The organism is Nitrosopumilus sp., from assembly GCF_025698945.1.
GTDB lineage: Archaea > Thermoproteota > Nitrososphaeria > Nitrososphaerales > Nitrosopumilaceae > Nitrosopumilus.
This window is the reverse complement of the sequence record NZ_JAILWM010000004.1, coordinates 57,317-171,284: the sequence shown is the minus strand read 5'-3', so window position 1 is coordinate 171,284 and position 113,968 is coordinate 57,317. Positions and strand designations below refer to the sequence as shown.

The following is a 113,968-nucleotide window of genomic DNA, read 5'->3' as shown; positions in this document are numbered from 1 at the left end:
TTAAATTAACATATGAACCAATAGAGCTAAATACTCAAACAAAAATAAATATTGATTTTATCAATCCTCAAACACAAAAAATTCAAGAGCATATTGATTATTCCATTTCAGTTGACAAAGATGGGGAAAATGTATTTGGTCCGATTCCACTAACACATACTTCAGTAGGTTCTGTAAAAATTCCAATTGAATTTAATTTAGGTGAAGGGGTATATTCAATGAATTTTAACATTGAAGGAATATTATTCCAACCAATTCCACCTGAAACAGTATCATTTGATATTGCTGTAGGTGAAGCACATGCTCAACCAACTCCACCAAATAATGAAGAAAACGGTGGTTGTTTAATTGCAACAGCTACGTTTGGATCTGAATTATCTCCACAGGTTCAACAATTAAGAGAACTCAGAGACAACACAGTTCTCAAAACAAATTCAGGGACAGTATTTATGACAGGATTCAATCAACTGTATTATTCATTTTCACCAAGTGTAGCAGACTTTGAGAGAGAACATCCATTTTTCAAAGAAATTATGAAAATAACACTAACTCCAATGCTTTCATCATTATCTCTACTAAATTATGCAGAGATTGATTCAGAGCAAGAAATGCTTGGATATGGAATCTCTATAGTTTTACTAAATATCGGAATGTATATTGGAATTCCGTTATTTGGAATTCTAAAGTTGTACCAGTTTAGAAAGAACTAATTCTAATTCTGGAATTTCCAGTGAGGTTTTTATGTATCCGAAGGGGTAGTCTGTTTAATGAAGACAAAAGCATTTAGCTCAATCTTCGTACTATTTGCTATTGCAGCAGGGATGGTCACAATGACACCAGCTGCTTTTGCAGATCATTCAGAAGTCACAATTACACCAGCAGCAGGTTCTGGAGCTCCAGGATGTGAAGATACTGCAGATGGATGTTACATTCCAAGCACTGCAACAGTCGATGTTGGTGGCAAAGTGATTATGTCAAATACAGACACTGCAGCACATACATTCACAGCAGGTACTGCAGAGGATGGTCCAAGTGGAGAGTTTGATACAGGATTGTTAATGGCAGCAAATTCATTTGAATATACTCCAGAGACAGTAGGTGAAATTCCTTATTTCTGTATGGTTCATCCTTGGATGAAAGGTTTGATCATAGTACAAGAAGTAGGAGCTGAAGAAGACGATCATGGTGACGATGATATGATGCACATGGAAGGTGCAGCATCAGCAACAGGAATGCTATCAGATGGCACTAAAGTTTCAGTATGGGCTTCTGCACCAATGAAAGGCGAAATGATGGAAATCAATGTCGAATTTGAAGGTTCAGAACATGTTAACCACGACATTATGGTTAAACAAAACGGTAAAGAAGTTCTAAATGATAAAGGTGCACATCATCATGATGGAAAAGGCATGCACAAAACAGCAGCATTAGCTTCTTCTGATCCAGTAAACATCACTATTACCTTCCAAGGTTATGGTGTTAATGATCCTAAGACAGGACCAATTGGTGAAGTAGTAGTATTCTCAAATGTAGTTCCAGAATTTGGAACAATTGCAATGATGATACTAGCTGTAGCAATTATAAGCATAGTCGCAGTTACTGCAAAATCTAGAGTCGTTCCAAGATTTTAGGAATTCCTCTTTTCTATTTTCTTTTTACTAGAGCAATTATTGCTAAGATAATAGCTGCTGCTGCAATTGATAAACCAAATATTGCAAAGTCGTATGCTGCACCACCATCTGATGTTACAATCATCTCACCAGACTTTAGTTGTGTAACATCTTTTTGGATTCCAGATATTGCATTTTTTAGTGCAGTAATATCGCCAGAGCCTTCACTGCTTTGAGGTGGAAAATTCAAAACAGATGTGCTTTCTACGTCTTCGATTGGAATTTCTACATTAATTGGAATGCCATCAATTTCTCCTTGCAAATCCATAAAATATGTTCCAGTTTTAGTTGGAATTATTGGTGAAAAATAATATCCAGGTCTTGGATCACCACTAACATCAATTAATTTAGTAACACCACCAAAAACAACTGTAGCTTCTAAATTCTTAAAAGCACTAGTTACTCCTTTTCGTGTTCCTTCAGTATCTCCGGCTTCAGTTATTTTAAAGACAACATCATTTCTAATTCCCACAATTGGAGGCTCTAGTCCCCATCCAACTTCAATATGATATTTGTCAATCTCTACAGTAGTATGTGCAAACGAGGGTAGAATCATTCCAATTGAGAATAATAATGCGATGAATCCGAAAAGTGCTATCTTCACTATAATCATATAAAATTTACACATTATTATCTTTACGTGAATTGGTACAAATGTCGAATATATGAAAACTGTTTAAATTATCAATGATGTTCAAAAGATCAAATGATAAAATTTCTTTTTGTTTTACTAATATTTTTATCAGTTTCAATTCCATTTGCAGCAGCACATCCTTTTACATTAGAAACAATTCCTAGTCTAGAATCAAATGCACCAACAGGAAACACAGAGGTTATTGTATACTTTTCAGAGCCAGTTGAAATAAATTTTAGCACACTCAAAGTAATCGACAGTAACGGAAATCAAATAGATAACAAGGATACAAAATATTATCAGGGAGAAGATTCACTGATCGTAACTACTCCACCATTAGAAGATGGAGTTTACACTGTATCAAGCAAAGTACTATCAAAAGTTGATGGTCATTTGGTTCCAAATGCATTTTTGTTTGCAGTAGGAAATGTAATAATTGATCCTGAACTATTGGGAAAAGAAGTACCATCAGACTTGATATTTTTTCCAGAAGCTGGTGCAAGATATCCAGGTCTTGTAGGACAAACCATTGTTTTGGGTGCAGTGATTGCCTCGTTACTAATTTGGGGAACACAAAACAAGCAGTTGATTAAAGAAGAAATTGACAAGATAGAGTCATTTCATCACGGAAAATTTATGTCAATTACAGGAATAGGCTTGATTCTTGTTTTTATTTCAGATATTTTGATGATTGCAGTTCAGACCATTAGAATAGAATCATCACCTCTAGATGCAATTCAAACTACTTTTGGAAATACTTGGTTAATCAGAATGATACTTACAATAATTTTACTTGGAATATGGTTTGCCTTAGATAGGAAAAAAATATTATCAAAAAGAAATCAAATTCCAATGCTAGTAGCTACATTAGCACTAATTGGTACTTCAAGCTTAATTGGACATGGTGCTGCAAGTGGAGAAAATGCTGCACTTGTTTTAGATTATTTACATAATTTAGTTTCAGGAATATGGATTGGCGGAATATTCTATTTTGTTTTCATATTATTGCCAACAATTTCTCAATTAAAAGAAAAGAACAGAGACAAAATGAGTTTAGTACTAATTCCAAGATTTTCAATTGCATTTATCATTGCTGTAGGAGTGGTAATTATCACAGGTCCTACATTGTTATGGTTTTTGGAAAGTGATGTTGGAGTAATTACTGAATCAGTTTATGGTCAATTGATAATTCTAAAGATTGTAATTGCATCAATTATGGTAGGACTAGGAGGATTCTTTCAATTTAGAGTACAAAAAACTGCAGAGAAAAACTACAAGTCAGGAAAGATATCAGTTCACAAAAAGCTAAAGAGATCACTCAAAGTTGATGCAGCTTTAGGAATAATTCTTCTAGGTGTTGTAGCTTTACTGACTAATGGAACTCTTCCTGCAGGAGAAATTCAAAAAGTAGATGCACAAGAGAGTTTCTTTGGTTTTAAAACAATAGAATACAGCGAGAATGCTAAATTTGATATTGAGATTTTACCATTTGCAAGTGGCCAAAATTCAATTCTTGTCAAAGTAAGTGATTTTGAAAATAAACCACTTTATGATTATGATCAACTTAAAGTAAAAATTTCTAATCCTTCAAAAAATATCTCTCCTATCGAAGTTCCAATGGAGGTAATCAAAGAAGATGAAAACAAGCCAGTAGAGTATCAAGGGGAATTAACTTTTGGATTCTCTGGCGATTGGGAGATGGAAATTGAAGCTCAAAGAATGGAAAGTGCAAATGAGGGTAAAATTATCAATTTGGTAGTAAAACCAAGACTAGAAAATCTTCAAACTCAAATTATAGAATATCAACTTCCTGAAGACGCAAAACCCCTTTTCCCATTATATGATGAAAAAAATTCAATCTGGATAAGTGATCCTTCTGCGCCTAGATTATGGGAATTCTCACTTGATTCAAATGAATTCTCCTCATATTCATTTGACGGGTTAACTACAACTTTTCTAACACAAGATCATAGTGGAAAAATTTGGTTTACGGATACCCCAAGAAATCAAATTGGGTTTATTGATCCAGAGACTAAGCAGATAACTACAAAAACCATACCAAAACTTGATCCAGTAATTTCAGATAATACTCCAATATTCTTACTTGCAGATTATGATGGAAATATTTGGATTACCATAATCAACAAAGATAGAATTCTAAAATACATTCCAGATCTTGATAAATTCGAAGAGATAGTTCTTCCTGACAAACAATCATTGCCTTTTGCCTTAGCAATTGATGAAGAAGGAAAAATTTGGTTTAGCACCACGGGTGCAGGAAAGATTGGATTTATTGAGCCTGATACTAACAAGATTACCCAATTCACAAATGATGAACCACTTCAGGCTCCAGAATTCTTAATTTTTGATAAAAATGGTGATTTATGGATTGCAGAGCACACAGGTTTAGCCATTACTAAATTCAATCCAGTCTTAGAAACATTTGAGAGAGTCACAGTTCCAGATAAAGATGCATTACCATTTGGAATGACATTTGACAAGTATGGAAATATTTGGTTTGCTCAACATACAGTTGATAAAATTGGAGTGTTTGATCCAGACAATACAAATCTAGTAGAGATTCCAGTTCCAAGTGAGACATCTTTTGTTCAGTTTATGGCATCAGATGGAAACAACAATGTGTGGTTTGTTGAACAACAATCAAACAAGCTTGCTACAGTAAAGACTACAGAAATCCCAGTTAGTACTGTACAAATTTCTACAAGTAATAGTTTTGAATTAAAGTATACAGAGATTGCATCTCCATTAATTGCATTAGGAATTATTGCAACATCATTGTTTTTTGTAAAGAGCATTCAGGATAAAAGAAGATTAAATTTATTGATTAATTCTTAGATAATAATCCTGAAGATTTTATTCCCATAGTACCTGCAAGTAAACCAATTGCCAGCAAAACAATAGTTCCTGCAGGAGTTATATCAAATATGTAAGATAGTAGAATTCCTACAACTACAGAAAAGACAGAAAAGCTCATCGAAATTATTGCAGTTTGTTTGAATCCCTTGCCATACATAATTGCAGTTACATTGGGTATTACAAACAAAGCTGAAATTAGTAAAACACCTACAAGCTGTATTGATGTAACTACAGTTATTCCTGCCATAAACACAATCAGATAATTTATTTTCTCAACAGGAATTCCACTAACTTTGGCCTGCTCTTCATTAAATGTGGAATAAAGGAGCTGACGATACAGTAATAAAATTACTATTAGAATTACTCCAGTTAGTGCTAAAATTAGTACAGTGTCATCTACGCTTACAAGAAGAATACTGCCAAAGAGAAAACTAAAGATATCAATAGTAAAGCCGCCTGATAATCCAATAATCACTAATCCTACTGCAATACCTGATGACAAAAGAACTGCAATTGAGGCATCACCTGATATGTTGTATCTGTCTTTGATTTTTGTAATTATCAATGCACTTGCAATTGAAACACCATAAGCAGTCCATAAAGGATAAACACCTGCTAGTAATCCTAATGCAATTCCACCAAAGGATGAATGTGCAATTGCATCACCAAATAGAGAGTATCGTCTTAAAACCAAAAACAAACCAACAACTGAACAAAGAATAGCAATTGCTATGCCTGAGATTAATGCTCTATGCATAAAACTAAAAGTTAGAATTTCTATTGACATGATTAATGATGATGCATATGTTCCTGCATTGATGCTTCAGAGTATTGCTTGACTAGGTCATCATTAGAAAAGAATTTTTCAGATTCACCATGGAAAAATAATGTTCTATTAAGACATGCAACATGATTAGCAAGTTGATTTACCGCATCTAGATCATGAGATGACCAAATGATCGTGATTTTCTGTTTAGAATTTAGTTCTCTAAGTATACTATAAAACAAATCTATGCTCTGTTGATCAATTCCCGTTACAGGTTCATCTAAAATCAGAATTTGTGGTTTTGTAATCAAGGCTTTTGCAATAAATACACGCTGTTGTTGTCCACCAGATAATTCACCAATTCTTCTATCACTTAATTCATGAATCCATAATTGTTGTAAGATCTCATCAATTTTATTTTCATCAGATTCTTTTCGTAAGCCCATTCGTACAACATCAGTTACTGTTACTGGAAAATTTTTTTCAAAGATTGGTTTTTGTGGTACATATCCAATTTCTTTCAGATAATCTTTTGATTTTCTAATGTCTTCGCCAAAAAATTTGATAGTTCCCTTATACTTTGTATTTAATCCCAACATAGAATCAAAAAGAGTAGATTTTCCTGCTCCATTAGGGCCAATTATGCCTAAAAAGTCGCCTTGATTTACTTCAAAACTAACATCATCAAGTGCTTTAACATCAGGATATTGAACAGTCAGATTATTAATTTCAACTACTTTCAACACAATGCCTCCTTTAGATTCTCAAGATTTTGTGTCATTGCAGAAATATATGAATCTCCAGAGAAAACTTCGAGAGGAGATAATACTAAGACCTTTCCTCCAATTTCATTTGCAATAATATTAGTTGTTTTAGAATCAATATTTTTTTCACTAAAAATTACTTTAATGTTAAATTTTTTTGCAGTAGAGATTACCTCTTGTAAAGTTTTTGCAGTTACTTCACCATGTGATATGTTTGATGAGGTGATAGTATGTTGAGTCAAACCATATTCATCTGCAAAATATGAAAAAGCATCATGAAATGCAATAAAATCACTGTTACAACTCTTCAATTCATTTCTTATCTTGGAATCTAGACTTTCTAATTCAGAGATGTATTGATTAGCATTTAATTGATAGAATTTCTGATTTTGGTTATCTAAATTTGAAAAAGCCATAGCAATATTTTGAACTTGTATTTTTGCATATACAGGATTTAGCCAAATGTGTGGATCGTCTGAATCATGATGTTCATCACCATGTTCCAGGTCTTCATCAAATAATTTTATTAAAATTCCGTTACTTGTATCAACGATTGTTATATGGTTATTCATCTTATCTAATTTATGAACCCAATTTTCAAAACCAATTCCATTGATAATTATTAGATCTGCTGCTTGCATTTTTTGAACATCTTTAATGGTTGGCTCCCAATCATGAGGTTCTACTCCTTCTGGAACAAGAAGTGTGACATCCACTTTATCTCGTCCTATATTCTCAGCAAATTCCTGAAGAACATAAAATGATGTCATTGCTTGTAATTTTGAATTTGAATTTGGTGAGAAATCTTGCTCAAAGTTTGTTCCATAAACTGCAATTGAGCTTAATGGGATTACTATCAAAATTGCTGTAATTGCTAGTTTTGTCTGAATATTCACGCATCAATTGGATGAATATTATTAATATATCTATAAAAAGTTAATAAGATTAATTGCTAAACTTATAAGATAATTAATAACATTAGGCATATGCCAATAGTCTCAATCTCATTAAATGATGAGATCCTCTCCGAATTAGACAAACTACAAACTTCTATGGGGTTTTCAGGAAGATCAGAGGCAATTAGAGCAGGAATTAGAGCATTTGTTTCTGAAGAAAAACAAAAGTCAGATTTGTCAGGGGATATTCATGCCATACTTTTGGTAGTCCATAATGACGAGTTTGATCATGTAGTATCAGGAATCACCCATAATTTTGAAGACTTGATTACTACACATCTACACAGCAAAATTGAGAAAGAAAAATGCATGGAGTTGTTTGTAATTGATGGAGATGCTGAAAAAGTTTCTATCATGACAAAAGATTTTCAGACAAATAAAAATATGGACACAGTTAAACTTGTTGCAATTTAGTTGCTAAAGGTATTTTTTTAGAAACTAAAATTATTCCAATAATTGAAATTACTAAAACAAACATTACAATTGTTCCAAACTCAGGTGCAACAACTAGTCCAAATTCAGTTTCTTGCCCAGAATTTCTAATGTTTTCAAATTTGATTATAGTTGGGCCTGTCTGTTCTTCAGCAAATGTATATTTTTCAAATTCACCTCCAACTTGAGCTGTACCTGATGTACGATGAATTTCTTGTCCATTTTGAATTATTACAAAAGTATAATCAGAATTTCTTAGTGGCTCACCAGTTTTACCATCTCGAATTGTAAAAACAAAATTTGTATCAATACCAGGTTCAATATCTAAGGGATCCCAAGAAAGATTTACTTGAAAGTCCTCACTTTTTGTATATGCTGTAAGTGGAAATGCAGTTTTTTCACTTTTAGATAAAGTGAAAATAATATTTTCAGAAAGTGGTTTTTCTGATTGTTTCATTTGGTTTTTTATGAATCGTAGATGATCTTGCAATAAAACAAAGTGAACTATTCTTTCATCATCTTCTGTATAATCATCAACTGTAACTGAAGCTTTGAATAATTCTACACCATTAGCATAGCCAGAATAACTAGGACTAAGAAATTCAGCAAAATCTTTTGGAAAATGAACCTCTACGTGAACAACTGGTATATGAGACATTTTATTTTCACTCCAATCAAATGGCATTTCAATTGTTACCTGTTTAGCCTCAGGATCATATGAAAAATTCGACATTTTATCAAAATATGATTTTACACGAAAATCTACATTATTGTTTTCTAGATCTTCTTGTGGAAATGATTGGGTTGAGACAATGCTCAAATCTGCATAGTATACTCCGGAATCTTCAATAATGTTAGTAGGCTCATCAATGGTTCTAACTTCTATCTCAAAATTATACAAGCCGCCGGAATTAAATACAGAACCAGTAATTTCTATTGGATTAGTTTCTGTTCCATGCCATGCACCAAGCAAAGAATCTTGCTCACCATGAATGGTAATTTTTTCATCTTCTGTAGGTATTACTTTAATTGGCAAGATGCCATCCTCTGCAAAAAAGTAATTTCTAAAGATCATTTCATTATTTTGAAACAAACCAATTAGAAATGTCACATTTTTTGCAGTTTCTTTAGTTTCATCATTAGTAGCAGTGATTGTAATTTGTTCATGATCATTTTCAAAATACATTGGCATCTCAACTGAGATGGAAATTTTTTCTCCTTGGATATTTACTGAGGATATGGTATCAATACCTAATCCGTGTCCATAAACACTACTTGCAGGAAAAAACAAGCATCCGACTATCATAAAAATTCCAAGTTTTTTGATTGACATCATTTTATTACCATTCTAAAGGCCTATTTTACTGTCAGTAATTGATGCATACTTTGAATTAATTCTTCTTTTGTTCTTGCTTCTAGAATTGGTTGAAGTTCATTAGGATCTTTTGCACCTAGTGCAGCTAATGAATAGATGTAATCTATTGTTGGTGTTTCAGTAGTAAGATAGTATTGCTCAAGAACATGTTCTAATGAGTGTGGTTCTACAATTTGCGGTAATGCCTGTGTAATAATTTTCTTTTTCCACAATTCAACTAAATCATTCCATTCTCCAAGTGAAATATTCTCATCAATTTCAGGAATCATTTCAACTTCAGCTCTAATGTACATTTTCTCGCCAGTGCCAATTTTCTCATGCATGTCAGATATCTCCTGATGTCCTTCAACTGAAAGGGGATCATAGTTAGCAGGCTGGGAAATTGATGGAGGAATAATTTTTTTTATCTTAAATGAATTTCGTCCAATTGTTTCAATGTGAAGTTGTAATCCATCCATGTTGACATCTTCACATTTTGTTATTTTTGCAATTGTTCCTACGAGTTTGGGAGAATTCCAACCATTTACAGAATTATTTTCATCAATAAGACACACACCAAATTGCCCATCACCAATCATGCAGTCATCAACTAATTGCTTGTATCTAGGTTCAAAAATTCTAAGTGGGAGTTCTTGTCTAGGAAATAAAACTAAATCTAAAGGAAATATTGGAATAATCTTAGTTTGTGTCAATCAATCTTAGTTGTTTGTCTCTAGATATATGGAATACGGATGTTCTAAGAAATTAAAATGCATTCTCATTTAGAGTCAAGCCTAAGAGGGCTGCACGTGTATGTTTCCCATATTCAGCTTGCTTAAAGTATTTAGCATTTTTTGTATTATCAACTTCAGGAGAAATTTCATCAATTCTAGGTAGTGGATGTAAAATTATTGCATCATCTTTCATTTGTTTTAGTAAATCCAAACCAACTACATAACTTCCTTTAACTTTAAGATATTCTTCTTCATCAGGGAATCTCTCTTTTTGAATTCTTGTCACATAAAGAACATCAAGTTCATCAATATGCTCTTCAATAATTGTTGATTCTTTGAAATCCAATCTCTTTTTGATTTCATAAACTGAATCAGAGCGAATACGAAGTGATTCAGGCGAAATCAATCTCACATCAACATCATAATTTCCAAGTCCATACAAAAGTGAATATACAGTACGGCCGTATTTTAGATCACCAACAATTCCAATCTTTAATCCATCAATCTTTTTCTTCTCTTTTTTAATAGTGTACAAATCTTGAATTGCCTGTGTGGGATGCTCCTCAGTTCCACTCCCGGCATTAATTACTGGTTTCTCTGAAACTTCTGCTGCAAATCTACTAGAACCATCTAAGGTATGTCGTAAAACCAGAACATCTGAGTAAATTGACATGATTTTTACAGTATCAGCTAGACTCTCACCTTTTTGTGTGGATGACGAAGTAACATTTGATATTCCCAAGGAATTTCCACCAACTGATGCCATTGCAGCATCAAAACTAAGACGGGTTCTAGTGCTTGGTTCATAGAATAGATATCCCAATGTCTTGCCTTTACAGATCTCTCGCCTATCAGTTGGATTTAGCTGGATAATCTTATCAGTAGATGAAAAGATTTTTTCGAGTTGTTCCTTGTTAAAGTCCTTAATTGAGATGATGTCTTTTTGGTAGAACTCGTTCATTCTTTCAATATTATATACAGGTGACTATACAAAGTATTCTGATGGAACAATCTGAACTTATGGTTAGAAGAATCAAGGAAGGTACAGTAATTGACCATATTGATGAAGGTAAGGGTCTTCAAGTCCTAAATGCACTAAGAATTGATGGTGGGGATGGAAGCCTAATCACTATTGCTCTGAATGTTCCCAGCGGTAAATTCAAGAAAAAAGACATCATAAAAGTTGAAAATAAATTTCTAAAAGATGATGATACAAACAAACTAGCAGTGATTGCTCCAAAATCAACTATCAACATAATTAAGGATTTTAAGCTGGTTGAGAAGCGAAGAGTTTCACTTCCAAATGAGATTGATAGGATATTTCGATGCTCAAATCCAGATTGTATTACCAATAGTGCCGAACATATCGAATCTGTAATGGATGTTATTGATAAAGAAGGAAGAGTCCTAAAGTGTAGATATTGTGCAAGAGTTTTGGATGTGAATAAGCTAAAATATAATTAAATTAAAAATATAAAAATTTGAAAAAGATTTTGTTAGGACTAACTATTGTCCTAAGATGATAAACATCATAACTATACCGTAGATAGCAATTGATTCTACCATACCTACGAAGATGAACACCTTAGACTGTAAAGCTGGGTTCTCACTAATGACTGCAAGACCTGCTGCACCTACTTGACCAAGACCTATTCCTGCTCCACCAGCTGCAATACCAAAGGCCAATCCAGCACCGAGGAGTTTCATAGAGTCGCCACTAGATGCACCATCTTCTGCTGCAAATGCAACTCCGGTTGATCCGAGAATTGAAATTGCTGATGCTGCCAAAAGTAACAATACTATAGTTTTCATTTACGATGTGGCTCCTCTCGGTCCATATTTAAATCATGATGAGGTAAGCTATTCAAATTCGATCTAATGCTTTCTTTTTGAATGAAGTCAGATCATCTTGAATAGATTTTACAAAATTATCATAATTTGAATCCAATTCCTTCTTGGAATGTTCAAGTAATTTTTTAATTTCTTCTTTTGCCATTATTTTCTACTTTCCATCTTTGCCTTCACTTTTTTTAACTTTGCGAATTCTTCTCTTTCTCTTTCCTCAAGAGTTGCAAGAATAAATCGAATTTTTTGTTGATATTGTGGAATAATGACATTTTCAAGTGCATTGAGAAGCTTTTGTGTTTTCTCAAGTGCTTTTGCTAAACTAAAAATTGAATTTTCATATTCAGCAGCTTTGCAGATTTTTGGAAGTAATTCCTTGATTTGTTTTGCTGCTCTATCAATTGAAGAATTTGTATCAGCAAAACCATAAGGCATTGATTTTGTATCTTTCTCAGTTACAGATAATGCCGGAATCTTAACATCAACAACTCTTCTTACATGAACCTCTACTTCCATTACTGGAGGAGTAGATTCAGCAACAGAATCAACAGTATTGGTTCCTAATGCCAGATATGCTTCGTTTACTGATTGATAAATGTCTTGTAGTGGTTCCCAAATTCCACCTCTTGCTTTTGATGCTTCTTCAATCATCTCTTCAATATTTTTTAAAAGCACTTTACGTTTATCATCTAAAATTTTCTGAACCATTACGGCTACTTGAGTAGATTTTTTGTATTTTAGAAGCTCAATTTTTGTGGCTGCAACATTTTGTCCAAATGACATTCTGTTACTCTTCCTTGTAGTACTCGTCTATGTATTTGTCTTTAATTTTGGTAATCTCATTCTTTGGTAGTTTAGAAACAATCTTCCATAAGATTCCAAGTGTTTCTTCAATAGTTCTGTTCTCATCTGTTGCTTGTGCTAGGAATTCATTTTCAAAGACATCACCGACATCCATGTACTTTAAATCAATTTCAGTTAGTCCTGCTTTACCAACAATTCCTGCAAGTGCTCTTACTTCTTGTGCACGAGAGTATGCATCATAAACTTGGTTTGATACTTCACCATGATCTGCTCTTGTACTTCCTTCACCAATTCCGTCTTTCATTAATCTGCTAAGACTCATCAAGATATTGATTGGAGGATAGATTCCTTGTCTGAATAAATCTCTACCAAGTACGACTTGACCTTCTGTAATGTAACCTGTAAGATCTGGAATTGGGTGAGTAATATCATCAGAAGGCATTGATAAAATTGGAACTTGTGTTACACTTCCTTTTCTTCCATTTAGTTTTCCTGCTCTCTCATAGATTGTTGAGAGGTCAGTGTAAAGATAACCAGGATATCCCTTTCTTCCAGGGACTTCTTCTCTTGCTGCACTAATTTCTCTGAGTGCCTCTGCATAGTTTGTCATATCAGTAAGAATTACCAAAACATGCATTCCTAATTCAAATGCCAAGTATTCTGCAACAGTTAATGCTACACGAGGAGTAATGATTCTCTCAATAGCAGGATCGTCTGCTGTGTTTAGAAATAGTACACTTCTTTTTAGAGCACCTGATTCTTCAAGACTTCGTCTGAAATATTCTGCTTCACTGTATTGCACACCAATTGCAGCAAAAACTACTGCAAAATCATCACTGGTTCCAACAACACTTGCTTGTCTTGCAATTTGTGCAGCCAATAGATTGTGAGACATACCAGAGCCAGAAAAGATTGGAAGTTTTTGTCCTCTAACTAGAGTAATCATTCCATCAATTACAGACACACCAGTTTGAATGAAGTCCTTTGGATATTCTCGTTGTTCAGGATTCATTGGTTCACCATTAATGTCAATAAATTTATCAGCAATTGGATCTGGTAGTCCGTCTTTTGGTCTTCCTAATCCATCAAATACTCTACCAAGTACTTCTTTTGAAACTGGCATTTCCATAACTTTGCCAACAAATTTTGCGTTAGTTCCAGAGATAGATAATCCAGATGTTCCCTCAAAGACTTGGACAATAGCTTTACCGTTTCCAACTTCAAGAACTTTACCTAGTCTTCGTTGACCATCATTAGTTTCAATTTCTACAAGTTCATCAAATGCTGCATTTTCTACATCATCAACAATTACTAGAGGTCCTTTGATTTCTGCAATCTTACTGTATTGAACTCCGCCTTCAGTTGTCAATTTGAAACTTTCACTCCTGTAATTGCTTTGAATTGTTCTTGCATATCTTTATCTAATTGATCAAGTTTTGGCATCTCATCATCTTTGACATCCATTCTTGCTTTGAGAATCAAAGTAACAACTGCCATTGCACGGATATCAGATAATGCTGCACCTTCTTTCAGTGCTTGTTGACCCTTTCTGTAAAAGTCAACTAGTAATTTCAATAATTTGTATTGTTTTTCTGGACTACAGTAAGTATCAACATCATCAAATGAGTTTTGTTGTAGTAAACCAATCTTTACCATCCTTGCTACTTCAAGAATTAATTTTTCTTCATCAGGTAATGCTTCAGGACCTAAGAGTCTAACAATTTCTTTTAGTGTATCTTCTCTTTGTAAAATTCCATAAGCTTCACTTCTAAGACTAAGCCAATCTTCGTTAATATTTTCACCCCACCACTTTGCAATATCTGCAAGATAACCAGAGTAACTATTCATCCAATTAATTGATGGATAGTGTCTAGAGTAAGCAAGTTTTGCATCTAGAGCCCAGAAGGTTTTGATAAATCTCATAGTGTGAGTAGTAACAGGTTCTGTAAAGTCACCACCAGATGGAGATACTGCACCAACTAAGGTAACTGAACCGTCTCTATCAGGACTTCCTTGAGCTCTGACACGACCTGCTCTTTCATAAAATTCTGCTAATCTTGATGCAAGATATGATGGATATCCTTCTTCTGCAGGCATCTCTTCTAATCTACCACTCATTTCTCTAAGTGCTTCGGCCCATCTACTTGTAGAATCTGCAACAAGTACAACGTCTTTTCCCATATCTCTATAATATTCTGCAATTGTTACACCAGTATAGATACTAGCCTCTCTGGCTGCTACTGGCATGTTACTTGTATTTGCAACAAGAACAGTTCTATCCATAAGTGGTTTTCCACTACGTGGATCTTTGAGGTGTGGGAATTCAACTAATACTTCAGTCATCTCATTTCCTCTTTCGCCACAACCAATGTAAACAACAACTTGAGAATCAGCCCATTTTGCAATCTGGTGTAATGTTACAGTCTTTCCTGTTCCAAATGCTCCAGGAATTGAACCTGTTCCTCCTTTAGCAATTGGGAAGAATGTATCAATAACTCGTTGACCTGTAAGTAATGGAACTGTAGGATCATATCTTTTCTTGTATGGACGTGGTTTTCTAACTGGCCATCTATGATACATTTTGATAGGTACATTTTGACCATTCTTTTCAGCAGAAGCAAGTTCAGTCTCTAAATCATAATCTCCTTCTGAAACAATGTTTGAGATTTTTCCACCTGGATGATCTGGTGGTACCATTATAGAGTGCTCAATAAGATCAGTTTCTTGAACAGTTCCAATAATATTTCCTGGCAATACTTCATCACCATTGCTTACAGTTGGAACAAAGTGATATTTTTTTGTCATGTCAACTGGAGTAGTTGTGATGCCTCTTCCAATGAATGAACCAGATGCTTTAGATAGTTCTCTTAATGGTCTTTGAATTCCATCATAGAGTTGTCCAATAATTCCAGGACCCAATAATACACTAAGTGGGTTTCCGGTTCCAATAACTGGTTCACCAGGTTTTAATCCACTTGTTGATTCGTATACTTGAATAAATGCCACATCACCAGTTAATCTAATTACTTCTCCAACTAGTTTTGAATTTCCAACGGTAACAGTCTCGTACATTTTTGCATCAGACATTCCGTCTGCTCTAACTGCAGGACCACTTACCCAAACAATTCTTCCTTGAGCTGCCATATCCTAATTTCCTACTCCGAATTTTGTTGCAATTTCTTTCCTTATTAAAGGCTTCATGCGGTTAATTCTTGCATCAATTGTATTATCAAATGTCATTGCTCCATCTTTAGATTTTACAATAATTCCACCAAGACAATCAATTGTATCAGATGCTAACTCTGCACCTGAGAATTGAGATAATGCAGATTGAACTACATCTTTATCTTTTGAATTTGTAAATACTTTAACTTCAGTTGTACCCAAAATTTGAGTTGATTCTTCTAGTAATTTTTTGATAAGATTTGCATAATCACCACTTCGATCTCCATTTGAGATTTGATCTATTGCAGTTGAGAAAACCTTGTCAACTGCTTCTTCTAAAATCATTAATTGTTTATTTCTAGCCTCTAAATCGGCACTTCCGATGATTTGTTTTTCAATCTTATCGGCCTCTTTTTTGCCATCTGAGATAATTTTGTTATATTCTCCTTCTAATTTTGGAAGAGAGTCATCAAGATTTTTCTGAGAATCGTCTAATCCAGACTTTATGCTTGAGAGAATGTCTTTTTCAGTGTTTTTTAGAATTTTATCGATTGTACTTTCTAACGCTGAATTAGATGTCAATGGGTGCCGTTGACCCATAATAGATTTTAATGTTTGGGAATAGACAATATCAGAAAGATATTAAACTCAATGAAAATACCCAAAATTTGTCTTGGGTACAGCCGATCTAAAACTTGGAACAGTAATTCTGCCAAGAAGCGATTCTCCTAAAGCAATCTCTAGATTAACTGAGTTTGAGTGGTATCACAAAATAGATTCTGCAAGTGATTTGGTAACTCCTGAAATCGACGATCTTCTACTAAAGGCACAGCAGACATACCAATCAATAGATGATGTCATCAAAGGAATGGGGATTCCACTACAAGTTGGAATTATGGAGATTTTATTCAAAGGAACTGTAATCAAGAAAAAAGATTTTGAAATTAATGAGATTGAAGAGATGATAAAGGAGTTAGAAAAAGAGACTCCGTCAATTATTGAGAAACCAGCACAATTGCTTGAAGAGGCAGCAAATACAAGAGCTGCAATTGAAGAATACAAATCACTCAAGGATACACTTGAAGTAATTAGAAAGATGAAGATGGATCTTTCTGGATTTGGTTTAATGAAATATTTCTTCACAAATCTGTTTGTAATCAATACAGCAGATTATGATGAGATTTCTCGTTCACTTGAAGGAGTTACAATCTACAAATACGATTTAGAGAATAAAGAAAAATCAGCAATTTTAGTCATTTCAGATACTACAGATTCAGAAAAAGTTCTAAAGGTTTTACGAAGTTTCAACTCTAATACGTTTAAAATTCCAGAGGGATTCCCACAAATTCCAAGTGAGGCATACGAACTAGCTGAAGCCAAAATTAAAGAATTAACTGCAAAACAAGCAGCCATTAAAAAAGAACTAGCAGGACTTGCAAAGAAAATTAGACGTGATATTTTATCTCTACATGAAAAGGCTCTAGTTGCAAAAGATGTACTTGAGACTTTGAGAAAACCAGGAGGCACTAAGAATTTTGCAGTACTTCAGGGATTTATTCCAGCAAAAATGGAATCAAAATTTACAGAATCTACTAAACAATGGATGTCAGTTGTTGAGGACATTACAGACCCAAAGCTAAAAGAAGAAATTCCAACATTATTTGATAATAAGAAATTTGTAAGAACCTTTGAGGTAATCACTAAAAGTCAAGGAATTCCAAAATCTGGAGAACCTGATCCAACTCCAATGATTGCTCTAATGTGGCCAATCTTCTATGGACTAATGTTTGCAGATATGGGTCATGGATTGTTACTAATGGGACTTGGTTTACTATTCAAGTTTAAGGGGCAAGGAGAACTTTCCAGATGGGGAATGCTCATTGCAATCTCTGGTGCATCGGCAGCTATTGCAGGTGTTGGTGCAGGAGAAGCGTTTGGTTATCATCTTGATCATATGGGACCATTTGAGGGATTATTAGAAGAAGGTGGAGCACTGCATTCGGTTAGTTGGATAGTTGGAATACTCAGTGTTGCTGAATTAACATTTGATCAAGTAATTAATATTCTAAAAGTTTCGTTATTCATTGGAATTGTTCATTTGGTTTGGGCAATGACTTTGAGAATTATTAGATTAGCAAAAGAAGGTCACAAACTTGTTGTATTTACTGAAGCAATTCCAAACATTACTCTCTATGGAGGAATTGTTGTTGTAATGATGTGTGCAATTGGATCACAGTATGATGTCATGAACATGTATTCTAAAGTTCACACAGAAGCAGTTCCATGGGTTACAATGTTCTTAGGGGATTGGGCACAAGTTTGGATTGTTACTCGAATTGCTGTTGTAATTGTAATTGCATCCATGGTAATTATGATGGTAGGAGGTGTAATGCATGCAAAGAAGCATCCAGAAGATGGGGCAGATCCTGCTAGTGTAATTATGGAAGTACTCTTAGGAAAAACAGTTGAGAGTTTAGCCCACACAATTAGTTATGCTCGACTTGGAATTATGTTGCTTGTCCACGCTGCTTTGTTACTTACAGTAAATAATGCATTTTCATCACTTGGTGGTGCTTCATCTGGAGGAGCAATGGCTATGATTATTGGAGGCAACTTGGGAATCATGATGATTGAAGGATTAATTGTGTATATCCAGTCACTCAGATTGCACTTGTATGAATTCTTTACAAAATGGTATGTAGGAGGCTCCCAACCATTCAGACAGATTAGACCAGAATTGATTTACAATCAGTTCATCTGGAAGAAAAAATAAAATTCAGTTTATTTCATAAAGGTTTACAGTAATTTTCGTGGTCCATGGTTTTATTTCATCTGGTAATATTACTAACAACCCACTATCTTTGTTGATATTTTTGCATGTTCCACTGTAGCTTTGTTTGTTTTGTGCAAAGCAACCTAATTCAGTGTAAAAATCAAACTCTTCACTGACAAAGTTTTGGTACTCTCTAGATGATGAAACAAAATATGCATCAAAACCTAAATCTTTGTTATCAATTTTGACACTATAATCATATGATGTGATTTCTTTAGATGTACAAATGGGGAAAAACTGCACAAACCCATTTTTGATTTTTAATTGTTGTTCTGTATTATCATAACTCTTATTATCAATATCAGGATATATTGAAATTTCAGGATCTGCACTCAGTTGTTTTCCTTGCACGTATTCAATTTCATGTCTTACAGTATCAACTGCTTTTCTATAGAGCATCGGTTGCCAATCTTCTTGACAGTCACTAAATTCATGTTTTAATTCAACATATGATTTACCATTGATTTCTTGAAATTGATTTGAATTGTATTCTTTTGATGCAGCTTCAAATACATAATTTTCTTTATTATCCTTATCAGATTTATACCAAGAATTTGTTACATCAAAAATAATATTCTTTGAATCACTTTTCCAGTCAGATAATAGATGAACATACACAGAATATTTGTTTACAACTTGTTGGGATTCTGATGAAAAAATAAGATGACCAAAAAAGGCATTTACAAATATTATTAAAAATGCAATGATTGGGAGTACAAAATAAAGAATTTTTTTCATATGACTCAATTAGAAATGAACAATATGAATTATTTTTTCAAATTTATTGATTTGTTGAATTCTGAGAGATATTTAACATATGACTCCATCACAATATGAGAGAAATTGTCAAATGATTTGATGGCAGATATTCTCATCTTGGTGTATTCATCAATGTATTTTGTATTCATATCAATCATTTCCATAAAATTATTTTTCATTATTTCAGAGTTTTTTTTAATTTGTTGCAGTATTTTTGGATCCATGTTCATCTTGTCAAAAAACTCTTTTTCTGAAATGTAGCAAGTGCCAAAGAGATCATCATACATATGAAGATAAGCAGTATACAAATCAGAGAAATTTTGAAATAACGAAGGAGTTTGAGATTCTAATTTTCTAATTACCTCTGATGTATCGTCTTTCATTATATCACATAAAGATAGTTTTTTCTCATCTATCTTGTTAGAATCGGATCTTGTGCTATTCTCCATAAAGGTAATACACCATTATAGAATTTAACCAATTATCCATTTTTAGAACAGTTTCTCATTAAATTAAATTTCATGTTTTTGATATTATACTATTTAATTTTGAATTATTGTCCTGTTGCCACAGAATAACTTACAGTAAAAGGAGTATCCTTCATGGTATGAAGTGCAATTGCATTTGCTGCAAATTGCCAAGTTCCAATTGAATTTTCTTTATCTACAAATGTCAAGGCATAGAATGTTTTTCCATCAGGAGACCAAATAGCCTGTCCATTTTTTTCTTGACCAACGGTTAATGGGCCATGTAGGGCTACAAGCTGTACATTCTCAGATGCTGAATATCCTAATGTACCATAATATGCAGTAGTTCTTGGTGCAAGAAGAATAGCTAATTGATGATTCTCATGACCCAGTCCTGGATCTTGAACAGAGGTAATAGTTTCACTTTTTACAGTGTCAGATAATGTTCTCTCTCTGTATGCAACCGAATATGAAATTGTAAATGGCTCATCTTTCATGGTATGAACTGCTAATGCATTTCCTGCAAATTGCCATGTTCCTGCTTTAGCATTTAGAGGAATGAAAGTTAATGCGTATTTTGTTTTTCCATCAGGTGTCCAAATAGCCTGTCCTTTATCTTGACCAGGTTTTAGTGGTCCATGTAATGCAACAAGTTGAACTTCATCGGATGCAGTAAATGTCAACATTCCACGATATACTTTATCAGATGGTGCAAGAAGAATAGCTAATTGATGATTCTCATGACCTTTTCCTGGATCTTGAACAGATGTAATTGTTCCAGTCTTTATTGTTCTTGGAGGTAAAGCAGTATCATCATATCTTGCTTGGGCAGACATTTCTTTATCTTCAATTTTCTTTTTTTCTGCTTCTTTCTTTTCTATCTTTTCAGCTCCTTTCTTTGGAACTGTCTTTACTTCTTTCTTTGGTGTTTCTTTCTTTACTTCAGAGCAGAGTTTATCTCCACATACTTTATGTTTTGTAGCAGAACCGTATTGAGATGATGGCACTCCTTGTCCTTTTAGTGCATCAGCAGATTGGATTAAATTTAATGGTGCAGATATGGCACCTAACATCAACACAGAAGCGACAAATAACACAACAAAATTTATTTTAATTGACATCTAATTATTCTCTCATTAAAATTATTTAAGTGATCCATCATTCATCAGAATTTCATCAGCTGCAAAAATCCATGTCAATCCAATCATATCCAAAGCAGTTATGCTGGTTGATTCGGGATTTTTGGTCTCACGATCAACCAGAAAAACTGATTGGTTTGGGGTTTGGTTTTGTTCGTATTGAACAATGACTGACATGAATTACATAATGTATTGAGATATATCATAATGCCCATAGATTTGTGGTATGCTTTTAAAATTATTATCCTAAAACTTGCTCAAGAATTTCTACAAAAATATTATCAGGATTTTTTGCAAAGATTTGTGTTTCATAATTTCTACATGAGTTTGCAGGAACGTCTTTATTTGAGCCTACTTGAATTGCCTCAATTTGTGATTTAACAAGAACTTTGGCCTTGTCAATTATTTTATCGCCTGCACAAATATTGAATTTTACAAGGTATTTCTCATCGCCTATTTTGGTTTTAGATAAAATACTTGTATAAGGATCACTTGGTTTTTTTGGCTCAGATTTTACATTAAAACTTGTTAATTTTTCTGAGAGTTTATCATATCTATCCAAACCCTCATATTTCCAAATAGGATCTGAGTATAATTTCAAACAGCTATCAAGATAAGTTATGTGAGAATATTTAGTTTTAAACTGAGTTACGCCAATATTTTTGTAGGATTGAAATAAAACTTCACATTGTCTAATTTTTGGTTTTGTTACGGATACTTCATTAGTTTTTAGAGTCGGATCATCTAAGATTTTATCTTCTAAAAGAATAATTTTATTTTCAACAAGAAAACGTATTGCATCCAGAAATTCCTTTTCTGAAACAAGACCATCTGAATACCATCCAGCAGTCTGTTTTACCCAATCAGGTACTGCTTTCTGAGAAAATGAATTTGGAGCATAACTAGTAGATAAAAGCATAGCAACTAGAACGCCAATTAAGATTATCTTCATTTTAGTTATATGTCAAATAAAGAATTTTACTAAATTCTGCCTTTGCATTTGTTATTTGGTTTCTTAGTTCAGTAATCTTTGTTACATGTGCATCTAATAATTCTGCAAAGTTTTCTGCTCTAACTGGATTATGCATCAATTCTTTGAGTAGGCTTTTTTCCTGAACCATTTCATGCTCTAGGCTTACAATGAGTACTTCAAGATCTGCTGCTTTTCCTGAGGATTCATTTTCTGCAGTTGATACAGTAATGGTTGCTTTGTCTTTTGCATTAATTTTTGTAAATGACATCTGACAGCTGTTTGCAGAGATTTTGTCTCCAATTTTTACTGCAGTTGATTGCTCATCAGAAGTAACATTAACTACAGGTAATTTTACTGTCTTTTTACCAGCACACGCCTCAAATACTACATCAAATTGCCCCGGAGTTTGTGAATCTAAAACAGAGAGAATAGTAGCTGATTCTCCTTCAATTACTTTACCAGTAAATGTGAATTTGTCAAGTTTTGCTTTTACTGTTGGAGGAGTATGAAGTGTAAATAATATACGATGTAATTCTTCACGTTTGTCATTAACTTGTTTTCTTAGTTCAGCAATTTTGATTCCTTGATTTTGAACATCAGAAGCTGCAGGAGTGCCAAATGAAGATTTTACTTCTACAAGTTGTTTCTTTAATGAATCAAGCTCATTTTGAAGTGATAGTACTTTGGCAGAAATATCTCCTTTGTTAAGTAATGTTACAGTAATTGTTTTAGCATCAGCAGCTTTGATTTTGCTTGCACTTATTACACAAGTTCCAGCATCTACAGTTTCAATTAATTCATAGTTTTTAGATTCACTATCTGAGCGAATCAAAACATCAGGGGCATATATTGGAATAGTAGCACATACTTCAAAAATTAAATCATATCCATTAATTGGGGCACCAGTTGCAAGTTTTCCAACATTAGTTCTAATAGGAACTTTTTCTAAAATGTTAATTGTTCCAAGTTCTATATTTTTTCTATTTACAGCATCAGATAGGAGTTTTTCATCTATTTGTTTTGCCCATCCATTAGATACAAGCTTTGCAGCACTACTTGGTTTAACACATGCTATAGAATTAGTTTTTTCTCTAATTACTTTGAATAATCCACTGTCACATACTATATCTTCAGCAGATATTCCAATTTTCTTTTGTTGATTAGGTGGAATAATATCTGCAAAAGATGAAACAGTTACAGCAGAAACCAATAGTAAGGAGATAGTAAATAATACAACTAAATTAATTTTCAACATATTTTATCATTTTTTATAACACTTAAGTGATGTGTATGATTATTCATACAAACTTACTTGAATGCCTCAAGTAATTCTTGATTGAAATTCAAATTGCTCTTTTTTCTAGAATCCAGTCTTGATACTATTGAGTATAATTTGTATTGAAGTGAATTCATTGCTGGCTCAAAAAATTCTATCAAAATCAATCATCCTCTTTGAAAACCCACGTCAATCCAATCATATCCAAAGCAGTTATGCTGGTTGATTCGGGATTTTTGGTCTCACGATCAACCAGAAAAACTGATTGGTTTGGGGTTTGGTTTTGTTCGTATTGAACAATGACTGACATGAATTACATAATGTATTGAGATATATCATAATGCCCATAGATTTGTGGTATGCCTTATTTTTCTACAGGTAATTCTAATTTGTTTCCCCATTCACCCCAAGAACCAAGATAAACTCTAATGTTTTTGAATCCAAGTTTTTTCAATGCCAAAAAGCTATTTGCAGCACGATATGCACCTTGGCAATAAGTAACAATTTGTGAATCTTTGGGAAAATCATAAAGTTTTGAAAGTTCTAAATCATTTTTAAAGGTGCCATCTTTTGTGAGATTTTGATTCCAATCAATATTTAGAGAATTTGGTATATGACCAGATTGAGCAGCACGAATCACACTTCCATTATATTCTCCAGGGGATCGAACATCTAGGATTTTCAGATTATTCAGATTATCCCTAATATGTTCAAATCCAGTAATTATTTCTGGATTTACTTTTCCAGAAAAATTAGATGGTTTGAATCCATTAGGTTTTGTTTCAAGTGGAAGGTTTTCTTTTTTCCATTTTGTTATTCCCCCATCAAGCATTGATGTATTTTCATGAGAAAAATACATCAACATCCAAACTCCTCTTGCAGCAAGCATTCCAGAAACATTGTCATAAAAAATGACTTTTTTTTCTGGAGTAACACCAAGAAACGAAAGAAGGCGTTGAGATTGATTATTGAAATTTTCAATTCCTTTCTTTGATGTGTCAATCCAATGAAATGCAAATAGATCTAAATTTACAGCTCCTGGAATATGTCCTTCGGAATATTCTTTGAAAGAACGGGTATCAGCAATTATGACATTAGGATCATCTAAAATTGAATTAAGTTCTGAGCTAGAAATTATCATGATTTGGATAAAATGATCAAATCTAAATTGATTTGGATTAAATAATAAAAAGAAGAAAAGAAAAGGGTTTTTTCTATTCGTTTACGTATGCTCTTTCTCCGTGCTGTGCCAAATCGAGACCAATCTCCTCTTCTTTAGGAGTGACTCTGATTCCGCCAGGCCATACGGCATCCATTACTTTGAGGATTACAAGGGTAACACCAAAGGCATAGCCTATTGATATAGCAGCACCGATGATGCTGATTGCTTGCTGTTCCATTCCTTCTGCAGTACCAGTCCATGCACCAATACCGTCTCCGGTATCCCAGATGTGTGGGCTAGCTAATGTACCAGTCAAAATTGCACCTGTAAGACCACCCATTCCGTGTACTCCCCATACATCTAATGCGTCGTCCCATTTGCGTGCACTCTTGAATGCAATTGCTGCATAACAAATTGTACCAGCTGCAATACCGATTATAATCGCAGCCATTGGACCTACCCAACCTGAGGCTGGAGTGATTGCTACCAATCCTGCTACTGCTCCTGATGCTGCTCCAACAACACTTGGTTTTCCTGTATGTGCCCAAGACATGAGCACCCAAGTGACTGCAGCCATACCAGTTGCTGTATTTGTAACAGTCCATGCGCTGACGGTAATGCCGTCTACCATAACTTCACTTCCTGCGTTGAAACCGAACCATCCGAACCATAGAATTCCTGCGCCGAGGACTACCATTGGGATGTTGTGTGGTTCCATTGGAACTTTGCCATATCCAAGTCTTCTACCAAGGACTAAGGCTCCTGCCAATGCAGCGAATCCTGAAGATATGTGTACTACAGTACCACCAGCAAAGTCTAATGCATATGATGGAGATAAGTCTGGATCGAGGTCTATTGCACCTCCTCCTATGTATCCGCCTCCCCAGACCCAATGTGCTATTGGATCATAAACGAAGGTTCCCCATAAGAGTACGAATATTACTAAAGCGCTGAATTTGATTCTGTCAATCAAACCACCAATAATGAGTACTGGTGTAATGATTGCAAATGTTGCTTGGAACATTGCAAATAGTTGGTGAGGTACAGTACCTGGCCAACCTTGGCTACATTCTTCTGCATCAACCATCGCATTCATCTGGTAAGCTGCCGACCAAGTGTCAGCACATGGACCTGCTTCTCCTAATGGAGCATAGTGAGATACCATGTTAAATCCAACATAGTCGAGATTACCCATGAACATGTTTGCGTCTGAATCAATTCCGCCAAATGCTAGTGAGTATCCCCATAGAACCCATTGTACTGACATTAGACCCATTACGATTAAGGTCATACCAAGTACGTTGACGATGTTCTTTGATCTGGCGAGACCGCCATAAAAGAAACCGACACCTGGGGACATGAAGAGTACTAATGATGTGGCTGCTAGCATCCATGCTGTATCACCTGTATCAATTCTACAGGGTAGCATGCCACCTTCGCCGTCATCATACCAACATTCGTTTGGGTTACCAGTGTATATTCCACTGGTACCTTTTACATATCCGTCCATACCATCTTCAACACTTTGTGCGTATGCTTGTGACATAGCACCTGCTGCTGTGATGGATACTGCGGCTACAAGTAATAGAGCATACTTGTAGTTCCTAGAATTCATTAAATTTATCGAAATTGAAAATTATTTAAGGGTTGGAGACTAGAAAATCACTAAAAAAGTAAATTATTATATTTTAGTATAATTTGATAGTAACATAATATATGAAAATCATGTCAAGAGGTAAAATTTAATGGGAAAATCAAATACAAAACTAGCAATCTTTGATACATTCAAAACAAAAGGAACCGATCTTACAGGAGAGGCAAATAGACAGCGAGCAATTATTTCCATTCTAGCAAGTAATGCCAATCCTGCTGAGAGAACTAGAACCGGAATTTCTCAAAGAATTGCAAAAAATCATGGCATTACATGGAAGAATATCTATTCAGGAATATTTCGGGATCTAGATGAGATTTTACTACCTATGAAAATTGCTGAAGAAGATGGAAGATTACCCCTCAAAAGAGGACCAAAAGCGCTTCAGGAAAAAGGAATTCCCTATTACCATTTAACAAGAAAAGGAATCTTGATTGCTTTGTCAATTAGTGAAATAAAGAATAGGGATGGTTTACTAGAAGAATTTTTTTCCCAGTCTGAATTAGAAGAGAAAGAATTTGAGGTGATTTTATCTAGTTTGGTAAAGACTAGTCCCAATTTTACATATTCAATAATTCAGAAATATGTAAAAGCCTTTTGTGATAATAAAATCAAGGATTTGTTACCATTTGATCTATCAAAACTAAAAGATATTTCAGATGAATCATTAATAATTCAAAAAGAGATCCTCTCAGCCTTTGTAAAACTCCCTAAACAAGAAAAAGAGGATGCCATTAGATTTCTAGATAGAATTACCTAGAATTTGTTCCTAAAATAGATCGCCAAACATTAAAATCAGTTGCCTCTTGAGATTGATCGAAATGGGCGGTTCTAAGAATGTCTATGCCTCAGTAAAAGCCTACAGTAAAAGAGGTAAATTATTGACAAAGTCTGATTTTCAAACTCTTGCTGAATCTAGAGATTTAGAAGAATTAATGACTAGAATCAAAAATACAGTCTATGCTGATGCAGTTGCTGATGTCCAAAAACCATATACCTCACAAAGTATCGAGTCTGCACTTAGAAGTAAATTAGCAGATATTCATTATTCAATAGCAAAAACATCTGGAAATTCAGGTGTATTAGATGCCTATTATATGAAATTCATCATATCAAATCTTAAATTAATTTTAAAAGGCAAAGTCTTAGGTAAATCACAAGAAGATCTTGAAACTCATGTAAATCTTCATGCTGAAGAATTAATCAAGCAAAGAGATATTGTTATTAAAGCACTAGTAGCAAAAGATATTGAAGAAACAGTTGCAAGTTTGAACTCTGTCCAGTTCGGAGAAGAGATTGCAAAAGCTGCAGCATTGTACAATGAAAAAAAGAATGTTCAGATTTTTGATACATATTTTGATAAAATATTATTCCAATATCTAGCAGGAGCCATGAAAAATTATTCTGATAAAGATGCCACAAAAATTGTAGCCATGGATATTGACTTTTATAATATTCTAAGCGTGATTAGAGGAAAATTCTGGGGATTACAAGAAGATCAAATTCAAGATTTGATAATTAGTACCAATCCTCCAGCGAAGGAATTACTTGGAAGAATGATGGCAGCAGCTTCAGTAAGAGATGCTTTTAATGAATTATCTAGTACAAAATACAAAGAATTAGTTCCTCAAGTAGAAAATGAATTAGATGCAATTGCAGAATTTGAGAGATCATTTGAAATGTTAATTTACAACACTTCACTTAGATCATTTACAAAGATGTTTAGTTTTGCAACAATTGTTGGCATAACCAAATTGACTGCATTTGAAGTTAGAAATCTTGCTGCAATTGCATTTGCAATTGAGCAAAAGATACCCACTGAGATTACAATGTCTAAACTTATCCTACCTGAAGAATAGGTAAATTCAAGATGTTTAATTTTCCAAAGAAAAAGAGTAACGTCTCTCCTGAAATTTTGGTGAGAATGATTTGGGTGAGTTCATTCTTGGCAATGGTTTTCACGTTGCCTCCATTGGGAATATTTTTAGGGATTTATTTTTTGAGTGGGAATCTGATAGTAGGGGCAGTTATCGGATTTGGAGCACATTTTGTAATTTTGGCTTTTGCAGGAAGGATTTCAAAACTATTTACGAAAATTCTTAGCTAAACTATAAGAAGTCAATTTGGAGAATGATGTAATATATGATGGGAGATAGAGATTTTCGAGGTATTATTCAAAACACTATTAGCTCCATTGGAAAAGATCTTGAGATAGAGATTGATTCAGAAAATATTCAAAAAATACATCTCAAAGAAGTGGTGCAATGTCTAAGACGTTCTTACTATGATAGATTAGATCCAGAAGAGATTGAAAGAAAGGGATTCAATGATCTTCTTTCAGGGTTATTAAGGAAATTGCAGTTTGGTAGTGAACCAAAGGAGTTTGCCATAGATGAAATTCAGCTAAAAGGCCAGGCAGATATGATAGTTGATGACTCAATTATTTTGTTTAGGGCAGCAACTCATGAATTGGAAACTCCAAATTCAAATGATGTTCTGTATCTTAATGCATGTATGTGGATATATGATAAAGATGATGGAATTATTGTTTACATTACAGGGGACAGACAAGAAACCACATTTTCTTTGACTAGAAACAAAAAGATGTTTGAAGAAGTGATTAGAAGAGTTAGAGTTCTAAATAATCTTCTAAAAGAGAAAAAAGTTCCTATCTTAGAGCCTTCAGTAGATTGTTCAGAATGTCAATACTATGAAAGATGTTTTATCAAGAAGAAAAATACCAAGCAATCATCCCTAGCAGATTTGTTAGGAATTGGCAAGAAAGATTAGTTTAGTTAAATGAAAAATATTGTAAAGGAAAAATTCCTTTGTTAATCTAGTGGTTCTGGATGTCCTTTACCACGAAGAGCGAAACACACTACTGCTAGTGCGATTGCGACTCCAACTGCTGAGCCAAATGCGGCCATACCTGCTTCTGCCATTTGATAAAAAACCATCTAACGGGCTTTTATAACTTTGCCAATATTTTTTATCTAAAAACAAATTATCATAATATTTTGTTTTTATGATACAACAAGGATTTATTTTGTAAATTCAAAATGAAGTTCGTTTTCTTGGCCACTAGTCATAGAGCTTAGATTGTAAAATACATCACCTGAAACTCTCCATGATGCTGTATTATCTTCAAGTGAACTCCATAACTCAGGAGTATTTCCAGAATTTACCAAAGTGATTTTATCTCTAAGAACTATAGAGTTTTCACCTAACAAAGTATAGTAGTTTGAACCAAATTCTACCATTCCTTCTGGCCTGCTTCCAATTTGACCACCAGAAATTTGTTCAGAATCAGAATAACTTGTTTCAAATAATTGATAATCCATTGTTTGCACAATCACAGATCTTGGATTTGGGTTTGAAATTTTAAATGCTATCTCAATTGTTGCAGAACGCTCTGAAATTTTTGTAACAGAAATATCATCTAATGTGATTTCTAATGGTAGAATTTGTGGGATGTTTTCGATCTCAGATGATGTATTTTGATTTGATTCTACAACAACCATAGAAGGTCCAATTAAGAGAATACTACCTAAAATTACAGCAAGTCCTGCTACTGCTGCTCCAACAAAAATTTTAGGATTCATAATTTTTAACTTTCACTATACATCTTAAATGTTGAGATAGTTATTATACCATTGGAGATTAAAAAAATTATGCAGTATTTTCAGGCAGTCCAAAAAGGAAAACAAATTGCAAGTAAATCACAAATGAAGATGTTTGATATTGCCGGATTTTCAATGCTAACATTAACTACAAAAAAGATTGATGGGAAATTTGAACCAGTAGGAGAAGAAGAATTCACTGCAGTAATTAATTCCCCAGATGGATATGTTGCAATTATTGTTGACAAAGATGGATTTACTAAAGCTCAATCAAAAGCATTAGAAAAAGAAAAGTCTCTAGAAATTTTCAGAAAACTTCGTGAATCCGGAATTCCTGAATATCCAGGAAAAGATATTCAAATTTGGTCTGAGTCAAGACCTACAATTCAAAACGAAAATTCTGAATAATTATTTTGATGGTAAGATAATTTCTGTACCTACGTCGCCACCTTTAATGGCTTTTTCAATTATTTTTGGATTAGCTTTTAAAATTCTAGTTTTGATTTTAGATCTTTCTATAATTTTAAGAGCTACAATATCCATTAAATCATAGCCACCTGCAATTGAATCCTCATGTACTAGCATATTTTTCAAATTTTTGAGTTCAATTCGTTTGAATTTTTTTGCTTTTTTGTGTTTATTGGGATCCATATCATAAACACCATCAACATCAGTTGCATTGAGAAATTGTTCAGCTTTTACTTTTTCAGCTATCAATGCGGCAGTTCCATTTGTGCTTTGACCTGGATGTAATCCACCAGCTACGACAATTAGCCCATCATCAACTGCATGCCTTACTTCTTGTAAAGTAGTTGGAGGATGAGAGTATGCTTTATTTTTTAGAGCATAAATTAGCAACTTTGCGTTAAGTCTTGAGATTTCAATTCCCAGTTCATCAAGTGTTGATTCATCTGCACCTGATGATCTAGCATGTGTGATATAATGTCGTGCAATGGTTCCACCGCCAGCAACAACAATTGGTTGACAAATCTTGCTGATTTTGACTAGAAATTCTGCATAATCTTTTAGAAGTTTGACATTATCTATCCCAAAAACTCGTCCTGATAATTTAATTACAATTCTTTTTTTCACTTTAGATCACCAAGGATGGATTTAGCAGCAATTTCAACTTTTTTTCTATTCTTTTGGTGGGTATAAATTCGAAGTATATTCATAAATCCAGAAATTGCTGAAACTACCGGAATTTTAGATATTGGCATCTCTATGGCTGATGATTTTCCATTATCATTAGTTACCAAAATAATTGATTTTGACTCATTTTTGGATGGTGCCAATGGAATGGAAGGGGTAAGAGAATTATCTACAAAAATCTCATTTTCATCCACCTTAGATTTTTTAGAAAGAATTGCTCTAAGTTCATCTGTTCGAGTTTTTTTCAAATTGGTTTGGTTTGTCAGAATTCTTTCAAATACACATTTTAGCAGTTTTCTATTTTGATAATCTAGTGCAAATTGTTTTGCTCGTTTTAATTTTTGAGATTTTGATGAAATTAAGGCGGCTAGAACAGATTCATCGGTGAGTTTGACAAATTCATTAATGTTAAATGATGTAAAACCAAATTCATCATCAGATAATCGTAATGCCTCAAGTAGCATTACTTCTGCTGCCCTTACAGTTTTATGAAAATAAACGGCTTTGAACATTTGATATCTAGAGTGCATCATTGATTCAAATGAATACAAAGCTGAACGCTCAAGTGCTAGTTTTTTCTTGTAAACATCAAGGGATTGTGTAATTCTTTTATGATCAATTTTTGCATGCTCTGCTCCTGTAAAATAACCATCCCTAAGTAAATAATCCATCATATCAGCACTTAGAGCACCTGAAACAATTTCATTAAGATATTGAAATTTTGAATCACCAAATGCGATTCTTGTTATGAATTTTTTATCATATCCATTTTTTGAGAGGTTATCACCAATTTCAGATTTAAGAATAATTTCTTTGCCAAAGTCTTCATGAGATATTTTCTTCTCATGAATTATTTCTTCAAATAAATGAGAAAAAGGTCCGTGTCCTATATCATGTAGCAGGCCAGCTAATCTCAAAATTTCAATATCATCAGATTTTAAAATTTCTTTTTCAGATAATGCGTTTCCTGCTTGGCTTGCAATGTGCATAACTCCAAGAGAGTGTTCAAATCTTGTGTGTTGGGCAGCAGGGTATGTTAGATGAGCCCCAGAAAGTTGTCTAATTCTTCTTAATCTCTGAAAAATAGGATTATCAATTATTGAAAGTTCATGATCATAAACACGAATAAAATCATGAATGGGATCTATAATATCTAAGTAATTTTTTTTCATAATCCTAATTTTTTAGAAAATGCTTTCATGATTTCTTCATGGACTTGTTGTTTAGATTTTGATGCATCAATGATCTTCCAATGTTTTTTCTTTGCAGTAGTACGATAAATTTTTGAGATCTTTCTTAGAAATTCTTTATTTTTTTCAAATTTATCTCGATGAGTTTTCTGTCTGTTAAATGATTCTTTTTGGGTCACATCTAATAGAATTACAAGATCTGCTTTTGGTAGTCCTTCATCTAAATTTTCAAGCCATTTTTGATTAAGATTATTAGCAATTCCATAAATTAGATTAGAGTGATAATATCTATTCATAATTAAAACAGAATTTTTTTCTTGTGCTTTTTTGATTTCATCTAGTTTTTCCCATCTATTTGCAGCTAAAAGACAATGAATTACTTGAGGAGGAAATTTTCGTTTTCCATCAAGATATTTTCTAATTTCTTTTCCAATTGGGGTTTTGTAGTCAGGAAAATGAAAAAGTTTTGTTTTAATTTTTTGTTTTTTAAGTTCTTTTTCTAGCATCGTTGATTGGGTCAATTTTCCTGCCTGATCTCCGCCCTCAATTACAATAATCATAAGTTATCATGAGAGAGAAATCAATTGATTAAAAATCTATCAAGATTTATAACCAAAAATCAACCATTTAACACAAAATGGGACTAGTCAAGGAAGTAATCAAAGAGATTGGAAACAAATCAAGGGAGTTTTACGAATTTGTTTTGCCACCAGTTGACATGCATTTAGATGATGAAACGCTCAAAATAGTAATTGATATTCCTGGATTTGCTAAAGAGAATATCAATTTGATATTGTGCGGAGATATTCTTTCAATAAAAGCTAAAAAAATTATTGATGAAAAACAAACTGAGAAATTTGTTTGCAATCAAAGACCAAATCTCATAGATAAAAAAATTAGATTACCTATAGATATTAAACAAGGAGAAGAAAAAATAGAATCTGCAAAATATGATAATGGTGTACTTACGTTAATAATTCCTGTTTCCAAAAAAGGAAAAAATATCTCAATAGAATAACTAAAGATTCCTGAATAAAGCTGAGCCAATCATGATTAGACCTGAACTGATCATGCCAATAATTCCAAGTGTTTGATTTGATTGAAATAATATTGTTGAGCCAATAAAAGTTGCAGATGCAAAAATACTTCCACTGATTAAAACCATTGGTTTTCCTTTTTTCATATATACTTCAGCATCATCAATTAGTCTTTTCATTTCAGGACCTAAACGAATTGCATAATCAACAGATTTTGCAAAATTATCAAATGATATTTTTAATTCCTCAACATATGCTCTAGGAATCAGATTTTCTTCCTCTAGAATATTTTTTAAAACTTTTACAAACTTGAAATCAACATTGTGTGTCTTGTAAATTCCTTCTATGATTGATGCCATTCTCATATACAAAGCCAAATTTTTTGGCAACACAAATGGAAATTTGCTCATTGTTTGATTAGCAAGCTCCATCAAACTTTGAACTTCCATCTCATCGGGTTTATTTCCATGCATTGCACGAATGGAAAGTTCTATTCCTTTCTCAATTACTGTTCTGTTATATCCAGGTGTAAGCATTCCAAGTTCTGCCATTGCATTTACTACTCTTGGAGGATTTTTCTCAACAAGAGCAAGATATAGCCTGATTAGTTTGAATCTAGTCTCATTATTTATTCGCCCAACCATTCCATAGTCATACAAAATGAGTTTTCCATCATCTGTGACTGAAATGTTTCCTGGATGAGGATCTGCATGGAAAATTGAGTGTTTGAGAAGCATTGTAAAAAATACTTTATGAACATCAATTACTAATTGCTCTCGATCTATTCCTTTTTCATTTAGGGCTTGAACATTAGTTACCTTGATTCCAGGAAGATATTCCATAGTAAGTACATTTTTGGAGGATAAATCATCATAAACTGTTGGTACTATTACAATGCTATTTTGCTCCATATCATGCTTAATTTTTTTAAGATTTTCTAATTCATTAGTATAATCCATCTCTTCATGGATTGTTTCTATGAATTGGGACAACATAGCTTTTGCAGAATATCTAAGATTGGGATCAACAAATCTTAATGCTATTGGTAGAATTTTTTTCAATACTTTAAGATCTTCGTGTACAATTTTTTCAATACCTGGTCTTTTTACTTTAACAACTATTTGCTGACCAGAAACAGCTCCTCGATAAACTTGTCCAAGGGATGCTCCAGAGATACAATTTGAATCAATATTATCAAATTTTTCATTTATTGATCCAAGATCTTTTTCAATAATGGGTTTTACTTGATCAAATGGTGCAGCTGGTACACTATCTTGTAGTTTTGATAATTCTTCCAAGTATGGTTGTGGCAAAATATCTGCTCTTGAAGATAACCATTGTCCTAGTTTGATGTATACAGGACCAAGTGAGATAAATGTATCAAGAACTTTTCTTGCATTTTTTCTAAATTGTTCCAAATCAATTTCTTTGTTCTCTTGATGAATCCATCGTTTTCTATCTCTTCTTAATGCAAATATGGATGGCAAAAGTTTGATGAGAACTTGAATTGTTCTAATGGTAGTCATTTTTACTCCAAGTAATTTTTAATTTGTTTTGTCGTATTATATCCTAAATAACCAGCAATAATTGATGAGATCATTTTGTTTGTAAGTGTTGGTTTTGATTTTTTATCAAGAAATTTATTAGCAATATAAGAACCGCCAAAAATTGCACATGCTAAACCAACCAAAACTTCAGGTGCATCCTTAACTAAGTGACCAATAGGATCTTTTCTAGGATCAACAATATCTGAATGAACTAAAAATTTATCATTATATTCTCTAATGTGTAAATTTCCATAACGATATTGTTTTACAGCACCATTTTTTTGTCCAAGAATTGTCTCTTCTGCGCCATCAAGCATGAATTCTCGTAATTCTTTAGGAACTTCTATTTCATTGTCAGGCATAAACGCAAGATCGAGTAATTGCATATAACCTTAAGGAATACAAAAAAATCTTTCAGCCTAAGATCAAAAACAAGTTGTAATTTGATGACGGCTAGTACAAAATATGATAATTAGTATTTAGAACTCACTGATGATTGCTACGTGTCTTTTTTATTCAAATAATTTACATTGTATTCAAATAGATAGGATGGAGGCTTTTTCCCGAAAAAATTCCTCACACCATCTATTAGTTATATTAAATTTTTTTACAAATTATTTTTCGTAAATAGAATAAAGCTAATTGAAAAAACAATTAACATTGCAATTCCAGTAACATATGCATAATTAAACCCCACACCTGAATGATCTTGTTCATGATAATAATTGATTAGAAAGGTAATTATCAATAAACCAACTCCAATGAAAGTTAACCGTCTATGAGTTTCCAATAAATGGAATTTTGTTTTAAAGTATATGAATTAAGAAAAGGAGTTGTGACTAAAGAAAAGGAGTTGTAATAAATCCAACAATACTGCCTGCTAGAAATAGAAAAATGCCTTTACCCATACCAATATTTTTTCAAATAATATAAGATATAATTATAATCTAAATTTCCCAAAAATGGAAATCACTTTTGTTAAGGTGAATTTGTCATATTAGACAATTTTTTGATTATATCCTCAAGCTCTGCCTTGTTTTCATTAATCACTTGCCTAACTACTGTGATCTCTTTTTTTAATTGCTCTAAATGTACGTCATCAGTATTATTGAATTGTCGTTCAAGATCATCAAGAATTTTCTGGTTGTATTGATTAATTTTTTCTAATTCATTTTTGTATTTTTGTAAATTTTCATATTGATTTGGAATGTTTGACACTTCAGAGAATTCTTGATTTGTAAGTAACCCTATAGAAATAACAATACTTCCAATGACTAAAACTATAATGAGTACAAGAATACTAAATCGCATTTTTAATTAACTGTATTTGCTCAATTTGATTTATTATTTTATACTAATTAGTCTCAATTTGGGCTTTTTTACGTCTACGATAAATGAAGAATCCAACACCTAAAGCAATGATAATTGGTATGATAATCATCACAGGCTCAGGTCCTTGTTCATTATTATTAGATGGTTCTTTAACAAATATTGTTTCATCATGTGTAAGAAAGATTTCATCTCTTACACCATCCTTGTATCTTACCGTAATTGTAATTTCATGTTCACCATATTTTGGTTCTCCATCAAATTCTATTGGAACATTAAATGGAACTGGTGCATCAACTTCAATTTCATCAATAAATTGAGTATTTGATTTAATGTTTGAATCACCACGTGATTCCAGCGTTACAAAACCAAATAATCCATCTTCATTTCCTTCATTAATTATTTCTCCAACAACCATTTGCTGTCCAGATAATTCGATTACTTGTACATTGAAAACTCTAAGATCAATTAGTCCTTTAATGTAAAAATCAACTATTTTTGAAATTTTATGAAGATCTCCATGTGTATTGTAATAAGAAATAGATAGTGGTATTCTTAATGTGTCATCTTTTAGACCTTCAGGAACATAAACAGTTGCTGTGAGATATTTGGATGATTTAGGATCTATTTGACCGACATCCCAACTTGATTCTAAAATTACAACATTTTCTACATTTGTAGTTGATGATGATGTAGATGCAAGTTCAGTTTGTGTATTAGTTGCTACAATATCTACACCAGATATTGGTGCAGTTCCATCATTTGAAATTTCAATTACAACATTATTTGTTCTCAGAGATGTAAGAAATGGCTCTAGTGCTTTTACATTAATTACACTGTCACCAGTCACTTTGAAATTAAAGTCAGCAAATGCAGTGCGTACACCTGATTCTCTTAATCGAGAATAATCCACTTTAACGGTACCTGGATATTGCTGAATTTTCACATTTTTATCTAAATTTACAAAAAATGTCAGATGGAAATTATCTCCTGCTAGTGAATTGGAATCACTATCAGCAAAAATTATGGAATTTGGACCATCTGAGCCTGAAAAACCAAATGGTAATGATAATTGTCCTCTAATGCCTGTAATGTCTTGAGTTCCAACATTAGCAAATACTACCGTAAATGGAACATTACTATCTCCTCCTTCAACTTCAATTTTTTCATTAATTGTTCCAAAGTATGCATCTAGAAATTTCACATCACCAAAATCTCGCTCAAATGGAGATTGACCAAATCCTCCAGATTTTATTTGTGCAAATGAACTATCAAAGAGAAGTGGTGCAAAACCAATTGCAAGTAATACAATTAGTATCTTAAGATTCATTATGCTATAACCTCCATCTCTGATGGCATGTCACCTTCAAATGCTCTTCCATCTTTTATTGTGATAATTCTATCTACATCCCCAAAATGGTCTCTGTCATGTGTGACAACAATGAAAGTATGATTAAGTTTTTTTGCCATTGATTTCATTAGTTGAACAATTGTTTCAGACGTTACAGAATCAAGATTACCTGTTGGCTCATCAGCTAATACAATTGATGGTTTATTGATAAGCCCTCTTGCAATTGCTACTCTTTGTGCTTGTCCACCTGAAATTTTATTTGCACGTTTATGCATTTGTTGTTGTAAACCAACTGCTGTAAGCAAATCTTTAGCTTCTTTTTCTGAAAAATTATTTGCTCCAGCAATTTGTCTAGGAAGTAATACATTTTCTAAAACTGTAAGATCAGACAACAAATTAGAAAATTGAAAAATAAATCCTAATTTCTTATTCCTAAATGAAGAAATTTTATTATCATCAAGTCTAGTTGTGTCAACTCCATCAATTAGGATCTTCCCATTGGTAGGATGATCTAATAATCCAATGAGATTAAGTAATGTAGATTTTCCTGAACCTGAACTGCCAACAATTAAAACAAATTCTCCTTGTTTTATTGAAAAGTTAACATTATCAACTGCCTTTACTTGATTATCTCCTTCACCGTATATCTTACTTAGATTAGTAACTTCAAGTACCTTAGACAGTTCTCATCGCCTCCACTGGTAACAATTTTGTTGCTCTGTAGGATGGATAAAGTGATGCAATGATTGCTAAAGCAAATGATGTTAATGCAGTTTGAATGATTTTTTCCCAGTTGTAACTGACCTCGAGTGGGAGACTGTTATTAAATGACATTTTAGTCTCTTTAGCATAAAATGTGTATCCCAATCCTGCTGCAGTTCCTACACCAGCACCAATTGCTCCAATAATCATTCCTTGGAAAATAAAAATTAGTAGAATATCTTTTCTTTTTGCCCCAATTGCTCTCATAACTCCAATTTCTTTTGTTTTACCATTAACTAACATCATTTGAATCGTAACAATAGCAAACGCTGAAGACATCATTCCAAAATATCCGATCATGTTAATCATTGCAATTCCGGATCTAAATCCAGCAAGTTGTTGCTCAGCTGATTCTTCTATAGTTTCTGCAATAAAGTCATCATTTGGAAAAGAACGTAAGAAGAATTCTTTCACTTCAAATGCTTTAGTTGGATCATTTAGCTTCACCATTAATGAACCAGAGTCACCTGGTCTATTCATCATATCACGTAAAGTATCTATATGTACAACGGCACTATAATCAAATCCTTGCCCACCTGGAGATGATGCAATTCCTGAAACTGTAAATCTTCTGATTTGATCCTGACCAAATCTATCAACTACCAAGACTTTAACACTATCCCCAACTTGAGCACCACCTAGATCTCTTGCAACAGAAGTACCTAACACAATTGAATTTCGAGAGAAAACATAAGATCCTTCAGTAACAGTCTCAGCTACAGTTGATGCTCTAATATCCCTAAATGGATCAACACCTACTATTGGAATACGAGTTTCTTCAATTAGTTTTCCATTTTTTGTCATGTTCATTTCTGCCGTCGATGAAAGCCGAGGTGTAGCTGCTTCAACATAAGGAATTCGCTCAAACCAATTTACAAGTGACAAGTCAGATTTATCAATAAAATCAGCTTCATCTGTTACAAGAATATCTCCATTTCTATAATCACTAATGTCCCTAACAATGGCATCAAATAATCCCTGAAAAATTACAAAATTTACATGAATAACCAAAATTCCTATGGTTACTGCTAAAACGGCTCCAATCAAACTACCTTTTTTATTGAACAGCATTCTTTTTGCAAGACGTAGTCTGTATTCCATAATGAAAATAAAATAGTCTATTATATAACGTATAGTATTCATAGTGCTAATAGAATAGACAATTTTATATCAAATTAGTAATTTCTATATTTTATGGAGAGGAATTAGATCATATAATGGACAAATTAGATATGAAGATCCTTAGTCGTTTAATGAACAACTGTAGAGAATCAGACAGGCAAATAGGCATGGAATTAGGAATTTCAGGTGGTGCTGTTCGTGCACGAGTCAGAAAAATGATAGAAAAAAATGTGATTGAGAATTTCTTTGTAAAGGTAGAACCTCCGATTTTGGGTTATGGCGTTTTGTATATTGTAGTGTCAGGGGAAGACATTAACGAAATTTTAGAACAGGTAAGTTTAGTCGGAGAACCTAATTTTGTAGTCCCATGTGTTGGAGGAATCACTGTTTGTAGTATTGCAATAAAAGAAAACATTCAACAGAAAATTGAACTTGCAAAAAAACTAATGAAAGATGTTAGAGTTTTATCTATTTTTGAGGCAGAAAATCCAGGATATGACGCAAATCTTACAAAAACGGATTTAGAGATACTTGAAGAGCTAATTAAAGAACCAAGACAAAAAATTGATAAAATTGCAAAGAATACAAAACTATCAACAAAAACCATCACTCGTTGTATTGACAAATTACAACAAAATGAAGGAATTCAGTTTACATTAATTCATAATCCTAAAAAAATCGAAAATTTTATCCCCCACGCAATATTATCTTGGGTAGACGGTGATCTTAAAGAAACACTTGAGAATATGAATAAAGAGTTTTCAGAATTTTATTTACAAATTCCATTTATTGCAAAAAATCAAATTGTATTGTTTATGTATAGTGATAATATTTTCAAGATGGATGAGCTAAGTCAAAAAGTAAGAAAATTAAAAAATGTAAAATCTGCTGATCTATTCATTCCTAAAAAAATTTCATTTTATGTAAGTTGGATTGAAAAAGCAATAGATAATTTTAAAAAATTACCAAAATTACATCTTACATATCAAACAAATTAAATAATAACCACCTCTAGTATTTTCCGTGAAGAAAAAGAAGATCTATGAAGGAGAAATTTTAGGATTAAGTGTTTATGAAGGAGAAATTGAAGGAAGAAAAGTAAAACGTGAAATGATAGAACATAGAGGTGCTGCAGCAATGTTGGCCTTTGATGAAAACAATAAGATAATTCTTGTAAAACAGCATAGATTTCCCCATGGATATGTACTTGAAATTCCTGCAGGAACATTAGAGAAAAAAGAAGAACCAATAAAATGTGCCTTCAGAGAACTTGAGGAGGAAACAGGTTATAGGGCAAAAAAGATGACCCCTTTAATCACCTATTACCCTTCAATTGGATACAATACTGAGGTAATTCATTGTTTTGTAGCCTCTGGATTAAAGAAAATTGCTGATTTGAAACTTGATGACGATGAGATATTATCAGTTGTCAAAATGGATTTGAAAAGAGTAATTTCTATGATTAAATCGGGAAAAATTCAAGATTCAAAAACAATTTGTGCAGTTTTAACTTATGCATCAAAAAAGAAGCTATAGTAATCATTCATTATAGATTGGTTTTACAAGATCTGCTACATCAGCCCATGATTGAGCTATTCTTTCAAACATATACACTAGATCTAGAAAATCTATAGGAATTTGATTTTTATTTCCCAACGTAATTCGAAGTAAACTGAGTTTTTCTTCAAATTTTTTATGTAATGAAATTGCTTCAATTGCCAATAGTCTATCAGGTTTTGTAAATGCATCAATAGACTTTTCAGCTAATTTACTAAATTCTTTAACTACATCATAAATCTTTTTTGAATGTTCTTTAGATAAGGACGAATTATAAATAAAATTTGCAATTTCTACAATAGAATCACCTGCATTTTCAAGAAGATTGGCTGCAACTCTATAATCTAAGACATCAATATTTTCTAAATTGAATGCACTAGCTAATCTCTTATCAACTAAAGTGCTACGAATTAAACGTACAAGTAAAAAATATTGTCTATTAACTTCAACATCACGTTTTGCAAGTGTTTGCAAATTAGATTTATCATCTGAGAGTAATCCATTTGAAGCATCATCATACATTCCCAATGCAATGGAGCTCATACGTTTAAGAATTTTCTCTGGATTAAGTGTAGTTGCATCTAAAAGAAATTGCATGTTAATTTTTGATGCATCCTCTTCAATGATTTCCATGCCAACTAATCGTCTCATAGAATTACGAATTTTTTCTCTATCTTCTCCTGGAATAATAGACTTGGAATTAATTTGAATTACATCATAACCCAAAAGATAAGCTCCTGTAATATCGGCAACAATATTTTCTTCTTTTGGAAGTGGATATGAAATTACAAGTTCTTTTGTTAAACGGGTTTCCTTATTTGCCGAAATTGAAATGCTATCCTCCCATGTTTCAAGTTCAACTTGACTCTTTTTATCCAAGCCATTGGCATCAACCCATTCTTTAGGAAGAGATACAAGAATACTACTGCCAATCCTTTGTAGGCGTCTAATGAATTTAGTCAATTTATACTAATTTAATTAATATAAGCCATATTCTTATATTTTGTGTAAAATTTAAACTTAGATCAATGGAGGCAACAGCATTTTGTCCGGCTCACATTACAGGTTTTTTCAAAGCTCATTTAGATGAGGAACACAATAGTTTGGAAAACTTTGGTTCAATGGGTGCTGGTTTTTCCATAAAGCAAGGAGTAACAACCAAAGTCAAAATTATCCCTAGAAAGAATTTAGAATCAAACTTTAGAATTTCAACAATAGGTTATCAATCAGATAAGACGGATGTTTCAGAATTTGTTTTAAGTGAATTTAAAAAATTAGGAAATTTTTCAGATAAATTTTTTGAAATTGAACATGAGATATCAATTCCAGTTGGATATGGTTTAGGTTCTAGCAGTGCAGTTGCACTATCAATGTCATATGCATTAGATGAAGCACTTGGAACAAAATTAGATAGAACAAAAATTGGACAAATTGCACATAATGCTGAAGTAAATTGTAAAACTGGATTAGGAGATGTTTTAGCATCATACCATGGAGGTTTTGAAATTCGTGTTAAACCAGGTGCACCAGGTATTGGAACTGTAGAAAAAATCAATACAGATAAAATTTCAATAATTATGATATGTTTTTCACCAATTTCAACCAATAAATTCATCAAAGAAAGATTATCTCAGATTAACGGTCTTGGAGGGAAAATGGTCAATAGATTACTAAAATCAAAAGATTATGAACACTTTCAAGACATGTCAATAGAATTTGCAAAATATGTTGATGTTATGACTCCACGAATGCAAAAAGTGGTAAATGAATTTAATAATAAAAATGTTAAATGTGGAATTGCTCTTTTTGGAGAAACGATTTTTTCAATGATTCCAAAAGAAGAAGAAAATAGAGTTTTAGAGATTTTAGAAAAATATTCAGATGGAATAATAATAAAATCAGAACTAGATAATATTGGAGCAAGAGTTCTTTTAAATTAATTGATATTTCATGTCATTAATTCCAAAATCTCATCCTAGAGCAAAATCACTTTTTATACGTGAAAAATTAGTGCATGGTTTTGATAAAGGATTAGTTGCCAAAGAAGGTCTGCTAGCACAGGGGAGAGGAGAAGCATTTGATTATTTACTTGGGGAGAAAACTGGGAAAAATGCAAAAAATGCAATAAAAGTAGCAGCTGCTCAACTCCTTTTGGCAAAAATGCCTGTCATTTCAGTAAATGGTAATGTTGCAGCATTATGCCCAAAGGAAATTGTGAAATTATCCAAACAAACCAAAGCCAAACTCGAGGTAAATCTATTTTATACAAATGAAAAAAGGAAAAAAGCCATAGTCAGTACGCTTAAGAAAAACGGGGCTAGTGAAATATTAGGAATTAATCCAAGAGATTCAGCCAAATTATCAGGAATTGATTCTGCAAGAAGAATAGTAGACAAGAATGGAATATTTTCTGCAGATGTTGTAGTTGTACCACTAGAAGATGGAGATAGAACCATGGCACTTAGAAATGCTGGAAAATTGGTAATAACATTTGATCTTAATCCATTATCCAGAACTTCACAAACTGCAAGTATTACAATAGTAGACAATGTTACTCGAGCAATTCATGTACTCATTGATGAAACCAAAAAACTATCCCGAAAAAACAAGAAAGAACTAAAAAATATTGTAAAGAATTTTGATAACAAAAAAAACCTTTCAGAAAATATCATTCAAATAAAAGATAATTTAACAAGGAGAGCAAAAATTGCATAAATCAGTTCAAGATATAATCAAAATGAAAAAAGAAAAAAAGAAAATTTCAGTAATTACTAGTTATGATTACACTTTAGCATCATTATGTGATAAAGCTGGAATTGATGTACTGTTAGTTGGCGATAGTGCAGGGATGGTAATGCTTGGATATGAAAATACAATTCCAGTGACAATGGATCAAATGTGTATGTTTACAGAGGCAGTTAGTAGAGCACGAAAAAATGCACTACTAGTTTCCGATTTACCATTTATGTCATATCAATCAAGTATTGAGGATGCAATAAACAATTCAGGAAGATTAATCAAAGCAGGGGCAGATGCAGTAAAGCTTGAAGGGGGTTCTATAATGGCTGAAACAATTAGTACCATTGTGGATGTAGGAATTCCAGTAATGGGACATATTGGTCTACAGCCACAAACAACAATGTTATCACAAGGATACAAAGTTCAAGGAAAAACAATTGATAGTGCAATGAAGTTAATTCAGGATGCAAAAGAGCTTGAAGAAGCAGGTGTTTTTAGTATCGCATTAGAAATGGTTAGTCATCAAGTTGCACAAATCATATCAGAGAGTGTGAGTATCCCAACAATTGGAATAGGCTCTGGTGTAAATTGCGATGGACAAGTTTTGGTTGTTCAAGACTTGCTTGGAATGTATGATAAGATTAAACCCAAATTTGCAAAAAGATACATGAATTTATCTGAAGATATTGTAAATTCATTAGAGAATTACAAAAAAGATATTGAAACAGGGGTATTTCCTTCAGAAGATAATTGGTTTTCTATGGATGATGATGAACTAAAGAAATTGCGTGAGCATATTGAAAAGTAAAAAAAGATCTACCAAAAAAGATCATCCATCATTAGACATAGTTAGTTCTCATGGTATTGAATTATCGGGTAAGAAAATTGTTCTATGTGTTGCAGGAAGTGTTGCTGCATACAAAGCAATTGAGCTTGCACGATTACTTATGAGACATGGTGCTGATGTTACTTGTGTTGCAAGTAATGCTGTAACAAAACTCATTCAACCAGATTATTTCAAGTGGGCTACAGGAAATAAAGTGATTACAAAACTAACGGGAGAGTTAGAACACATCAAATTAGCTGATTATAATCAATCAGATTTCATAATTGTTTATCCAGCCACAGCAAATACTTTGGGAAAGTTAGCAAATGGAATAGATGATACACCAATTTCTACCGTATTAACAGTGGGATTTGGCTCAAAAATTCCAATTTTGATGTGTTTAGCAATGCATGAATCAATGTATGAAAACTCTGCTGTGAGTAAAAATATCAAGTTTTTAAAAAACAAGATTGAGTTTATCAACCCACAAATGATTGAGGGAAAAGCTAAAGCTCCAGAACCAGAAGATGTTTTAGATTATGTATTAAAGAAATTTGGATTTTCATCGATTTTAAAAAATAAAAAAGTGTTAATGACTGCAGGACCAACAATTGAACACATAGATCCAGTTAGAGTAATTACAAATCAAAGTTCGGGAAAAACTGGAGTCAAACTAGCAACTGAATTAATTTCTGCAGGAGCTAAAGTTACTTTTGTGTATGGCCCAGGAAATGAAAAACCACCAAAAGGCGCCAAGATAATCAATGTAACATCAAGTAAAGAAATGCTAAATGCTGTAAAACAAGAATTAATGAAAAAATTTGATATTGTAATTATGGCTGCAGCTATATCAGACTATGTTCCAATAAATTCAAGTAAAAATAAAATTAAAAGTTCAAAAAATGAACTAAGAATTAGCCTCAAAAAGACACCTAAAATCATAGATCTTGTCAAAAAAATTCAAAAAGATGTTTTACTGATAGGCTTTAAAGCAGAAACTAATTTAACAAAAAATCAACTCATAAAATCAGCTCAAGAAAAATTAAAAGAATCATCTTCTGATTTGATAGTTGCAAATGATATTGGTACAAAATATATGAAAAATCCAAAAAATAATCAAGTAATAATCGTGGATTCAAAAAAAATCATCGTGTCTACTAGAACAAGTAAAGAAAAGATTGCAAAATTCATTAGAAAGCAAATTGAACTTAAATTAAAATGAAAAAATCAGAGCTTAGAATGTTAATAGCAGAATATAACCAAATAAAATTAAAAATAAAAAAATCTAATGACAGAAAATTACAAGAAAAAATAAAACAAATTGAGCATAGATATTTTCATGAAACAGGAAATTCAATAAAAGCTAAATCAGAAGAGATTACATAAAATACATCATAATTGTAGTTAGTATAAAATGAGATTTAATCAAACAGAATACAAACAAAGGAATATGAAAATATGGAATGAGGTAGCTCCTCGTTATCATAAAAGATGGGCAAGTATTAACAAAGGACCATTCCAAAGTACTAGAAAACTAATTGAACTTGTAAATATTAAGAAAGGAAATTCTGTTTTAGATGTTGCATGTGGAACTGGAGTAGTAACAAAAGAAATTCACAAAAAAATAGGAAATTCAGGTACTGTAATTGGAATTGATGCATCAAATACTGCAATAAAAATTGCAAAAAAATGGAATATAAAAAAATCAAATTTGGATTTTTTAAATAGTGATGCAGAAAATTTCAGTTTTACAAAAAAATTTGATATCATCACATGCCAATATGCACTATTCTTTTTTCCTAATTCACAAAAGGCATTAAAAAATATGAAAAATAGCCTCAAAAAAGATGGAAAAATTGGAATTTCTGTTCATGGAAGTAAAGTTCCATTTTTTAGCAGTATTTTAGATTCTGTAACAAAATTTATTCCAGATTATGTTCCTCCCGGATCACCAAATCTTGATAGATTTGGAACAAAATCAGCATTAAATGCTGAAATTAAAAAAGCAGGATTTTCAAAAATATTAGTAAAAGAATATGTTTTTGAATATAGTCCAGGAAAATTTGAAGACTACTGGAGAAACTATATGAAATACATTGCAAAACCACTCAAAGAAAAACTAGATTCATTAAATTATTTAAAAAGAAAAGAGCTAAAACAGCTAGTTAAAGAAAAGACTACTCAGTATACAAAGAAAAATGAAATCATTCTATTTCCTTGGCAAGTTTTAATTTTAACTGCAAAACACTAGTTATTTAGGAGATAAATTGGTCAAAGACAAAAAGAGAAAGGAAGAAAAACCAAAGAAATCAGATTTTAAGGCATTTCTAAAAAAGAGGGCTCCAATTTATCTAGCAATTCTTGCACTATTTGTTGTGTTTGTAATTCCTGAATTAACAAAAGGAGATTTACAAAGCAACTTTCCTGAACTGTCTGAAGAACAAAAACTCCCTGTTGAGATTTTAATGAATTATAATGGTCCAAATGAATCGGGGTTAACAGTATTAGATGCAATATCTAATAAAATTGTAGAAGAATATCCTAATGAAAAAATTTTTGATGACAAAAAAACTACAGTAAATTTGATTGTCTCAAAGATTGATTCAGAAAAATATCAAGTTTTGTTAGATTTTAAATCACATAAGGGAGAGATGAATTTTGATTGGACAGTTGATATTAATTCAAAAAAAATTACATCTAATAATTTAGAATCAAAATACATCATAGACTTGGTTGATTTTTATGATTAGCCTCAAATTGTAACTAGATCTTTAGTAAATTTGTGCATAATTATTGGACGATCTTTTACAATTAAAGAATCTTCTATTCTAATTCCAAACTTATTTTCAATATAGATTCCAGGTTCAACTGTAATTGCCATATTTTCTTTTAGTTTTGTATCACTTCGATAAGAAATTGTAGGTAGTTCATGAACTTCTAATCCAATTCCATGTCCTGTTGAGTGAATAAAGTATTTGCCATACTTTTTTTCATCAATGTATTTTCTACAAGCAGCATCAACATCTTTACAATCAACATTTGGTTTTACAGACTTTAAACCAAGCATTTGAGATTCTTTAACAATTTCATATGCTTCATTTGCTTGAGAAGGTATTTTTCCAATTGCAAATGTTCTTGTTGCATCAGATACATATCCTTTGTATCGCAATGTAAGATCTGTTACTACTAGATCACCTTTTTTGAATTTTCTTTGTGTAACTTGTGCATGAGGTAATGCACCATTTGGTCCACCAGCAATAATTAGAGGGTTAAGTGTTGATTTGTAGCCAGTATCAAACATTTCTTGCTCCATAGCATATGTCATCAAAATTGTTTGTAGTTCTGATTCTTTTTGACCTACTTTCATCTTTTTTGAACACAATTCAAACATTTCATCAATGATTTTAGAAGCTTTTTTTAGAATTTTTATTTCATTTTCATCTTTGATTATCCGTGCACTGTAAAATGGTTCAGTTGATGATTTTATTTTTGGAATTGATTTTTTTAATGACATCATTACAGAATAATTTTGGCAATCAGTACAAACATCATTTTTTTTAATTTTTGTAATCAATGATGAGATTAACCCCATTCCTCGTTCAGAAGTAATTACATCACAATCTTCTGATTCATCTTTTGCTCTGCCTACCTCTAGTTCTGGAGCAATAATTGTAGTTTTACCATTTTTTTCTAGTAATCCTATTGCTTCACCCCAAAACCCAGTCAGATAATACAGGTTTTCAGGCTCAAATGTAACCAGTGTATCACAGCCTATTTTTTGTGCATATCTTAGTAGATTTTTTCTGCGCTGCTTCACACAAAAATATCGCTGTTTCTCAATTTATGTATGATGCAAAGTTTGTATATGGAATTTTGATCCCAAATAATGTGACTGAAGAAAAAGAGAAGAAGAAAGTAGTTGCTTTATTGTCTGGTGGACTAGATAGTCAACTTGCAGTAAGAATGATGCAAGAACAAGGTTTTGAAGTATCAGCTGTTGCAATTAAAACTCCATTTTGTGATTTTGATTGTGGACGAGGATGTGGTTTTGAAATTAGAGAAAGAGCTGATGATCTTAATGTTAATTTAAAAACTGTTTATCTAGGCGATGAATACATTGAAATGCTAAAGCATCCTAAACATGGAATTGGTGCAGGATTTAATCCATGTGTAGATTGCAGATCTATGATGTTTGATGCAGCAAAAAAACACATGGAAGAAATTGGTGCAGAGTTTATTATTTCAGGAGAAGTTTTAGGACAAAGACCAATGAGTCAACATGCACCAGCGTTAAGAACTATTGAAAAAGAATCAGGATTAGTTGGAAAAATTGTCAGACCATTATCAGCAGCATTGTTACCAGAAACAATTCCAGAAAAAGAAGGGTTGATCAAAAGAGAAAATCTTGGAATGATTAAAGGAAGAACAAGAAGGAATCAATTAGAGATGGCAAAACAATATGGTATTGAAAACCCACCAAATGCTGGAGGTGGTTGTCTTTTAACTGATCCACAATTTGGTGTTAAAGCTAAAGATTTGTTTACACATACTGAAACACCAACGATTAACGATATTGATTTGTTAAAGATTGGAAGACATTTCAGATTAGATGAAGAAACGAAATTTGTAGTAGGAAGAAATAAGGATGAAAATGAAATGATTCAGGCAATTGCATTACCTGATGATATTTTACTTGAAGCTAAAGATCATGTAGGACCAGTTTCAATTTTACGTGGTAAAAATGCAAAAATGCATGTAAAATTTGCAGCATCAGTTACATTAAGATATTCAGACGCTCCAAAAAACGAACAATCAATTGTTGTTGTAAAAAAAGATAACATATCTGAAGAAATTTCAGCAGAAAAAGTAGAAGAAGAGTATTACATAAAATACAGAATTTAGGCGTGAATTTTTTCTAAAATTAGTTCTAACTAAGGAAGAGTTTTTGAGGAAGTAGATCTCATTTTTAACAAGGATGCAAAAACAAGAAAATCCCACATATCTCAAAGCAATTACAATCAGAGACATCAGCGATGTTCATTCTATAAAAGAAGACATCAAAAAAGAGATGATATTGATTCTACGAGTAACTCCATTAGCCCAAAAAGATGTGGAACAACTTCGTAAAGTAGTTGAAGAATTGTATTCTATTGCAAAAGCTGCTGATGCAGATATTGCAAGATTAGGTGAGGAGAGAATAATTGTTGCTCCATCAAGTATTAAAATCTGGAAACCAGAGTACGATCTAAAATAATTTTATTGCTTCTTGAATTTGCGGATAGTGTGCAGGTACTTTATACATTCGTCTAATATTCATTGCAAGATTTTCAGATTTTTTACGTTCACCATGATTAACCAAAACTCTTCGAAGTTTAGGTCTAAGTCTTTGAACGAATGACATTAGTTGATTATAATCACTATGTCCACTAAAACCATCAAGTTTTTCAACACTACAATTTACTGATACTACTTCAACTTTACCTTCTTTACCTAACATGGAGACCTGTTTAGAACCATCAAGAACTCTTCTTCCCATAGTTCCATTAACTTGATATGATACAAACAAGACTTTGCTCTTCTTATCAGGTGCAATATTTTTGAAGTATTCTAAAACTGGACCTCCTTCTAACATTCCTGATGTTGCTAAAATAATACATGGCGAATCTTCTCTCATTGGCTCTTCTCTAGCATCTGCATGTTCAATATTGGTAAAATATTCAGAATCAAACGGATTATCATCTGTCTCTAGTATCTTTTGTTTAAGTTCTCTTGCAAGATATTCTGGATATGACTCATGTATTGCTGATGCTTCAGAGATCATTCCTTCTGTAAATACTGGAGCTTCAATCATTTCTCCGGATTTCATGTAATGATCAATTACCATCATAATTTCTTGTGCACGCCCAACTGCAGGAATTGGAATCAAGACTTTTCCTCCATCGGCAAGAGTATTGTTTACTGCATTAATGAAAGCAGATTCAACTTCTTGTCTGCTTGGCTGAATATCTTCCTTAAGTCCATACGTACTTTCAATTAACAGAGTTTCAACTCTTGGAAAATTCCAACTTGCAGCTTCAAACAATATACTTTTTCCAAATTTAATATCACCTGAATAAACAAAATTGTGATCACCATTTCCAATATGAAAGTGACATAAAGCTGAACCAAGAATATGGCCTGCATTTGCAAGAACCAATTTGATATCAGGGGAGATATCAGTTACAGTTCCATAGGGCAAAGTAATAGTTTGTCTCATAATTTGTTTAACATCACGTTCAGAATAAATTGGAGTTCTTCCTTGGGCTGCAGCTACTTTGATTGCATCTAACTGAATTAGATTCATCATAGGTAAAGTTGGTTCAGTACAATAGATAGGACCTTTGTATCCATATTTACACAAAGCAGGCAAAAATCCGGTATGATCCAAATGTGCATGTCCAATTACTACTGCATCAAGTTCATCCAAAGTGAGATTTAGTGAATCTAATCTGGGATATGCATCCATTGGAGAACGAGCGCCAGGGTTAATTCCACAATCAATGAGGATCTTACTTTCAGGAGTTGATAGTAAAAGAGAAGATCTTCCTACTTGTCCAAATCCTCCAAGGGTGTAAAGTGATACTTCTGTTCGTTGAGAGAGTCTTGGTCTAAAGATTTCATCTCCGACTTGTTTGAGTTGCTTACTTCTCTCAGCTGAAGCCTGTTTTAGAGTTGCATTAATGGTCTGAATTGTCCTTGAAGGAATGGTCGTAGCTTTTCTAATACGTAATTTCCATCCTATTTTTTCAGTAATTTCAGCATGATTGAATTCTTGTGCATTTCTCTGTAATAACCAAGGTCGTTTTGCTTCAACGGATACTTCTCCTGTTGCAGTATCAAATAGAGTACCTTCTAGTTTAGCTTCTGGTGGAACACAATCTGCAAGAATTTTTCTAGCTTCATCTTCTGGTTTTCTAATGGATTCATCAGTTCTAACTACAATTCTTTTCTTAATGATATTAACAAGATTGGAAATTGTTTCATTATTTTCCATTAGATAACGTGGTGAGTTTGTATAAAGTGCAATTCTTGGTCCCTCATATTCTATTTTTGTAACTCCTGCTTCTTTAGGAATACTTTGCAGTATGGTTGCCATTATATTCTGGCTACTAGGAGGTAATTCTTTTTGTTGTTGTTTTCTTTGCATTAAATCACTAAAGTTCGATAACAGCTTTCTTTTGTTCATCGGTTAAAAGACGGAATCCATCTTTATCCATTACAGCGATGTTGATTCCATCACCTGTACCAATGTTTCTAACTATTGCTGCTTTAACAGCTCGTAGAGCTATTTTTTTTGCTTCCTCGATTGTCAGGTCATCTCGGTATTCTTCTTCAAGTAAACCATAAGCTACTGGAGAACCGCTTCCGGTTGTAACATATGATTTCTTTTCAACTGATCCAAACATATCGATGTTAAACAATGCAGGACCTTCAGCATCATATCCACCAACCAAAATATCAGCCATGAATGGATAACCTCTATTTTGATGGAAGATTAATGAGCAAAGTCTTGCAAGAGAATGAATTGAAATCGGACCTTGTTTTTCAACTCTGTGTAAATTAGAATGATAGCGAAGAATATCAACAATATTTTGTGCATCTGCAACCCCTCCAGCCAAAGTAAGACCTGCATGTAAGTCAATTTTCTGGATTTTCATAGTATTGTTATTTGCAATAAAGTAACCTGCACTTGCTCTCATATCAGCGCATAATACGACACCGTCTTTAGCCTTGATACCTACAGTGGTAGTCCCGTGCAGAATTTTTTCTTCAACATTATTTGACAAAAATACACCTATTAAGATAAAGTAACTGGCATCTCACCCTTTTAAATAACTTTTTGATCCCTTGAAATCATAAATAATGTCAAAAAATCAGGATCGCATGAAATCACATACGATGGAACTGCCAAGACAAATTGTAGTAGGCGAAAAAAATATTGGTGAATTTGGATCATTTCTTTATAATTTAACTAAACCAAAAAAAGTATCATTAATTTCAGGAATTCATGTAAAAAAAATTCTTAAACAGAAAATTGAAAAATCATTAAAAGCAAAAAAGATCAAATTTGTATGGCATACATCAATAGATAATCAAATTTCCACACTAAATACAATTCAAAAAGATGTAAAAAAGGATAACAGTGATCTAGTAGCTGGTATTGGAGGGGGTCGCTCAGTAGATACTGCAAAAATGGTTTCTTTTAACCTGAATATTCCATTTGTCAGTGTTCCAACTGCAGCATCACATGATGGAATGGCAAGTCCTTTTGTTTCAGTCAAAAGTGATAAACCTCATTCAATAGTAGCTACTGCTCCATTAGGAGTGTTTGTAGATATTGATATAATCAAAAAGGCCCCAAAAAGATTACTTTCAAGTGGTTGTGGAGATTTAATTGCAAACATTATTGCTGTAAAAGACTGGCAGTTAGGAAGAGACAGAACTGGGGAATATTATGGAAGATATTCAGCTGATTTAGCATTGATGAGTGCAAATATTGTAATGGAGAATTCTACTCAATATGCAAAGAAAGGACTTGATGCACGAGTAATTGTTGAAGCTTTGATTAGTGCAGGTGTAGCATCTTGTATAGCAGGTAGTAGTAGACCATGTTCTGGAGCAGAACATCTTTTTTCACATGCATTAGATAAGATTGCACCAGGTAAAGGATTACATGGAGAAAAATGTGGATTGGGTTCTATTTTAATAGCAAAACTGCAAGGACAAGATTGGAAAAAAATCTCAAAAACACTCAAAGAACTTGGAGCGCCTATTACAGCTAAACAAATTGGCTTAACAAAAGAACAGATCATAGATGCACTAATGATTGCACAAGATCTAAGACCTGAAAGATATACTATTCTAAAAGAGATTGAAATGACAGAAAAGAGAGCTTTGAATTTAGCAAAGATTACCAAAGTAATTTAATTTATGCAGATTTTTCTTCAACAACTTTTTCTTTTGATTCAGGTTTTTTTTCCTGAGATTGTTTGTTGATATGTGTTTCAACAAAACTTACTTTTTCTAAAGTTGGAACAAATTTGAAAATATCTAATTGAATAAAATGTTTCATGATTTGTAAGCCATCAGCACGTAAAATTTCTTCAGGAATTGAGATGTTTACTTCTTTATCTTTTAAATCAAATGATATTTTTGAGTCCTCAACTGGTAATCGATTTTTAAGAATTCCATCAATTTTGTCACTTGGTGACTCGAGAGATTTTATTACATTAACATCAAAAAGAATCGTTTTACCTGCGTATCTATGATTGTAGTCAACTTGGACTCTACCTGAACCAATATAACGAATTATTCCTCTTTTATTATCAACTTCAATTGTGTCACCTACTGAAACTTTTTCAGCATCTTCACCTAATTTTCTAATTGGAATCATTCTAACTTTTCCAGAATCTCTTTCACCAAAGCCTTTGTCTGGTGTTACTTCTACAGTTAACTTATCTCCAACAGAAGTTTTTGCAAGTGCTTCATCTAATCCTTTGAGAACTGGATATGAAACTTCTCCAATTGAAACTAGTTTAGGTTGATATTTGACATTTTGTTCATGAATAGAATATTTTTTTGCATCTTCTTCAATAGTTGTATCAAAAACATCTTCACTATCTTTTACTTTAGCAGTATAATCTACTAAAATTAAAGATCCTTTATTGAAAGTCAATGTGATCGGTCTCGAATTTCCTTATATTAAGTTAACAGGGTTTAGAGAGCTTTAAGTTTTTCTTCTGCAGTTTTTAGTCCTGCTTGAGCATCTATTTCGTATCCCATCATAGCTAATGTAGATGAAATTGCAGAAATAGTTCGCATTACATGATATGGACTAACTTCTCCCATGCATCCAACTCTGAATACTTTGCCTTTTAGATCACCAAATCCGCCAGCAACTAAAACTTTGAATTTATTAGCCAAGGTATTTCTGAATGTTTTGTCTTCTAGTCCATCAAGATAATTTAATGCAACAATCGAGATTGAACGATCTTCTTCTTTGGCAAATGGAGTAAGACCAATTGCACTTAATCCGGAATATAATGCATCAGAACATACCTTATGTCGTTTAAAGACATTCTGTAATCCTTCTTCTAACATTATAGACAATGCTTCTCTATATGCATAAAGTAATGGAAGTGCAGGTGTGAAAGGAGTATGTTTTTCCTCATCATAATATTTGAAATATCTTGCTAAATTGAAATACATTGTAGGTGGAGGATTTTCAATCATGTATTTTTTAGCTCTTGGACTTATAGAAATTGGTGAGATTCCAGGTGGGGCAGCAATAGCTTTCTGAGCACCAGTCATACATACATCAATATTCCATTTGTCAACTGGGAGTTGAGCACCACCAAGTAATGAAACTGAATCAACTACATAGAATGCGTCATTTCTTGATGTCAAGTCAGATACTTTATCAAGATAATTTACCATAGTGCCTGTAGAAGTTTCGTTGTGAACAACATAGAATGCTTTAACATCTTTATTATTATCAAATGCTTCTTTTACTTGATCAAAAGTGGCATTTTGTCCTGGAGGAGTTTGAAGTTTTACTACATTGCATCCTTGATTTTCAATTAGTTGTGCTAATCTACCACTAAATTCTCCATTTACAGGTATGATAATTTTATCACCTTTTTTAACTAAATTAACTACACCTGCTTCAACTGCACCTGTTCCAGATGCAGACAAAGCTACAATATCATTTTGTGTTTCAAACACTTGTTGTGTTTTTGAAACAACATCAGTGTATAATTCAACAAAATCATCACTACGATGATTGATAATTGGTGCTAACATTGCTCTCATTACTCTATTAGGTACATTTGTAGGACCAGGAAGCATTGAGAGGTATTCCATTTGAATTCTATTTCTCAATGTAATATGGGGTTTATTTATAATTAGAGATTTTTTAATCGGTCTATAGCACTAGATTTTATTAGAAAATTTTTTGTGCCCTCAGGTACTAGATTCTCCCATTTTTGATCGCTAATAATCAAATCCCTAATATTTGTTCCAGATAACTCATCCCTTTTCAAAAATGGAATAGGAATTACCTGAACTGATCTTTTAGAATACAGATGTTTTGTCAAGTCATCATTTGAAAAAACAATATCAAATCTTGGAACAATTGTATCTATTTTTTCAATCCATCTGACATGATTATCCAAGTCTGGAATAAAATAAATTGAAATTCTTTCTTTCATGGAATCATCTATAGAGGATAGAATCATTTCTTTTCGTTCTTCAGCAGAAAAGGGATTGATTTTTTCTAGTGGTTTATTAGAACTGCCCAATCCCACCCATAATTTATCAACCTTCGATAGAGCAAATTTCAATGCCTCTAGATGTCCTAAATGAAAAGGTTGGAATCTCCCTATTAACAAACCATTCATACAAAAGTTAGAAAATTTCTTTTTAAAAAACTATCATAAAGAGTAGAAATTCAAATGATTTGTGGAATTTCTAAAAATCAATGGAGCATATGGTGAAGGTGGAGGACAAATTATTCGTTCAGCAATTACCATATCATGTATCACAAAACAACCTATTCATATTGAAAAAATTAGAATGAATCGAAGAATTCCTGGACTACGACCACAACATCTAACAATGATAAAAATTCTTGAAAAAATTTCAAATGCTTATGTTATTGGAGCAGAGATAGGCTCCACAGAATTAAAATTTATTCCAGGAGAAATTGAAAGCTTAGAACTAGTAGAAGATGTAGGAACAGCAGGTAGCATTTCACTAATCTTACAAGTAATTATTCCAGTAGTTTCAATATCACAAAAAAAAATTAACTTAACATTAAAAGGCGGAACAAATGTTCAATGGAGTCCAACAATTGAATATACACAAAATGTGTTAAAAGAAGCATATTCAAAAATGGGAATTGAATTTTCTCTTAATGTAATTAAACAGGGTTATTATCCAAAAGGTGGTGGAGAAATTAATTTATTAGTTAATCCATCAAATCTTAAACCAATTTTTTTAACAAAAAGAAATACGAAAAACGTAAAAATAATTTGTACTTTTTCAAAAATATCTATCAATGAAATAGAAAAAGAAATTGCACTAATTAAAAATAAATTAATTAAAGAAAAATTTCAAGTTGAAGTACATTTAGAAAATCAGAATGCTTTGGATTCTGGAGCATCCTTATTGATATGTAGTATAGATGACAATTCAATAATTGGAGTAGATAGCATATATGATAAGAAAAATCATGTTTTTGATATAGATATTGAAGGATTTATGGGAAATATGTTTGGAGTTGATGATAAGTTAGCAGATATGTTGGTAGTACCTGCAAGTCTAACTAACAAAAAAAGTATTTTTCATGTTGGAAAAATATCTAAACATTTAGAGACTAACTTGTTTGTGACATCAAAAATTACAGGATGTAAATATGGGGTAGGAAAAATTCCCCATGGATTTGAGGTTATAATTGAAGGTATTTCAGACTCCGGCATCAAGTAATGATGCAAAGAATAAGATTGCAATTGATAGAACTACTGTAATTTCACCAAGTATGATAATTTTTTTTCTTAATTTTTGAATTTCATGCTCTGGCATTTTTTTTGACATGATTTTTTCTTCAACATCTTTTCTAATCACTCTAACATGAATAATGTACGTAATAATTAAGGCAATAACAAGAATTATTTTGATTATCAAATAGGTTCCATAACTTGTTGCGACAAGTAAGTCAGGTTTACTGAGTAATGCAAATGAACTATACAAGCCAGTTCCCATAAGAACAATCAATGATGGAACTGCAATTTTGTTGAATCTTCTTCCAACACGAATCATTATTTGCATTCTTTCTTCTAATGAATCTGTCATTGTTTTCAAAAGAGGAGAAAAAACAATTCCAATGAAAAGTGATCCTCCTATCCAAATTGCAGCTGCAACAAGATGAATAAATGTAAGAATTGCTTGCTCTATTGCACTCATAGTTTATGATATTTTAAATCAAATATTATGTATTTGGATCTTAACAACGTTTTTTAGTTGTACATAATCTGATACCATAGAAATGACTCTCCAAAATAAAATGACAGTTTATGCTGCAATTGCAGGAGTATTAGCGTTGATGGGAGGTATTGTTTACTATGCTAGTTTAGATAATGTGGATCTTGAACAAGTTGAGATTGAATTAAAAAGTGTTGAACTTAGAGATGTGAGCACAGTTAAGAATCAGGCAAAATTTGATGTTACTTTTCTTGTAAAGAATCCAAGCGATAAAACATTTACAGTTTCAGTTATTGGTTACCAACTTTATGGCGATGGGGTTTTACTTGGTTCAGGTCAATATTCTACTGCAGATATAGCATTACCAGGTAGAGCAATATTTTATGGAGGTGCAGAAATTCCTTTGAAAAATACATTTGTTCTAAGTAAATCTGAAACAAATTCAGAAATTTATCAGGCAGCAATAGAAAACAAAATCACTAGTTTTATTGCAGAAGGAAGTATAACAACAGAAACTTCTTGGAGCACTATTGAAAAAGAATTCAAGACTGGTTTTTAATTAAAAAGTGGGCCGAGTGAGATTCGAACTCACGATCACCGCCGTGTCGAGGCGGTATCCTAACCAGCTAGACTACCGGCCCATTGAAGTAAAAGTCTAGGTGCAGACATTATTAACGTTTAACAAAAGCAAGAATTGAATAAATGAATGAAGGCGTATAATAATTGACTGAAGATTTTACTGAAGATGAAAAAAGGGGTTTCTATAAGGCAATTTATTCAAGAAGAGATGTTAGAACTCATTTTACATCAAAGCCCATAGAAGATGAAATTTTATCAAAAATCCTTCATGCAGCACATCATGCTCCATCTGTAGGATTTTCACAGCCATGGAATTTCATTTTAATAAAAAGTGAAGAAACAAAAAGGAAAATTAAATTATCATTTGAAGAAGAAAAGAATCGCTCATCACAATTAATTGAAGAACCAAAGAGATCAAAATATCTTTCATTCAAATTAGAAGGAATTTTGGAATCTCCAGTGAATCTTTGTGTAACATATGATCCTACTAAATTTGGACCATTTGTTATAGGAAGATCTAGTATTCCTGAGGCTGGATTGTATAGTGTTTGTTGTGCAATTCAGAACTTATGGCTATCAGCTAGAGCAGAAGGAGTCGGACTTGGATGGGTAAGTATTCTATCTAATGATGCACTAAAGGATGCATTAGAATTACCTGAACATGTAATTCCTGTAGCATACTTGTGTTTAGGTTATGTTGATGAATTTGCAGAAAAACCAGATCTTGAAACTGCGGGATGGTTACCAAGACTTGATTTGAAAGATGTTGTGTATTTTGAAAAGTGGGATGATAAAAAAAATGAATCTTGGAATGGTATTCAAGAAATGATCAAAGATGATCTTGATTACGCTTAAATAATTAAGAGTATTTTTTTTGCTGGGCTTGTAGCGCAGAGTCAAATTGACGCGCAACATGGATAGCGCAGTAGCCTCCTAAGTTACAGGTCGAGGGATCGAAGCCCTCCAAGCCCGTTTAATTTTCATCAAAAAGGAAATTTAAATACAAAGACAGTAGGTTGAAGATGTGAAAGTTGTAGTAATATCTGGTAGTCCAAGAAAAAATGCAAACACAGAGGTAATGATGAATTATGTTTACGAATATACGAAAACAAAAAATCCAGATACAAAATTTATCAATCTTTCAGAAGGTAAAATTGAATGTTATAGAGGTCCGACCGAAGAATATAATGAAGAAACAAAGAATGCTGCAGTTGATATTATGGATGCAGATGTATGGCTAATTGGTTCACCAATCTATAATTCATTTTTTAGTTCAGCATTAAAAAACCTCTTTGAGTATATAGATTACAAAAAAACACCAGGAAAAGTTGCAGGAATGGCAATTTTAGCTGCCGGAAATATCGGTTTCGTTGATGTTCAAACGTTACTTACCCAACTGTTATCTTATTTCAGAGTTATAACAAACCCAAAGGCTGTTTTTTTAACTATAGAATCCGTATCATCAGCTGGTATTCTAGAGGATGCACAAAATAGGCTCAAAGAAATGGTTGATGAAACTTTGGGGCTTTCTTCAAAAATTCAACAAAACTAGTTTTTCAAAAATAATTAATGAGTGTCATTAAATCGTATTTTTAATTAATTTTATATTTTAAATTTAAGAAATTTTAAAAATTTAAAGAGCACAATTAATTTTTTATTTTTTAAATTAAATTTCTAATTATATAATAATGAAAAAAATAGTATGATATTATCATACTAATATTTAGAAATAATTAATTTTTCAAACACAGATAAATATTTTTTATTTTTACTAGATAGAAAAAATGATTAGTTTAGTAATTCCAATATTCAAATTTAAAAAAATAATTTTTGAATATTCGTAAAATATTGCTTGTAAATCGAGTTCTTTCATCTAATTATGCAAAATACAAATATCAAGATGATTAACAAGTATTACATTGAGTTTGAAAAAAGATCCTACTGAATTATGTTCCTGTAAATGTCATTTTGGAGGAGCAGAAAGTTGTCCTAGTTGTAAGAACAATCATGGAATAGAATGTTGTCATTGTAAAGATTAATTTTATTTTCTTTTAGAAGCTAGCATCTTTAAATTAGCTAATTCAGTTTTTAATGATTCGATCTGCACTAAAGTTTGTAAATTAGAGATCTCTTGATTTAATCGTTCAATTTCACTATCTTTTAGTTTTACCGATTCTTTTAGATTTACAAGTTCTGAAGATAATTCGTTTTGAACTTGTTTTATTTCTGAAAGACTGATTTGAGTACCAGTGGTTGTTGTTTGAATTGTTTGTGTACTACTCAAGCTTTTTTTTTCAGAATGAGCATGATTCGGTGCATGTTTGTGCATGTAATCAGCACTTTTTTGTGAAATCCAACATGTAAATGTCAAAAACCATGTAATTGGTACTGCCATAATGAATATGAAATTAAGAATTGGTGCAAAGTCAATAAAATATGGCCATAATCCTGTAAGTACTGCTGCAAAGATACCAGTTGTTACAGTAGCTAAATGATTTCCCAAATATCCCATAAATAATTTGAAAAATTCATTGTTTATAATGTTAATGCTGATACTCAGAAAGTGGTATAAATTAAAAAGAAAAAGGAGCCGAGTTTATTCGTCTTCTTCAGAGGTAGCAGATGCTTTTGGCATATCTGATTGTAGAATTTGGATTTTTTGTAATAGTTCTGTTCGCAGATCTCTTGCAACCCTTCTTACGGTTGGTCGTGGAACACCAAGTTCATCTACAACTTTTGTATAGATATCCTGCTTATCGGTTACCCCTTTGTCAAGATAAGAATTAATTGCTTCTTTAATGATCGTGCTCTGGTTTGTACGATTCAACGAATTCTAAGTTTTAGTTGTTCTATATAAGACTATAACTTTTAGATTTTCAAAATGTCATTTATAAAAATTTCATATTAAAAAAATAAAATTTTTCAAAGTCTTCATAGATATAGCTAACAACGAAAAACGTACTGATAGTTATGGATTTTTCAACATACTTAAAATTTCTATAAGAAATTTCCAGTGATCTCGCAAAAGACTCTTATGATATAATGTTAGAAAAAATTTTAATGGCTACAGTTAAGATTGAAACCAATCATGGAAATATTTCATTTAAACTTCTTCCTGAACTTGCACCAGAGACAGTAAGAAATTTTGAGAAATTAGCTAAAGATGGATTCTATGACGGTACACTTTTCCATAGAGTCATTCCTGGATTTATGATTCAGGGTGGAGATCCAAATACTAAAACAGATAACAAAAGTTCATGGGGAATGGGAGGACCGGGTCATACAATAAAGGCTGAGTTTAGTTCTAGATCCCATTTACGAGGAATTGTTTCTATGGCAAGAGCGCAAGATCCAGATAGCGCAGGGTCACAGTTTTTCATTGTAACCTCAGATAGTACATTTCTTGACAGGCAATATACCGTATTTGGAGAAGTTACTGAAGGGATGGATGTGGCAGATAAGATTGTAAAACTTCAACGTGATCAAAATGATTGCCCACTAGAAGAGGCAAAAATGCTTCGAGTTACTGTGGAATAAATGGATACAAAGATTTTAGGATTTTTAGTAATTTTTACACTATTAACAATAATTCCAGTAGCCAATGCTCAATTGTCAATTGGAGAAAAAGCTACACAAAAGTCTGTGGAAGTATTCATTAGTTTAGATGGAGACGTTCATGTAAAACATGTCATAGTTAAATCAAATTTACCAAAACAAGTTGATCTGATATATGGGACTGTTTCTAATATTTCAGTCACGAATAATGAAGGTGAAGAAAAGCAATTCTCAATAATAGGAGATAATACATCTGTTCTGATTCTTCCATCAGACACAAATTCTGTAATTGAATATGATCTTGATCACGTATTAACCCAAAAAGATAATGTATGGACTTGGAGTTTCTTATATTTAGAAACAACTGATTTTTTATTTCCAGAACAAGTTGATCTGATATATGCTAATGAAAGAACAGTCTTTCTAGATGAAAAGAGAGGAATAACATGTCATGGTTGTCAAATACTTTTGAAATATTCAACTAATGAACCACAAATTTTTAAAAATGTAAAATGGAAAGATAACGAATTCATTGTAGAGATTAAAAGTCATTCAAACATAGAAGAATTTGTTTTTGATCAACCAACTAAGAGTATTACATTTAGAGATCTAGATGGTACAAATTTTGTCAATGTAATTATTCCATTAGAATTGTTATGGGAGCCATATACTTTGTTTCATGATGATGGAAAAATTTTCTTTAGAGATTACAACAATGGAACACATGTTTGGCTCAACTTTGAACCTGAAGAACCAGGAGAAATAATGATTGTAGGGACTACGGTAATTCCTGAATTCCCAGTAGCTCCATTAGTCATAGGATTTTTAATAATACTGATAATTCCATTATTTAAAAAAATTAATCTCCACCAGAACCACATGAACAAAATCCATATTCGTCAATTCTGACTTCACATATTGGGCATTTTTCACCATATTCTACTTCCCATGGTTCTTTACCATAAAGTTTGAAGTGATCATCAATTTCTAAAGGGATCTCTCTTTTCTTTTCCAATGATTTGTATACTCATGTGAACTATACATACATTATCGGAGAATAATTATGAAAATAGAATGTGGTTGTCACTGTATCAAATGTAAGAGTACAGATCTTGAATCAAATAGAATTGGACAAATAGAAAAGGATGGATATTTTGATATGCATCACACCTGCAATCAATGCAATACCCATTTTGATCATTTAGATGGAGAAACTTTTCCAAATTGTGAAAAATGTGATTTTTCTAATTAGCTACTAAGGGTTCTTGAATAAAATAATGTGTTCTATTCTCACTAGAATTTTTTAGAATTTCTTTGTTTGATGCCATTTTTGCTAAAGCTTTTGATACATCTAATGGACTTGCAGCCCAACCATATTCTCGTAATTGTTCAACTGTTTCAGTAACAGTTCTAGGAGAATCAAAGAATCTACTTGTCTCTAAAATTCTTAATTTAGATTTGATTTCATGTGATTGGATATGTTTAGGTTCATTAAATTCTGGTTCAAATGCTTCAGCATCATCAAGATATTCTAAGCCATATTTTGCTGGATGCTCAACTTGTAAATTTTGAGTAGATTCAGGCTCATAGACTAGTTTTGCTTGATTTTCAGGTAGATGTTGAGAAAGACTGTCAATTACTTCACTTAATGTTTGATTATCTACATAGAAGTCTCTAGAGTCGACTTCAATTTCATTTTCACCTAGCTTGAGTTTAATTCTAGCCACTGACTAATACTTGACCAATTTTGATTTATCCTGTTAGCTCTAATGTGCTTTAAGATTAGATCAAAACTTTTACACAATTTATTTGGAATTTTTTCCTCCTGAGTTAAAATGTAATTTTGTAATAACTAGTCGTGAAATCATCTAAAAAAGGAGGTCTAATAGTTCTCTTTGTATTAGCCATGAGTATTTTTGGTTATTCACAATATGCTTCCGCTTCACAGATTGGTGTAAGCATTTCTAGTAGCGAACTACTAAGTGAGAATGAAGAGAGTTCATTTTATAATATAGAATTAAAATTTCAAAATCCATCAGTCTTAATATTATCTGCTGGCGAAACTGAATTCTATGTAATCTCTAAGGATGAAATTATTGGAATAGGTCAATTGGAACCATTCACATTACAGCCTTTAGATAGTAGTAATGTTAAAGGAACATTTCAAACCTATTCAAATTCTGATGGAAAAACAAACTCAGTAAAGATTACAGGAGAAACAAAGTATGACGTGTTATTTGCATCAATTAACGTACCATTTGTATATTATCCAACAGAAGAGCAAGCAAGAGAATTTATACATGAAAGTTAAGTTTTACACAAATGCTTACTGTTTTTGGTTCAACAGCACTAGATACTATTAGAACACCAAAGAAAACATTAAGAAATGTATTAGGTGGAGCTGCAACTTTTGCTGCCATTTCAGCAAGTAATTTTGTAGATACAGGATTAATTGCCGTAGTTGGAAAAGATTTTCCAAAGAAGCATCATGATATATTATCCAAATATCTTGATTTGCAGGGATTTACGATAAAAGACGGAAAAACATTTCGTTATGATGGTAAGTATGACGATACACTAAGTACCAGATCAACTTTAAAAACAGAATTAAATGTATTGGGAGATTTTAAACCAAAAGTCCCAGAAGCTTACAAAAAATCACAATTTGTATATCTAGCTAATAATGATCCTGAACAAAATACAAAGTTAATCAAAGAATTTGATAAAGTAAAATTTTCAATGTGTGATACAATAGACTTTTGGATATCAACTAAACGAGAAGCTGTGATTAAAATGATTAAAGCAGTTGATGCAGTCGTAATAAATGACGAAGAAGCTAAACTCCTCACAAAAGAATTCAATCTGATAAAATGTGCTAAAAAAATGATGCAATGGGGAGCAAAATATGTTATAATTAAAAAAGGGGAGCACGGATCATTGATGTTTTATGATGAGGTAATTTTCCCTACTGCTGGATTTTCCTTAGAGGATGTGGTAGATCCAACAGGTGCAGGAGATTCCTTTGCAGGAGCCATGATAGGATATCTTGCAAGTAAAAATTCAACCAGTATATCAGAGATTAAAAAAGCAGTAGTTTATGGAAATGTTTTAGGTTCTTTTGCAGTTGAAAGATATGGATTAGACGGATTACTAAAAATCAAAAAAGGCGATATAGCAAAACGAGTAAAAATTTATGAAAAGATGATTAGGTTTTAAAAAAGACTTAAGTTCAGTAATTATTCAAATTAATTTATCATTGTCTCAAGAAATGTCTGAAAAATTAGATCGGTTAGAAGAAATATTCAAACTTCAAAAAGGACTTTCTGAAATGATGAAACTTGATAGATATCCAAAAGATACGGAGGGAAGAGTTTCTGCATTATGTACTGCAATTATGCATGAAGCAGTTGAGTTACAGCGTACAACAAATTGGAAATGGTGGAAAACTCCAATAAAGTTTGATGAGGCAGAAGCAAGAGAAGAATTGATAGATATTTGGCATTTTGTTGTACAAGCATCACTTGAATTGAAACTTTCTCCAGATGACATATTAGATGAATACAAGAAAAAAAACGAAATTAACAGAGAAAGACAGAGAAATGGATACTAGTAATTTTTTATTCTTTGAATAATTTTTTCAAAATTTGTTTCATTAATTAGATTTACTAATTCAATTTTATCTTGAAAGTGTTTTATTTTAGATTTTGAAACTGTTAGGATTGGATCAGGACTAGTTGAATTAATGATTCTTTGATTACCATCAATTCCATTTTTGTGTAATTCAAATAATGAGTGTCCTGCTTTGTGTCCCCAAACTTCTTTTCCACAAACAATAATTGTTTTGATTTTTTGATTTTTATTTACAAATTCAATAATGGAATCTATTCCTTTATTCTCAGAAAGTAATCTTCCAACCATGAAAATATGGTTTAAAATTTCAGAATTTTCAAATTTTTTGAGAAGATCTATGCTTGAGAGCGTGCAAACACAGACAGATGAATCAGAATTTCCTATAAAATAGTGCTCAGGTATGGGTAAAATTACCTTACAAAGTTCTCCTATAGCTTCTCCTAGAGAATTCAAAGTATTTCACTAACAGTTTTTGCAATATATTCAATATTTTTTTCAGTTACTTTTGGATGAATTGGTAAAGATACTACATGAGATGCTGCCCAGTCAGTAACAGGAAGTTTAGATTTTAATTTGTAAAATGGAGTTTTGTGAACCGGTGTGGGGTAATATGATGCTGCACCAATTCCTTTTTGATTTAATTTTTTTAGTAGCTGAGTTTGTTTGTTAGTTCCAATCGTGTAAAGATACCAATTTACATTTTCATTTTTTCGTGATAAAGGAAGCTGTATTTTAAGTTCAGATAATAATTTTGATAATAAAGTTGCATTACTTTTTCTTATCTTCAAAAATTTTGGAAGTTTTTTTATTTGTATATTTGCAATTGCAGCATTAATTTCTGGTAATCGTAAATTTAGACCAAATATTTTGGTATCATAACCATTAACCATTCCATGATTTCTGATCATCAATAGTTTATCTCTAAGCATTTTGTTGTTTGTTACAATAAATCCTCCTTCTCCTGCGGTCATAACTTTTGCTGGATACATGCTATAACATCCCATTTCAAAAAATGTACCAGTGTGTTTTCCTTTGTAAGTTGAACCTAAAGATTGTGCAGCATCTTCTATAATTGGAATGTTATTCTTGTTAGAAATTTCTGAGAATTCTTCTATATCTGCTACGTGTCCATAAAGATGAACAGGGATTATTGCACGAGTTTTTTTAGTAATTTTTTTCTTAACGTCAGCAGGATCTAATGTATAATTCTCTTTTAGTATATCAGCAAAAACAGGTTTTGCTCCAGTTGAAATAACCGCATTTGCAGTTGCTACAAAGGTAAATGATGGAACTATTACCTCATCACCTCTTTTGATATCTAATGCATATAGTGCTGCTTGAAGAGCAGCTGTACCAGAGTTGACTGCAATTGCATATTTTGATTTTACAAAAGAGGATGCAGATTTTTCAAATTTCTGGACATATTTACCCCCTTGATTTGCTGACGAGGTTAATGCTCCATTTTTAAGAATAGAAGTTACTTCAGCAATCTCTTCTTTGCCTACTAATGGGACATTAATTGCAATTTTCATTAGTAATTCTGTTAATAACTACTCTATAAATCTCGTCAAGTAAACATGAATTTTTATATTTCAAAATTTGGCAAACGGCATTATGAAACCACGTCATCTTGAAAAAACAGATTCAGGATATAGAGTTTATCTGTATATTTTCTATGTATGTGGATTTATTATGATATCATCACTAATTTTTGGAGTTTATGTAACCACTGTTGAATGGTTAGAAAATGGCACTTATGTTATGGGTGAAGCTATACACAATACAACAATTCCATTTGAAAATTTTGCTAGAGTTTCAACTTGGATATTTTTTTCAACAATAATTGGATGGTATTGTGTTTCTAGAATTGGGTGGAGACGAACTGCAGGAAATAAGTTAGTCGGAACAAGAATGGCTCTACTTCAGTTAATGTTGTTAGGATTTTCTATCATTACACTCTATGAAGTATTATACAATTTTACAGTTCTAAATGCACAAATCACTGCAGGAATTGTGGATGGAATAGTACCAGACATTGATAGATTATCAGTTGCCTATCCAGATCCAGATCGGCCATGGAATTTAGTTTTTGCAACCAAAGTTTTTCTTGCAGCATTTATCATTAGTACTCATGCATTTTATCTAAGCATCAAACCCAGAAAAAGCTTAGATGAGTAGTTGAATAATCAAGAAAATTTAGATTTTTCTTTAATTTTGCATAGAAACTATTTCTCTTAGTATAGATAATGGATTGGGTATGGGACTCTTTGGATCCAGTAAAAACGATTTAAAATGTAAAAAATGCGGTACTGTTCTATCAGATTCTGAACGATTAAAGAGACATCAAGAGGTGGCCCATAACAAGAAAAAAGAAAAATGCAGAGTATGCAATACTGAGTTTGATACTCAAGAGGATTTAAGAAAACATAAAAAAAATTGTAAATAGAATTATAGAAAATTATTCAGATAATCCTGATTCATATTTTGCAGGTCGTTTTAGTGCTTTTTCAATAGATTCTAGGTTTGAAATTTCATTTTTGGAATTCAAAGTTAGTGCATTAATCATTTCTGATCCTAATTGTACAGATTGCTCAGGTAAAGTTTCTAAAAATTTTTTCAATCCTTTCTTGTAATGTTCAATCAGTTCTAGTCCTTCTTCTAGAGTCATAATCAATGTAAATAAATCCAATATTCAAACCTTCCAAATTCATTAAACTTGTTTGAATAACTTTATAGGTTTAGATCCCAAAAGCTGATTTGATTTGGATATTATGGAGAAAGTTGAGTTAATTGAAAAGCCTCCAACTGAAGAAGTTGTTACACATGATGAATTAATAGAATTATTCAAAACAAATTCTTCACCAAAACACTACATTGGTTTAGAGATTTCGGGATTCTTACATTTAGGAAGTTTGATCAGTACAGGTTTCAAGATTAATGATTTTGTAAAGGCCGGAGTAAAATGTACAGTTTTTCTTGCAGATTGGCATACTTTGATCAATGATAAACTAGGTGGAGATTGGGATACCATTTCAAAAGTTTCTCAATATTATCAAGATGCATTCAAACTAGTATGTCCTGATGCACAAATTGTTTTTGGCTCAAAACTTTATGAGGAAAAAACAGAATATTGGTCTGAACTTGTCAAATTTACAAAACATATGTCACTTGCTAGAACAATGAGGACTCTTACTATAATGGGTCGTTCAGAAAATGAAGATAAGATAGAGCTGGCAAAGTTGCTTTATCCACCTATGCAAGCAGTTGATATTCATTCATTGGATGTGGATATTGCTCATGCTGGAATGGATCAAAGAAAGATCCACATGTTAGTTAGGGAGATATTTCCAAAAATGAAATGGAAGGTTCCTGTTGCAGTTCATCATAAACTTCTACCTGGACTTACAAAACCAGTAGATACAAGTAATTCTCAAATACTTGCAAAAATGAGCAAGTCAGATCCAAATTCAGGCGTTTTTATTCATAATTCTGATGATGAGATAAAGAAGAAAATTAGCAAAGCATGGTGTGAGGAGGCAAATATTCTAAACAATCCATTATTAGAAATTGCAAGAACAATAATTTTTCATGAATTCAAAGAAATGAATGTTGAAAGACCAGAAAAATTTGGTGGCAATGTATCATATGGTAATTTTTCACAGCTAGAATCAGATTTTGCTGAAAAGAAATTACATCCAGGAGATCTAAAGCAAACTGTTGGAAATTACTTGACAAAAATAATTTCTCCAATTCGAGATAAGATTAATCTTAGTGAAGAACTAAGTGAGGCAATAAAGAAGAGCTATTAGACTTTAAGATTTGGATTAGTTTGTTCTTCTAGATTGTATTTTGATTTGTAACCTCTTGGATTGATCATCAAATCTTTGTAGGTGTATGTAGATGAATTTCCTATAATTACTGTACTGATCATGCCTAATTTGTCTGAATGATTTGGCAAGTTCTCTAAATCAGTCATAACAATTGTTTCAGATTCTCTAAATGCACCTTTAATAATTGCAACAGGAGTTGTAGGTTTTCTATATTTTAAAAGAATTTTTCTTGTATCTTGTAATTGATGAATTCTTTTTTTGCTTGCAGGATTATAAATTACAATAACAAAATCTCCTTGTGCTGCAGCTTCTACTCTTTTTTCAATAATTTCCCAAGGAACTAATAAATCGCTCATACTAACAACTGCAAAATCAGTCATTAATGGTGAACCAACTATTGATGCACATGAGTTTAATGCTGATACGCCAGGAACTATTTCTACTTGAAGACCATCTTTAGGATTCCATCCTCCTTCAGCAAGTGTTTCATAAATTAATCCTGCCATTCCATAAATTCCTGGATCACCACTTGATACAAGAGAAACAATTTTTCCTGATTTAGCAAGATCAATACATTGATGAGCTCGCTCTACTTCTTGAGTCATAGCATAACGATAGACTGTTTTACCTTCAATAAGATCTTGAACTAGATTCACATAAGTTTCGTATCCAACAATTGTATCGCTTTCTAAAATTACTTCTTTTGCTCTAAATGTCATATGATCGTGATGCCCAGGACCAACGCCGACGATGTATAGTTTACCAGTCAATTTAAAAATAATTTTTTAATCAAGTAATTTATCCGTTTATAGAATTTATTGGAAAGGATCTATGAATGGACAATTAACTATATGATCACTGTTTGTTGGGCGAGCAATACTGACCGTGACCAATTTGTCTATCTTAAAGGAATCAATATCAGATTTTGTCTCAAGAATTTGTGCAGATTTTGCATCATTCCATTCAACTAAGTAAATTCTCCACATTGGACTATAATTTGCATCACCTAATGATGCACCTGCAATTCCAGGCTGGAATCCAAGTGGGCCTGTTCCCTTTATTCCATTTTTGAATTGAAACAAGTCTACTGCTCCAGCATGAGCTATAAGATTTGCAGATTTTGGAGAGGATGCCACACCCATAGTTTCAGCAGGTCCTGATGGTGTTGCATCAGTTACAATATAGTAGATAGTTTCTCCTTGAGGACCCCAACCCCTATGTGCAACAAAAGTTACTGTTAATTCTTTTTTATTTATTTCAGTTATTTGTCCTCCATTGTATGGCATATCATTTGTAATTTCTTTTTCAGAACGAATTTTCATTTGTCCATCAGGCCAAACAATTTGAGGAGTATTTAGAACAATACCTGTTTCATTAAATTCAACTCTACCAGCTTCCTTTGCAGCAATAATTTCTTCAGCTGATGAAAAGACTATTTCTTTTTGACCGGTTTTCCATTTTACCTCAATTACAGAACTAAGTGCACTGTATTCTGATTGTTGTGAAGGTGTAGAAGATAATACTTCATCTTGAAATCCATAAATTCCATCTCCCTTTATCCCATTTTTAAAAATGAATAATTTTTGTAATGAATTATCTGGAATTGTTCCCAAAACTGGTGCAAGTTCTACTTTCCATCCTTGTTGTTCAGAAAGTAATTTTGTAAAATTTTCATCACTTCCATCAGTAATTATGTATAGAACTTGATTTCCATTATAGATTCCTTTGTGCATTGGAATTGTAGCTGCAACATTTGTTCTAGAGAGCATTAATGATGGTTCTTCTTTTTCAAGTTCTATTTTTTGCATAATGACTTCAGTTGGTTGTCCTCTAATCCAACCATCAACACTTACAGTTGCTGTAAATTCTTTGGAATTTGATGAATGCAATGCCAATGCAGCACCTGTAAACTCAAAGGAGCCAGATTTTTTATCAAGATCAATTAGAGACAAGCCATAAACTGTTTTTCCATCAACGCTCCATGTAGCCTGTCCTTTTGCTTGCTGAGGAATAATTTCATGTAGTACAACAAGTTGTACAGGCTCACTTGAAGTAAAGGTCATGGAACCATCATAAAGAGTTCCCTTATTTGGAGATAGTATTAAAGCCAATTGATGATTTTCATGACCCAATCCAAGATCTTGGGTAGATGTAATGGTTTCTGTAAAGTGGATTTTTTTACGAGAACCTGCATCAACGAATTGATCAGATACTAGAGAAACAGAAAGAATACCTGAAATGAATAGGACTATAGATAAAACAACGAAGAGTTTTTTCAATGACACAGATTGAAGTTATTCCTTTAAATGATTTTGTTCTAGTTGATTTTATCAAGCTTAAACGCATCATGTAATGAACGAACTGCAGCATTTGTATCAGAATTTTTAACAACAAATGCAAGATTAAGTTCAGATGAACCTTGAGTAATCATAGAAACATTTACCTTATTTTTCTCAATTGCTCCAAAAACTTTTGATGCTACGCCAACAGTTCCTCTCATTCCTGAACCAATTAACGCAATAATTGCTACATCGGTAGTAATTTCTAATTTTTTGATTATTTTTCCTAATAATTCCATTTCAAGTGCACCTACTGCTTTGTCAAGATCAGTATTTTTTACAACTATTGTGATACTAGATTCTGAGGGATTTTGTGAAATCATCATTACATTGATTCCAGCCTTTGCTAAGGTTGCAAAGATTTTAGCTGCAGTTCCTGGAGTTCCAACCATACTACCCCCTCGGATATCAATTAATCCATTATTTTTTACGTAGCTTACACATTTTACAGTATTTTTTGTTGATGGCGATGGTACAGCAGTTACTAGAGTTCCTTCATTTTTCAAATTGAAAGAATTTCTAATCTTCATTGGTATTTTTTTTGATAATAGAGGCTCAAAGGTTCGTGGATGAATTTGCTTTGCGCCAAACATAGCCATCTCTATTGCTTCAACATAAGATACTTCCTTGAGTAATTTTGCATTCTTTACTATCTTTGGATCTGCAGTCATTAATCCATCAACATCACTCATTAACCAAATTTCATCAGCCTTTATACAAGAACCAATTGTAGATGCTGAATAATCAGAGCCTCCTCTACCAAATGTAGTTACATGTCCATGTTGATCTGCTCCTGCAAATCCACCAACAACTGGTATTGTTTTCTTTGTGAATAATGCTTCCACTGTTTTTAATACTCGTAATCTGGTTGTATCAATTAGTGGTCTTGATTCACCAAAATTTGAATCAGTAACTATTCCTACTTCTTTTCCAGTTAATGGAATTGATTTTTTACCGGAATCATTTATTGCAGCAGATACTAATTTTATTGATAGTCGCTCACCAAATGAGATGAGATAATCCATGGATCTTGGGGTTACTTCACCTAACAGAACCATTCCATCAATTAATGCAAAGAGTTCTGTAAAGTCTTCTTCAAGTTTTGAAAGTAATTTTTTTCTAACATCAGATTTTTTTATAGTTTGTTTTGCTAATTGTTTATGACGATTAGTAATCTTTGCTGCTAGTTGATCTGCTTTTGATTTATTTTCTTTTTTTATTGATTCAGATATTTCTATAAGATCATCAGTAGTGCCACTTATTGCAGAACAAACAACTACAATTTGATTTTCTTTTGATAACGAATTGATGTGTTTAGCTACAGTTTGGATATCTTTAGTGGCAGAGATTGAAGTTCCACCATATTTTAAAACAAGTCTCAATTCAAAATACCTGAATTAGTTAATCTTTAAATGCTTTAACTTTCCACGCGTGGAGCCAAGTAAAAGTGAATTCTACCAATATTTGCTACTTTGAATTCAATTCTAAGTGGTTTTGCGCTTGAAAACTCACATGTAATAAAGCCTGCAGTAGAGCCTACTGCTTTTACTACTGGATTTAGATATTCAAGACTGTAAGTTCCAGTACTATCATCTTTTGATGATATCTCTTCAATATCTTCATCTGCTTTGTCAAGCTCAATTGTTACTTCACCTGAATCACCTTTTCCTGAAAATTCTCCTTTAGAATCAGCTGTGCTTATAGTTAGATAATCAGATACTACTTGGACATCACCAAGAATTTTATCAAACTTTGAAGAGGATAAGATTATTTTAGAATCATAAGGAATTTTTGGTAATGGTGTGTCAGTAGCTGAACTTTCAATTAATCGCATTTTGTATTTTTTATTTTTACCAACTGTAACAAGCAACATGTTTTGCTCAGAGATGCTAATCTCTATACTGTCTTTTTTGTCTGCTCGCTTGATCAGTTTTGAGAATTCATCAATTCGTACACCAAATTTTATGTCACTATCGCATTCATATTTTTCAAAAGCTGAATTTGGCCAAGAGATATCAATTAATGCTACATGTGAAGGATCCATTCCTCTAAAGGTAATTCCTTCAGCTGTTGCAACAAAAGTAGCTTCTTCAACTAATGTTGAAATTGCAGAGATGATTGCCTTTAGATCGTCTGAGCCACTTGTTTTTGCACCAAAAGTCAATTTAACTTTCTTGACTACCAGTACCAGTTAAACGTTATGCGTAATCTCGCCAAGTATGTTTACATTTTGTACAACGATAAAATCTAGTTGTAGGTTCATCTGCACTTCTGGTTTGAAACATCCACCATATTGCCTCATCATGACCACATTTTTCACAATCTAATTTGATCGTTGGATTTGTGTCTTCTCCTTCATTTCCTTCAAAAGCAAGAAGTGAAAAGTCTGGTTCGTCTTCATTAATTTTTTTTGAAATAGTTTTTCCTACTTGTCCCTCAGAATATCCACATTTTGTACATTGGAGACCAGACCCACTCTTTTTTAATTTGACCTCACATTTGGGGCAAAACTTCAATGCTAATTTACCTTGATTTTCGAATTAAACAATTGCTTTAATTCGTCTGCCATCTTTATTGCTGAATCTGTTGCTTTTTGTATTTCACCGAGTGGTTTTGTACTAGAATTAATTCTCATCCAACATTCGTTTGTAAGTGGGTGTTTGACTATAACACCTGCAAAATCGATATTTGACCCCTTTAGGAGCTCATGTTGAATAATGTATAAGATTCCTATATCAGTCTCGGTGATTGAAAGGCTAATTTCTTTGGGTTCTGAGCTGATCACTTGGGCATTCATGTATTCGGAAAAAGCACTTATTGTGGATATAAATCATTATGAGCGGTTAGAATGGGAGAAAGTAAGATTTCAGCAATAGAATTAGTAAAATCAAAGGATGAATATTCATCTGATGAAAATGTGGAGATAAATGTCCAATTTTCACTTGAAGGTGACCTTAGAAATGCGTTCAATGAAGCAAATTGGACAAAGGCATACAATAACAATGATGTTTCATTCAAAATGAAATACGGTATTAAACTGACAACAGGTGGATTTAGGAAGAAAGAACTGGGAAGAACCATTGATACGTACAGAAAGGCATCAATTTTTTGGACTAGAAATCCAAAACTTGTCAATCCAATGAAAGATAGAAGGATTTGGGTTCAGGTAGCTAAAAACTTTGAGCCATTTATCAGACTATCAGAAGAGGAAGTAAGACAGGAATTATTTGACTTTAATGAAAAATTTGTATTCAAAGCATCAGATTTAGGAAAGGGAAAGCACAAGATAAGCGCAGAAGCTTTTGCATCATGGCAAAAACATGATTACACAGAGCCAGGAAACGTAAAAAATAGTTCCCCTGAAATTGAAATCACAATCAATTAGGGATATAAGGAACTTTTTTGTGGAATCATTATGGCAAAATATGATGGTCTTTTAGGACAGCCAATACTTGAAGTTGAAGAGCCTGATAAGGAAGATGGAATTACATTTATCTTTAAAGACAATAGATTTTTGTTCATAAAAGCAGTGGATGGTAAAATTGAGACTGTTTCAATTCCTGAATAGGTGACATAAATGGCAAAATTTGATGATATCAAAATGGCTGAACTTGTAAAGGTTGAAGAGCCTGATGCAGACGGCGATATGACAATGATTTTTCAAGGAGATAAAAAATTAAAAATAAAAATTGTTGATGGTAAACTAGTTTCTGAATTTATTTAATTTCTTACGTGTTTTTCATAAAAAGTAATTGCTAATTCTTGTACTTCAGATTGTATTGAGCCTGGTCTTTCATCACGAATTTTTTTAATGGCATCTTTTGCTGATAATTTTTTATACTTTACAAAATAGCATGCAAGGATTGTTCCTGCTCTTCCCATTCCTGCAGCGCAATGAACCATTACTGAAGAATCTTTTGAAATTTGTTGATGAATAAATTCTACTGCAGAATCTATTTTCTCCATATCAGGAGCAGTAAGATCAGGTGTTGGTACATGAAGATAATCAATTGATTGTGTCCAATTTTCAGGCAGAGCATTCTCAGTCATAGTAACAATTGATTTTACTCCCTGGTTTACAAGCCATTGAAATTCATCATAACTAGTTGGCATTCCAGAACCTGCAAGCTTGTCTTCAATTAACCATGAGAAATTGGTTGGTTTCTTGGTAATTTTACCATGAACCTTTCTCCAAATATTTCCAGGCTTGCTCATAGTTTGGATTGATATTACCTGTATTTTTAGCATTACGAATTTTTTGAGTGTAAGACTGTTGCAATAGCTCTTACAGGAGAACCAGTTGCATCTTTTAGTTTTAGAGGTAAAATAGTGAAATTAAATTCATTTGATGAAATTTTGTTCAAGTTTGCCAAATTTTCAACAATTAAGATATTATTTTGTGATAAAAGATGATGTACAGCAAATGATTTTGCTTTTCCAAGATCAATACTAGGTGAATCGATTCCAACTAGATTGAGTTTTTTTGATGAAAGATATTTTGATGCCAAAGTATCTAATCCAGGATTTTCAGTGAAATAATTTGGTTTTTTTAGATTTTTTTGCCAACCAGTAAAAAAGAATACTGATGAGCCATTAGGAATTTTCCTATTCTTTTTTTCAAATGAGATAATATCTTGTTTTGTAATTGATGAATTCTTTGATTTTGGAATTTTGATTAAGAAGGCGTTTCCAACTAGTCGATTTATTGGAATTTGGTGTATTTTGATTCCGTTTTTAATAAAATGAAAAGGTGCATCAAGATGGGTTCCTGTATGGGAACTTAAGAAAAGCAGTTCAAGATTATATCCATCATCTCTGATATTGGACCAATCAATGAAGATTGGTTTTGGAGAACCTGGAAAACTGGGAATAGATTCAGATATTGTTAGTGTAAGATCTATTGGTTTCACATAAATACAATAGAATAGTAATTAATCAGTTTTTGAGCTATCAAAGGTTAAATAGTGATTGATGAAAATTTTCATGTGCCAACTGCATATGTTCTATTGAATTCTGATCTTGGATCAGATGAGTCAATAATTAGCGAGGTAAAGCAAATTCTTGCTGAAGAAAAAATATCATTTGAGGTTCAAGGGGTATACGGTGTATATGATATTGTCCTCAAACTATCTTCAGATGATGCTGAAAAACTTCGCTCAATTATCACAAACAAAGTCAGAAAAATTAGCAAAGTACAATCAACTTTGACTATGATGGTTATAGAAGAGCAAGAAAATCTATAATTTTTTAATTGCATCAACTACCTGAAGGATTTCAGATTCTTTATTAAAAAAGTGAGGAGAGACTCTAACAATCTTTTTTTCCATTATTTCTCTAACTGCTAAAATGATATTTTGTTTTTCAAGTTTGTCAACTATTTCTTGTGCACCAAAGCCATCAATATTAAAAGATATGATGCTTGTTCTATCCTTTGGATCTTCAGGTCCATACAACTCTACATTTGGAATTTTAGATAACTCGTCTCTGAATAAACTTGATAGATGAATGTTTTTTTCTCGAATATTTTTCATGCCAAAGTTTTGGAGGTATTTAGTAGATGATTCTAATCCAACAATTCCAACATAGTTTCTAAAACCAGTTTGAAATTTGTCTGGTAATTCTTTGTAGGCAAGTTTTTCATTTTCATATATCATTGCAGACTCACCACCAATTGTTCTAGGCTCTAATAGTTCACTAGAACTTCTACTACAATAAAACAATCCAGTTCCCATTGGACCGCAAAGCCATTTTGATCCATTAAAAGACATGAAGCTACACTTTATCTTTGATACATCAACATTATCTATACATCCTATAGTTTGTGCGCTATCAATAAAAAATGGAATCTTATTATCTAGAATTTTTCCTACTTGTTCTACAGGTAAGATTGAACCTGTATTGTATAATGCATGACTAAGTGCAACTAATTTTGTATTATCATCTAGATTAGTTTTTAGATCATCTATTTGAAAAAATCCATTATTGTCTATAGGTAAATTTCTTATCGTAGTTTTCTCTTTAAGTTTTAGCCAAGGATACAAATTAGAATGATGCTCATGTGTCATTCCACGAATTATTATGTTCGAATTTTTTCCATATGATAATCCATTTGCCACTATATTGATTCCATCAGATGTACTTTGGGTTAGAACAATTTCATCAGGTTGGCAGGAAATAATTGTTGAAATAATTTTTCTGACGTTTCGAAGTTTTTCCTCAATAAAGGATTTAGATTCATTTGAATCAGGGCCAATAGAATTGTAGGTAATTAAAAAATCATTCATTGCTTGTATGCTTTGATTAGGCATAAGGGAAACTGAAGCATTATTTAGATAGATTTTATCTGTTTGTGGAAAATCATCAGAAATATCTTTTGAAACTAAATTCATTATTATATCTGTAAAATGCTAAAATGTTGTTGGATAAAAGTCCTGACCAAGTTTTAGATGATAATTTAGTCCATATTAAAAATGAATTTCAAAATCACGTTCCCAGTATAATTTTATGCTCAGAGCCATTTCATAAAATGGAATTTCTAGATAGACTAATCAATTCTTTAGAAATGCCAATAATTTTTGTCGATATGGATTTGTTATACACTGGATATGTGGAATCTAAAATGATACCAAAAAAAGAAAATATAATATTATTTCATCCTGATAAGACAGATTGGAAAGAGAAGTTATCAGAAATCATATCAAAAATTTCAAAAGAAAATTTTCTAGTAATAATTGATTCATTTAATGGGGTTTACAATATGTTTGATGATCTAGAATCAGCTAGATTCATCAATTCTTGTATAATGTTGCTTTCATCAATATCAAGACAAGTAAATTCTTCAGTTGTAGTTACTGCAATGGCTAGAAAGAAAGAGAATGGGGAATGGGTAATATCTCCAGGAGGAAAACATGTCATTAAATCAGGAAAAACAGGAGTATATTTCCTAAAAAAATCTAAAGATGATATAGTAATCAATATTTTAGATGAGAATAATATATTTTCAAAGTCATTTAAGATAAAAAAAGAAAGAAATAATTTTTAGCGATCAGTTTTCAAACGCCGTTATAAAATTTCAAACGCCGTTATAACATCATATTTTTAGGCAAATTATATTAAGAGCAAAACAAGAATTACTTTTGTTATGCCAGTAGGAATTATTCCAGACATCAGCGAACAGATGTGTATCGGATGTGCACTATGTGTAGAAATCTGTACAACATTGGGACCAGATGTACTTAGAGTAAAACCAGTTGAAGGCTGGAAGAGAGGTAAAGCATTTGTTTTCTACCCAGAAAGATGTATTTCAGATGGTGCATGCATTGGTGTATGCCCAACAAAAGCAATCTTTTGGATGAGACCAATGGACTTTACCGTTGGACAACCAGTTCCACTCTACAAGAACTCAGTCTTCGTCAAAGGTTGGACTGAATTAATCGATTAGATTAGTTCAATCATTTTTAATTTCTTTTTCTTATTTTAAATTTAAACAGCGCCTGATGACGCTTCAGGAATCTTTGGTTTTTTCTTTAGCCAAAGCAATGCAGCAATGAACATTATTCCTGGAACTAAAATTATGATTAACATTAATTCATAGTATGTTGTAAGTCTTTGAGCAGGTTTTATGTGATATGTTTCATGTGAAGTTTTTTCGGGATTATCATAAACTGCAGTAGTAAAATCAACTGATCTTTGTTCTTTACTTTGTACATCACCAGATACTGTAACACTTTCTTCAGCAAAAATAGATGGGGAGTGAATTCCTTCTATTCTTATAATGATTGAACCTGAATCACTAAAAACAAAATTTCTATAATCCCCTCCAATCTGACTTAGACCTTCATCACGAAAAATTTCTTTTCCATTTTGAAATATTATAAAATTATATTTCATTTCAGCTAGATTAGAATTTGTTTGTGGATCATAGAATTGATATACAAATTGAATTTTTTCATGGGTTTTGATAACTGGCGGATCCCACGATAAGTTTACTTCAATGGCTAGATCAGGAGTGTATTGTAGTAAAGGAAAATTTAATTTCTTACCAGTTGCATCATGTGGATAATCAGGTATTTGTTTTTCAACAATTAAAATTCCATCCATCCACGGATGAATTGTACAAAAATAAGAAAATGTTCCAGATTCTTCAAATTTGTAAGACCAAGATTCTCCCGGAAGTATTCTATCACTATCAAAAATACCATCAGGGGTACCAAAATTATCACTCATCCATCCAAATCTTCCAGAGCCCTCACCACTTGTTACAGTATGACCTTCAATATCGTCATTATACCAAGTTATAGTATCACCAACTTTGAGAAACATTTGGGGTGGATCATACCAAACTTCTGTAGGTGTATTTAATTCAGGATTATAGGCTCCAAATGGAATATCAATGATGTATTCCTCTGCGTCAACAAGAGGGATTATGCCTATGAGCAGCAATATTGAAAGAAGAAATAAAAATTTCATATATTTTTATAATAAAATCAATAATTAAATGAATATCATTAATTTCAATAATGGCAAGTAATTATCAAGTTATAGAATTACTTAAAGTATAATATAGTAAAAATTAGAAGACTTGATATTAATAGAAAATAAATTATGAAGTACATTGTCAATCACATTTAATCTTGATAAAAAACTAATTTTTTTGGTAATGCTAGTATCAGTTGTCGCATTATCAATTACAGGTATTCTTAGTTTCAATTATGCAGATCAGATTCTAAAGGAGAGAACAGGTGATCAATTAATAGGAGAATCTACAGTACGTGGGGAGACTCTAAGATTACTTTTTGAATCAAGAATTGAACAAAATAATATTCTTGCAAATGATCCTATGATTCAATTATTGTTAGCAAAGATGAATGAAGTTTCGGAAGAAAAAATAAAAGAGAACAGAGAACTTAATCGTAGAGATTTTTTAATTCAAGTTCAGGCATTCCAAGAATCAGTTGGATTTTCAATAGGACTTGAAGATGTAAAGATAATTGGTTCCTCTGGTAAGGTTTACTTTTCACTTGAGCGAATTACAAATGAAGATTATTCAGATGATCCACTATTCCAAAAGGGTCTAACTTCATCATTTATTGAATTCACGCCAACAGAAAATGGTAAAAAAATGTTGGTTGTATCACCAGTGTTTGCCAAAGATAGCAAAAGGGGAGAGCAGGCTATTGGTGTAATTATATCTAAAATGAGAACTGCTACATTAGATAACATACTGATTAACAGAAGTGGACTAGGAGAAACAGGCGAGGTCTATATTGTTAACAGTAATTATTTGATGTTATCAGAGTCTAGATTTTTAGAAAATGCAGTATTTCAACAAAGAGTGGATTCTTTAGCAGTCCAAAAATGTCTAAATGAAGGAATAGATTTTGTTGGATTTTATACAGATTATAGGAAGACACCGATTTATGGTTCATCTTATTGTGCAAATGATTTAGGAATAGTTTTGCTTGTAGAAATTGATCAGGCTGAGGTAGAAAAACCAATAGATATTCTACAAAGTAGAATTTTTCAGACAGGAATTTTAATTACATTAGGAATGGGAGTTGCAGCTTTTCTAATTTCAAAATCTCTTTCAAGACCCATAATTAAATTGAAAAATGCTGCAAATAAAATAGCAAGTGGAGATTTTGATGTTAGAACAAATATTAAAACTAGAGATGAAATAGGAGAACTTTCTTTTGCATTTGATTCAATGGCAGAGAAGCTTCAAGAATCACTATTTGAAATCAAAGAGAAAGAAGAAGTAATTAGGCAACAAGAAGATATTTTGTTACAATTCTCTGATCAAAGTGAAAAATATTGTGTAGGAATGATAGATATTATGGATTCTACAAAAATATGTTCAAATCTATCAGAGACCGAAACAAGTGAATTTTATAATATTTTTATTAATTCTATTGCTGCAATAATTAATAAATTTGGAGGAATTGTCGTAAAAAATATTGGTGACGCATTATTATTCTATTTTTCATTTGAAAATGGAAATGAGAAAGATACTTTGAAAAAATGTTTAGATTGTTGTCTAGCATTAAGTAATGCACACGATGAAATAGTAAAGAAATTAAAAAAAATTAATCTGCCAACCTTAGATTATAGAATTAGTGCTACATATGGAATTGTTAGAATAGCAAGAGCATCAACATCTTCTGTTAATGATATTTTTGGAAGTACAGTAAACAGATGTGCTAAATTGAATAGAAATTCTCCCCCTAATGGAGTTATTATTGGAGAGAGTTTTTATGATCAAGTAAAAGATTTTGAAGAATACAAATTTGAGAAGATTGAAAGTAAAATAGTTTCAACAGAAGAGGTATACATTGGCTATTCTGTATCTAAAAATCAATTGGTTTGATTATTTTTTTTAAAACTAAATTTTGATGCCCAACCATTATTTTGTTTTTTGTTGGATTTCTTAGAAAGATTTTCCAGCATTTCATATGTAATTGTAAAACCATGTCCAACCATAGTTGCATCTTTGGCATATTGTGTTTTATCAGGCACAAATTCATCTGCTAAATCCTTGATTTTTTTGGTTTTTAAATCAAATAATCGAATTTTTTTACCATTTTCAAGTTTTATGATTGCATCTCCACTTAATCCTTGAATTGAAAATGTTTCAAAGAATCGTATACTGCCACATTGCTTTAGTTCTATTACTGAATCATAAGTTAATTTTCCTCCATAAAATAAAATTTCTCGTGCTGAGAGGATTACATCATCTTCTACATTAAGTACAACAATTGTGTCTGCTTCAAGGCGAACCGTGTTAACCACATTTTCTGCAATAATTTTTCCATTGGGTGCAGAAACATGTGTTCGGTGTTCTTGGATCTGAAAGATTCCAACTCTACCATCAGGATCTTCAACTCTAAATTTCCTGCCAAAAATATTTCCTACAACAATATTTCCATTATCAACAATTAATCTAGCACCATTTTCAATTTTGTATTTGTTCTCTAATGGATTAAGAAATTTAAAATCACCATTTGTCAGATGAATGTTTGTCTGAAATTCTTTTGTCCATGATGGACTTGTAATATTTCCCTGCATAATTATTGGACCATCATAAGTAAGTGTTCCTGCCATGAAATTTCCTTTTATTGATAATGCACCATTAGCTTTTCTTTCTAATTCAATTTCACCTAAAGTTTTCGAACCAAATAATCTCGTTGCAGTAGAATTTGCTCGATTCAATGCTGCTGCCCATTCTTCTGCAGTTTTCATTTCTTTTGATAATTCTTGACCAAGAATCTGATTTTTTCTTCTCACATCACTTTCAGAATCCCCAGAATATACTCTAGAATTTTTTATCTTTTCAAAATCAGTTTCTGGATATTTTTTTCCAATTTTTAGATCTTCGTATGCTTGCTTTATTTTGATAAATTGTTCATTTTCTCCCCCACGATCTGAATGATACTGAAGTGCTAATCTTCGAAATGCGTCTCTAATTTCTTTCTCAGAAGAGCCTTCAACTATGCCTAAAATATCATAATTACTTTCAACCATGCCTATCTCTTGTGTTTTCCCTTTAATTTTTTCATTTTCTTATACTTCTAGTTTTTTACATTATAAAATATCAAGGATTCTTATTTGTTCTATATCAAATCTTTCAGAAAACCAGTAAAACCATCAGATGGCACAACTTCGACTGATCTTAATTGCCCTAAAAATTGTAATTTTTCTCGTTTATCATAATAATTGAAAGTTCCTTCCTTGTCAGGATATATTGTGATGATGTCTTTCTGTCCAGGTTCCAATAAATCTGTTTGAACATTAAAATCATCAATGTATAATCGATGATGTTTGTTACCATGATTTTCAACTGTTAACACATATGCAAAACTTGTTCTCATGATTAATGTAGGATTATTTTCTTCAGCAGTCCCTAAAATTCCTACAAGAATGGTTTGATCATCAATGTCTTTGAATGCAACAGTTTGTTGAACTTTTTCTGGCCAAAAAATTTCTACATGTCTAATATTTCCTTGTCCAATAACTGCAATAAAAGATGCAAAACCAATAATACCAATTACTAAACCAATTAGAATAAAACTTCTATCTTTCATTAATATATCAAATTGATCATACTATTTTTATTAATTATATAATAATCAAATTGTGAAAAACAAGGAGAATTCTATGTTGTTTATTATTTGACAATTAAAACAGGGATCTTTGTTTTGTGCATTACATAGTTAGATGTACTACCTAGAAATGCTTCTTTTGCTCCACCCACACCTCTTGCACCAATAACAATCATGTCAAATTTTCCTTTTTGTGCAAAATTAACAATCTCTGATCCAGTGTGGCCACCGCCAGTTTTGTATTTGAATGTAGCACCGGCTTTTTGAACTCTATTCATTGCAGGACCAATTGCTTTGACTGCTTTGTTTTGAGCGTCATCTTTCATTTTTTTAGTATACTTTATTCCTGCGGCAAGAGGTAAATGAAATACATAAAATCCGGTAATCTCAGCACCACTTCCCTTAGCAATTTCAATTGCTCTATCTAGACCACGCATGGCATTTGGAGAGCCATCAAGTGGTACGAGAATTTTTTGGAGTTTTGCCATAAAATAATTCAAAAACTATTCAATATAAAAAACAGCGATGATTTTCAATGTTGGTATTATTCATTCTAATCAAATAATGTGAATTTACAATAAAAGAGAAAAATGAAATGGTATTTTGATGATTTTATTTATGGTTCAATTGATGGAGCTGTCACTACATTTGCAGTAGTAGCAGGTGTAATGGGTGCCTCTTTACCTGCAGGCATTATACTGATTTTGGGTTTTGCAAATCTATTTGCTGATGGATTTTCAATGGCAGTATCTAATTATCAAGCATCAAAGGCCAGAAATGAATTTGTTGCAATGAAAAAACGTCAAGAAGAATGGGAGATTGAGAATTTAGAAGATGATGAGAGAGAAGAAATCAGAGAGATTTACAGGAAAAAAGGATTCAAAGATGAATTGTTAGAAGATGTAGTTAGAATAATCACATCAAGGAAAAAAGTATGGATTGATACTATGATGAAAGAAGAATTAGGTTTAATTGAAGATTCCAAAAATCCAATTCACAGTTCTATAAGTACATTTGTTGGTTTTAATTTAATTGGAATAATTCCATTAATTCCATTTATGATTTTTTTTACAATTGGAATTGAATTGAATTCACAGGCTTTTCTTTACTCAGTAATATCAGTAATTTCTGCATTTTTTATTGTTGGAATGATAAAGGGAAAAATTGTTAAAAAATGTTTGATTAATTCTGGAATTAATACGCTAGTAATAGGTGGTGGAGCTGCAATAGTTGCTTATACTGTTGGGTATGGTCTACATTTGTTGATAGGATAGCATGGTATGTCTGAATTAAAGCATCACATGGGTCTTTTTCAACTCACAATGTACGGAGTTGGATTAATTCTTGGTGCTGGAATTTATGTACTAATTGGTGAGGCAGCTGGATTTGCTGGAGATGCAGTATGGATTGCATTTGTTTTAGGATCTATTGTAGCTTTGTTTGCAGGATTTAGTTATGCTGAATTAACATCAATTTTTCCAAAGGCAGCTGCAGAATATGTTTTTATTAAAAATTCTTTTAAAAATAATTTTTTTGCTTTTGTAATTGGATGGTTGACAGCAATTACATCAATAATAACTGCAGCAACAGTTGCATTAGGATTTGGAGGTTATTTTATTGAATTTGTAGACATTCCAATAATTATTTCTGCAATAGGATTACTAGTAATTTTATCAATTGTAAATTTTATAGGAATTAGAGAATCAGCTTGGACTAATACTATTTTTACAATTATTGAAGCGGCTGGATTGATACTAATAATAATAATCGGTTTTACATTTGCAAATCCAGAACCTGTAAATTATATGGAAAGTCCTACCGGAATTTCAGGAATTGCTATTGCCTTTGTACTGATATTTTTTGCTTTTATTGGGTTTGAAGATATGGCAAATATAGCCGAAGAGGTAAAAAAACCAAGAAAAACTCTTCCGCGAGCAATAATTCTTTCAGTCATAATTTCTGGGATAATATACATTCTAGTTTCTTTAGCAGTAGTTAGAGTGGTAAATTGGGAGGAACTTGCTACCTCATCAGCTCCAATGGCCATGGTTGCGGAACGAGGACTAGGTTCAGAGGCACATATTATTTTATCAGCAATAGCATTGTTTGCAATTACTAATACTGTACTAATTACTCTCATTGCAGGTTCTAGAATATTTTATGGCATGGCAAAAGAGAATGTATTCCCAAAGATTCTAGAGAAAGTTCATTTCAAAACAAAAACTCCATGGTTATCAATTATAGTTATAATGATTACATCTATAATTTTTACAACATTTGGGGATATTGTAGTTGTTGCAAACATTACAGTTTTTGCAATTGTAATTACATTTGCAGCTGTCAATTTAGCTGTAATTGTTTTACGATATACACAACCTGATATCGAGAGAAAATTCAAGGTGCCAATCAATATTGGGAAATTTCCAGTTCTTCCATTAATTGGATTAATTATTTCTGGATATATGGCATTACAATTTGATCTTGAAGTGGTAGCAGTAGGAATAGGAATAATTGTTGTTGGTATAATTTTCTATTTGTCATATGGAAGAAGAAAAGTGGAAATTAAATAAATTAATTTTTCTTTGATTTAATTAATGCAAAGATGGCAATAATGATTCCAATTATTCCAAAGACAAGTCCAGTAATTCCAAAATTAAATTGAGAATTTGGATTTTCTAAATTATTAATTGATTCTTTAAGATCATGAATTTCTGCAATTAACGATGTATGACCATCAATGATTTGCATTAGAGTTAGATTAGATGGTTCAGGAAATTCTATCCATTCTCTTTCTTCTACCTTTGGTGGATGCATTGATAGGCTAATTGGAGTATCATTGATTGTTCCCAATATGTTAGCTTGATAGAATCCAGCAATGGTAGGATTAACAAATGCATAATATTTTCCAGTAACATCATGATCAGGGGACAATGGAAGAATTATGCTTTCATCTTTGTATATTAGTTGAATCTTAACTGTATTTTTTAATCCAGTAATTCCATTTTTGAATACTTGTTCTTCAAGTTCCAATCCAGGCTCAAGTGGACTAACATAGAATTCAATTGCATTAGTCTCTCCAGAAACAACTGGTTCATTCATCCAACCAATTTCTACTCTGTATTCACCAACTGAATCTACAGTATGTGCAAATGCAATTCCAATAAACCCAGGTACAAGTATCAAAATTAAAAACATAAAATGAAATTTCATACTAAAAAAAGTTAAAATGATTTTAAAAATGTTATAGTTGCTTTCGTTAATTGAAGTTAATATTAGGCATCAGCATACATTGAAACTTCCCAAGCAGTAGGAGTTTGTGCAAATGCAGTATATTCTTTATTTTTTAATTCGCAATATATATCAAGAAAATCTTTTGTGAAAATTTCTTCTAGGAAACCAGAATCACTTTGTAATGAATTTAATGCACCTTTTAATGAAACAGGAAGAGAACCAATTTTATACTCTCTTTTCTTTTCTGCAGAAAGCTTGTATACATTTTCTTCAACTGGATCTCCTGGATCGATTTTATTTTTAATGCCATCCAATCCAGCTAATAACAAAGCAGCTTCAAGCAGATAGATATTTGCAGTTGGATCAGGAACACGATATTCTATTCTTTTACTTTTTTCTTGATTTCTATAATACATAGGTACACGTATTGCAGCAGAACGGTTTCCCATTCCCCAACAAACATTTACAGGAGCCTCAAAACCAGGAACAAGACGTTTGTATGAGTTTGTTGTTGGATTTGTAATTGCACATAATGCTGATGCATGTTCTAAGATTCCCCCTACATAATAACGCCCTAGTTGACTTAGTTGGGCAACTTCATCATTTGGATCAAACATGACATTGATTTTATCATTCCATAAACTTTGATGAGTATGCATTGCTGATGCGTTATCACCAAAAATTGGTTTTGGCATAAATGTAGCAACCTTGTTTTTTCGTTTTGCTTTAACTTTAACAATATTTTTGACCGCAACAACACTATCTGCCATTTTAATCATTTCATCATAAACTAAATTAATTTCACATTGACCAGATGTTGCAACTTCATGATGTTCAGCCTCTATTTTAATACCAAAATGATTGTATAGATCTTCACAAATGTCTTTTCTAAATGTTTCAAGTGTATCTTTTGGTTGAGCTGGATAGTATCCTTCTTTTAGATTAATTGCAGTACTTACATTACCTTTAGCCCAAGGAGATTCTTTTGATTCAATGGAATATCCCGAACCACCATAAGACTGAGTTGCTCCATATGGAGACGGATAGACGTTAATAGTATCAAAAACAAAAAATTCAATCTCAGGTCCCCAATTAGTATGAGTCAAACCAAATTCTTTGAGTTTTTTAGAGGCTTTTTGAGCAATTCCCCTAGAATCACGATTATATCTAATTTCATCTACAGAATTTCCTTCATACAAATCACAATAGAAGACAGCATTTTTTCTGTTTCCTTGATCATAATCACTTGGTAGAATTCTAAATGAATTAGGATCTGGTTTTAAGATCATATCTGATTTATTAACAGATTTGAACCCGACGATTGAGCTTGCATCTAGTTTTTCTAAACCATTTTCAAAACTATTTTTATCAATTGCATAGCTTGGCATTCCAAGTCGATGTAGTTCTCCAAAAATATCTACAAACCATAAATTAACAAAAGTAATATTTTCTGCCTGAATTTTTTTTAGGGCAGCGTCTGCATCCATTACAATACTTTAAAATCACTTTACTAATAATAGTTAGTAAAGCAGAATTGTCAATATAGTCATGTAAAGTTTTTAGGATTCTGGATAATCTTCGATTGGATTTGTTTTTTTGAAATTCTTTAATTCATCTTCAAAGAAGAATTTATCAGTTAGTGCAGGTTTTAGATCATCTAACCAAATAGCATTTTCGTCATACTTTGCAAAAAATGGAACTTGAACCCAATTTGGATTTCTTCCTTGTAAGAATCGGAGAACAATGACTTTTTGATCTTGAAGATCTGCTGTTCCAATAACATGAACTTTTCCTGGAGTAGCAGACATACTTGGTCCCCGAACAGTTCTTGCTAATCCACTCACAGATGAGTATGCTTTTTTAAATATTTCATATGCCTTGACTAGAGGAACGCCAAAATAATGTTGAGCTCCTGTATCTCTTACTACAAACATGTAATACGGAATACATCCTAACTGAACCTGTTTTGTCCACATTTTTGCCCACATATCTGCATCGTCATTGATATGTGCCAGTAGTGGAGATTGTGTTCTAATTTGAGCACCTGTTGATCTTACTGCATTAATTGCATCAACAACAGCACTTGTAGATAATTCATTTAGATGATTAAAGTGAGCCATAAATGCAAGATGTAATCCATTTTTAGTTATTTTTCTAAATACATCTAACATTTCCTGAGAATCAGAATCTGTCAAAAATTTGTAAGGCCAATATGAGAGAGATTTTGTTCCAATTCTAATTGTTTTAAGATTTGGAAGTTTTGCATCTATTAAAATATCAATATATTTTGAAAACATTTTTGCTTTCATGATCATTGGATCTCCTCCAGTAAAGAGAACATCAGAAATTTCAGGGTGTTCTCTCAGATATTGAACAAGTTGATCACCTTCTTGCATAGCAAACTTCATTTCATCCATTCCAACAAATTGTGGCCATCTAAAACAAAAGCTACAATATGCATGACATGTTTGACTTTGGCTTGGAAAAAACAAACATGTTTCATTATATTTGTGCTGCATTCCAAATAATTTGGTACCATCTTTTAGTGTTGGAACATTAAGTTCCATTTGACCTGCTGGATGTGGATTTAGTTGAAGACGAATTTCATTTGCAATGGATGCAATTTCTTTTTTATCTGCATTATTTTTTAATGCAGTTGCCATTCTATCATAATGATCTGGTTTTAGCATTCCTTTTTGAGGAAATGTTAAAACATACATTGGATCATTTGGAATATTATTCCAATCAATAAGTTGCTCTACAACATAGTTATTTGCTTTGAAGGGCAATACATTACCAACTACTTCCATCTCAAATTGAGTTTCTTCAGAAAGTTTCTGAATTTGTGGAATTTGGCGGAAATTTGATAAAGTATAGGATTTTAGTGATGGAGAATCATCCCATATAGTTGCCTGATAGGTCATTCAGTAAATAACGCAGATACCCTTGTTAAAGGTTACACATATTTTTTATATAATTAAATCTCAAAAGTGATTTTTTTATAAAAAATGTAAAGTTTCTTAACCTTTGTATTTGTGATCGTTACTTAGTGAAGTAGAATGGCAGAAGAAGTGTTAAATGTAGTTTCAGATCAAGTTAGTAAGTTCGATGCACTCCCCCAACTTATTGCGTCATCTCCATCTCTACAAATTGCACTAACTGTATTAATTGTAGGAATAATTGGAATTGTAATTGCATATAGAAGTTTTGCAAATTGGACAAAAAAACAAAAGTTTTCCTATACCAGACCACATTTTGCCCGATTTATGCGTGTAGGAGTTTTACCTTTCTTTGCAATCGCCTTAGTTTCTTCTACAAATGTGTATATTCAAACTACAGAATTATTTAATGACTCAGAACAAACTGTTGAAGAATTTAATGCTTCTGAGACGTTTGCAAAAACACTCAATACAATCAATATTTTAGTAATTGGTTATTCAATAGCACATTTAATTCCAATTTTTCTTGATAAGTTAGAAAAATCCAATCTTGAAAAGGAGGATTATCTGAATTGGAAAGAACTACGTGGTTTTAAAGACGATAAAGATGATTTGTTTCATAAATTATTTAAATGGGTTCCACCAAAGCATCCACCCGATGGATTAGATGAATCAGAATTTCAAAAATTATTAAAAACTTCTGAAGGTATAAGAAAACTTGAGTCTCTTCGTACCAAGAAAGGATATCCAATTGGTGGATTTGAAAATTTGGTGAAGAATCCATTTGAAAAATTCAAAGAATCAGAGAGAAGAAAATACAACGAGTATTACAATTTTTGCATAACTGGAAATAATGAATCTGGAAAAAAATTACTTCCTGGAAAAGATCCTGAGGAAATATATCAAATTGATATGTGGAGAGAAGAAAAAAGACTTAATCACTATGATCCAATAATTCCAGGAGGTCGTCCAGCTGGATATGCTGAAAGAAAAAGAAAAGATCTTCCTAAATCATATAAACAAATTCTTCCAATAGGAATTTTTGTTGCAGTTGTTTTAGGAATTGTCAGTTGGTGGGGTGTAGATCTTTTTGTATTAGCTACTGCAACTGGTGGATTTGCCATAGGTGTTGGACTTGCATTACAAGAAACAATGCAGAATTATTTTGCTTACATAATGATTAGAAAAGATAAGATATTTGTTGAAGGAGATAGAATTCAATTAGAAACTAATTTTAATGGATATGTTCATAAAATTACTCCCAGGGTAACCTATATCAGGCATGCTCTAAATGAGTCATATGCAGTAATTCCTACAAGGAATTTGGTAAATTCTCAGATAATTAACTATTCAAAAGAACTCAAAACTGTACCTGCAATTGTAAAAGTAGGGGTATCATATTTGAACAATCCAAAACAGGTTGCAGCAATTCTTGTAAAAATTGGAAAAAGAGCCATGAAAGAAATAGTTGATGAAAGAGGAAAACACATGGTAGTACAAAACAGATGTCCAAATTTGGATCAAAATCTACCAAGTTGTGGATGTGATAAAGAAATTTTAGAAGATTTGAATCAGCCAGTTGTGAGATTTAACCAATTTAATGATTCATCTCTTGATTTTGCATTATGGGTTTATGTGACAGATTATGGTGCGCAATTCAAAGTACAAACAGAAATGAGAATGATGATGTATGAAGAGTTTAAAAGATATGATATTAGAATTCCATGGCCAATTAGGACTGTTTACCAAGGAGATGAAAAGAGAGAAGCTAAAGAAATTGGTAGTCTAGATGATATCAGAAACAAAGTAATAGATGAGTTTGGAGTGGGCGATCTCTCTAAAGGTGGAGACGATTAGTTTTCTCAAAACTTAAGAATCCCATCAAATCACATTTCATTGTTGAGTAATTTATCAGTAATATCTGGAAAACCATCTGAAAGTTTAGCAAAAAGTTTAGCAAAAAGAATCAAAGCAAATCTTGTTAAATCAGAGATCAGAATATTTCCAGATGGGGAGAGTAAGATTACCATTACAGGTAAGTTATCAAAAAAGAAATCAATAATTGTTCAATCAATTTATCCTCCAGTGGATACCAATTTACTTCATGCATTATCATTAATTTCAAAAGCCAAAGAGATATCATCACAAGTAATTGCTGTGATTCCGTATATGGGATATGCCAGACAAGATAGAGAGTTTTTACCAGGTGAAATAATCACTATGAAAGTTCTAGGAAAGTTGTTTGCAGCTGCAGGTGCATCAAAGATTATTGTTGTAGATATTCACAGTCAAATTGGCCTTAAATACTTCTCAATTAAAACAAAAAATGTATCTGCAGTACCTGATCTTGTGGCATATTTCAAAAAAATGAGCCTAAAAAACCCTATTGTGATCTCCCCTGATCAAGGTGGCAAAAATAGGGCAAAAGAATTTGCATTAAAATTTGATTCAGAATATATCGCACTAAAAAAAAACAGAGATAGAAAAACAGGAAAAGTAAAAATTAAAACAAAAAATATTGATAAAGTTTCAGGAAGAGATGTAATCTTAGTTGATGATATGATTAGTACTGGAGGAAGTATTATCAAAGCAACACAATTTCTAAAAAAACAAAAATGTAACCGGGTTTATGTTGCATGTACACATGCGTTGCTAATGAATAATGCAGAAGAAAGAATAAAGAAATCAGGAGTAACAAGAATTGTTAGTGCAAATACAATTCCTAATAAAACATCATTGGTGGATGTTTCTAAGACAATTGCAAAGGCAATAATATAATGCCAGAAAGTTTTTTTGTTTTATCAAAAGATCATCTAGAGCTTGCAATAGATGAAATTACTGCTTTAGCAAAAATGTATGATAGATTTTCTAAGATAAAGGTATTATCTAACTTAGTAATTGTTCAATCTAAAATAAATTGGACTGAAATTGAAAAACGTGCTTCATTTGTAAAAATATCTGGGCAAATATTAAGAAAAATGTCAGGATTGTTTTTAGATGAAGACAATTTTGAAGTTTTAAAAAATGCAAAAAGTTTTGTTTGTAGAATTATTAATTTATCTTCAAATCAATTCAATGTTCCAGAATTAGAAAATTCAATGGGAGATATGATATCAAAATTTTCTCATGCAAAAGTTGAACTTGAGGATCCTGATATCACAGTATATCTAATATTTACAAATGAAGAGAATTTTTTTGGATTTTCTAAAAAAGATGGCAATAAACACATTCCTAAAAAAATAAAAAATCATCCTCATGAATTAGATAGAAAAATGACTAGATTGATGCTCAACCTTGTTGGATTAAAAGAAGGAGAAACAGTTTGCGACCCATTTTGTGGAACAGGAACTACCCTTTTAGAGGCTGAATCAATGGGTATTCATGCGATTGGTATAGATTTTGATGAAAAAATGTGTGAAATCTCAAAGCAAAATCTCAAAGCAAATCGATACAAATCAGAGGTAATAAATTCAGATTTTCAAGAAATGACAAAGATTTCTGAAAAATTTGATGGGATTGTTACAGATTTGCCTTATGGGAGGGCATCAAAAGTTTCTGATAATCCTGAGAAAATTATAAAAAAATTCTTTACAATATTACCAAAGAGAAAGAAATTAGCAGTTATGTACAAAAAAGAACTAGGACAGAATTTAAAATTAAAAGGATTAAAAAAATATGAAATCTATAGGCATAAAAGCTTGACTAGGACAATTTTGATAAAATGAAACTTGTGTTTTTGGGAACTTCAGCTGCGCAGCCCACTGAAAATAGAGGATTGTCATGTATTTGTTTAGAAAGAGATGGAGAAATTCTAATGTTTGATGCTGGAGAATCTGCACAGATTTCTTATATGAAATCAGGTTTGGGTTGGAATAAAAAAATGACAATTTTTGTTACACATCTTCATGGTGATCATTGTGTTGGAATTTTAGGATTATTGCAAACTATGTCTATGCAAAAAAGAACTGAGAAATTAGAAATTTTTGGTCCAAGTGGAATTGAAGAATTTATTGCTGCAAATATCAAAGTATTAAATTTTGGATTGACATTTCCAGTTTTGATAAATATAATTAAAGAAGGAAAAATTATAGAGAATAACAAATATTCAATGTATGTATGCAAAGCTAATCACTCAGTTACTGCATTTTCATATCTATTTGTAGAGAAAGATAAGCCAGGAAGATTTAATGTTGAAAAAGCAAAAGAATTGAGAATACCTGAAGGAGAATTATGGAATAAATTGCAAAGTGGTGAGAGTATAATCATAGAAGGGAAGGAAATATTATCTCAAGAAGTATTAGGTGAAAAACGTCCTGGCAAAAAAATAGGAATTTCAGGAGATACCATGCCTACTAAAGAATTAGAAGAATTTTTTTCGAAATGTGATTATTTGGTTTTTGATTCAACATTTTTAGATGAAGAGAAACAAAAGGCTCAAGATACATCACATTCAACAGCTAAACAAGCTGCAACATTAGCAAAGAATGCAAATGTCAAGAATTTGATTTTAACACATTTTTCTGCAAGGTATAAAGATGAAGTTGGTCATTTACAAGAAGCTCAAGAAATTCATAATTCAGTAGTTACTGCTAAAGATCTTTTAGAATTAGAGATTAAATGAATATGTTTGAACCTATAAGGGAACAGATTAAAGATTTTAGAAAAATTGTATTTGTTACTGGTGCTGGAATTTCTCAAGAAAGTGGAATTCCAACTTTTAGAGGAAAAGATGGTTTATGGAGAAATTATGACGCTATGCAATTAGCAACAATAGATGCATTTTATCAAAATCCAAAATTAGTATGGGAATGGTATAATGAAAGAAGAAAGAATATCATAGCTGCAGAGCCTAATTTTGGACATATAGCAATTACAGAATTAGAAAAATATGCTGAGGTAGTAGTAGTTACGCAAAATATTGATGGTCTTCATCAAAAATCAGGAAGTTCCAGAGTGTTAGAATTACATGGTAGTATTCTTAAAATCAAATGTACAGTTTGTGATTTTAGAGAAGAAATACTAACTGAATTTTCTGAGAATCCTCCCTATTGCAAATGTGGTAATTTACTTAGACCAGAAGTAGTTTGGTTTGGGGAACCACTACCACAAGATGTCTGGCAGGAATCAATTAAACATATCAATCAATGCGATCTAATGGTTATTGCAGGAACATCCTTAGTTGTATCCCCAGCAAATATACTTCCAATATATGCAAAACAAAATAAAGCATTTCTAATTGAAGTCAATCCTAAAGATACCGAAATGTCATCAGAAATGGATTTAGTGATTAGAGATACTAGTGCAAATGCACTACCAAAATTTCTATCATTGTTTAAAGAAAAATAATCAGGATTGTGAGAACATTCCATTTATTTTTGAATCTGAATTATCGCCAGGATTAAAAACTGAAGAATTTACGATACCATATTCTTGATGATCAACAATCATGTCAACATAATAGGGAATACCTGAAGCATCATTTACAATTGTTTCAAACATTGATGTGTAAAATGTTCCTGAAAAAATTTCTTTATGATCTGTTCTAATTTTTACATTTACACTAGTTGTTTTTCCACTTGAATCATAATATCGAAGCAGAATATCATTATCTGATTCCTGTATTGTTGATAACGATAATGTCTCATAGATTATAGGATCAGTATTTTGAGAAACTGGGTTTGTACTAGAGGATATTTCAGTTGATTCAGTCTGGAATTTAGCTTTTGAGTTATCTGTAAAAATATTTTTAACAGCTTTTAGTGGATCAAAGTTTGAAATTTCTTCATTTATTGTTTTTTGTGAAGAATCTTTTGCATCACTAATTTGATCACTTATTTTTTCACCAACTTCACTTATTTCATTAGTTACGCTTTTGCTAGTTTTATCTATAATATTATCAATTGAATCATCAAGTCTTTTCTCTACGGAATCTGTAGTTTTAGTACCAATATTGGATACATCTTCCTTTAGAGAATCAAAAACCGAGGCAGAGGTTGAAGGGAACAGAACATCGATTTCATTTGAGAAAATCATGCCTGCAAGAATAATTATTCCCGCAATTATGCCTAATTTAATGAACATATCATAAAGTTCTAAAAAACAGATTTTACATTCAAACTAAAAAAAATAGTCAATAATGATTGAATTTTCTTAACTAATCATTACCAAATGATATCCACTCAATAATTCTGTCGATGTTTGGTGAAGAAATAACCACTTTAATCGGGCCAAGTGGAGACTCTTCTGCTTCTTCACAAATTGCTATTTTTTCAACAAAGGCTGCCTGCTTATTCAGATAAAACCATGTGGAATTATCTAATAGGTTTTTTTCAAGATAACGTCTATAGGTTTTTTGAGAACGTTTAGAATGAATTGTTTCATAAATTTTTTCAAATGATCTCAAATCGTTTGATACTGCATTGACAGAATAGTTTTGAATTTCTATTTTTGAGAATGGAAAAATATTTGAGATGGCTTTATGTATTTTTTGAGAATCCTCTGAAGGATTAATTGATGAAAACATTTCAATTTTACACCTAATGTTAGGTATTTTCATTTTAGCCAGCTTTGAATAATTTTATACGCATTTTCAATTAATTGCTCTTTGGTTAAATCAATATTTGTTATTGCATAATCAGATAAAGCAATTGAATTACTGATGCCAACTCCTAATTCACGATTATCTCGTTCCTCAAAATGTTCTTTTGTTTGTGGATCGTCTGTTCTTCCTCTTTTTTGTAAAAAATTAAATCTACGATCTGTTGATGCATGAACTGCTAATAATTTTACAATTCCAAATTTTCTTAGTACTTTGATCTCATCATTAGATCTTACACCATCAATTAAGATTACATTTGCAGATGATGATTCTATTTCTGGTTTAATCAATTCAGCAATTGCTCCAGGACCATTTTTTTCTCTTAATTCAAGCATTAGTTTTCCAAGATTTGAACGGGTTGCCTCTATGTTTCTTTTTTTTGCTTCATTTCTTACTGCATTTCCCATATTGATAACATCATATCCTTTTAACTTTAGACCATCAGCAATTGTAGATTTTCCTGCTCCTGGCATGCCTGTTAAACATACAATAAGTTTTGTCATAATATAGAAAAAAAACTCAGGTCTATGAAGCTACCGGAAATTATTATAAAGATTATTCAAAGAATGTTATGATGCGTGTTTTTGTAGCAGTTGAAATAACAAATACAGGTGTAATCAAATCTATTGAAGAATTTCAATTCCAAATGAATATTGATGCAAAATCAGTAGAACCAAAAAATTTTCATTTTACATTACAGTTTTTAGGTGAAATTTCAGATGATGTCTCAAAGAAAACTATTTTGGCTCTTAGAAAGATAGAATTTTCCAATTTTAAAGTGAATTTAAGAGGTGTTGGAGCGTTTCCTAAGCCAAAATTTCCAAGAGTGGTTTGGATTGGTACAGATAATGATGGAGGAAATAGATTAGTTGCATTATCAAAGGAGGTTGGAAAAATATTAGAACCCTTGGGATTTCATCAAGATAAACCATTCAAGCCTCATATGACAGTATTTAGGATTAAAAAGAAGATTGGAGATATTACTGAGGAGTTGGAAAAACAAAAAGCATTGAATTTTGGAATTCAAGAAGTCAATAGTATAAAATTGAAAAAAAGTGAGCTAACTCCAAATGGACCAATTTATTCTGATTTAGAGGTGATAACAGCTAGATGAAAAAAATAATTTCAAAAATAGAGAAATTAGTTGTTCCATCCACATCATTAGAAAAAGCTAAACAGGAAACTGCAGAACTAGCTTTTAATTTAGTAAAAAATGAAATTAAAAAATTCTCAGAAGTAATAGGAATAGAATTTGGAGGCTCGTATGCAAAAGGAACATGGTTAAAACAAGATGCTGATGTAGACATTTTTGTTAGATTTAAAAAGTCTGTTTCAGATGATAGATTTGAGAAAATTTCTAGGAAAATAGGATTTGAATCATTAAAAAAATATTCTCCTTATGTTCGATATTCTGAGCATCCATATGTTGAGGCAAAAATTAAAAATACAAAGATAAATGTTGTTCCATTTTTTGATGTCAAATCAGGTCAATGGAAAAGTTCTGCTGATAGATCTCCATTTCATACAAAATTTATGAAAAAATCATTAACAGATAAAATGAAAAACGAGGTTAGAATTCTAAAGACATTTCTTAAAGCTAACGAAATTTATGGTGCTGAAATTGCAAAGCAAGGTTTTAGTGGATATGTATCTGAAGTATTGATATTACATTATGGAAGTTTTGAAAATGTAATAAAATCAATTTCAAAAATTAAAGAAAATCAAAACATTGGAAATGCAAAAAAGAAGTTTGACACATCAATTGTAATAATGGATCCTATAGATAATAATAGGAATTTAGCTGCAGCGATTTCAGATGAAAATATTGGAAAATTTATTCTTACTGCAAGAGCATTTAAAGAAAAAGCTAAACTAGAATTTTTTAAGAAAAGAAGTATTAGAATTTCAAAAAAACATTGGGAAAATTTGTTGGTTGTAAAATTTAATTTTAAGAAAAGAAGTCCAGATATTATCTGGGGTCAGATTAAAAGAGCCTCAACGTCCTTATCAACACAGTTAGAATTAGGAGGTTTTCGAGTATTACGTAGTAATTCCTTTACTGATCAAGAGAATGACGCCTATTTGTTCTTCTTTTTAGAATCAATGAAAATATCGCCAACCTACATAAAAAATGGTCCAGAATTTTTCAGAGAAGAAGATTCTAAGAGTTTTGTTAGCAAAAATATAAAAAATTCTGAACTTATGTGGATAGGAAAAAATAAAAAAATTATTTCATTAGAGAAAAGAACGTTTCCCGATGCAAGCAAATTTTTAACTAATTTTCTGAAGAATAATCTTAAAACAGGAATCCCAAACGGTATTCAGTCTGATTTAGAACGGGGTTTTGTCATTTCTGTTGGAAGTAAAAATTTAAGCAAATCAATTAAAGAGGCAGCAAATAAATTGATTTCAACTGATGCAACAATCCTTTATTTCAATTAAGAAACTTACCAATGAACCATACTCTAAAATTCTGGGATATCCTAAATCAACTAAAACTCAGATTAAGTCAAGAATCAAAGAGTTAGAAAAATTAAAAATCAAATCAATATCATTTACAGGTCCAACTACTATTGAAAATGTGAAAGTTTTAGGTAAAGGGTATGTGGGTGTTGTAGTTTTAGCAAAAAAAAATAATAAACTAGTTGCATTAAAAATTCGAAGAACAGATTCTCAGAGAAAAGAAATGAGGAATGAAGCAAAATTACTAAATTTAGTTAATCAGGTAAAAGTTGGTCCAAAAATGATAGCATTTTCAAAAAATTTTGTTGTAATGGAATACCTTGAAGGTGTAAAAATAAGTCAGTGGATAAACACACTACAAGGAACTGGTAGTGTAAAAAAATTTAAAAACACACTAAAAAAAATTTTAGAAGATTGTTATAGATTAGATGAGATAGGTTTTGATCATGGAGAACTAAGTAATATATCAAAACATGTTATTGTTGGAAAAACTAATTCTACAATAATTGATTTTGAGAGTTCAAGCACAAATAGAAGATCATCAAATGTAACATCAATTACTCAAGCATTTTTTATTGGATCTGGAATTGCAAAAAAAGCTCAGAAATTATACAAAAACCCATCAAAAAATGAAATTATCAGAGCCTTGCAACTATACAAGCAAGAGAAAACAAGAGAAAATTTTGATTATTTATTGAAAATTTTAAAACTTTAACGGGACCGGCAGGATTTGAACCTGCGACCACTAGTCCCCCAGACTAGTATCATACCAAGCTAGACTACGATCCCTCATCACTGAGGCACAAAATGAAATTATTAAATCGTCGTATTGAGTGAGAATAATTATGAAGATATGTAATATTTGTCATAAGATTTCTGCAACGGATCAAGATCATCTTGATTGTATCCAAAAAAGAAGTATTGAATTAGAAGATGAAAATTTTAAAAATCAAATTCCTGAAAAGTTGAATTTATCAAAAGATAATCAAGCCTTAGGAGTTGAAGTTAGAGCTATTTTAGAACATCTTACAAAAGAAAAAGACGAAGAATCATAACCAATTACTTAATCTTTCTTTTTCAAATTGTTGTTTTTTAACAAGGTTGTCTTCATTAGATTCTGTAAGATTTGTTGTTGGTTTTGGATTTGAAAACATATTAACTTCAATTACTGAAGCTGTATCCCTACCTGATTCTAAGAAACAGCCACCTTTACCATCAAAGTATACTTCTTCTTCCTTTGACAGAATTTTAGAAATTATGTTTTTTGCAACGGTAATGCCTTCACCCTCTGCAAATATTCCAGCTTTTGGAACTGCCATTGATTCAGTTACAGGTAAACTTGTTACATCACCTATAGCAAAAACATTTTCAAACTTTGTTTTACAATCTCGGTTGATTAGAATAAACCCTGATTCTTTTGCTAAACCTGAATCATAGATAACTTTTGGAGCAATATGAGGTGGAATTGCTAACAATAGATCAAAATCAGTTTGAGAATTTTCAAAAATTAATTTGTGTGGTTCAACAGATTTTATTTTTGAAGAATTATGGAAAACAATTTGTTCAGAATTTACTAATTCAAGAATTTTCTTACTTACATCAGGTCCAGCTGCTGGCAATGTAATTGGTGCAGGACTATAGAAATCAATTTGAATGGAATCACGAACACCACGTTTTCTAAGCATAGCATCTATGAGTAAACTAGCCTCAAATGGTGCTGGGGGACATTTGTATGGCATCCCCATTATTGAGATAGCAATTTTTCCAGATTTTATCGACATTAGTTTTTCATGAATTTGTGAAAGATGATCATGATCATAAAGATTGAATCCATGTTCTTTAAGACCAGGTATTTTTTCAGGTGCTAAAACAGCCCCCATTGAAATTATCAAATAATCATAAGAAATTGTTTGGGAATTAGTTTTGATATTTTTGGTTTTAGGATCAATTGACAATATTTCTTCTTTTATGAAAGTTATTTCTTTTTTTCCTAAATTATTTAGAGAACCTACTGAGTTTTCAAAAGTTCGTGTTCCATTAATAATCCATAATTTTGCAAATCCAACCATAAACCAATCTTTTTTATCTATTATTGTAATTTTTAATTGAGAAGAACTTAGCGAATTTCTTAATTCATTTGCAGAAGCAAGTCCTCCAAAACCTCCTCCTAAAATTACAACATGTGGAATATTTGTCAACTTAACGTTCTTGTGTAGTTGGTCTAATCAAAATTTCATTTACATTTACATGTGAAGGAGAATCAACTGCAAATAATATTGCATTTGCTATATCATCTGCTTGTAATGCTTCCATTTTTTTTGCATTTTCAACAAATCCTTGTAAAGATTCATCTGTAATTGTATCATTTAGTTCTGTTGCAACAACTCCAGGTTCAATGCTTGTGACTCTAATGTTTGATCTGACACTAAATTCTTGTCTTAGACCTTCACTAAATGCAGCAACTGCATGTTTAGTTGCACAATAAACACTTCCCGCTGGAAAAACTATTCTGCCAGCTACTGATGAGAGATTTACTATATGACCAGATTTTTTCTCTTTCATATGATTGATTACTGAGCCTGTGGAATACAATACTCCTTTAATGTTCACATCAATCATTCTATCCCATTCATCAACCTTGAGGTTTTTGAAAAAACTCAAAGGCATCAATCCGGCATTATTAACAAGAATGTCAATTGTGCCCCATTTATCCAAAACAGCCTTGGCAAAATTATCACATTCTTCTCTTTTAGTGACATCTAATTTTTGATAAAAAACTTGACCGCCATTTTCAGTTATTTTTTTTGCAAGTTCTTCTAATCTATCAACTCGTCTTGCACCAATTGCAACCTTTGCTCCGGCTTTAGATAATGTAAGTGCGGTAGCAAATCCTATTCCACTACTTGCCCCAGTAATTATTGCAACTTTATCTTTAATCAATTAAATCACTAAAATAATTTCAATTTAATCATGGTAAAAATGTTTAGATAAATTTTAGAATTTCTAACAAGGTTATTAAAAGAAAAAAGATTACTTAAGTTGTGAAATCAGAAAAATGTGCTTATTGTGGAGATTTAACTGATTTACCTTTTCAATGTAATTATTGTAAAGACCCATTTTGTTCAGAACACAGACTTCCAGAAGAACACAGATGTGTTAAACTTAGCCAAATCAGAGCAAAAAGATTTGGTGAGAGAAAAGTAATTAGAGATGGGGGAAGAAACCGACCAAATATACTTAAACGATTTTTTGGTAGATTTTAAAATTAGTAAGGACTTTTGTCTGGTGATATTTTTGCACGTCTTCCCTGATAAATCAAAGCAATTGCAAGAGCAAACATGACCATTGCAGTTAATGGGAAATTTTGTGGTGCAGGTAAGATAAACCAATAATAAATTCCAAACCCAATAGATACAATTGCTTGTGTCCAAAGTTTTGCCCATTTTGGTACTTTGATTAATCTACTAATTACTTCAACGACAAAAATTCCAATTACTGGATAAATAGTATAGAAAAGAAAATCAATCACATCAACTCCAGTATGGGACATAATAGGCTAACTTTGTTGGTGTAATTTTTATCTAATCTTCCCAACGTACCTTGGTTGCAATATTTTTAGAAATTAGTGCCTGAGCATTTTCATATGGAATTGTAGCAATATCTTCAGTTTTGAAAGGACCATATTTTTCTAGATCTGCGCCTACAATTTCATCTGTTTCTTTGAGAAATCTTACGACAATTTTTTTTGTTTTATGATTTTGTGATAAAGATTCAAGAAATTTTGATTTACCATTAATTGTAGCTGAGAGAATCATTTCAATTCTTTCTTTTTGTTCTTCTTGAGAATCTAGAATGTATTTTTCTTCATCAAGAAGAAATGCCATTTCAAAATCTTCTGATTTTGAAATTTTGTCCAGTCTAATTTGAATTAGTAATGAAGTTAGTTCAGTTGCCATTTCAATCATAGTGTCTTTAATTTTGCTTTCTACTCCATCAAATTCTTGTTTTCTTAAATTTCCAATAAAATCGGCAAGATCAATGTAAAAAGTTGGTTCAATTTCTAATAAGGAATCATTTTCAGTTTCTCTTAAAACTAAATGATGTAATGAGTTGATATCAATTTGATTTGATTCAGACATTTCTTACCTAATCCTTAAATCCCCGATGTATTTGTGTTTGATTGAAGAACAGAATTGCCCTATAAAGTTAGTCATGGAAAAGCAATACAAGTAACATACTCACCTGATGAAGTTTTCTCGAGAATACAACATGAGGGAATACAATTTATCGATTTACAATTTACAGGTTTAACAGGTCATTTTCATCATACTACAATTTCAGCTGATACATTTACACCTGAACAAATGAGAGATGGGTTACCTAAATTAGATGGTTCATCAATTGTTGGATTTACTACCATTGATGATTCAGATTTACTCTTAAAGCCAGACCCAAATACATTTGCAATAATTCCATGGATGACTGAAAATAAAACTGCTAGAATGCTTTGTGATGTTTATTGGGGAGAAAATAGAGGAAGATTATCTCGGGATCCACGAGGTATTTCTCAAAAAGCTGAAGAATTTATCAAGAGTCAGGGATATGATTTTAGTACTTGGGGTCCAGAAGTCGAGTTTTTTGTTTTTGATAAGGTGCATTGGGATGTTTTAACACCATACAAAGGACAATCATATTCAATTGAATCTAAAGAAGCTCCATGGAGTCAAGAAGGGAATGGATATCCAATGGGATTACAAGAAGGATATTATCCAAGTACACCATCGGATACTCTTACACCCTATAGAAACGAATGTGTAAACATACTGAAAAATAATTTTGGTATACTTTGTGATAACCATCATCATGAAGTTGCTACTGCAGGCCAATGTGAGATTGATATCAAATATGATTACATGACAAATGCTGCTGATGCTGCACAATCTTACAAGTATGTGATTAGAAATGTTGCTCAGAAATATGGAAAAGTAGCAACTATGATGCCAAAACCAATTGCTATGGATTCAGGTTCAGGAATGCATGTTAATGTTAGTTTATGGAAAGGTAAAGAGAATGCATTCTTTGATCCAGATGATGAGATTGAATTAAGTCAAGTTGGAAGATATTTTTGTGGTGGAATTATTAATCATGCAAAAGCACTTTCAGCAATTTGTAATCCTACTACTAATTCGTATCATAGATTAGTGCCAGGATATGAGGCACCTGCATATATTGCATGGAGTTCAGGAAACAGATCTGCAATAGTAAGAGTTCCAAAACATCTTACGGGTAAAGAATATGCACATCTAAAAAGACTTGAATTTAGAGCACCTGATCCTTCATCAAATCCATATCTAGTTTTTGCAGCAGTAACAGCTGCTGGTATGGATGGAATTAAAAAGAAAATGGATCCTGGAGAACAAGTACGTGATGATATCTTTAAGATGACTAAATCAGATAGAACAAAAAGAGGAATAGGTGTACTTCCTAAGAGTCTTGGTGAAGCATTAGACGAATTAGAAAGTGATAGAAAATTCCTTAACCCTATTTTTACAAATGACGTGGTAGATAAAATTATAGAATTAGAAAGAAGAGATCAACGTGAAATAGCAATTAGACCCCATCCACATGAATTTTATCTATACTTTGATGTTTAGGTTCTTCCAGTAAGTTGGAAGATATAGTATAATGAAATAGCAATTAGTCCAAATCCTATTCCAAGATAAATCTCTCTTTTCTTCTCAGATGTTGCAGCCCTGTACAATAAAACTGCTCCAGATAGACCAACAAATAGAACCAAAACCCCAACTACTACTCCATCAAAACTTGTGTTAGTAATTAATGGATGAAAGAATCCAGCAAGTAATGCAAAAAATGCAACCAAGTAAATGTATTTGAATCCAGTTAATAATTTTGAAGAAATTTTATTCAATGTTTTTCGTAAATTCAGTTATCAAATAAACTTTTGAAATCTATCCAAAAATTTTACATCATTCCGCCCATGTCAGGCATTCCACCCATTCCAGGTGGCATTCCACCCATTCCAGGTGGCATTCCACCCATTCCAGGTGGCATTCCACCTTCTCCTCCACCAGGTGGTCCTCCACCTGATTTTTGAGTAGCAATTACATCATCAATTCTAAGTATCATACATGCAGCTTCTGCAGCTGCAGAAACAATTTGTAATTTAACAACTAATGGTTCAATAATATCACTTGATTTCATATTTGCAATTTTACCTTTCATTACGTCAATACCAGTCCATTTTTCTCCTTTTTGTTGTTTTGAACGAAGAAGTGTTAGTGTATCAATAGGATCCATTCCAGCATTTTCTGAAAGTGCTAAAGGTATTGATTCTAAAGATTCGGCAAATTTTTCTGCAGCTAATTGTTCTCTTCCTTCTAATGATTTTGCCCAAGATCTTAGTTTGGTTGCTGCATAAGTTTCAGGTGCTCCACCACCAGCAACAATTTGTGGTTTTTCAATTACATCTTTTACAACCATTAAAGCATCATGTACTGATCGTTCTACTTCATCAACTACTCTTTGTGAGCCTCCACGAAGAAGTAAAGTAACTGACTTTGGATGTTTGCACCCTTCAATGAAAACCCATTTGTCTTCTTCAATTTTTCTTTCTTCAACAATCTCTGCACCACCAAGATCTTTTTCATAAAGATCATCTAAATTAGTGACAATTCTACCACCAGTTGCTTTTGCTAGTTTTGTAAGATCACTTTCTTTTATTCTTCTAACTGCAATAATTCCAGCTTTTGCAAGATAATGCTGTGCCATATCATCAATTCCTTTTTGACATAAAACCACATTTGCTCCTGAACCAATAACTTTGTCAACCATTGTTTTGAGCATTCTGTTTTCTTCATCTAAAAATGATTTTAGTTGTTGTGGATTTGAAATGTTAATTTTAGCATCAGTTTCAGTTTTATTGATTTCAAGTGCAGTGTTAATTAATGCAATTTTGGCCTCAGAAATTTTTCTAGGCATGCCTCCATGAACAACTTCTTTGTCAAGAACGATACCCTGAATAATCATTGAATCTTTGATAGATCCGCCTGCCTTCTTTTCAACTTTAATATCATCAATATCAACATCAAACTTTTCACCTTCTTTTTCAGCAACTGCAAGAATAGATTTTACAATAATTTCAGCAAGTAAATCAGAATCTTTTCTTACAAGTTTAGTCTGCATTGAGGTTTTTGCAATTTTTGTAAGAATATTCTTATCATTTGGAGTGATTGTATCTGCAATACTTTCAAGAAATTGTTTTGCCTTTTTTGCAGCTTTTCTATATCCATCTACAATTATTGTTGGATGTACATTTTGATCAATTAGAGACTCAGCATTTGCAAGAAGTGCACCAGCTAAAACAACAGCTGAGGTAGTTCCATCTCCAACCTCATTGTCTGTGGTTTTAGAAATTTCAACAAGCATTTTGGCAGCTGGGTGTTGAACGTCAATTTCTTTTAAAATAGTAGCACCATCATTTGTAATTGTAACATCACCTAGAGAGTCAACTAGCATTTTATCCATGCCTCTTGGTCCTAGACTAGTATGGACAATTTCAGCAATTATTTTAGCAGCAGCGATATTGTTTTTTTGTGCATCTCTGCCTTTTGTCTCAGAACCGCCTTCTTTTAGAAGAACAACCGGCATAGTTCCTTTTGATGTTGCTTGCATGCCCATAGATGCAAAAACTCCAGATTCCCCTTTTATACCTTCCAGATCATAAGAAGAAATTAGAAAGTAATCATCGGTGTTTTTAAATTGGGAAAATAAAGTTGCCAAATATGGCTAAATCAGCTAATAAGGAATCTTATGATAAAATTTTCAGTAAATTAAAAGAACACCACAAGTGGTTTGAAAATTCTATTCCATTAATTGCCAGTGAAAATATTCCAAGTCCAGCAGTAAGAGAGGCCATAATTTCTGATTTTGGTAACAGATATGCTGAAGGTTGGCCTGGGGAGAGAGTTTATGCTGGATGTGTCTACATTGATGATGTAGAATTCGAGTGCATGAAATTAGCCAAAAAACTTTACAAAGCAAAATTTGCTGATGTTAGACCAATTTCGGGCGTGGTTGCAAATTTAGCAATTTATTCAGCTTTTACAAATCCGGGTGACATAATGTTAGCTCCATCAATTCCTGCAGGAGGCCATATTTCTCATGGGAAAAAAGAACATTCTGGAACTGCGGGATTAGTTCATGGTTTGGAAATTGAGTTCTATCCATTTGATGCAGAAGAGATGACGATTGATGTCGATAAAACAAAACAAAAAGTCAAAGAACTAAAACAAAAAAATCGACTTCCAAAAATGGCAATGTTTGGTGGTTCATTATTCTTGTTTCCTCATCCAGTAAAAGAATTATCAGATTTTCTAAAGAGTTATGATATGCACATAAATTATGATGCAGCTCATGTTGCAGGTTTAATTGCTGGAGGTAAGTTTCAAGATCCGCTTCGAGAGGGAGTCGATACAATGACTATGAGTACTCATAAAACATTGTTTGGACCTCAAGGAGGACTTGTGTTAGGATCTAAAGAACATGAAGAAGGAATTAAGAAAGCAACATTTCCAGGATTAACAAGTAGTCATCATATTCATCATATGGCTGCAAAAGCTGTTGCTTTTGCAGAAGCATTAGAGTTTGGAAAAGATTACGCTACACAGGTAATTAAAAATGCAAAGTTATTTGCTGAGGCACTAAATAATATGGGTTTCAAAGTTTTAGGAGAAAGTAAAGGCTTTACACAATCTCATCAAATTGCAGTTAATGTTTTAGATTATTCTGATGGTGGAAAGGTAGAAGCAGATTTAGAAAAAGCCAACATTATTGTTAATAGACAATTAATTCCAGGAGATATTAAGGCAGGACGAAATTATTTCCATCCGGGTGGAATTAGGTTAGGAGTTTCAGAGATTACACGTCTTGGAATGAAAAAGAATGAGATGCAAGAGATTGCTTCTTTCATTAAAGAGGTTGTAATTGAGAAAAAAGATCCAAAAAAGATTCTTCCAAAAGTAAAGGCTCTCAGAAAAAATTATCAAAAAGTAAAATTCTGTTTTGATAATAAATTGGGTGCTTATGAGTACGTAAAATTAAGATAGAATTAGGCATAATCAGTTAGAAGTGATTGGTCGCCTTGATTTTTTCCAAATACTAATTCAATTTCATCAGATAGAGCATGAATTCTTCCTCTCTGATATTCACTAACATCGTATTTTTCAACTAGTCTTTTAGCTAGTTTTAGATATTTTTCCACAGAGCCTCTGGTTATAGTAGGAATTAGTTTATGGCCACAAATACATGTTTGAATTAATGGCATTCTTCTAAATGATTTTCCACATCCTGTGCATCTAAAGTTCTGTCTAGCATAAGCTCTGAGATTTCCCATTATGTCTGGAACAAGATGTGTTGAAATCACATTTGAAACAATTTCTGAAGTATTTACAGCATCAATTAATTCAGCATTTTTAATTTGCATATCAAATTTGTCAAGCATTGAACCAAGTGTAGAATATGCACTACGTGATTTTGAAGTGGTTAAAGATGTAGTAGAATGAGTAAAAAAGTAATCATAAAATTGTCTTTCAGTTTCAAGACGTGATTTAATAATTTCCACTGTTGTTACATCTGATGCTTTAACTTGTTGAAGAGTTGATTCAAAGAATTCAAGGGGTAAAGATTTTGTTACTTCAAGGTTATGTGCTTGTGGTTGGGATTCATGAGGCAAAACGAGAGGTTGGATTAGTAATGGAGCATCCATTAATCCACCAATTCTATCAGAAAGAAACTGCCTTGAGAAGTTAAGAAGACTATCCATTAAGAGCATTATTGAATCAGCATCACCATCTGCATCTCTTCTTTTTGCTGAATGCCAATTTGGTGTTGCAAAACAAACATGAGTTTCAGTATAACCAATAATTCTCCCTACAATTCCAACTGAAGTATGTGGAGCAAGACCAATTATTAGATGTCCTACTAGTTCTTCAATATTCTTTACTTTATAGAATGGAGAATTTCCATAGAATTTCTCTAGAAGAGTATCTATGTATTTACATGTTGCAACGAGATATTTTCCACTCTCATATGGAATTATCACGTCTTGCATTCTAAGTTCTAAAATTTGATCTGAGTTTTCAAGAGGTTTTCCTTCAACATCATGAGTGTAACCCAACATCTTGAGTTTCTCAATTGATGTTCCAATCCAAGAAGGTTTGAATTGGGTTAAAGGTGAATTTGTTGCGTCAAATCTCACGGTTCCATCTTTGAAAACGGTTAGCCCATTGTTTTGTCGTACTAGTCCCTTCTCTAATGGTTCTGCAATCCTATCTTGATTGATAAGTTCTTTTACTCCTTTGAATGGTTCTTGTGCACGTAATCCAATTTTTTCTTGAGCTGAGAGTAGTTTTGCTTTTAGTGGGAATTCTTTATGTGAATGAGCCTGAGCCTTTCTCTTACATTTTACACAATATGGTTCGTTAAGAGTATCTCTACAATTAGAACATCTATAGTTAATTGATGTTTTAATTCCACATTTTGAACATTTTATTCCAATGGAAGGTTCGTTACATTGAGCACAATGTCGATTGTAGATGTTTGTGAAAAAATGCTCATTTCTAGAGGCTTTTAGAAGATCTCTGGTTGGTCCCCCTTTATCACTAATTGGAAATAAGACATGTGTTGGAGGTTTCATTTGTCTTGGAGCTGCTTTTTCAGGTCTTCCAATTCTAACACCAATTGAAGTAGAAAATTTATTTTTAATTTGAATTCCAGATGAGGTTGTTAAAATTTGTGGAACAGATAGTTCAGCAATAATTGGTTTTTCCCTAAAAAGTAAATTAAAAAATATTTTTGCTTCTTGATTTTCTAATAAAATCAAATTATTTTTAATTTTATGAGGAACTCCTAGTTTTTCCAGAATTTTTTTACTTTCAATTGGATATTCGATTGTTTCATCATTTACTTTATTTGGTTTTAAAAGTTCAAGTAGTTCTTCTGAGGAAATCTTATCCCAAAAATACAGGTAATGTGGATGTAGGGGGATTTGGAAATCAAGAGATAGTTTGATAGCTTCGTCTAATGTTGGGATTTTTGTCAAAAATTGAGATAGGTTTTTGTCATCGGGTTCATATTTTTGAATTTTTTGTTTTAATTCTTCTATCCAAAATTCTTCAACATACCCAGATGGTACAAGTTGAGCATTGTTTTCAAGAAAATCACCAAATGAAATCAGGATGTCTCCAAGATGTAAGATTTTTTCAATTTCTTTTTTGATTTCTATTCCATGTTTTACATCTCTAATTTTTACAACATCTCCATTTTTCATACGAACTATTGGAGTGTCAATTGAATCCACAAATGCTACAGTTGCCCCCTTTCCAGGAATATCGATTTTAACCTGAGTTCCTACTGCGATTGTATGATCTAAAATCTCTGCAATTACTGGATGAATTCCTACCGCAGCAAATCCCGTATTACAAGATCTGCCATATCTTAGTCTAAATCCTCCTAATTTGTTAGGCATTGATAAAACTGATCTACCTGTAATTACTTCACGCATTCTTTTTGCTGCAGCGTCTTCTTGATTATCTCCGGTTTGAACTGCTCCCTTCAGATCGTTAAGCCATTCCCATCCATCTAGATTATACAGTTCAATTCTTTTGAGTAGTTTTTTAGATCTGCCAATCAAACCATCATTTAAGACTCTTAATGCTCCTCCTCTAACCCTATCAGTTTTGATTCTAACCATGGATTTGTGATTTACAACTTCATAAGGATCTGTATCTACACCATCTAATTCAACTGGAAGATTAGAAATTACATGTTCAATGTCTTCATCTAAAATATGGAATTGAAAACTGCTTGCTTCCCTCTCGTAAATCCTCAATTCTTCAACAAATCTGCCTGTTTCATCATCAAATGAGTTTGCTTGGAATTTAGAAAGACCAGCTGTTTTTCTCACATGGTCAGCAATTAACATAGTTACTGCTGATTCAGTACCTCCTGCTGAACGCATTGGACCTGCAATTGAAACTGAGAGATAATCTGAACCATCTTTGTTTTTCTTTATCTTAACTTCACTAATACCTTGTAGTGGTGCAATTGTAACTCCTTCAGTTACAATTGCTAATCCAACACGGACTGCTAAATCAAGTTTTTCTTCTAGTGATGAATCTGGAAGAGTATATTTTCCTAAAGCGATTTCTTTTGATAGAATTAACGCAGAAAGTTCCTTTCCATTAATTTTTAGAAGTTCCCTTAATGGTTCTGCAATATCAATTTCGTGCATCTTGGCAACTCTATCAGCCAGATCAAATGCAATTTTAGGCTCAATAATTCCAGATGAATCTACAAGACTAGATTTTGCATTTGCTGCATGTTCAAAAATAGAGTAAGTCTCAGTGGATAAATTTGAGTAATAATCTTGATAATAAGCAGGCATTTTGATGCCACTAATACGGGAAATAGCGTCATTTTCAGACATAATACAACACTATTACTTGCTTCTTTGAATTGCTTTTGCTATTTCATGGAGTTTTTTAATGCTTCCTCCTTTTTCAAGGAAGGTGCCAATAACTAAAGCGTCAGCTCCTGCTTTGACCAAACTTTGGGCAGTTTTAACATCCCTAATCCCACCCCCAACAATCAGAAAGCCATTAAATACATGTCTAACTGTCTTTACCATTTCAGGGGTAACATTGGTTTTTGCACCAGAGCCTGCTTCTAAATATACAAATCTCATCCCTAAGAATTGTGCAGCTAAGGCATATGCTGCAGCAATTTTAGGTTTATCAAATGGTATTCCCCTGGCTGCCCCTACAAACCATGCTGATGTTCCATCTCCTATTACCAAATATGCAGTTGGAAGTGGTTCTAAGCCAAATTTTAGGACACTTGGTGCACCTAATGCTTGTGCTTGAGTAATAAAATAAGGGTTCTCAGAGTTCATTAATGAGCTAAACAGTATGGCATCTGCATCAGGAACAACTCCTGTAACATTGCCTGGGAAAAGAATTATAGGAATTTTAATTCCTTTTTTAATTCCTTTAACAACTTTTGACATTTCAATTTGATCTGTAGCAGATGAGCCGCCTACAAGTATTGCAGAGGCCCCTATTTTTTCAACATCTTTTGCAAGTTTACTTGAGGCTTCTAAATTAGACACTTCAGAGTCTATTAACACGAATAACAATGCCTTTTTCTTTTTTAATTCTGATTTTAGGAATGATTCAGTTTTATTTCCAGCCATAATGGAGGTTTGTAAATGACTCTTTAAAGTTTAATTGGAATGTCTGTATACAGATTTGTATAGCTATGGAAGAAGTTAAAGGATCTAATTTTAATAACATTATTAAGAAAATTATCAAAAAATCACTGTTTACTGAACGACAAATTGAAATTATTTTAAATCAGAAGAACATTCTAGAATCTAACTTTACAATTAGTAGAGGCGCCTATTACAGGCAAGTTGGGCAATCTAGAGAGAAATTAATTGGATTATTTTACTCAATTATCCTTTTTCGTGGTTTAGGCATACTTTTGCCTGATGATATTGATGTGATTACTAAACTATCAGAGCAGATTAGTGTGATAAATGAGAGTGATATTTTTCCTGAAAGAGAAGATGAAGTGATATCTGTGATTGATAGGCTCATTCGTCAGGCATGTAATATGTGATGTGTGTGATAAGTAAAGTTAGATTCGAATCATAATCATTGTGATAGTGTATGTGAGATTGTTAATCTAAAGTGTGAAATTTTGTTGTTCAATCACGATAAATCACGATTCAGGCGTTAATGTTGTGATGTTAGTTGAAATTCCTGATCCTGAAGTGATTTTAGGTGTGATTTTGGCATTCTTAGTAGGATTAGGTGGGTTGTATTTTTATTTTAAAATCCGTCCGTTTATCAAAACAAAGACAGAGTTAACTGATGTATCACAGGCTGAACGATTAGAATATTACGAAAGACAGTTAATTGATATGAAAATACGCCTAGATGCCTTAGAAATACAAGGAATTGAACAAAAACCAGAGGATCAGAATGTTGAATTAAAGGAATTTTTAGAAAAATTAACCCAGAAAAATAATGAAGAGAAGACTGTTGAGAAGGTACCAACAGTTCAACCAACTGTTGAAAAAGAAATTTCCACGCCTAAAACCCCTAGTTCAGACTACACAAACCCTGTAGATTTTGTGTTGCATCAAATCACAACCAAACCTATGACATCACGTGATATACAAATCACATTAAAGAAGAGTAGAGAACATACTTCTAGGTTAATGAAGAAGTTATTTGATGATGGTTATGTGCAACGAAATACTGAAAGTAAACCCTACACTTATTCAATTACAGATAAAGGTAAATCCAAAATTGGAAAAGTTGAAGTAAATCCAACAGTAGTTTAATTTTTTTTAGAGAGAAAATATAATTTTTTATGACCAATTTAAGGAAAATCTACCTATTTTTATAATTAATTATAAATTATATAATTTAATAAATTATATATATTATTAATTTATAGTAATATTATGTCTGTTCAAGATAATGAAGTTTTGGTAAAGATCACCTCTGCAGGTACAATATCTATTCCTAAGCAGTTTAGAAAATTTATGGACATTCAAAAAGGGGAATATGTCAAGATGATTCTTGGTAAAGATAGATTAATTGTAAGAAAAGTCATTATTTCTTGATCTTTTATTGTTGTTTTTGAGGGATTTTAATGGTCTGATAAGTCCATTCTCTACCCGTTCTGGTCCTATCAACCCTACCTTTTGAAGAAAATCTTGACAGATAAGTGGAGATAATACTTAGTTTAATTGGCTCATTAAATTCATCTTCAAATTTTTCAAGAATATTGGTTGAGGTAAACTTGCCCATTGGGAAGAATTTATCTACAATATACCAAATTTTGGAGCCAACAGAATCCATGTTTGTTGCTTCTTGCTCTTCTTCAATATTCATCAAATCCATCATTTCAAAAATTTTTAAGACTTTGTCTCTAGTTACGTTTCCCTCTAATTTGATATCATAACGAGCCCCATCGGAGTCTTCCATATCAATTCTAATCCGTTTTTTAGCCATCTTTGAGATCTAAATGATCAGATGTTAACAGTTCAATTGATCCGAAAATATTTGTTAACTAAGTGGTTTGTTAACATTGACTGCCTAGC

135 protein-coding genes and 3 tRNA genes (1 of these 138 only partly in view) are annotated in these 113,968 nt (G+C 32.2%); 61 read left to right on the top strand and 77 right to left on the bottom strand.

The features are described from left to right. Positions 1 to 710, top strand: partial view of a CFI-box-CTERM domain-containing protein gene (locus tag K5790_RS09250; RefSeq protein ID WP_297594425.1) — the 3' portion only. It extends 97 nt beyond the left edge of the window; only the last 710 of its 807 coding nucleotides appear in the window; its start codon lies beyond the left edge, outside the window; its stop codon occupies positions 708 to 710. A 57-nt stretch (positions 711 to 767) separates the two neighbouring features. Beyond that, the gene (locus K5790_RS09245; RefSeq protein ID WP_297594423.1) at positions 768 to 1,631 is read left to right on the top strand and encodes a PEFG-CTERM sorting domain-containing protein; all 864 of its coding nucleotides are present in this window, start codon (positions 768 to 770) and stop codon (positions 1,629 to 1,631) included. 13 nt (positions 1,632 to 1,644) lie between these two features. Here the strand turns inward: K5790_RS09245 and K5790_RS09240 are convergent, their stop codons facing one another. Next, positions 1,645 to 2,283, bottom strand: coding sequence for a hypothetical protein (locus K5790_RS09240; RefSeq protein ID WP_297594421.1), 639 nt, complete (start codon positions 2,281 to 2,283; stop codon positions 1,645 to 1,647). Positions 2,284 to 2,376: 93 nt separating this feature from the next. Between K5790_RS09240 and K5790_RS09235 the strand changes: the two genes are divergently transcribed. Continuing rightward, positions 2,377 to 5,160 carry a CopD family protein gene (locus tag K5790_RS09235; RefSeq protein WP_297594420.1) on the top strand — a complete coding sequence of 928 codons (2,784 nt, stop codon included), beginning with the start codon at positions 2,377 to 2,379 and terminating at the stop codon, positions 5,158 to 5,160. Here K5790_RS09235 and K5790_RS09230 read toward each other — a convergent pair. From K5790_RS09230 to K5790_RS09220, 3 genes are read right to left on the bottom strand one after another with little or no spacing between them, the layout of a single operon-like run. Continuing rightward, positions 5,150 to 5,938 carry a metal ABC transporter permease gene (locus tag K5790_RS09230; RefSeq protein ID WP_297594546.1) on the bottom strand — a complete coding sequence of 263 codons (789 nt, stop codon included), beginning with the start codon at positions 5,936 to 5,938 and terminating at the stop codon, positions 5,150 to 5,152. The two genes, K5790_RS09235 and K5790_RS09230, sit on opposite strands and share 11 nt — an antisense overlap. Before the next feature lie 32 nt (positions 5,939 to 5,970). After that, complete coding sequence (locus K5790_RS09225) at positions 5,971 to 6,693, bottom strand: metal ABC transporter ATP-binding protein (RefSeq protein ID WP_297594418.1); 723 nt, start codon at positions 6,691 to 6,693, stop codon at positions 5,971 to 5,973. Beyond that, positions 6,687 to 7,607 carry a zinc ABC transporter substrate-binding protein gene (locus K5790_RS09220; protein WP_297594416.1) on the bottom strand — a complete coding sequence of 307 codons (921 nt, stop codon included), beginning with the start codon at positions 7,605 to 7,607 and terminating at the stop codon, positions 6,687 to 6,689. Before K5790_RS09220 ends, K5790_RS09225 begins: the two co-directional genes overlap by 7 nt. Before the next feature lie 90 nt (positions 7,608 to 7,697). Between K5790_RS09220 and K5790_RS09215 the strand changes: the two genes are divergently transcribed. Then, a complete protein-coding gene (locus K5790_RS09215; RefSeq protein WP_297594414.1) occupies positions 7,698 to 8,081 on the top strand; it encodes a CopG family ribbon-helix-helix protein in 384 nt (127 codons plus the stop codon). Here the strand turns inward: K5790_RS09215 and K5790_RS09210 are convergent. Genes K5790_RS09210 through pyrB form a run of 3 tightly spaced genes read right to left on the bottom strand, consistent with a single transcriptional unit; the run spans position 8,062 to position 11,148 of the window. Next, positions 8,062 to 9,435, bottom strand: a complete 1,374-nt coding sequence (locus K5790_RS09210) for a PEFG-CTERM sorting domain-containing protein (protein WP_297594412.1) — start codon at positions 9,433 to 9,435, stop codon at positions 8,062 to 8,064. The genes K5790_RS09215 and K5790_RS09210 overlap by 20 nt on opposite strands. A gap of 20 nt (positions 9,436 to 9,455) precedes the next feature. Then, entirely contained in the window at positions 9,456 to 10,166 is a 711-nt protein-coding gene (locus tag K5790_RS09205) for an LON peptidase substrate-binding domain-containing protein (protein ID WP_297594410.1), read from the bottom strand. A gap of 52 nt (positions 10,167 to 10,218) precedes the next feature. Beyond that, positions 10,219 to 11,148, bottom strand: a complete 930-nt coding sequence (pyrB, locus tag K5790_RS09200; protein WP_297594408.1) for an aspartate carbamoyltransferase — start codon at positions 11,146 to 11,148, stop codon at positions 10,219 to 10,221. A 41-nt stretch (positions 11,149 to 11,189) separates the two neighbouring features. Here pyrB and pyrI point away from each other — a divergent pair, with 41 nt between their 5' ends. After that, positions 11,190 to 11,651 carry an aspartate carbamoyltransferase regulatory subunit gene (pyrI, locus tag K5790_RS09195; RefSeq protein ID WP_297594406.1) on the top strand — a complete coding sequence of 154 codons (462 nt, stop codon included), beginning with the start codon at positions 11,190 to 11,192 and terminating at the stop codon, positions 11,649 to 11,651. Between the two features lie 42 nt (positions 11,652 to 11,693). On the opposite strand, the gene K5790_RS09190 is transcribed toward pyrI, so the two are convergent. The 6 genes from K5790_RS09190 to K5790_RS09165 all read right to left on the bottom strand — a co-directional run bounded on the left by K5790_RS09190 (position 11,694) and on the right by K5790_RS09165 (position 16,601). Then, positions 11,694 to 11,984, bottom strand: a complete 291-nt coding sequence (locus K5790_RS09190) for an ATP synthase subunit C (RefSeq protein ID WP_014964025.1) — start codon at positions 11,982 to 11,984, stop codon at positions 11,694 to 11,696. A gap of 67 nt (positions 11,985 to 12,051) precedes the next feature. Further along, positions 12,052 to 12,183 carry a hypothetical protein gene (locus tag K5790_RS09185; protein ID WP_297594402.1) on the bottom strand — a complete coding sequence of 44 codons (132 nt, stop codon included), beginning with the start codon at positions 12,181 to 12,183 and terminating at the stop codon, positions 12,052 to 12,054. After that, positions 12,183 to 12,815: a V-type ATP synthase subunit D gene (locus tag K5790_RS09180; RefSeq protein ID WP_297594400.1), complete on the bottom strand. Its 633-nt coding sequence runs from the start codon at positions 12,813 to 12,815 to the stop codon at positions 12,183 to 12,185. Before K5790_RS09180 ends, K5790_RS09185 begins: the two co-directional genes overlap by 1 nt. Before the next feature lie 4 nt (positions 12,816 to 12,819). Beyond that, positions 12,820 to 14,205, bottom strand: coding sequence for a V-type ATP synthase subunit B (locus tag K5790_RS09175; RefSeq protein WP_297594398.1), 1,386 nt, complete (start codon positions 14,203 to 14,205; stop codon positions 12,820 to 12,822). Beyond that, positions 14,202 to 15,980 carry a V-type ATP synthase subunit A gene (locus K5790_RS09170; RefSeq protein ID WP_297594396.1) on the bottom strand — a complete coding sequence of 593 codons (1,779 nt, stop codon included), beginning with the start codon at positions 15,978 to 15,980 and terminating at the stop codon, positions 14,202 to 14,204. The genes K5790_RS09175 and K5790_RS09170 overlap by 4 nt, the downstream gene beginning before the upstream one ends. Before the next feature lie 3 nt (positions 15,981 to 15,983). Further along, complete coding sequence (locus K5790_RS09165) at positions 15,984 to 16,601, bottom strand: V-type ATP synthase subunit E (protein WP_367182885.1); 618 nt, start codon at positions 16,599 to 16,601, stop codon at positions 15,984 to 15,986. A gap of 73 nt (positions 16,602 to 16,674) precedes the next feature. Here K5790_RS09165 and K5790_RS09160 point away from each other — a divergent pair, with 73 nt between their 5' ends. Beyond that, positions 16,675 to 18,774, top strand: coding sequence for a V-type ATPase 116kDa subunit family protein (locus K5790_RS09160; RefSeq protein WP_297594392.1), 2,100 nt, complete (start codon positions 16,675 to 16,677; stop codon positions 18,772 to 18,774). A 3-nt stretch (positions 18,775 to 18,777) separates the two neighbouring features. Here the strand turns inward: K5790_RS09160 and K5790_RS09155 are convergent, their stop codons facing one another. The 9 genes from K5790_RS09155 to K5790_RS09115 all read right to left on the bottom strand — a co-directional run bounded on the left by K5790_RS09155 (position 18,778) and on the right by K5790_RS09115 (position 26,225). Beyond that, the gene (locus tag K5790_RS09155) at positions 18,778 to 19,572 is read right to left on the bottom strand and encodes a hypothetical protein (RefSeq protein ID WP_297594390.1); all 795 of its coding nucleotides are present in this window, start codon (positions 19,570 to 19,572) and stop codon (positions 18,778 to 18,780) included. 29 nt (positions 19,573 to 19,601) lie between these two features. Continuing rightward, on the bottom strand, positions 19,602 to 20,042 hold the full coding sequence (locus tag K5790_RS09150; protein WP_297594388.1) for a hypothetical protein: 441 nt from the start codon (positions 20,040 to 20,042) through the stop codon (positions 19,602 to 19,604). 104 nt (positions 20,043 to 20,146) lie between these two features. Further along, positions 20,147 to 21,181: a hypothetical protein gene (locus tag K5790_RS09145; protein WP_297594386.1), complete on the bottom strand. Its 1,035-nt coding sequence runs from the start codon at positions 21,179 to 21,181 to the stop codon at positions 20,147 to 20,149. A gap of 21 nt (positions 21,182 to 21,202) precedes the next feature. Next, a complete protein-coding gene (locus K5790_RS09140; protein WP_297594384.1) occupies positions 21,203 to 21,376 on the bottom strand; it encodes a hypothetical protein in 174 nt (57 codons plus the stop codon). Positions 21,377 to 21,440: 64 nt separating this feature from the next. After that, positions 21,441 to 22,151: a plastocyanin gene (locus tag K5790_RS09135; protein WP_297594382.1), complete on the bottom strand. Its 711-nt coding sequence runs from the start codon at positions 22,149 to 22,151 to the stop codon at positions 21,441 to 21,443. Position 22,152: 1 nt separating this feature from the next. Continuing rightward, entirely contained in the window at positions 22,153 to 23,424 is a 1,272-nt protein-coding gene (locus K5790_RS09130; protein ID WP_297594380.1) for a hypothetical protein, read from the bottom strand. A gap of 187 nt (positions 23,425 to 23,611) precedes the next feature. Continuing rightward, a complete protein-coding gene (locus K5790_RS09125) occupies positions 23,612 to 23,758 on the bottom strand; it encodes a hypothetical protein (RefSeq protein ID WP_297594378.1) in 147 nt (48 codons plus the stop codon). Positions 23,759 to 23,812: 54 nt separating this feature from the next. After that, on the bottom strand, positions 23,813 to 24,589 hold the full coding sequence (locus K5790_RS09120) for a sulfurtransferase (protein WP_297594376.1): 777 nt from the start codon (positions 24,587 to 24,589) through the stop codon (positions 23,813 to 23,815). 73 nt (positions 24,590 to 24,662) lie between these two features. Then, positions 24,663 to 26,225: an ammonium transporter gene (locus tag K5790_RS09115; RefSeq protein ID WP_297594374.1), complete on the bottom strand. Its 1,563-nt coding sequence runs from the start codon at positions 26,223 to 26,225 to the stop codon at positions 24,663 to 24,665. Positions 26,226 to 26,355: 130 nt separating this feature from the next. On the opposite strand from K5790_RS09115, the gene K5790_RS09110 reads away from it, so the two are divergent. The 3 genes from K5790_RS09110 to K5790_RS09100 all read left to right on the top strand — a co-directional run bounded on the left by K5790_RS09110 (position 26,356) and on the right by K5790_RS09100 (position 29,051). Next, positions 26,356 to 27,021, top strand: coding sequence for a hypothetical protein (locus tag K5790_RS09110; protein WP_297594372.1), 666 nt, complete (start codon positions 26,356 to 26,358; stop codon positions 27,019 to 27,021). A gap of 61 nt (positions 27,022 to 27,082) precedes the next feature. Continuing rightward, entirely contained in the window at positions 27,083 to 28,120 is a 1,038-nt protein-coding gene (locus tag K5790_RS09105) for a V-type ATPase subunit (RefSeq protein WP_297594370.1), read from the top strand. Between the two features lie 283 nt (positions 28,121 to 28,403). Then, positions 28,404 to 29,051, top strand: coding sequence for a hypothetical protein (locus K5790_RS09100; protein ID WP_297594368.1), 648 nt, complete (start codon positions 28,404 to 28,406; stop codon positions 29,049 to 29,051). 251 nt (positions 29,052 to 29,302) lie between these two features. Here the strand turns inward: K5790_RS09100 and K5790_RS09095 are convergent, their stop codons facing one another. Next, a complete protein-coding gene (locus K5790_RS09095) occupies positions 29,303 to 29,863 on the bottom strand; it encodes a hypothetical protein (protein ID WP_297594366.1) in 561 nt (186 codons plus the stop codon). A 69-nt stretch (positions 29,864 to 29,932) separates the two neighbouring features. Here K5790_RS09095 and K5790_RS09090 point away from each other — a divergent pair, with 69 nt between their 5' ends. Beyond that, positions 29,933 to 30,289, top strand: coding sequence for a hypothetical protein (locus K5790_RS09090; RefSeq protein WP_297594364.1), 357 nt, complete (start codon positions 29,933 to 29,935; stop codon positions 30,287 to 30,289). On the opposite strand, the gene pyrH is transcribed toward K5790_RS09090, so the two are convergent. The 3 genes from pyrH to tmk are packed head-to-tail and all read right to left on the bottom strand — an operon-like array spanning position 30,290 to position 32,783. Then, on the bottom strand, positions 30,290 to 30,973 hold the full coding sequence (gene pyrH, locus K5790_RS09085) for a UMP kinase (RefSeq protein ID WP_297594362.1): 684 nt from the start codon (positions 30,971 to 30,973) through the stop codon (positions 30,290 to 30,292). It lies immediately after the preceding gene. Continuing rightward, a complete protein-coding gene (locus K5790_RS09080; protein WP_297594360.1) occupies positions 30,970 to 32,205 on the bottom strand; it encodes an HD domain-containing protein in 1,236 nt (411 codons plus the stop codon). Before K5790_RS09080 ends, pyrH begins: the two co-directional genes overlap by 4 nt. Next, positions 32,202 to 32,783 (bottom strand): dTMP kinase, encoded by a 582-nt coding sequence (gene tmk / locus K5790_RS09075; RefSeq protein WP_297594358.1) that lies wholly within the window; start codon positions 32,781 to 32,783, stop codon positions 32,202 to 32,204. Before tmk ends, K5790_RS09080 begins: the two co-directional genes overlap by 4 nt. Before the next feature lie 77 nt (positions 32,784 to 32,860). Between tmk and hsp14 the strand changes: the two genes are divergently transcribed. Next, positions 32,861 to 33,241, top strand: coding sequence for an archaeal heat shock protein Hsp14 (gene hsp14 / locus K5790_RS09070; protein ID WP_297594356.1), 381 nt, complete (start codon positions 32,861 to 32,863; stop codon positions 33,239 to 33,241). Here hsp14 and K5790_RS09065 read toward each other — a convergent pair whose 3' ends face one another. The 6 genes from K5790_RS09065 to K5790_RS09040 all read right to left on the bottom strand — a co-directional run bounded on the left by K5790_RS09065 (position 33,242) and on the right by K5790_RS09040 (position 39,350). Further along, positions 33,242 to 34,786 (bottom strand): AarF/ABC1/UbiB kinase family protein, encoded by a 1,545-nt coding sequence (locus tag K5790_RS09065; protein ID WP_297594354.1) that lies wholly within the window; start codon positions 34,784 to 34,786, stop codon positions 33,242 to 33,244. It abuts the gene before it with no gap. 2 nt (positions 34,787 to 34,788) lie between these two features. Continuing rightward, a complete protein-coding gene (locus K5790_RS09060) occupies positions 34,789 to 35,169 on the bottom strand; it encodes a hypothetical protein (RefSeq protein ID WP_297594352.1) in 381 nt (126 codons plus the stop codon). Positions 35,170 to 35,785: 616 nt separating this feature from the next. Further along, positions 35,786 to 36,118 carry a hypothetical protein gene (locus tag K5790_RS09055; RefSeq protein ID WP_297594350.1) on the bottom strand — a complete coding sequence of 111 codons (333 nt, stop codon included), beginning with the start codon at positions 36,116 to 36,118 and terminating at the stop codon, positions 35,786 to 35,788. Between the two features lie 43 nt (positions 36,119 to 36,161). Further along, a complete protein-coding gene (locus K5790_RS09050) occupies positions 36,162 to 37,466 on the bottom strand; it encodes a hypothetical protein (protein ID WP_297594348.1) in 1,305 nt (434 codons plus the stop codon). Next, positions 37,466 to 38,056 (bottom strand): ABC transporter ATP-binding protein, encoded by a 591-nt coding sequence (locus K5790_RS09045; protein WP_297594545.1) that lies wholly within the window; start codon positions 38,054 to 38,056, stop codon positions 37,466 to 37,468. Before K5790_RS09045 ends, K5790_RS09050 begins: the two co-directional genes overlap by 1 nt. A gap of 106 nt (positions 38,057 to 38,162) precedes the next feature. Next, positions 38,163 to 39,350, bottom strand: coding sequence for an FtsX-like permease family protein (locus tag K5790_RS09040; RefSeq protein ID WP_297594347.1), 1,188 nt, complete (start codon positions 39,348 to 39,350; stop codon positions 38,163 to 38,165). 116 nt (positions 39,351 to 39,466) lie between these two features. Between K5790_RS09040 and K5790_RS09035 the strand changes: the two genes are divergently transcribed. Both K5790_RS09035 and K5790_RS09030 read left to right on the top strand, forming a co-directional pair. After that, a complete protein-coding gene (locus tag K5790_RS09035; protein ID WP_297594345.1) occupies positions 39,467 to 40,369 on the top strand; it encodes an AsnC family transcriptional regulator in 903 nt (300 codons plus the stop codon). A 25-nt stretch (positions 40,370 to 40,394) separates the two neighbouring features. Next, positions 40,395 to 40,907 (top strand): NUDIX hydrolase, encoded by a 513-nt coding sequence (locus tag K5790_RS09030; protein ID WP_297594343.1) that lies wholly within the window; start codon positions 40,395 to 40,397, stop codon positions 40,905 to 40,907. 3 nt (positions 40,908 to 40,910) lie between these two features. On the opposite strand, the gene K5790_RS09025 is transcribed toward K5790_RS09030, so the two are convergent. Beyond that, complete coding sequence (locus K5790_RS09025; RefSeq protein ID WP_297594341.1) at positions 40,911 to 41,891, bottom strand: phosphate uptake regulator PhoU; 981 nt, start codon at positions 41,889 to 41,891, stop codon at positions 40,911 to 40,913. A gap of 65 nt (positions 41,892 to 41,956) precedes the next feature. Here K5790_RS09025 and K5790_RS09020 point away from each other — a divergent pair, with 65 nt between their 5' ends. The 7 genes from K5790_RS09020 to K5790_RS08990 are packed head-to-tail and all read left to right on the top strand — an operon-like array spanning position 41,957 to position 47,243. Next, a complete protein-coding gene (locus K5790_RS09020) occupies positions 41,957 to 42,868 on the top strand; it encodes a GHMP kinase (protein ID WP_297594339.1) in 912 nt (303 codons plus the stop codon). A gap of 10 nt (positions 42,869 to 42,878) precedes the next feature. Then, positions 42,879 to 43,643: a 4-phosphopantoate--beta-alanine ligase gene (locus K5790_RS09015; protein ID WP_297594337.1), complete on the top strand. Its 765-nt coding sequence runs from the start codon at positions 42,879 to 42,881 to the stop codon at positions 43,641 to 43,643. Next, complete coding sequence (gene panB, locus K5790_RS09010; protein WP_297594335.1) at positions 43,636 to 44,475, top strand: 3-methyl-2-oxobutanoate hydroxymethyltransferase; 840 nt, start codon at positions 43,636 to 43,638, stop codon at positions 44,473 to 44,475. The genes K5790_RS09015 and panB overlap by 8 nt, the downstream gene beginning before the upstream one ends. Beyond that, on the top strand, positions 44,465 to 45,715 hold the full coding sequence (gene coaBC, locus K5790_RS09005) for a bifunctional phosphopantothenoylcysteine decarboxylase/phosphopantothenate--cysteine ligase CoaBC (protein WP_297594333.1): 1,251 nt from the start codon (positions 44,465 to 44,467) through the stop codon (positions 45,713 to 45,715). Before panB ends, coaBC begins: the two co-directional genes overlap by 11 nt. Further along, a complete protein-coding gene (locus K5790_RS09000) occupies positions 45,712 to 45,879 on the top strand; it encodes a hypothetical protein (protein WP_297594331.1) in 168 nt (55 codons plus the stop codon). The genes coaBC and K5790_RS09000 overlap by 4 nt, the downstream gene beginning before the upstream one ends. A 28-nt stretch (positions 45,880 to 45,907) precedes the next feature. Continuing rightward, the gene (locus tag K5790_RS08995; protein WP_367182882.1) at positions 45,908 to 46,744 is read left to right on the top strand and encodes a methyltransferase domain-containing protein; all 837 of its coding nucleotides are present in this window, start codon (positions 45,908 to 45,910) and stop codon (positions 46,742 to 46,744) included. 16 nt (positions 46,745 to 46,760) lie between these two features. Then, positions 46,761 to 47,243, top strand: coding sequence for a hypothetical protein (locus tag K5790_RS08990; protein ID WP_297594327.1), 483 nt, complete (start codon positions 46,761 to 46,763; stop codon positions 47,241 to 47,243). Positions 47,244 to 47,245: 2 nt separating this feature from the next. On the opposite strand, the gene K5790_RS08985 is transcribed toward K5790_RS08990, so the two are convergent. After that, complete coding sequence (locus K5790_RS08985) at positions 47,246 to 48,310, bottom strand: Xaa-Pro peptidase family protein (protein WP_297594325.1); 1,065 nt, start codon at positions 48,308 to 48,310, stop codon at positions 47,246 to 47,248. Between the two features lie 26 nt (positions 48,311 to 48,336). Here K5790_RS08985 and K5790_RS08980 point away from each other — a divergent pair, with 26 nt between their 5' ends. Next, positions 48,337 to 49,395: a tRNA (5-methylaminomethyl-2-thiouridylate)-methyltransferase gene (locus K5790_RS08980; RefSeq protein WP_297594323.1), complete on the top strand. Its 1,059-nt coding sequence runs from the start codon at positions 48,337 to 48,339 to the stop codon at positions 49,393 to 49,395. A 73-nt stretch (positions 49,396 to 49,468) separates the two neighbouring features. Then, on the top strand, positions 49,469 to 49,747 hold the full coding sequence (gene sepF, locus K5790_RS08975) for a cell division protein SepF (protein WP_297594321.1): 279 nt from the start codon (positions 49,469 to 49,471) through the stop codon (positions 49,745 to 49,747). Here the strand turns inward: sepF and K5790_RS08970 are convergent. Further along, the gene (locus tag K5790_RS08970) at positions 49,739 to 51,679 is read right to left on the bottom strand and encodes a beta-CASP ribonuclease aCPSF1 (RefSeq protein WP_297594319.1); all 1,941 of its coding nucleotides are present in this window, start codon (positions 51,677 to 51,679) and stop codon (positions 49,739 to 49,741) included. The genes sepF and K5790_RS08970 overlap by 9 nt on opposite strands. A gap of 7 nt (positions 51,680 to 51,686) precedes the next feature. Continuing rightward, positions 51,687 to 52,319: an archaeal proteasome endopeptidase complex subunit beta gene (gene psmB, locus K5790_RS08965; protein WP_297594317.1), complete on the bottom strand. Its 633-nt coding sequence runs from the start codon at positions 52,317 to 52,319 to the stop codon at positions 51,687 to 51,689. 76 nt (positions 52,320 to 52,395) lie between these two features. On the opposite strand from psmB, the gene K5790_RS08960 reads away from it, so the two are divergent. Beyond that, positions 52,396 to 53,460, top strand: a complete 1,065-nt coding sequence (locus tag K5790_RS08960; RefSeq protein WP_297594315.1) for a sn-glycerol-1-phosphate dehydrogenase — start codon at positions 52,396 to 52,398, stop codon at positions 53,458 to 53,460. Position 53,461: 1 nt separating this feature from the next. On the opposite strand, the gene K5790_RS08955 is transcribed toward K5790_RS08960, so the two are convergent. Genes K5790_RS08955 through K5790_RS08945 form a run of 3 tightly spaced genes read right to left on the bottom strand, consistent with a single transcriptional unit; the run spans position 53,462 to position 55,931 of the window. After that, positions 53,462 to 54,208 carry a peptidylprolyl isomerase gene (locus K5790_RS08955; protein ID WP_297594313.1) on the bottom strand — a complete coding sequence of 249 codons (747 nt, stop codon included), beginning with the start codon at positions 54,206 to 54,208 and terminating at the stop codon, positions 53,462 to 53,464. Between the two features lie 41 nt (positions 54,209 to 54,249). Next, a complete protein-coding gene (locus K5790_RS08950; protein ID WP_367182887.1) occupies positions 54,250 to 55,395 on the bottom strand; it encodes an alanine--glyoxylate aminotransferase family protein in 1,146 nt (381 codons plus the stop codon). 41 nt (positions 55,396 to 55,436) lie between these two features. Then, the gene (locus tag K5790_RS08945; RefSeq protein WP_297594309.1) at positions 55,437 to 55,931 is read right to left on the bottom strand and encodes a nicotinamide-nucleotide adenylyltransferase; all 495 of its coding nucleotides are present in this window, start codon (positions 55,929 to 55,931) and stop codon (positions 55,437 to 55,439) included. 61 nt (positions 55,932 to 55,992) lie between these two features. Here K5790_RS08945 and rtcA point away from each other — a divergent pair, with 61 nt between their 5' ends. Then, complete coding sequence (gene rtcA / locus K5790_RS08940) at positions 55,993 to 57,018, top strand: RNA 3'-terminal phosphate cyclase (protein WP_297594307.1); 1,026 nt, start codon at positions 55,993 to 55,995, stop codon at positions 57,016 to 57,018. On the opposite strand, the gene K5790_RS08935 is transcribed toward rtcA, so the two are convergent. Further along, on the bottom strand, positions 56,998 to 57,495 hold the full coding sequence (locus tag K5790_RS08935) for a CopD family protein (RefSeq protein ID WP_297594305.1): 498 nt from the start codon (positions 57,493 to 57,495) through the stop codon (positions 56,998 to 57,000). The genes rtcA and K5790_RS08935 overlap by 21 nt on opposite strands. An 82-nt stretch (positions 57,496 to 57,577) precedes the next feature. Between K5790_RS08935 and K5790_RS08930 the strand changes: the two genes are divergently transcribed. Then, complete coding sequence (locus tag K5790_RS08930; protein ID WP_297594303.1) at positions 57,578 to 58,072, top strand: hypothetical protein; 495 nt, start codon at positions 57,578 to 57,580, stop codon at positions 58,070 to 58,072. 8 nt (positions 58,073 to 58,080) lie between these two features. Here the strand turns inward: K5790_RS08930 and K5790_RS08925 are convergent. After that, positions 58,081 to 58,154, bottom strand: a tRNA-Val gene (locus tag K5790_RS08925). 82 nt (positions 58,155 to 58,236) lie between these two features. Here K5790_RS08925 and bluB point away from each other — a divergent pair. The 3 genes from bluB (at position 58,237) to K5790_RS08910 (ending at position 59,644) form a co-directional block, all read left to right on the top strand. Continuing rightward, the gene (gene bluB / locus K5790_RS08920) at positions 58,237 to 58,947 is read left to right on the top strand and encodes a 5,6-dimethylbenzimidazole synthase (protein ID WP_297594301.1); all 711 of its coding nucleotides are present in this window, start codon (positions 58,237 to 58,239) and stop codon (positions 58,945 to 58,947) included. Positions 58,948 to 58,971: 24 nt separating this feature from the next. After that, positions 58,972 to 59,064: transfer RNA gene (locus K5790_RS08915), tRNA-Arg, on the top strand. 52 nt (positions 59,065 to 59,116) lie between these two features. Then, on the top strand, positions 59,117 to 59,644 hold the full coding sequence (locus tag K5790_RS08910; RefSeq protein ID WP_297594299.1) for an NADPH-dependent FMN reductase: 528 nt from the start codon (positions 59,117 to 59,119) through the stop codon (positions 59,642 to 59,644). A gap of 489 nt (positions 59,645 to 60,133) precedes the next feature. Here the strand turns inward: K5790_RS08910 and K5790_RS08905 are convergent, their stop codons facing one another. After that, the gene (locus tag K5790_RS08905) at positions 60,134 to 60,604 is read right to left on the bottom strand and encodes a hypothetical protein (RefSeq protein WP_297594297.1); all 471 of its coding nucleotides are present in this window, start codon (positions 60,602 to 60,604) and stop codon (positions 60,134 to 60,136) included. A gap of 84 nt (positions 60,605 to 60,688) precedes the next feature. After that, positions 60,689 to 60,919: a hypothetical protein gene (locus K5790_RS08900; protein ID WP_297594295.1), complete on the bottom strand. Its 231-nt coding sequence runs from the start codon at positions 60,917 to 60,919 to the stop codon at positions 60,689 to 60,691. A gap of 233 nt (positions 60,920 to 61,152) precedes the next feature. On the opposite strand from K5790_RS08900, the gene K5790_RS08895 reads away from it, so the two are divergent. Beyond that, a complete protein-coding gene (locus K5790_RS08895) occupies positions 61,153 to 61,629 on the top strand; it encodes a peptidylprolyl isomerase (RefSeq protein ID WP_297594293.1) in 477 nt (158 codons plus the stop codon). Then, positions 61,630 to 62,556: a hypothetical protein gene (locus K5790_RS08890; RefSeq protein WP_297594291.1), complete on the top strand. Its 927-nt coding sequence runs from the start codon at positions 61,630 to 61,632 to the stop codon at positions 62,554 to 62,556. It begins immediately after the preceding gene. Here K5790_RS08890 and K5790_RS08885 read toward each other — a convergent pair. Next, entirely contained in the window at positions 62,507 to 62,662 is a 156-nt protein-coding gene (locus K5790_RS08885; protein ID WP_297594289.1) for a hypothetical protein, read from the bottom strand. The two genes, K5790_RS08890 and K5790_RS08885, sit on opposite strands and share 50 nt — an antisense overlap. 48 nt (positions 62,663 to 62,710) lie before the next feature. Here K5790_RS08885 and K5790_RS08880 point away from each other — a divergent pair, with 48 nt between their 5' ends. Then, positions 62,711 to 62,899, top strand: a complete 189-nt coding sequence (locus K5790_RS08880; protein ID WP_297594287.1) for a hypothetical protein — start codon at positions 62,711 to 62,713, stop codon at positions 62,897 to 62,899. On the opposite strand, the gene K5790_RS08875 is transcribed toward K5790_RS08880, so the two are convergent. Continuing rightward, a complete protein-coding gene (locus K5790_RS08875) occupies positions 62,892 to 63,374 on the bottom strand; it encodes a hypothetical protein (protein ID WP_297594285.1) in 483 nt (160 codons plus the stop codon). The two genes, K5790_RS08880 and K5790_RS08875, sit on opposite strands and share 8 nt — an antisense overlap. Before the next feature lie 131 nt (positions 63,375 to 63,505). On the opposite strand from K5790_RS08875, the gene K5790_RS08870 reads away from it, so the two are divergent. The 3 genes from K5790_RS08870 to K5790_RS08860 are packed head-to-tail and all read left to right on the top strand — an operon-like array spanning position 63,506 to position 65,257. Beyond that, positions 63,506 to 63,958, top strand: coding sequence for a hypothetical protein (locus tag K5790_RS08870; RefSeq protein ID WP_297594283.1), 453 nt, complete (start codon positions 63,506 to 63,508; stop codon positions 63,956 to 63,958). Between the two features lie 11 nt (positions 63,959 to 63,969). After that, entirely contained in the window at positions 63,970 to 64,863 is an 894-nt protein-coding gene (locus K5790_RS08865; RefSeq protein WP_297594281.1) for a PfkB family carbohydrate kinase, read from the top strand. A gap of 52 nt (positions 64,864 to 64,915) precedes the next feature. Then, on the top strand, positions 64,916 to 65,257 hold the full coding sequence (locus K5790_RS08860) for a dUTPase (protein ID WP_297594279.1): 342 nt from the start codon (positions 64,916 to 64,918) through the stop codon (positions 65,255 to 65,257). Here K5790_RS08860 and K5790_RS08855 read toward each other — a convergent pair. Beyond that, positions 65,254 to 65,730, bottom strand: a complete 477-nt coding sequence (locus K5790_RS08855; RefSeq protein WP_297594277.1) for a tetrahydromethanopterin S-methyltransferase subunit A — start codon at positions 65,728 to 65,730, stop codon at positions 65,254 to 65,256. The genes K5790_RS08860 and K5790_RS08855 overlap by 4 nt on opposite strands. Continuing rightward, positions 65,727 to 66,809, bottom strand: coding sequence for a DegT/DnrJ/EryC1/StrS aminotransferase family protein (locus tag K5790_RS08850; RefSeq protein ID WP_297594275.1), 1,083 nt, complete (start codon positions 66,807 to 66,809; stop codon positions 65,727 to 65,729). Before K5790_RS08850 ends, K5790_RS08855 begins: the two co-directional genes overlap by 4 nt. 82 nt (positions 66,810 to 66,891) lie before the next feature. Between K5790_RS08850 and K5790_RS08845 the strand changes: the two genes are divergently transcribed. Both K5790_RS08845 and K5790_RS08840 read left to right on the top strand, forming a co-directional pair. Next, entirely contained in the window at positions 66,892 to 67,455 is a 564-nt protein-coding gene (locus K5790_RS08845; RefSeq protein ID WP_297594273.1) for a hypothetical protein, read from the top strand. A gap of 79 nt (positions 67,456 to 67,534) precedes the next feature. Beyond that, on the top strand, positions 67,535 to 67,723 hold the full coding sequence (locus K5790_RS08840; protein ID WP_297594271.1) for a C2H2-type zinc finger protein: 189 nt from the start codon (positions 67,535 to 67,537) through the stop codon (positions 67,721 to 67,723). Positions 67,724 to 67,735: 12 nt separating this feature from the next. Here the strand turns inward: K5790_RS08840 and K5790_RS08835 are convergent, their stop codons facing one another. Beyond that, positions 67,736 to 67,945, bottom strand: a complete 210-nt coding sequence (locus tag K5790_RS08835) for a hypothetical protein (RefSeq protein ID WP_297594269.1) — start codon at positions 67,943 to 67,945, stop codon at positions 67,736 to 67,738. A 94-nt stretch (positions 67,946 to 68,039) separates the two neighbouring features. Here K5790_RS08835 and K5790_RS08830 point away from each other — a divergent pair, with 94 nt between their 5' ends. Then, positions 68,040 to 69,086, top strand: coding sequence for a tyrosine--tRNA ligase (locus K5790_RS08830; RefSeq protein ID WP_367182881.1), 1,047 nt, complete (start codon positions 68,040 to 68,042; stop codon positions 69,084 to 69,086). Here K5790_RS08830 and cobJ read toward each other — a convergent pair. The 6 genes from cobJ to K5790_RS08800 are packed head-to-tail and all read right to left on the bottom strand — an operon-like array spanning position 69,083 to position 74,243. Continuing rightward, complete coding sequence (gene cobJ, locus K5790_RS08825; RefSeq protein ID WP_297594266.1) at positions 69,083 to 69,877, bottom strand: precorrin-3B C(17)-methyltransferase; 795 nt, start codon at positions 69,875 to 69,877, stop codon at positions 69,083 to 69,085. The genes K5790_RS08830 and cobJ overlap by 4 nt on opposite strands. Positions 69,878 to 69,922: 45 nt before the next feature. After that, positions 69,923 to 71,386 carry a hypothetical protein gene (locus K5790_RS08820; protein ID WP_297594264.1) on the bottom strand — a complete coding sequence of 488 codons (1,464 nt, stop codon included), beginning with the start codon at positions 71,384 to 71,386 and terminating at the stop codon, positions 69,923 to 69,925. 38 nt (positions 71,387 to 71,424) lie between these two features. Further along, positions 71,425 to 72,828 carry an aspartate kinase gene (locus K5790_RS08815; protein ID WP_297594262.1) on the bottom strand — a complete coding sequence of 468 codons (1,404 nt, stop codon included), beginning with the start codon at positions 72,826 to 72,828 and terminating at the stop codon, positions 71,425 to 71,427. 35 nt (positions 72,829 to 72,863) lie between these two features. Further along, positions 72,864 to 73,610, bottom strand: coding sequence for a proliferating cell nuclear antigen (pcna) (gene pcn, locus K5790_RS08810; RefSeq protein WP_297594260.1), 747 nt, complete (start codon positions 73,608 to 73,610; stop codon positions 72,864 to 72,866). A 34-nt stretch (positions 73,611 to 73,644) separates the two neighbouring features. Next, positions 73,645 to 73,962 carry a transcription factor S gene (locus tag K5790_RS08805; protein ID WP_297594258.1) on the bottom strand — a complete coding sequence of 106 codons (318 nt, stop codon included), beginning with the start codon at positions 73,960 to 73,962 and terminating at the stop codon, positions 73,645 to 73,647. A 2-nt stretch (positions 73,963 to 73,964) separates the two neighbouring features. Then, positions 73,965 to 74,243 (bottom strand): RpoL/Rpb11 RNA polymerase subunit family protein, encoded by a 279-nt coding sequence (locus K5790_RS08800; RefSeq protein ID WP_297594256.1) that lies wholly within the window; start codon positions 74,241 to 74,243, stop codon positions 73,965 to 73,967. Between the two features lie 51 nt (positions 74,244 to 74,294). On the opposite strand from K5790_RS08800, the gene K5790_RS08795 reads away from it, so the two are divergent. From K5790_RS08795 to K5790_RS08785, 3 genes are read left to right on the top strand one after another with little or no spacing between them, the layout of a single operon-like run. Continuing rightward, a complete protein-coding gene (locus K5790_RS08795) occupies positions 74,295 to 74,831 on the top strand; it encodes a hypothetical protein (protein WP_297594254.1) in 537 nt (178 codons plus the stop codon). Between the two features lie 30 nt (positions 74,832 to 74,861). Continuing rightward, the gene (locus K5790_RS08790; RefSeq protein ID WP_297594252.1) at positions 74,862 to 75,014 is read left to right on the top strand and encodes a hypothetical protein; all 153 of its coding nucleotides are present in this window, start codon (positions 74,862 to 74,864) and stop codon (positions 75,012 to 75,014) included. 9 nt (positions 75,015 to 75,023) lie between these two features. After that, a complete protein-coding gene (locus K5790_RS08785; protein WP_297594250.1) occupies positions 75,024 to 75,170 on the top strand; it encodes a hypothetical protein in 147 nt (48 codons plus the stop codon). On the opposite strand, the gene K5790_RS08780 is transcribed toward K5790_RS08785, so the two are convergent. Together K5790_RS08780 and K5790_RS08775 are read right to left on the bottom strand one after the other, a co-directional pair. Continuing rightward, positions 75,167 to 75,661 carry a dual specificity protein phosphatase 23 gene (locus tag K5790_RS08780; protein ID WP_297594248.1) on the bottom strand — a complete coding sequence of 165 codons (495 nt, stop codon included), beginning with the start codon at positions 75,659 to 75,661 and terminating at the stop codon, positions 75,167 to 75,169. The two genes, K5790_RS08785 and K5790_RS08780, sit on opposite strands and share 4 nt — an antisense overlap. A gap of 32 nt (positions 75,662 to 75,693) precedes the next feature. Next, positions 75,694 to 76,356, bottom strand: a complete 663-nt coding sequence (locus tag K5790_RS08775; RefSeq protein WP_297594247.1) for a cyclase family protein — start codon at positions 76,354 to 76,356, stop codon at positions 75,694 to 75,696. Between the two features lie 75 nt (positions 76,357 to 76,431). On the opposite strand from K5790_RS08775, the gene K5790_RS08770 reads away from it, so the two are divergent. Further along, complete coding sequence (locus tag K5790_RS08770) at positions 76,432 to 76,689, top strand: Lrp/AsnC ligand binding domain-containing protein (RefSeq protein ID WP_297594544.1); 258 nt, start codon at positions 76,432 to 76,434, stop codon at positions 76,687 to 76,689. On the opposite strand, the gene K5790_RS08765 is transcribed toward K5790_RS08770, so the two are convergent. Continuing rightward, entirely contained in the window at positions 76,684 to 77,835 is a 1,152-nt protein-coding gene (locus K5790_RS08765) for an aminotransferase class V-fold PLP-dependent enzyme (RefSeq protein WP_297594245.1), read from the bottom strand. The genes K5790_RS08770 and K5790_RS08765 overlap by 6 nt on opposite strands. 26 nt (positions 77,836 to 77,861) lie before the next feature. Between K5790_RS08765 and K5790_RS08760 the strand changes: the two genes are divergently transcribed. Together K5790_RS08760 and K5790_RS08755 are read left to right on the top strand one after the other, a co-directional pair. Then, positions 77,862 to 78,488 carry a hypothetical protein gene (locus tag K5790_RS08760; RefSeq protein WP_297594243.1) on the top strand — a complete coding sequence of 209 codons (627 nt, stop codon included), beginning with the start codon at positions 77,862 to 77,864 and terminating at the stop codon, positions 78,486 to 78,488. Between the two features lie 99 nt (positions 78,489 to 78,587). Then, entirely contained in the window at positions 78,588 to 78,887 is a 300-nt protein-coding gene (locus tag K5790_RS08755; RefSeq protein WP_007402606.1) for an ATP-binding protein, read from the top strand. Between the two features lie 41 nt (positions 78,888 to 78,928). On the opposite strand, the gene K5790_RS08750 is transcribed toward K5790_RS08755, so the two are convergent. After that, positions 78,929 to 79,915 (bottom strand): plastocyanin/azurin family copper-binding protein, encoded by a 987-nt coding sequence (locus K5790_RS08750; protein ID WP_297594241.1) that lies wholly within the window; start codon positions 79,913 to 79,915, stop codon positions 78,929 to 78,931. A gap of 145 nt (positions 79,916 to 80,060) precedes the next feature. Here K5790_RS08750 and K5790_RS08745 point away from each other — a divergent pair, with 145 nt between their 5' ends. Continuing rightward, complete coding sequence (locus tag K5790_RS08745; RefSeq protein WP_297594239.1) at positions 80,061 to 81,812, top strand: HAMP domain-containing protein; 1,752 nt, start codon at positions 80,061 to 80,063, stop codon at positions 81,810 to 81,812. Here the strand turns inward: K5790_RS08745 and K5790_RS08740 are convergent. From K5790_RS08740 to K5790_RS08730, 3 genes are all read right to left on the bottom strand, one after another. Further along, a complete protein-coding gene (locus K5790_RS08740) occupies positions 81,800 to 82,966 on the bottom strand; it encodes a DnaJ domain-containing protein (protein WP_297594238.1) in 1,167 nt (388 codons plus the stop codon). The genes K5790_RS08745 and K5790_RS08740 overlap by 13 nt on opposite strands. Before the next feature lie 89 nt (positions 82,967 to 83,055). Continuing rightward, complete coding sequence (locus tag K5790_RS08735; protein ID WP_297594237.1) at positions 83,056 to 83,526, bottom strand: hypothetical protein; 471 nt, start codon at positions 83,524 to 83,526, stop codon at positions 83,056 to 83,058. Between the two features lie 83 nt (positions 83,527 to 83,609). After that, positions 83,610 to 84,032, bottom strand: a complete 423-nt coding sequence (locus K5790_RS08730; protein ID WP_297594236.1) for a universal stress protein — start codon at positions 84,030 to 84,032, stop codon at positions 83,610 to 83,612. A gap of 102 nt (positions 84,033 to 84,134) precedes the next feature. On the opposite strand from K5790_RS08730, the gene K5790_RS08725 reads away from it, so the two are divergent. Together K5790_RS08725 and K5790_RS08720 are read left to right on the top strand one after the other, a co-directional pair. Continuing rightward, positions 84,135 to 84,818 (top strand): VIT1/CCC1 transporter family protein, encoded by a 684-nt coding sequence (locus K5790_RS08725; RefSeq protein WP_297594235.1) that lies wholly within the window; start codon positions 84,135 to 84,137, stop codon positions 84,816 to 84,818. Positions 84,819 to 84,824: 6 nt separating this feature from the next. Continuing rightward, complete coding sequence (locus K5790_RS08720; RefSeq protein WP_297594233.1) at positions 84,825 to 86,114, top strand: APC family permease; 1,290 nt, start codon at positions 84,825 to 84,827, stop codon at positions 86,112 to 86,114. Between the two features lies 1 nt (position 86,115). On the opposite strand, the gene K5790_RS08715 is transcribed toward K5790_RS08720, so the two are convergent. From K5790_RS08715 to K5790_RS08705, 3 genes are all read right to left on the bottom strand, one after another. Continuing rightward, complete coding sequence (locus tag K5790_RS08715; RefSeq protein ID WP_297594231.1) at positions 86,116 to 86,754, bottom strand: hypothetical protein; 639 nt, start codon at positions 86,752 to 86,754, stop codon at positions 86,116 to 86,118. A gap of 62 nt (positions 86,755 to 86,816) precedes the next feature. Next, on the bottom strand, positions 86,817 to 88,262 hold the full coding sequence (gene glnA / locus K5790_RS08710) for a type I glutamate--ammonia ligase (protein ID WP_297594229.1): 1,446 nt from the start codon (positions 88,260 to 88,262) through the stop codon (positions 86,817 to 86,819). Positions 88,263 to 88,334: 72 nt separating this feature from the next. After that, positions 88,335 to 89,699: a lysine 2,3-aminomutase gene (locus K5790_RS08705; protein WP_297594227.1), complete on the bottom strand. Its 1,365-nt coding sequence runs from the start codon at positions 89,697 to 89,699 to the stop codon at positions 88,335 to 88,337. Between the two features lie 135 nt (positions 89,700 to 89,834). On the opposite strand from K5790_RS08705, the gene K5790_RS08700 reads away from it, so the two are divergent. From K5790_RS08700 to K5790_RS08680, 5 genes are read left to right on the top strand one after another with little or no spacing between them, the layout of a single operon-like run. Further along, the gene (locus tag K5790_RS08700; protein WP_297594225.1) at positions 89,835 to 91,571 is read left to right on the top strand and encodes a mechanosensitive ion channel domain-containing protein; all 1,737 of its coding nucleotides are present in this window, start codon (positions 89,835 to 89,837) and stop codon (positions 91,569 to 91,571) included. Positions 91,572 to 91,613: 42 nt separating this feature from the next. Next, entirely contained in the window at positions 91,614 to 92,492 is an 879-nt protein-coding gene (locus tag K5790_RS08695; RefSeq protein ID WP_297594223.1) for a ribose-phosphate pyrophosphokinase, read from the top strand. Continuing rightward, positions 92,492 to 93,439, top strand: a complete 948-nt coding sequence (locus K5790_RS08690) for a DNA methyltransferase (protein WP_297594221.1) — start codon at positions 92,492 to 92,494, stop codon at positions 93,437 to 93,439. Before K5790_RS08695 ends, K5790_RS08690 begins: the two co-directional genes overlap by 1 nt. Further along, the gene (gene rnz, locus K5790_RS08685; RefSeq protein WP_297594219.1) at positions 93,436 to 94,335 is read left to right on the top strand and encodes a ribonuclease Z; all 900 of its coding nucleotides are present in this window, start codon (positions 93,436 to 93,438) and stop codon (positions 94,333 to 94,335) included. The genes K5790_RS08690 and rnz overlap by 4 nt, the downstream gene beginning before the upstream one ends. 2 nt (positions 94,336 to 94,337) lie before the next feature. Then, on the top strand, positions 94,338 to 95,060 hold the full coding sequence (locus K5790_RS08680; RefSeq protein WP_297594543.1) for an NAD-dependent deacylase: 723 nt from the start codon (positions 94,338 to 94,340) through the stop codon (positions 95,058 to 95,060). Here K5790_RS08680 and K5790_RS08675 read toward each other — a convergent pair whose 3' ends face one another. From K5790_RS08675 to K5790_RS08665, 3 genes are all read right to left on the bottom strand, one after another. Beyond that, positions 95,061 to 95,795, bottom strand: a complete 735-nt coding sequence (locus tag K5790_RS08675) for a hypothetical protein (RefSeq protein WP_297594217.1) — start codon at positions 95,793 to 95,795, stop codon at positions 95,061 to 95,063. A gap of 73 nt (positions 95,796 to 95,868) precedes the next feature. After that, on the bottom strand, positions 95,869 to 96,270 hold the full coding sequence (locus tag K5790_RS08670) for an RNA-binding domain-containing protein (protein WP_297594215.1): 402 nt from the start codon (positions 96,268 to 96,270) through the stop codon (positions 95,869 to 95,871). Further along, entirely contained in the window at positions 96,267 to 96,815 is a 549-nt protein-coding gene (locus K5790_RS08665; RefSeq protein WP_297594213.1) for an AAA family ATPase, read from the bottom strand. The genes K5790_RS08670 and K5790_RS08665 overlap by 4 nt, the downstream gene beginning before the upstream one ends. Before the next feature lie 71 nt (positions 96,816 to 96,886). Between K5790_RS08665 and thpR the strand changes: the two genes are divergently transcribed. The 3 genes from thpR to K5790_RS08650 are packed head-to-tail and all read left to right on the top strand — an operon-like array spanning position 96,887 to position 99,490. After that, a complete protein-coding gene (gene thpR / locus K5790_RS08660; protein ID WP_297594211.1) occupies positions 96,887 to 97,426 on the top strand; it encodes an RNA 2',3'-cyclic phosphodiesterase in 540 nt (179 codons plus the stop codon). Next, positions 97,423 to 98,754 (top strand): CCA tRNA nucleotidyltransferase, encoded by a 1,332-nt coding sequence (gene cca / locus K5790_RS08655; RefSeq protein ID WP_297594209.1) that lies wholly within the window; start codon positions 97,423 to 97,425, stop codon positions 98,752 to 98,754. Before thpR ends, cca begins: the two co-directional genes overlap by 4 nt. After that, on the top strand, positions 98,729 to 99,490 hold the full coding sequence (locus K5790_RS08650; RefSeq protein WP_297594207.1) for an RIO1 family regulatory kinase/ATPase: 762 nt from the start codon (positions 98,729 to 98,731) through the stop codon (positions 99,488 to 99,490). Before cca ends, K5790_RS08650 begins: the two co-directional genes overlap by 26 nt. Here K5790_RS08650 and K5790_RS08645 read toward each other — a convergent pair. Next, positions 99,491 to 99,564, bottom strand: a tRNA-Pro gene (locus K5790_RS08645). It lies immediately after the preceding gene. A 56-nt stretch (positions 99,565 to 99,620) separates the two neighbouring features. Between K5790_RS08645 and K5790_RS08640 the strand changes: the two genes are divergently transcribed. Next, positions 99,621 to 99,830 (top strand): hypothetical protein, encoded by a 210-nt coding sequence (locus K5790_RS08640; RefSeq protein ID WP_297594205.1) that lies wholly within the window; start codon positions 99,621 to 99,623, stop codon positions 99,828 to 99,830. On the opposite strand, the gene K5790_RS08635 is transcribed toward K5790_RS08640, so the two are convergent. Together K5790_RS08635 and K5790_RS08630 are read right to left on the bottom strand one after the other, a co-directional pair. After that, entirely contained in the window at positions 99,825 to 100,973 is a 1,149-nt protein-coding gene (locus K5790_RS08635; RefSeq protein WP_297594203.1) for an FAD/NAD(P)-binding oxidoreductase, read from the bottom strand. The two genes, K5790_RS08640 and K5790_RS08635, sit on opposite strands and share 6 nt — an antisense overlap. A 1-nt stretch (position 100,974) precedes the next feature. Further along, positions 100,975 to 101,715: an SDR family oxidoreductase gene (locus tag K5790_RS08630; RefSeq protein ID WP_297594201.1), complete on the bottom strand. Its 741-nt coding sequence runs from the start codon at positions 101,713 to 101,715 to the stop codon at positions 100,975 to 100,977. 101 nt (positions 101,716 to 101,816) lie between these two features. On the opposite strand from K5790_RS08630, the gene K5790_RS08625 reads away from it, so the two are divergent. Next, positions 101,817 to 102,038, top strand: coding sequence for an AN1-type zinc finger domain-containing protein (locus K5790_RS08625; RefSeq protein ID WP_297594199.1), 222 nt, complete (start codon positions 101,817 to 101,819; stop codon positions 102,036 to 102,038). 2 nt (positions 102,039 to 102,040) lie between these two features. Here the strand turns inward: K5790_RS08625 and K5790_RS08620 are convergent, their stop codons facing one another. Beyond that, positions 102,041 to 102,304 (bottom strand): hypothetical protein, encoded by a 264-nt coding sequence (locus K5790_RS08620; protein WP_297594197.1) that lies wholly within the window; start codon positions 102,302 to 102,304, stop codon positions 102,041 to 102,043. Positions 102,305 to 102,356: 52 nt separating this feature from the next. Further along, entirely contained in the window at positions 102,357 to 102,914 is a 558-nt protein-coding gene (locus K5790_RS08615) for a hypothetical protein (protein WP_297594196.1), read from the bottom strand. 54 nt (positions 102,915 to 102,968) lie between these two features. Here K5790_RS08615 and glnA (K5790_RS08610) point away from each other — a divergent pair, with 54 nt between their 5' ends. Beyond that, complete coding sequence (gene glnA, locus K5790_RS08610) at positions 102,969 to 104,429, top strand: type I glutamate--ammonia ligase (RefSeq protein WP_297594195.1); 1,461 nt, start codon at positions 102,969 to 102,971, stop codon at positions 104,427 to 104,429. Here the strand turns inward: glnA (K5790_RS08610) and K5790_RS08605 are convergent. After that, complete coding sequence (locus K5790_RS08605) at positions 104,426 to 104,704, bottom strand: hypothetical protein (protein WP_297594194.1); 279 nt, start codon at positions 104,702 to 104,704, stop codon at positions 104,426 to 104,428. The two genes, glnA (K5790_RS08610) and K5790_RS08605, sit on opposite strands and share 4 nt — an antisense overlap. A gap of 53 nt (positions 104,705 to 104,757) precedes the next feature. After that, a complete protein-coding gene (thsB, locus tag K5790_RS08600; RefSeq protein WP_297594541.1) occupies positions 104,758 to 106,473 on the bottom strand; it encodes a thermosome subunit beta in 1,716 nt (571 codons plus the stop codon). Positions 106,474 to 106,577: 104 nt separating this feature from the next. Between thsB and glyA the strand changes: the two genes are divergently transcribed. Further along, a complete protein-coding gene (glyA, locus tag K5790_RS08595; protein WP_297594192.1) occupies positions 106,578 to 107,900 on the top strand; it encodes a serine hydroxymethyltransferase in 1,323 nt (440 codons plus the stop codon). Between the two features lie 2 nt (positions 107,901 to 107,902). Here glyA and K5790_RS08590 read toward each other — a convergent pair whose 3' ends face one another. Together K5790_RS08590 and K5790_RS08585 are read right to left on the bottom strand one after the other, a co-directional pair. After that, entirely contained in the window at positions 107,903 to 111,280 is a 3,378-nt protein-coding gene (locus tag K5790_RS08590) for a DNA polymerase II large subunit (RefSeq protein ID WP_297594190.1), read from the bottom strand. A gap of 12 nt (positions 111,281 to 111,292) precedes the next feature. Beyond that, a complete protein-coding gene (locus K5790_RS08585; protein WP_297594188.1) occupies positions 111,293 to 112,045 on the bottom strand; it encodes a geranylgeranylglyceryl/heptaprenylglyceryl phosphate synthase in 753 nt (250 codons plus the stop codon). A 65-nt stretch (positions 112,046 to 112,110) separates the two neighbouring features. On the opposite strand from K5790_RS08585, the gene K5790_RS08580 reads away from it, so the two are divergent. The 3 genes from K5790_RS08580 (at position 112,111) to K5790_RS08570 (ending at position 113,488) form a co-directional block, all read left to right on the top strand. Next, a complete protein-coding gene (locus K5790_RS08580) occupies positions 112,111 to 112,473 on the top strand; it encodes a hypothetical protein (RefSeq protein WP_297594186.1) in 363 nt (120 codons plus the stop codon). 127 nt (positions 112,474 to 112,600) lie between these two features. Beyond that, on the top strand, positions 112,601 to 113,203 hold the full coding sequence (locus K5790_RS08575; protein WP_297594539.1) for a winged helix DNA-binding protein: 603 nt from the start codon (positions 112,601 to 112,603) through the stop codon (positions 113,201 to 113,203). A gap of 123 nt (positions 113,204 to 113,326) precedes the next feature. Next, positions 113,327 to 113,488: an AbrB/MazE/SpoVT family DNA-binding domain-containing protein gene (locus K5790_RS08570; RefSeq protein ID WP_297594185.1), complete on the top strand. Its 162-nt coding sequence runs from the start codon at positions 113,327 to 113,329 to the stop codon at positions 113,486 to 113,488. 4 nt (positions 113,489 to 113,492) lie between these two features. On the opposite strand, the gene K5790_RS08565 is transcribed toward K5790_RS08570, so the two are convergent. Further along, positions 113,493 to 113,879, bottom strand: a complete 387-nt coding sequence (locus K5790_RS08565; RefSeq protein WP_297594184.1) for a hypothetical protein — start codon at positions 113,877 to 113,879, stop codon at positions 113,493 to 113,495. Positions 113,880 to 113,968: the final 89 nt, after the last annotated feature.

What these genes read in the sequence shown, in the direction of transcription:
- K5790_RS09245 (WP_297594423.1), top strand. Translation starts at nt 768, where the DNA reads ATGAAGACAAAAGCATTTAGCTCAATCTTCGTACTATTTGCTATTGCA.
- K5790_RS09240 (WP_297594421.1), bottom strand. Translation starts at nt 2,283, where the DNA reads ATGATTATAGTGAAGATAGCACTTTTCGGATTCATCGCATTATTATTC.
- K5790_RS09235 (WP_297594420.1), top strand. Translation starts at nt 2,377, where the DNA reads ATGATAAAATTTCTTTTTGTTTTACTAATATTTTTATCAGTTTCAATT.
- K5790_RS09230 (WP_297594546.1), bottom strand. Translation starts at nt 5,938, where the DNA reads ATGCATAGAGCATTAATCTCAGGCATAGCAATTGCTATTCTTTGTTCA.
- K5790_RS09215 (WP_297594414.1), top strand. Translation starts at nt 7,698, where the DNA reads ATGCCAATAGTCTCAATCTCATTAAATGATGAGATCCTCTCCGAATTA.
- K5790_RS09210 (WP_297594412.1), bottom strand. Translation starts at nt 9,435, where the DNA reads ATGATGTCAATCAAAAAACTTGGAATTTTTATGATAGTCGGATGCTTG.
- pyrB (WP_297594408.1), bottom strand. Translation starts at nt 11,148, where the DNA reads ATGAACGAGTTCTACCAAAAAGACATCATCTCAATTAAGGACTTTAAC.
- pyrI (WP_297594406.1), top strand. Translation starts at nt 11,190, where the DNA reads ATGGAACAATCTGAACTTATGGTTAGAAGAATCAAGGAAGGTACAGTA.
- K5790_RS09185 (WP_297594402.1), bottom strand. Translation starts at nt 12,183, where the DNA reads ATGGCAAAAGAAGAAATTAAAAAATTACTTGAACATTCCAAGAAGGAA.
- K5790_RS09180 (WP_297594400.1), bottom strand. Translation starts at nt 12,815, where the DNA reads ATGTCATTTGGACAAAATGTTGCAGCCACAAAAATTGAGCTTCTAAAA.
- K5790_RS09170 (WP_297594396.1), bottom strand. Translation starts at nt 15,980, where the DNA reads ATGGCAGCTCAAGGAAGAATTGTTTGGGTAAGTGGTCCTGCAGTTAGA.
- K5790_RS09165 (WP_367182885.1), bottom strand. Translation starts at nt 16,601, where the DNA reads ATGGGTCAACGGCACCCATTGACATCTAATTCAGCGTTAGAAAGTACA.
- K5790_RS09155 (WP_297594390.1), bottom strand. Translation starts at nt 19,572, where the DNA reads ATGAAAAAAATTCTTTATTTTGTACTCCCAATCATTGCATTTTTAATA.
- K5790_RS09150 (WP_297594388.1), bottom strand. Translation starts at nt 20,042, where the DNA reads ATGGAGAATAGCACAAGATCCGATTCTAACAAGATAGATGAGAAAAAA.
- K5790_RS09145 (WP_297594386.1), bottom strand. Translation starts at nt 21,181, where the DNA reads ATGTCAATTAAAATAAATTTTGTTGTGTTATTTGTCGCTTCTGTGTTG.
- K5790_RS09140 (WP_297594384.1), bottom strand. Translation starts at nt 21,376, where the DNA reads ATGTCAGTCATTGTTCAATACGAACAAAACCAAACCCCAAACCAATCA.
- K5790_RS09135 (WP_297594382.1), bottom strand. Translation starts at nt 22,151, where the DNA reads ATGAAGATAATCTTAATTGGCGTTCTAGTTGCTATGCTTTTATCTACT.
- K5790_RS09125 (WP_297594378.1), bottom strand. Translation starts at nt 23,758, where the DNA reads ATGTCAGTCATTGTTCAATACGAACAAAACCAAACCCCAAACCAATCA.
- K5790_RS09120 (WP_297594376.1), bottom strand. Translation starts at nt 24,589, where the DNA reads ATGATAATTTCTAGCTCAGAACTTAATTCAATTTTAGATGATCCTAAT.
- K5790_RS09115 (WP_297594374.1), bottom strand. Translation starts at nt 26,225, where the DNA reads ATGAATTCTAGGAACTACAAGTATGCTCTATTACTTGTAGCCGCAGTA.
- K5790_RS09110 (WP_297594372.1), top strand. Translation starts at nt 26,356, where the DNA reads ATGGGAAAATCAAATACAAAACTAGCAATCTTTGATACATTCAAAACA.
- K5790_RS09105 (WP_297594370.1), top strand. Translation starts at nt 27,083, where the DNA reads ATGGGCGGTTCTAAGAATGTCTATGCCTCAGTAAAAGCCTACAGTAAA.
- K5790_RS09100 (WP_297594368.1), top strand. Translation starts at nt 28,404, where the DNA reads ATGATGGGAGATAGAGATTTTCGAGGTATTATTCAAAACACTATTAGC.
- K5790_RS09095 (WP_297594366.1), bottom strand. Translation starts at nt 29,863, where the DNA reads ATGAATCCTAAAATTTTTGTTGGAGCAGCAGTAGCAGGACTTGCTGTA.
- K5790_RS09090 (WP_297594364.1), top strand. Translation starts at nt 29,933, where the DNA reads ATGCAGTATTTTCAGGCAGTCCAAAAAGGAAAACAAATTGCAAGTAAA.
- K5790_RS09080 (WP_297594360.1), bottom strand. Translation starts at nt 32,205, where the DNA reads ATGAAAAAAAATTACTTAGATATTATAGATCCCATTCATGATTTTATT.
- tmk (WP_297594358.1), bottom strand. Translation starts at nt 32,783, where the DNA reads ATGATTATTGTAATTGAGGGCGGAGATCAGGCAGGAAAATTGACCCAA.
- hsp14 (WP_297594356.1), top strand. Translation starts at nt 32,861, where the DNA reads ATGGGACTAGTCAAGGAAGTAATCAAAGAGATTGGAAACAAATCAAGG.
- K5790_RS09065 (WP_297594354.1), bottom strand. Translation starts at nt 34,786, where the DNA reads ATGACTACCATTAGAACAATTCAAGTTCTCATCAAACTTTTGCCATCC.
- K5790_RS09060 (WP_297594352.1), bottom strand. Translation starts at nt 35,169, where the DNA reads ATGCCTGACAATGAAATAGAAGTTCCTAAAGAATTACGAGAATTCATG.
- K5790_RS09055 (WP_297594350.1), bottom strand. Translation starts at nt 36,118, where the DNA reads ATGCGATTTAGTATTCTTGTACTCATTATAGTTTTAGTCATTGGAAGT.
- K5790_RS09050 (WP_297594348.1), bottom strand. Translation starts at nt 37,466, where the DNA reads ATGAATCTTAAGATACTAATTGTATTACTTGCAATTGGTTTTGCACCA.
- K5790_RS09040 (WP_297594347.1), bottom strand. Translation starts at nt 39,350, where the DNA reads ATGGAATACAGACTACGTCTTGCAAAAAGAATGCTGTTCAATAAAAAA.
- K5790_RS09035 (WP_297594345.1), top strand. Translation starts at nt 39,467, where the DNA reads ATGGACAAATTAGATATGAAGATCCTTAGTCGTTTAATGAACAACTGT.
- K5790_RS09020 (WP_297594339.1), top strand. Translation starts at nt 41,957, where the DNA reads ATGGAGGCAACAGCATTTTGTCCGGCTCACATTACAGGTTTTTTCAAA.
- K5790_RS09015 (WP_297594337.1), top strand. Translation starts at nt 42,879, where the DNA reads ATGTCATTAATTCCAAAATCTCATCCTAGAGCAAAATCACTTTTTATA.
- K5790_RS09000 (WP_297594331.1), top strand. Translation starts at nt 45,712, where the DNA reads ATGAAAAAATCAGAGCTTAGAATGTTAATAGCAGAATATAACCAAATA.
- K5790_RS08995 (WP_367182882.1), top strand. Translation starts at nt 45,908, where the DNA reads ATGAGATTTAATCAAACAGAATACAAACAAAGGAATATGAAAATATGG.
- K5790_RS08980 (WP_297594323.1), top strand. Translation starts at nt 48,337, where the DNA reads ATGTATGATGCAAAGTTTGTATATGGAATTTTGATCCCAAATAATGTG.
- sepF (WP_297594321.1), top strand. Translation starts at nt 49,469, where the DNA reads ATGCAAAAACAAGAAAATCCCACATATCTCAAAGCAATTACAATCAGA.
- K5790_RS08970 (WP_297594319.1), bottom strand. Translation starts at nt 51,679, where the DNA reads ATGCAAAGAAAACAACAACAAAAAGAATTACCTCCTAGTAGCCAGAAT.
- K5790_RS08960 (WP_297594315.1), top strand. Translation starts at nt 52,396, where the DNA reads ATGTCAAAAAATCAGGATCGCATGAAATCACATACGATGGAACTGCCA.
- K5790_RS08950 (WP_367182887.1), bottom strand. Translation starts at nt 55,395, where the DNA reads ATGGAATACCTCTCAATGCTTCCTGGTCCTACAAATGTACCTAATAGA.
- K5790_RS08945 (WP_297594309.1), bottom strand. Translation starts at nt 55,931, where the DNA reads ATGAATGGTTTGTTAATAGGGAGATTCCAACCTTTTCATTTAGGACAT.
- K5790_RS08935 (WP_297594305.1), bottom strand. Translation starts at nt 57,495, where the DNA reads ATGAGTGCAATAGAGCAAGCAATTCTTACATTTATTCATCTTGTTGCA.
- K5790_RS08930 (WP_297594303.1), top strand. Translation starts at nt 57,578, where the DNA reads ATGACTCTCCAAAATAAAATGACAGTTTATGCTGCAATTGCAGGAGTA.
- K5790_RS08905 (WP_297594297.1), bottom strand. Translation starts at nt 60,604, where the DNA reads ATGGGATATTTGGGAAATCATTTAGCTACTGTAACAACTGGTATCTTT.
- K5790_RS08895 (WP_297594293.1), top strand. Translation starts at nt 61,153, where the DNA reads ATGGCTACAGTTAAGATTGAAACCAATCATGGAAATATTTCATTTAAA.
- K5790_RS08890 (WP_297594291.1), top strand. Translation starts at nt 61,630, where the DNA reads ATGGATACAAAGATTTTAGGATTTTTAGTAATTTTTACACTATTAACA.
- K5790_RS08880 (WP_297594287.1), top strand. Translation starts at nt 62,711, where the DNA reads ATGAAAATAGAATGTGGTTGTCACTGTATCAAATGTAAGAGTACAGAT.
- K5790_RS08865 (WP_297594281.1), top strand. Translation starts at nt 63,970, where the DNA reads ATGCTTACTGTTTTTGGTTCAACAGCACTAGATACTATTAGAACACCA.
- K5790_RS08860 (WP_297594279.1), top strand. Translation starts at nt 64,916, where the DNA reads ATGTCTGAAAAATTAGATCGGTTAGAAGAAATATTCAAACTTCAAAAA.
- K5790_RS08850 (WP_297594275.1), bottom strand. Translation starts at nt 66,809, where the DNA reads ATGAAAATTGCAATTAATGTCCCATTAGTAGGCAAAGAAGAGATTGCT.
- K5790_RS08845 (WP_297594273.1), top strand. Translation starts at nt 66,892, where the DNA reads ATGAAACCACGTCATCTTGAAAAAACAGATTCAGGATATAGAGTTTAT.
- K5790_RS08840 (WP_297594271.1), top strand. Translation starts at nt 67,535, where the DNA reads ATGGGACTCTTTGGATCCAGTAAAAACGATTTAAAATGTAAAAAATGC.
- K5790_RS08835 (WP_297594269.1), bottom strand. Translation starts at nt 67,945, where the DNA reads ATGACTCTAGAAGAAGGACTAGAACTGATTGAACATTACAAGAAAGGA.
- K5790_RS08800 (WP_297594256.1), bottom strand. Translation starts at nt 74,243, where the DNA reads ATGAATGCCCAAGTGATCAGCTCAGAACCCAAAGAAATTAGCCTTTCA.
- K5790_RS08795 (WP_297594254.1), top strand. Translation starts at nt 74,295, where the DNA reads ATGGGAGAAAGTAAGATTTCAGCAATAGAATTAGTAAAATCAAAGGAT.
- K5790_RS08790 (WP_297594252.1), top strand. Translation starts at nt 74,862, where the DNA reads ATGGCAAAATATGATGGTCTTTTAGGACAGCCAATACTTGAAGTTGAA.
- K5790_RS08785 (WP_297594250.1), top strand. Translation starts at nt 75,024, where the DNA reads ATGGCAAAATTTGATGATATCAAAATGGCTGAACTTGTAAAGGTTGAA.
- K5790_RS08780 (WP_297594248.1), bottom strand. Translation starts at nt 75,661, where the DNA reads ATGAGCAAGCCTGGAAATATTTGGAGAAAGGTTCATGGTAAAATTACC.
- K5790_RS08765 (WP_297594245.1), bottom strand. Translation starts at nt 77,835, where the DNA reads ATGAATTTAGTTTCAAAAGATATTTCTGATGATTTTCCACAAACAGAT.
- K5790_RS08755 (WP_007402606.1), top strand. Translation starts at nt 78,588, where the DNA reads ATGCCAGTAGGAATTATTCCAGACATCAGCGAACAGATGTGTATCGGA.
- K5790_RS08750 (WP_297594241.1), bottom strand. Translation starts at nt 79,915, where the DNA reads ATGAAATTTTTATTTCTTCTTTCAATATTGCTGCTCATAGGCATAATC.
- K5790_RS08740 (WP_297594238.1), bottom strand. Translation starts at nt 82,966, where the DNA reads ATGGTTGAAAGTAATTATGATATTTTAGGCATAGTTGAAGGCTCTTCT.
- K5790_RS08735 (WP_297594237.1), bottom strand. Translation starts at nt 83,526, where the DNA reads ATGAAAGATAGAAGTTTTATTCTAATTGGTTTAGTAATTGGTATTATT.
- K5790_RS08730 (WP_297594236.1), bottom strand. Translation starts at nt 84,032, where the DNA reads ATGGCAAAACTCCAAAAAATTCTCGTACCACTTGATGGCTCTCCAAAT.
- K5790_RS08725 (WP_297594235.1), top strand. Translation starts at nt 84,135, where the DNA reads ATGAAATGGTATTTTGATGATTTTATTTATGGTTCAATTGATGGAGCT.
- K5790_RS08720 (WP_297594233.1), top strand. Translation starts at nt 84,825, where the DNA reads ATGTCTGAATTAAAGCATCACATGGGTCTTTTTCAACTCACAATGTAC.
- K5790_RS08715 (WP_297594231.1), bottom strand. Translation starts at nt 86,754, where the DNA reads ATGAAATTTCATTTTATGTTTTTAATTTTGATACTTGTACCTGGGTTT.
- glnA (WP_297594229.1), bottom strand. Translation starts at nt 88,262, where the DNA reads ATGGATGCAGACGCTGCCCTAAAAAAAATTCAGGCAGAAAATATTACT.
- K5790_RS08705 (WP_297594227.1), bottom strand. Translation starts at nt 89,699, where the DNA reads ATGACCTATCAGGCAACTATATGGGATGATTCTCCATCACTAAAATCC.
- K5790_RS08700 (WP_297594225.1), top strand. Translation starts at nt 89,835, where the DNA reads ATGGCAGAAGAAGTGTTAAATGTAGTTTCAGATCAAGTTAGTAAGTTC.
- K5790_RS08690 (WP_297594221.1), top strand. Translation starts at nt 92,492, where the DNA reads ATGCCAGAAAGTTTTTTTGTTTTATCAAAAGATCATCTAGAGCTTGCA.
- rnz (WP_297594219.1), top strand. Translation starts at nt 93,436, where the DNA reads ATGAAACTTGTGTTTTTGGGAACTTCAGCTGCGCAGCCCACTGAAAAT.
- K5790_RS08680 (WP_297594543.1), top strand. Translation starts at nt 94,338, where the DNA reads ATGTTTGAACCTATAAGGGAACAGATTAAAGATTTTAGAAAAATTGTA.
- K5790_RS08675 (WP_297594217.1), bottom strand. Translation starts at nt 95,795, where the DNA reads ATGTTCATTAAATTAGGCATAATTGCGGGAATAATTATTCTTGCAGGC.
- K5790_RS08670 (WP_297594215.1), bottom strand. Translation starts at nt 96,270, where the DNA reads ATGAAAATACCTAACATTAGGTGTAAAATTGAAATGTTTTCATCAATT.
- K5790_RS08665 (WP_297594213.1), bottom strand. Translation starts at nt 96,815, where the DNA reads ATGACAAAACTTATTGTATGTTTAACAGGCATGCCAGGAGCAGGAAAA.
- thpR (WP_297594211.1), top strand. Translation starts at nt 96,887, where the DNA reads ATGCGTGTTTTTGTAGCAGTTGAAATAACAAATACAGGTGTAATCAAA.
- cca (WP_297594209.1), top strand. Translation starts at nt 97,423, where the DNA reads ATGAAAAAAATAATTTCAAAAATAGAGAAATTAGTTGTTCCATCCACA.
- K5790_RS08650 (WP_297594207.1), top strand. Translation starts at nt 98,729, where the DNA reads ATGCAACAATCCTTTATTTCAATTAAGAAACTTACCAATGAACCATAC.
- K5790_RS08640 (WP_297594205.1), top strand. Translation starts at nt 99,621, where the DNA reads ATGAAGATATGTAATATTTGTCATAAGATTTCTGCAACGGATCAAGAT.
- K5790_RS08615 (WP_297594196.1), bottom strand. Translation starts at nt 102,914, where the DNA reads ATGTCTGAATCAAATCAAATTGATATCAACTCATTACATCATTTAGTT.
- thsB (WP_297594541.1), bottom strand. Translation starts at nt 106,473, where the DNA reads ATGGGCATGCAAGCAACATCAAAAGGAACTATGCCGGTTGTTCTTCTA.
- glyA (WP_297594192.1), top strand. Translation starts at nt 106,578, where the DNA reads ATGGCTAAATCAGCTAATAAGGAATCTTATGATAAAATTTTCAGTAAA.
- K5790_RS08590 (WP_297594190.1), bottom strand. Translation starts at nt 111,280, where the DNA reads ATGTCTGAAAATGACGCTATTTCCCGTATTAGTGGCATCAAAATGCCT.
- K5790_RS08585 (WP_297594188.1), bottom strand. Translation starts at nt 112,045, where the DNA reads ATGGCTGGAAATAAAACTGAATCATTCCTAAAATCAGAATTAAAAAAG.
- K5790_RS08580 (WP_297594186.1), top strand. Translation starts at nt 112,111, where the DNA reads ATGGAAGAAGTTAAAGGATCTAATTTTAATAACATTATTAAGAAAATT.
- K5790_RS08575 (WP_297594539.1), top strand. Translation starts at nt 112,601, where the DNA reads ATGTTAGTTGAAATTCCTGATCCTGAAGTGATTTTAGGTGTGATTTTG.
- K5790_RS08570 (WP_297594185.1), top strand. Translation starts at nt 113,327, where the DNA reads ATGTCTGTTCAAGATAATGAAGTTTTGGTAAAGATCACCTCTGCAGGT.
- K5790_RS08565 (WP_297594184.1), bottom strand. Translation starts at nt 113,879, where the DNA reads ATGGCTAAAAAACGGATTAGAATTGATATGGAAGACTCCGATGGGGCT.